This window comes from Geodermatophilus obscurus, assembly GCF_900143215.1.
Lineage (GTDB): Bacteria > Actinomycetota > Actinomycetes > Mycobacteriales > Geodermatophilaceae > Geodermatophilus > Geodermatophilus obscurus_A.
In genome coordinates, this window is sequence record NZ_FRDM01000005.1 from 168,530 (window position 1) to 259,645 (window position 91,116).

The following is a 91,116-nucleotide window of genomic DNA, read 5'->3' on the forward strand; positions in this document are numbered from 1 at the left end:
GAAGCGCGCCCGTCGTCGGCCGGCGCGGCGATCACCGCCCGCCCGTCCTCGGCGACGGCGAAGAACGGCACGAAGTCGGCGTACATCGCGTGCCGCAGCACGGTGGTGCGCACGCCGGTCGCGGCCAGGGCCGCCTCGGTGGCGGCGTGCTGGCGGGCCAGGGTGAAGACGGCGTCCGGCGCGGCGCCGAGGAAGGAGGTGTAGACCACGCGCTGCACGCCGGCCGCGGCGGCCGCGGCGACGGCGGTGAGGTGCTGCTGCAGCCGGTCCTCGGCCTCGGCAGCCGACACCAGGTACAGGGTGTGCACCCCGGTGAGGGCCGCGGTCAGGCCCGGGCCGTCGGCGTAACCGGCCGGGACGGCGGCGACCTCGGCGCCGGGGACCCGCGGCGCGCGGGCGGCGTCGCGCACGACCAGCCGCGGGCGCACGTCGTCCCGGCCGGCGAGCCGGTCGACGACACGGCGGCCGAGGGCACCCGTGCAACCTGTGACAGCGATCATCCTGGGCATACGATCCGGCCCCTGACCTGCACCATGACACCGGCCAACGACCGGCAGCGCGCGACCCTTCCCGGAGGACGGCACCATGCGCATCGGCATCCTGACCGGCGGCGGCGACTGCCCCGGCCTCAACGCGGTCATCCGCGCGATCGTGCGCAAGAGCGTCCAGTCCGGCGACGAGGTGGTCGGCTTCCGGGACGGCTGGCGCGGGGTGCTCGAGGGCGACACCGTGCCGATGGACCTGGCCGCCGTCCGCGGCATCCTGCCCCGCGGCGGAACGGTGCTGGGCACCTCGCGGACCAACCCCTACGCGTTGCAGGGCGGCGGGGACCGGGTGCTGGCCACGCTGGAGCGGCTCGGTGTCGACGCGCTCATCCCGATCGGCGGCGAGGACACCCTGGGGGTGGCCACCAAGCTCGCCGAGGCCGGCGTGCGCGTGGTCGGCGTCCCCAAGACCATCGACAACGACCTGGACGCCACCGACTACACGTTCGGCTTCGACACCGCCCTGGGCGTGGCCACCGAGGCCATCGACCGGCTGCACACCACCGGGGACAGCCACCACCGCACGCTGGTCGTGGAGGTGATGGGCCGGCACGCGGGCTGGATCGCGCTGCACGCGGGGATGGCCGGCGGCGCCACCGTCGTCCTCATCCCCGAGCAGCCCTTCGACGTCGACGCCGTCGTCGAGCACTGCCAGCACCGGTTCGACTCCGGCTACTCGCCGATCGTGGTGGTCTCCGAGGGCGCGAAGCCCAAGGACGGCGACCTGGTGTTGACCACGGGGGAGAAGGACGCGTTCGGTCACGTCCGGCTCGGCGGCATCGGCACCGCGCTGGCCTCGCTGATCGAGGAGCGCACCGGCCGGGAGTCCCGCGCCGTCGTCCTCGGGCACATCCAGCGCGGCGGCACCCCGTCGCCGTTCGACCGGGTGCTGGCCACCCGCTTCGGGCTGGCCGCGCACGACGCGGTGCACGCCGGCGAGACCGGCGTGATGGTCGCGCTGCGCGGCACCGACATCGTGCGGGTGCCACTGACCGAGGCGACCGCGCACCTGAAGCTCGTCCCCGTGGAGCGCTACGCCGAGGTCGAGGTCTTCTTCGGCTGAGCAAGGCCCCCCCGTCCCTCGGCCCCCTGCAGGAAGAAGGACCCCGTCCTCCTCACCCTCCGCTCCGCTCGGGGCGGTGCCCTGGACGGGGTCCGCTCACGGTGGGGGGCAGGGGCCCTTCTGCTGCAGGGGGCCGTTCCAGAGGGTGGCGGCGAGCCCGCCGGTACCCTCTGGAGGCGTGACACTCTCCGACCCGGCGACCTCGCTGCCCGAGCTGGACCGCTGGCGGGAGCTGCCCGTCGCCCAGCAGCCGGAGTGGCCCGACCGTGCCGCGCTGGACGCCGTCCTCGCCACCCTCTCCTCGGTGCCGCCGATCGTGGCGCCCACCGAGGTCGACGAGCTGCGCACGCGGCTGGCCGAGGTGGCCCAGGGCCGGGCGTTCCTGCTGCAGGGCGGGGACTGCGCGGAGACCTTCGACCTCAACACCGACGCGCACCTGCAGAGCACCACGCGCACGCTGCTGCAGATGGCCGTCGTCCTGACCTACGGCGCCAGCGTGCCCGTGGTGAAGGTGGGCCGGGTGGCCGGGCAGTACGCCAAGCCGCGGTCGTCCAACACCGACGCGCTGGGCCTGCCCTCCTACCGGGGCGACATGGTGAACTCGCTGGAGCCGGTGCTCGAGAAGCGGATCCCCGACCCGAACCGGCTGGTGCGCGCCTACGCCAACTCCGCGGCCGCGATGAACATGATCCGCGCCTACGCCCGCGGCGGCCTGGCCGACCTGCACGCGGTGCACGACTGGAACAAGGACTTCGTCGCCAGCTCCCCCGCGGGGGTGCGCTACGAGGTGATCGCCCGCGAGATCGACCGCGCCCTGGCGTTCATGAAGGCCTGCGGCGTCGACGACACCGCGCTGCGCGGGGTGGAGCTCTACAACAGCCACGAGGCGCTGATCCTCGACTACGAGCGGGCGCTCACGCGGGTGCACGAGGGCCGGCCCTACGCCGCCTCGGCGCACTTCGTGTGGATCGGCGAACGCACCCGGCAGCTCGACGGCGCGCACGTGGAGTTCATGTCGCGGATCGCCAACCCGATCGGCGTCAAGATCGGCCCGACGACGACCCCCGAGCAGGCGACCGAGCTGGTCGAGCGGCTCGACCCCGAGGGCATCCCCGGCCGGCTGACGCTGATCAGCCGGATGGGCAACGGGAAGATCCGCGACGTCCTGCCCGCCATCGTGGAGAAGGTGACCGCGAGCGGCCACCAGGTCGTGTGGCAGTGCGACCCGATGCACGGGAACACCCACGAGTCCTCCACCGGCTACAAGACCCGGCACTTCGACCGGGTCGTCGACGAGGTGCTCGGCTTCTTCGACGTCCACCGGGCGCTGGGCACCTGGCCCGGCGGCATCCACGTCGAGCTCACCGGTGAGGACGTCACCGAGTGCCTCGGCGGCGCCATGGAGATCAGCGACGAGGACCTCAACAGCCGGTACGAGACCGCCTGCGACCCGCGGCTGAACACCGGCCAGTCGCTGGAGCTGGCCTTCCTCGTCGCGGAGATGCTGCGTGGGTAAGGACCCCGTCCTCATCCCTCGCAAGCTCGGGACGAGCCTCTGGACGGAGCCGCAGTGACCAATCTGATCGACCTGCGGTCGGACACGGTCACGAAGCCGACGCCCGGCATGCGCCGGGCCATGGCCGAGGCCGAGGTCGGGGACGACGTCTACGGTGAGGACCCGGCCATCCGCGCCCTCGAGGAGCGGGTGGCGGGCCTGTTCGGCCACGAGGCCGGGCTGTTCGTGCCGTCGGGGACGATGGGCAACCAGATCGGGCTGCGCCTGGTCTGCGAGCCCGGCCAGGAGGTGCTCTGCGACTCCGAGGCGCACATCGTCACCTACGAGATGGGTGCCGCGGCGGTGCTGTTCGGCATCTCCACCCGCACCGTGGTCTCCGACGGCGGGCGGCTCGACGCCGCGCAGCTGGTCGACCAGGTGCGCCCGCACGGCAACTGGCACCTGACCGCGACGGCCGCCGTGGCCGTGGAGAACACCCACAACCGCGGCGGCGGGCTGGTGCAGCCGCTGGACCAGCTGCAGGCGCTCTGGGACTGGTCCCGCCGGGCCGGGGTCAACGTGCACCTCGACGGGGCCCGGATCTGGAACGCGCACGTCGCCTCGGGCGTCGACCTCGCCACCTACGGCCGGCTCGCCGACACCGCCTCGGTCTGCCTGTCCAAGGGGCTGGGCGCGCCGGTCGGCTCGGTGCTCGTCGCCTCGGCCGACCGGATCGCCGCCGCCCGGCTGTGGCGCAAGCGGCTCGGCGGCGGGATGCGGCAGGCCGGGGTGCTCGCCGCGGCCGGGCTGTACGCCCTCGACTTCCACCTCGACCGACTGGCCGAGGACCACGAGCACGCGCAGCTGCTGGCCAAGCGGCTCGGCCTCGATCCCGCGACGGTCGAGACCAACCTGGTCCGGCTGGACGGCGTCCCGGCGCCGGCCGTGGCCGAGGCCGCCAAGGCGCGGGGCGTGCTGGTCAGCCAGACCGACGCCCGCCGGCTGCGGCTGGTGACCAACCTCGGCGTCGACCGCGAGGGCATCGAGCGCGCCGCCGACGTCCTCGCCGAGCTGCTCGACCGCTGATCCACCACCGGGCGGAACCGGCGGGATCGCCGGTCTCGCCGGCCCCCGTGCAGGGTCCCGCCGCGAGCGTGCGAGTGGTGGGGGGCAGGGGGGTCCTTCTTCAGGCGGCGGGGGCCTGGACCTCCGCGGTGCCGTCGCGCAGCGAGCACAGCAGCGCGATGTCGGCCGCGTGCCCGGCCGAGGCCACGCCGTCCCGCTCGCTCGGCGTCTCGACGACGACCGGGACGCCGGCCACCGACCGGTGGGCCAGCAGCTCCGCGAACGGGGCGACGCCGATCGAGCCGGCGCCGATGGTGGTGTGCCGGTCCCGCTTGGAGCCGCACTCGTCGAGGGAGTCGTTCGCGTGCACCAGGCCCAGCCGGCCGGGGCCGACCGTCGCCTCCAGCGCGTCGAGGGTGGCGGCCATCCCGCCGGGCGCGGTCAGCTCGTGGCCGGCCGCCCAGGCGTGGCAGGTGTCGAAGCAGACGCCGAGCAGCGGGTGGTGCTCGAGGGCGGCGAAGTACGGGCCGAGGTCCTCGACCGTGGCGGCCAGCGACCTCCCGCCACCGGCGGTCGGCTCGACCAGCAGTCGTGGGCCGTCGTCCGGCGCGGCCTCCAGCACCGGCAGCAGCCGCTCGTGCAGCTGGCGCAGCGCGTCCTCGTAGCGGTCCGCACCGACGGCCGACCCGGCGTGCACGACGACCCCCCGGCAGCCGAGCTGGGCGCCGCGGGCGAGGTTGTGCGCGATGGTCGCCACGGACTGCTCGACGGTCGCCTCGCTGGGGGAGCCGACGTTGACCAGGAACGGCGTGTGGATGAAGGAGGGCACCCCGCGCTCGGCGCAGCCGGCCGTGAACCGTGCGTCCTGCCGCGGGTCGCCGGGCGTCAGCCGCCAGCCCCGCGGGTTGCCCACGAAGACCTGGACGGCCCGCGCGGCGACCGCGTCGGTGTAGGCCAGCCCGCCCGTGGCCAGCCCGCCCTTGATCTGGATGTGCGCCCCGATCGGTGGCACACCGGCAGCAGTGGGCAGCGTCCTCAGTCCCGTTCGAACGTCACCAGGATCGTCACCGGGGTGCCGATGTCGACCGTCTGCCCGGCGGCCGGGCTCTGCCGGAACACGCGGTCGCCGAAGAACTGGCTGACCTCGACCTGCAGGCCGGCCTGCTGCAGCAGTGCGGCCGCCTCCGGCTGGCTGCGGCCGACCACGTCGGGCACCTGCACCTGCGGCAGCCCGGCGGACACCTGGAGGGTGACCGTGCTCCGGTAGGCCGCCTGCTGGCCGGCGGCCGGGTTGACCGCCATGACCTCCCCGGGGTCGACGTCGGCGCTGCGGCCCTCGGTGCGCTCGACGGTGAAACCCAGCGTCTCGAGGTTGGTCGTCGCCTGCTCCGGGGAGAGCCCGACGACGGCGGGCACCGGCACCGGCGGGTGCCCGCGGCTGACGTAGACGACCAGCTCCTCGCCACGCTTGAGCTCGGTGCCGGCCTCGGGCTCGAAGCCGGTGACGTGGCCGACCGGGATCTTGTCGTCGTAGTCCTGCAGCTCGCGGATGGACACCGGGACGTCCTCGAGTGCCACGCGGACCGCGTCCAGCGGCTGACCGACCAGGTCCGGCGGCGCCTCGAACCGCTCGCGGCCCTTGGAGACCACCAGCCGGACGTCGGTGCCGCGGATGGCCTCGCCGCCCTGGGGCTCGGCGGAGATGACCACGCCGTCGGCGACGTCCTCGCTGAACTGCTCCTCGCAGCAGTCGGGGTCCAGGCCCGCCTCCTGCAGCAGGTCGATGGCCGTGGCCTGCTCCCGTCCGGTCAGCTGCGGCACCGTCGTCCACCGCCCGGAGCCCAGCCACCAGCCGACCGCACCGATGGTGATCGCCGTGAGCAGCACGAGGGCGACGGCGAGCCGGGCGCGGCGCCGGCGGATGTGCGCGGGCACGCCGGGCCGCGGCCGCGCGGGCGCGGGCCGCCGTCCGCCGGCGTCGGGCGCCGCGCTGCCGACGGTGCCCGGCAGCATCGAGGTGCGGTTGCCGCGGCCGGGCCGGGTGCCGCCCGGGCCGAGCACCTCGGTGCGCGGGGCGGCCGGGTCGCCGGTGTGCCGGGTCGGGCGACTGGGCCGGTTGGTCGGCCGCAGGGTCTCCGGGCCGCCGGTGCTGCGCCCGGTGGGCACCGGCACGCGCTCGATGTTCAGGTCGGTGCGCACGTCCTCGAGGTCGGCGAGGAACGCGCCGGCGTCCAGCGGGCGGACGGCGGGCTCGCGGCGGGTGGTCCGGGCGACCAGCTCGTCGACCTCCCACGGCAGGCCCGGCACCTCCTCCGACGGCCGGGGCATGTCGTGGTGCACGTGCTGGTAGGCCACCGCCAGCGGGGTGTCCCCGCCGTAGGGCGGGTGGCCGGTGAGCATCTCGAACAGCACGACGCCGGCGGCGTACACGTCGCTGCGCGCGTCGGCCTTGCCGCGCTCGAGCTGCTCGGGGGAGAGGTAGGCGACCGTGCCGATGAGCACGCCGCCGGTGTGGCTGGTCTGCCCGGTGCCGGTGAGTGCGCGGGCCAGGCCGAAGTCGGCGACCTTGACCACGCCGTCGGCGCCGATGAGCACGTTCTCGGGCTTGATGTCGCGGTGCACGATGCCGGCGCGGTGGGCGGCGGTCAGCCCGGAGAGCACCGGCTCCAGGACGGCGAATGCCTCGGCCACGGTGAGCCGGCCGCGGGCCTGCAGCAGGTCGCGCAGGGTGCGGCCGCGGACCAGCTCCATGACGAGGAAGACGAGACCCTGGTCGCTGCCCTGGTCGCTGACCGAGACGACGTTGGGGTGGCTGAGCATCGCCGCAGCTCGCGCCTCGCGGGTGAACCGGTCGACGAACGTGGGGTCGTGCGCCAGGTGCTCGGCCATCACCTTGACCGCGACCGTCCGGTGCAGCCGCAGGTCGGTGGCGGCGTAGACGGTGGACATCCCGCCCCGGGCGAGGCGCTCCTCGAGCAGGTATCTCCCCTCGAGCACGAGGCCGACCACGGGGTCGGTCACGGCGGTGTCCACCCGGCCGAGTGTAGGAGCGCCTCCGTCCTGCGCAGGCCGTACACGCGGAGCGCCGGCCGGTGTGACGGGTTCACCCGTCACACCCGCCACGAGGTGCCCCGCGATGATCAGGGACCCTGATCATCGCGCGTCCTCCCTCACCGCGAAACGTGAGGGAGGACGCGCCACGATCAGAGAACCTGATCCCAGCCGGTGGGGCGGTTCAGGCCAGGTCGAGGCCGGGGTAGAGCGGATGGCGGTCCAGCAGCTCGGCGGCCGCGTCGCGGGTCCGGTCGGCCAGGCCGTCGGCCGTGGCGTACTTCGCCTTGGACGGCGAGCCGTCGCGGGTGGCGGTCGGCGTCGTGTTCGACAGGACGTCGACGATCATCTCGGCGGTGCGGTCGAACTCGTCCGCCCCGAAGCCGCGGGTGGTCAGCGCCGGGGTGCCCAGCCGGATGCCGGAGGTGTACCAGGCGCCGTTCGGGTCGGCCGGGACGGCGTTGCGGTTGGTCACGATGCCGGCGTCCAGCAGCGCGGACTCCGCCTGCCGGCCGGTGAGGCCGAAGCCGGAGACGTCGACGAGCACCAGGTGGTTGTCGGTGCCGCCGGTGACCAGCCGCGCGCCGCGGCGGCTCAGCCCCTCGGCGAGGGAGACGGCGTTGTCGACGATGCGCTGGGCGTACCCGGCGAAGGCGGGCCGGCGGGCCTCGGCGAAGGCGACGGCCTTGGCGGCCATGACGTGCGGCAGCGGGCCGCCGAGCACCATCGGGCAGCCGCGGTCGACGGCGTCGGCGTACTCCGGCTGGGCCAGGACCATGCCGCCGCGCGGGCCGCGCAGCGACTTGTGCGTCGTCGTGGTGACGACGTGGGCGTGCGGCACCGGGTCGAAGTCGCCGGTGAACACCTTCCCGGCGACCAGGCCGGCGAAGTGGGCCATGTCGACGACGAGCGTGGCGCCCACCTCGTCGGCGATCTCGCGCATCCGCGCGAAGTCGACGCGGCGCGGGTAGGCGGAGTAGCCGGCCATGAGGATCAGCGGCCGGAACTCCTGGGCCCGGGCGCGGACGGCGTCGTAGTCGAGCAGCCCGGTCTCGGGGTCGGTGCCGTAGGAGGACTGCTCGAACATCTTGCCGCTGATGTTGGGGCGGAAGCCGTGGGTGAGGTGGCCACCGGCGTCCAGGGACATGCCGAGCATCCGCTGGTCGCCGAGCTGGCGGCGCAGCGCCGCCCAGTCGGCGTCGGTGAGCTCGTTGACGTGCCGGACGCCGGCCTTCTCCAGGGCCGGGGACTCCACGCGGGAGGCCAGCACCGCCCAGAAGGCGACGAGGTTGGCGTCGATGCCCGAGTGCGGCTGGACGTAGGCGTGCGGGGCACCGAACAGCTCGCGGGCGTGCTCGGCGGCCAGCGCCTCGACGGTGTCGACGTTCTGGCAGCCGGCGTAGAAGCGGTGCCCGACGGTGCCCTCCGCGTACTTGTCCGACAGCCAGTTGCCCATGGTGAGCAGCACCGCGGGGCTGGCGTAGTTCTCGCTGGCGATCAGTTTCAGCGAGGCCCGCTGGTCGGCGAGCTCGGCGCCGATCGCCTCCGCCACCCGGGGCTCGACGGCCCCGATGACCTGCAGCGCGCTGCGGTAGGCGGCCGAGGCGGTCCCGGCGTCGAAGGAGGCAGTGGCGTCGGTCGTGGCGTCGGTCGTGGCTGCGTCGGTCGTGGCTGCGTCGGTCGTGGCTGCGTCGGTCATGGCGGGCTCCAGCGCGAGGGGAGGACGGATGGGTGCCCAGGCGCCCGGCGGGGTGGTGCGGGCCGCTCCCCGGTGGTGGTCCACCTCAGCAGCGCCAGTCACGGCCCCGCGCCATCGTATCCGGGCAGCCCGGCGACGGTCCGGCGTCCTGCGGCGCGGCCGGCGCCGCGGGTCATAGGCTCGGACGTCATGGAGACGCTCACCCCTGCGGAGGTCGCCGGCGTACTGGGGGTCTCAGCGAACCGGGTCCGCCAGCTGCTGCGCGAGAACAAGCTCATGGCCGTCCCGGGCAGCGGCAACAGCCGGATCCCGGCCGACTTCCTGCAGGACGGCACCGTCCTCAAGCACCTGCCCGGCCTGATCACCGTGCTCAAGGACGGCGGGTTCACCGACGAGGAGATCTTCGAGTGGTTGTTCCGCGCCGACGAGACGCTGCCGGGCACCCCCGTCGAGGCGCTGCGCGGCGACCGGCACACCGAGGTCACCCGACGCGCCCAGGCGCTGGCGTTCTGAGGGTCCGGGCGGGGCGAGGAGTGGCATGGGGCAGCTGACCTACCTCGCGCTGCTGGTCGGCTGCCTGGTCGTCACCGCGCCGCTCGAGCTCCTGCTGCGGGTGCGGGTCTACGCCCGGTGGCGGCGGCTGGTGGTCGCGGTCGTGCCGGAGTTCGCCGTCTTCGTCGTCTGGGTGCTGTACGCGATCGCGCAGGGGCACTGGGACTACTCCGGCGAGCTGACCCTGGGCGTCCGGCTGCCCGGGGGGATCCCGGTGGAGGAGGTGCTGTTCTTCCTCGTCGTCCCGCTGTGCTCGGTGCTGGCGCTGGAGGCGGTGCGCAGGGTCACGGGCTGGGACGCCGGCTACCCGGCCGAGGAAGCCGGGACCGGCCGGTGAGCTACAGCGCCCTCGCGGTCACCGCGGTCGTCGCCGTCCTCGTGCTGGACCTGGCCGTCTACCGCACCCGCATGGTCACCCGGCCGGTGTTCTGGGTGGCCTACGCGATCATCATCACGTTCCAGCTGCTGATGAACGGTGTGCTGACCGGGTTGCGAGTCGTCACCTACGACCCGGACGCGATCTGGGGCCCGCGGATCGCCTACGCGCCGGTCGAGGACCTGCTGTTCGGCTTCGCCATGGTCACCCTGACCCTGGCCAGCTGGGCGGCGGTCAACCGGCGGGCGAACACCGCCAGCCGCCGCGGCTTGGACACCCGCACCCGGCGGTCGAGCACCCGGTAGTCGGCCCGCTCGATCTCGGTGAGGATGCCGCCGTAGAGGGCGGTGGCCGCGCGCACGCAGTCGCGGGACTCCGGCGCGAGCATCGGCGTCCCCGGGGCGGCGTCGTCGTAGCGGCGGCGCACGATCGCCGCCATCTCCCGCATCAGCTCGCGGAAGTTCGCGTCGTACCGCTTCTCGGCGAGCTGCTCGCGGGTGACGCCGTGCGCGGCCATGAGGTCGGCGGGCAGGTAGACCCGGCCGCGGTCGACGTCCTCGGCGACGTCGCGCAGGAAGTTGGTCAGCTGGAACGCCTCGCCCAGCGCGATGGCGTGCGGAGCCGCCTCCTCGCGGGCCACGCCGGGCGCGGTGCCGAGGACGGGGAGCACCTGCAGCCCGATCACCGACGCCGACCCCCACATGTACCGGTCGAGGGCATCCATGTCGGCGTAGCCGGTGACCTCGAGGTCGCTGGTCATCGCGGCGAGGAAGTCGACCAGGTGCTCGACCGGGATCCGGTACCGACGGTAGGTGTGCACCAGCGCCAGCCGCACCGGGTCGTCGGACCAGCCGGCCTCCAGCTCGGCGAGCACCGCGCGCGACCACTCGCCGAGGTCGCCGGCCGGATCGGCGCCGGGGTGGTCGACGAGGTCGTCGGCGGTGCGCGCGGCGGCGTACAGCGCGTGCACCGCCGGGCGCCGCTCGGGGGTGAGCAGCCGGGTGGCCAGGTGGTAGCTCTTGCCGTGCTCGGCGTTGATCGCCGCACAGTGCCGATAGGCGGCGTCGAGGCGGGCCTGCCGCTCGGCCTGGGTCCGCGGCGGGTCGAGGAGCGTCACCCGGTGATCCTCTCCGCAGCCAGCCGGCCGCTGATGACGACCATCGGCACGCCGACGCCCGGCTGCACCGACGACCCGGCCAGGACGACGTTCTCCGGGCCGCGCCGGGGCAGCGTCGGCGTCCGGAACGGGCCGGTCTGGCCGAAGGTGTGCGCCAGGGCGAACGGCGTCCCCGCGGCCATGCCCTGCGCCGCCCAGGTCAGCGGGGTGTCGACGTGCTCGACCTCGATCGCGCCGGTCAGGCCGGTCCACCCGCGCGACTCCAGCACCGCGAGCACCTCGTCGCGGTAGCGGGGGCCCAGCGTCGTCCAGTCCAGGTCGGGGTTGCCGCCGCTGTGCGGGTCCAGGTTAGGGGTGGGCGCGACGATGCTCAGCACCTGGCCGCCCTCGGGGGCGAGGCTGCGGTCGGTGCGCGACGGCATGCTGACCAGCAGGCTCGGGTCGGTCATGATCCTTCCCCGCCGAGCCCCGGGACCCCCGCCGAGAAGGCGGCCGTCCCGGGTCAGCTCGGCGAACACCTCGCGCCAGGCGGCGCCGAAGCTGATGGTGTGGTGCGCCTGGCCGGGCAGTTCGCTGCGGACGCCGACGTGCACGGCCACGCAGGACGGCGAGTACACCGGCCGCCGCAGCCGCCGGAACCCCGGCACCAGCGTCTCCGGCCGGTCGACGGTGACGACGACCGCGTCGGCGGGCAGCCGCTCGCCGTCGTCCAGCAGCACGCCGGTGACCCGCGACCCGCCGACCTCCAGCTCGCGCACGCCGGCGTGGTAGCGGAACTCGACCCCGGCGTCGGCGGCCGCGGCGGCCATCGCGCGGGGGACGGCGGCGATCCCGCCCACCGGGTGCCAGACGCCGGCGCCGATGTCGAGCTGGGCGATGACTGCGTAGGCGGCGATCGCGCGGTACGGCGAGACCCCCGCGTAAAGGGCCTGGAAGCTGAACAGCCGGCGCAGCCGGTCGTCGTTGAAGAACCGCTCGACGTGCCGGGACAGCCGGCCGAAGCCGCCGCGGCGGGCCAGCTGCACCAGCTCGGGGCCGAGCAAGTCCAGCGGGGTGTCGAGGTTGCGGTCGATGAAGGTGGTCAGCTGCAGCCGGTAGAGCTCGGCCAGGTCGGCCAGGTACCGGCGCAGCGCCGCGGCCTCGCCGGGCCCGCACAGCGCCTCGACCTCGGCGGCGAAGGCGTCGACGTCGGCGTGCACGTCGAGGTGCGAGCCGTCGGCGAACTGCGCGCGGTAGGTGGTCTCCAGCGGGACCATCTGCAGCAGGTCCTCGAGCTTCTCGCCGACCGCGGCGAGGGCGTCGGCGACCAGCTCGGGGGCGGTGAACACCGACGGGCCGGTGTCGAGGGCGTAGCCGCGCTCCTCGATCCGCCCGGCGCGCCCGCCCGGGCCGGGCCCGCGCTCGACGACCGTGACCTCCCGGCCGGCGCCGCGCAGCCGCAGCGCCGCGGACAACCCGGCGAGGCCGGCGCCAACGACGACGACGCGGTCGGTGCGCCCGGGGACGGTGCGGACCATCAGGCGGTGCGAGTGGTCGCGGCGACGGCCAGCGCGTCGAGCGCGGCCCGGGCGTCGTCGGCCAGCGGCGCCTCGGCGATGGCGGTGCGGGCGAGCGCGGTGCGCTCGGCGATCCGCTGCTCGACCTGCGCGCGGGCGCCGGTGGACTCCATCAGCGCCCGCAGCGCGTCGAACTCCTCCGGCCCGGCCCCGGGGTTGCCCAGCGCCTCGCCCAGCAGCTGCCGGCCGTCGTCGTCCGCGGCCTCCTCGGCCAGGGCGACCAGCAACGTCTGCTTGCCCTCGCGCAGGTCGTCGTCGACGGACTTGCCGGTGACCGACGGGTCGCCGAACACCCCGAGGACGTCGTCGCGCAGCTGGAACGCCTCGCCCAGCGGCAGGCCGATCGCGGTGTAGACCTCCGCGGCGCGCGCGCCGGCGCCGGCGATGGCCGCGCCCAGCTGCAGCGGCCGCTGCACGGTGTAGCCGGCGCTCTTGTAGCGGGCCACGGTCAGCGCGCCCTGGGCGCCGGGCAGGCCGCCGGCGGCGCGCAGCAGGTCCAGGTACTGCCCGGCGGTCACCTCGGTGCGCATGGTGTCCCAGACGGCGCGGGCCCGGGAGAGCGCGGCGGTGGAGATGCCCGAGCGGCGCAGCAGTTCGTCGGACCACACCAGGGCGAGGTCGCCGACGAGGATCGCCGCGCCGAGGCCGAAGGTGTCGCCGTCCCCGGCGAGCTCGCCGTCGCCGTGCCGGGCGGCGAAGCCGACGTGGGTGGCCGGGCGGCCCCGGCGGGTCAGCGCGCCGTCCATGACGTCGTCGTGGACCAGGGCGCTGGCGTGCACGAACTCCAGCGCGGCGACCGCCCGCAGCACGGCGGCGTCGGACTCGCCCGGGCCGTCGCCGCGGACGCCGCGCCAGCCCCAGTAGGCGAACAGCGGGCGCAGCCGCTTGCCGCCGTCGGCCAGGGCGCACACCTCGTCGACCACCGGCAGCAGCGACTCGTCCATCGCCGCGAGGGTGCGCCGCTGGACGTTCAGGAAGTCCAGCAGGGCGGTGGAGACGGCCGCCCGGACGCGGTCGATCTCGGCGGCGGCCGGCGGGGGAGCCGGGCGGAGGACGGGAGTCTCGCGCTGCTGCGCCCGGGCGATCACGGAGCGAGTATCGCGCGCGACCTGATCTGGCGCGGCCGGGATCGGGGTGGAGTGGGTCAGGGCCACGGGTCGAGCCTCCTGGGGCCGGGGGTGCAGCGGTGCCGGGGGTCCTTCGGCGGAATGGCGCGGTCCGGATGCAGCGCGGCTCCGGGGGTGGCCGGTCCGTATCCTCGCTGTCCATGAGCCGGACCGTGCGCGAGCTGCTCGACGAGGGCCGGCCGACGTGGTCCTTCGAGTTCTTCCCGCCCAAGACCCCCGAGGGCGCCGCTCAGCTGTGGACGGCGCTGCGCGAGCTGGAGCGGCTGCAGCCGTCGTTCGTGTCGGTCACCTACGGCGCCGGCGGGTCGACCCGCGAGGGCACCGTGTCGGTCACCGAGCGCATCGCCACCGAGACGACGATGACCCCGCTGGCCCACCTGACCGCCGTCGACCACAGCGTCGCCGAGCTGCGGCACGTGGTCAGCCGGCTGGCCGCCGCGGGTGTGCGCAACCTGTTGGCGCTGCGCGGCGACCCGCCGGGCGCCGATCCGCAGGCGGAGTGGGTGGCCCACCCGGAGGGGCTGCAGTACGCCGCGGAGCTGGTCGAGCTGATCCGCTCGATGGGTGACTTCTCCGTCGGCGTGGCCGCGTTCCCGGAGCGGCACCCGCGGTCGCCGGACTTCGAGACCGACGTCGAGATGTTCGTGCGCAAGTGCCGGGCCGGCGCCGACTTCGCCATCACGCAGATGTTCTTCCGCGCGGAGGACTACCTGCGCATGCGCGACCGGGTCGCCGCCACCGGCTGCGAGGTGCCGATCATCGCGGGCGTCATGCCGGTGACCAACGCCCGGCAGATCACCCGGATCGTGCAGCTGTCGGGGCAGGCGTTCCCCGAGCAGCTGGCCGCCCGCTTCGCCGAGCTGGACGGCGACACCCCGGAGGCGAGGGCGGCGGTGCGGGCCTACGGCGTCGAGGTGGCCACCGAGCTGTGCCGGACGCTGCTCGCCGAGGGCGTGCCGGGCATCCACTTCATCACCATGAACCGGTCGACGGCGACCCGCGAGGTCCACGCCAACCTGGTGGCGGTCGGCGCTCCTCACTGAGCAGGGCCGGCCGGCCGGCCACTCGGTCCGGCCGCCGGGGCCCGGCCGGCGCGGTCGGCCAGCAGCGCTGCCGTCTCGGCCGCCGCCCGGCGCAGGCCCTCGCGCTCGGCCGCGTAGCCGCCGATCGTGCCGACCACCGGCAGGTTCGACAGCGCCCGGTGCCGCAGCTTGCCCTTGGGCCGGGCGTCGAGCGTGCCGTCGATGCGGCTCAGCAGCCGCGCCACCCGCCACAGGGTGCGGACGGCGCTGCGGTCCGCCTTGTCCCCGAGGACGTCGTCGGCGTAGGCGCCGCGGGTGCGGGCCAGCAGCGGCCGCACCCGCTCGGCGGACAGGTCGCGGTCGAGCAGCACCGCCGCCAGCAGCGCCACCCGCTCGGCCTCGTCCTCGACGCCGTGCTCCGCGGCCACTCCGCCGATGACCAGCGCCTGGACCGCCGAGCCGACGGTGTTCTGCAGCGGCAGCAGGTCGGCCAGCTTGCCGGCGAGGCGAGGGGCGGCGCTGACGCCCGCGGCGACGCGGGAGACCCGCTCGGCCCACCACTCCGCGCGCTCGGCCTGGGGCAGCTCCGGTGGGCGGCCGAGCCGGCGGACCAACGGGGCCGTCAGCCGGTCGACCCGGCGGAGGACGTCGACGACGACCGCGTCACTGAGGGGAGGGGCCATGGAGCCGCTCTACCCGCGGTCGCCGCCGCGCCATGCACGGGAGTCGGCCTGGTGGTGCGGTTGCGGCGCACTCCGGCCCCAGAACCCGCCACGAGCGCACATCACCCGGCGTGGCGGCTGGGTCCCGTGGACGACTGCGCACCGATGGCCCGTTCAGACGGGCCGAAGGGCCACCAGCGCCCGGTCCTCGCTAGTCCGGCGGCTCGGCCAGTGGCGCGCGGGTGCGGTTCATCAGCTCGACCAGCTCGGACACCGCGCTGCGCACCGCGGCGATCTCGTCGGTCACCGAGTGCAGGTCGCCGTCCCCCCGGCCGGGCAGCGCCGACGTCGCGGCCGTGATCCCGTCGACCTCCGCGGCGCTGCGCTCCAGCCGCTCCAGGTCGGCCAGCTGGCGCAGCTCGGCCGAGAGCAGCGCGGCCTGGTCGCGGTAGCGGATCAGCGCGTCGGCGCGGTGCCCGAGCCGGAGCGCGGCGGACTCCAGGGCGGCGGACTGGCGGTCCCAGTACTGCGCCGCCGTCCCGGCCGGGCGCACCCCGAGGGAGACGCGGGCCGACCGGATGCGCAGCGCGAGGTCGACGATGCGGTCGACCTCGCGCTGGCCGTCGAAGCGGCTCGTCGCGAGCAGCTGGGAGGACCAGGACGGCTCGCGCACCGTCTCCGCCCACGCCCGCCCGGCGGCCGCCGCGACCCGTGCCTCGGTGGTGTCCCACGCCGCGAACGCCGCCTCGGGTGCCGGAGGTGGCGGCTCGGGGGCGGGAGACGGCAGTCCCAGCCGGGTGCGGGCGGCCCGGTCCACGTGGATCGCGGCCGCGCGCAGCCGGGCCCACCGCGACGAGGGCTGGCGGCGGGGCGACCGGACGACGACCAGCCGGCCCCCGGTGAGGTACCGGTCCGGCCAGAGCGCCGCGCCGTCGTCCGCCGTCCGCATGGTCCCGCCCTCCTGCTGCGCCCGGTGAGCAGCCCGTCGCATCAGGGTGCCGGTCCGGCCGCTGGAGGTCGCAGACCCGGACAGCGCGTCGGGCGTGTCCCGGCCGGGTAGCAGCGTGGGGCACGCCGGGAGGTGGCCGCGCGCGGGTCGGCCGGACGGACCACCATCAGCGAGACTGCACACGACTGCTCGACCAACTGGAAGGACGTCCCGTGGCGGGTGGACTGGTAGCCCTGTTCGACGACGTGGCGGTGCTGGCGCGCGCCGCCGCCGCCTCCGTCGACGACATCGGGGCGGCTGCAGGACGGGCCAGCGTCAAGGCCGCGGGTGTCGTCGTCGACGACACCGCCGTCACGCCGCAGTACGTGCACGGCCTGGCCGCCGAGCGGGAGCTGCCGATCATCCGGCGCATCGCTGTGGGCTCGCTGCGCAACAAGCTGCTGATCATCCTGCCCGCCATCCTGCTGCTCAGCCAGTTCCTGCCGTTCCTCCTCACCCCGATCCTGATGATCGGAGGGGCCTACCTGTGCTACGAGGGCGCGGAGAAGGTCTGGCACAAGCTCAGCGGCCACTCCGAGGCCCACGCATCGGTGGAGCAGGCGCTCCCGGACGAGAAGACGATCGTGTCCGGGGCCGTGCGCACCGACTTCATCCTGTCGGCGGAGATCATGGTCATCTCGCTGAACGAGGTGGCCGCCGAGGCGTTCGTCTCCCGGGCGATCATCCTCGCGGTGGTCGCGGTCGGCATCACGATCCTCGTGTACGGCGTCGTCGGCCTCATCGTGAAGATGGACGACGTCGGCCTGTCCCTGTCCCAGCGTCCCGGGAAGGGGATCTCCCGCTTCGGTCACGGACTGGTGAAGGCGATGCCGCGGCTGCTCACCGCCCTGACCGTCGTCGGGACCGCCGCGATGCTGTGGGTCGGCGGCCACATCCTGCTGGTGGGCTCGGACGAGCTGGGCCTGCACGTCGTGTACGGCGCCGTGCACCACCTGGAAGAACTCGCGCACGACGCCACCGGGGCCCTCGGCGGGGTCGTGGGGTGGCTCGTCAACACCGTGGCCAGCGCGCTCGTCGGGCTCCTCGTCGGGGCGCTGATCGTGCTGGTGATGAACCTCACGGTGCACCGGCGCCGCAAGGCCTCCTCCGCGTCGCACTGAAGGACCTCCGGAAGGACCACGTCCTCCTCACCGTTCGCCCGCTCGCGGCGAGCCTCTGGACGGGGCCACACGCCCTCGCACGCTCGGGGCGGTGCCCTGGACGGGACCGGGCCGGCCCGCTCGTACCGTGGGACGCATGGCGGCACGGGGGCGGGGCGCGCCCGCCCGATGGGCGGCGGTGGGCCTGCTCGTCGCGGTGCTGGTGGCGCTGCCCTCGGTCGTGGCGGCGCTGCCGGCGGACGACGCGGACGTGCCCGCCGCCGAGCTGCGCGCCGCGGTGCTGGCCAGCGAGGACGTCGGCTTCTCGGGCTACGCGGTGTCGGCCGGGGGGCTGGCCCTGCCGGTGTCCGACCGGCTCACCGCCGTCGCCGACCTGTTCAGCGACCGCACCCTGATGCGGGTGTGGTGGCGCGGCCCGGAGGAGCACCGGGTCGACGTGGTCAGCGGAGCCGGGGAGATCGGCGCGCACCGTAATCCCGGCGGCACCTGGACCTGGGACTTCGAGGCCGGCACCGCCACCCGCGGCACCCCGGCGTCCCTCGCGCTGCCCACCCCGCCGGACCTGCTGCCCGCCGCGCTGGGCCGCCGGCTGCTGTCCGAGGCCGCCGACGACGAGCTCTCCCGGGCCGGCGCACGCCGGGTGGCCGGCCGCGACGCCCTCGGCCTGCGGGTGGTGCCGGCCGACGCCGCCTCGTCGGTCGGCCGGGTCGACGTGTGGGTCGACCCGGCCAGCGGGTTGCCGCTGCAGGTCGAGGTGTTCGCCGAGGACGCCGACCTGCCGGCGCTGGACACCCGCTTCCTCGGCCTCGAGCTCGCCGTCCCCCCGGCCGACGTCGTCACCTTCACTCCGCCCCCGGAGGCCACCATGCTCACCGCGCCCGACACCGAGGAGCTGATCGCGCAGGCCGAGGAGCGCGCACCGGACGTGCGGCTGCCCAGGGAGCTGGCCGGCCTGCCGCGGCGCAGCTTCCAGGGCGTCCCCGACGCGGTCGGCGTGTACGGTCGCGGCGTCACGCTGCTGGCGGCCGCGCCCGTGCCGGGCCGGCTGGCCGGGGGGCTGCGCGAGGCGCTGACCGCGAGCCCCGACGCCGTTCGCGACGAGCTGGGCACCCGGGTCGCCGCCGGCCCGCTGGGGTTGATGCTGGTCGAGCCGGCGGGCGGTCCGGCCTACGTGCTCACCGGCACGGTCACCCTCGACGCGCTCGCCGACGCCGCGCGCCGGCTGCCCGGAGCCGCGTCGTGACGGCGGTGATCCGCACCCGGGGCCTGGTCAAGCGCTACGGCCGGCTGCGCGCGGTCGACGGCATCGACCTCGACGTCCGCGTCGGCGACGTCTACGGCTTCCTCGGCGCCAACGGCTCGGGCAAGACGACGACGGTGCGGATGCTGCTGGGCCTGGTGCTGCCCACCGCCGGCGAGGTCGAGCTGCTGGGCGAGCGGATGCCGCGCGCCGGCCGCCGGGTGCTGCCCCGCGTCGGCGCACTGGTCGAGGGGCCGGCGCACCACGGGCACCTGTCCGGCCGGGCCAACCTCGCACTGATCGACGCAGCCGGCCCGGGCGGCTCCCGGCGCACCCGCCGGGCGCGGATCGAGGAGGTGCTCGAGCAGGTGGGCCTCGGCGGCATCGACCGGCGGCCGGTGCGCGCCTACTCCCTCGGCATGCGGCAGCGGCTGGGGCTGGCCGCCGCGCTGCTGCGCCGTCCCGAGCTGCTGGTGCTCGACGAGCCGACCAACGGCCTGGACCCGCAGGGCATCCGCGAGATCCGGGACCTGCTGCTCGAGCTGCACCGCGGCGGGACGACGGTGTTCCTCTCCAGCCACCTGCTGGCCGAGGTCGAGCAGCTGTGCACCCGGGTCGGCGTGCTCGACCGCGGCCGGCTGGTGTTGCAGGACGAGCTGGCCGGGCTGACCGCGCCCACCGGCGCGACGGTGGTGGACACCCCGGCCGCCGACCGGGTGCGGGCGGTGCTCGACGGGCGGGTGCTCGGGGTCCAGGGCTCGCGGGTGGTGGTGCGCGGCGCGGACCCGGCCGAGGTCAACGCCCTGCTCGTGGGCGCGGGGGTGCCGGTGACGGGACTGGCGCTGCAGCGGCCCACCCTGGAGGAGGTCGTGCTCGCCGCGGCCGGCACCAGCGCCGACCGGGTGGAGGCGGACCGGTGATCGGCGTCGAGCTGCGCACGCTGTTCCGCCGTCCGCGCACCTGGGCAACGATCGCCGTCCTCAACGCGCTGCCGGTGCTGGTCGCCGTCCTGGTGCAGCTGACCGACCTCGCACCCCGGCCGGGGGAGGGGCCGCCGTTCCTGTCCGCCGTCCTGACCAACGGCGCGCTGTTCCCGCTCGCGGCGCTGGCGATCGTGCTGCCGCTGTTCCTGCCCATCGCGGTCGCCGTCGTCGCCGGGGACGCCGTCGCCGGCGAGGCGCAGGCCGGCACGCTGCGCTACCTGCTGGTCCGGCCGGCCGGGCGAACCCGGCTGCTGGTCGCCAAGCTCGTCGCGCTCATGGCGTTCGTGCTGGTCACCGTGGTCGTCGTCGCGGCCGTGGGCTACGTCGTCGGGATGACGCTGTTCGACGCCCAGCCCGTCGGCGGCGGGACGTCGGTGTCGGGCACCTCGCTGTCGCAGCAGGAGCTGACCGGCCGCAGCCTCATGGCCATCGGCTACGTGACGGTCTCCATGCTCGGCGTCGCCGCCTTCGGGCTGTTCTTCTCCACGCTGACCGACTCGCCGCTGGCCGCCGCGCTCGGCGCGCTGGCCGTGCTGGTCACCTCGTCGCTGCTGTTCACCCTGGACGCCGCCTCGCCGATCGCGCCCTACCTGCCCACCCGGTACTGGCTGGCGTTCGTCGACCTGTTCCGCGACCCGGTCCTGTGGCGGGACGTCGTCCGTGGGCTGGCGCTGCAGGGCGTCTACGTCGGCGTGCTGCTGGCCGCGGCCTGGGCGAACTTCACCACCAAGGACGTGACCAGCTAGCGACGCACCATCCGGATGTGCGCCGCGACCGGCGAGGAGAGCACCTCGGCGCACTCCAGGGGCGGTGCCCCCTCGAGATGGGCGAACAGCCGCTCGCCCCCGCCGAGCAGCAGCGGCACGACCGCGACGTGCAGCTCGTCGACCAGGCCCGCGCGCAGGTACTGCTGCACGGTGGCCGCCCCGCCGCCCAGCCGGACGTCCCGGCCACCGGCCGCGGTGAACGCCTGCTCCAGCGCGGACTCGATGCCGTCGGTCACGAAGGTGAAGGTCGTCCCGCCGGCCATCCGCACCGGGTCGCGGGCGTGGTGGGTGAGCACGAGGACCGGGTGGTGGTACGGCGGCTCGGGACCCCACCAGCCGGTCCAGTCGCTGCCGTTCCACGGCCCGCGGACCGGGCCGAACATGTTCCGCCCCATGATCGTGGCGCCGATGCCCTCCTCGCCGCGGCGCACCAGCTCGTCGTCCACGCCCGTGCTGCCGCCGGGGCGTCCCTGCATCCGGTGGAAGGTGGCGGTGGCGACCGCCCAGGTGTGCAGGGCCTCACCGCCGACGCCCAGCGGGGCGTCGAGGCCCTGGTCGGGTCCGGCGGCGTAACCATCCAGGGACACCGACATCATGTGCACGCGCAGCTTCGGCACGGGTGGCCTCCTCGGGTCTCGAGGTGCAGACCGGCGCGAGTACGCGGACTCATCGGCGCGGGGCTCGGCTCCCGCGGTGGGGCCGGGCCGCGGGCCGACGGCCGAGGAAGGCGACCAGGCGCTCCTCCGGGCCCGCGTCCGGTGGCGGGGCCACGGGCGCGGCGAACGCCCCCGGGCGGGCGCCGTCCGCCACCAGCGACGTCGCCGCCTGCAGGAGCGCGGTGGCGAGCCGGAGCGCCATGACGCGCCGGGAACCACAGGCCGTGGCGACGTCCCAGCCGTGGACGGCGAGTTCGATCGCGCCGCCGCGGGCGGCCGCCAGAGCGTGCGCGGCGCGGTCCGCGGCGCCCGGCGGGTCGTCCGCGGCGGCGGACGTGAGGACGCCGAGCAGGCGCAGCAGGCGGTCCCGGGCGACGGCCGCCGGATCGGCGTCGTCCGTGCGCGGTGCGGACGGCAGGACCAGCTCGCCGGTGCGGGCCAGGCCGGTGAGGCCGTCGGCGGTGTCGGCGAGGTGCAGCAGCAGCGCCCGCAGGTCCCAGTCGCCGCACGGCGTCGGCCGCCCGAGGTCGGCGTCGGGAACCTCTGCCAGGCTCTCCAGCGCGAAGCCGGCGGCGCGCACGAAGAGGGCGACCTCCGCGGTCAGCGGGAGCGCGACCGTGCCGCTCACGACGACCGCCCGGCCGGCGCCATCTCCCACGGGGCCTCGGGCAGCACCTCGCCGGTCTCCAGCAGCGACTTGAGGTTGGCCAGCACCGCGGGCCAGCCGTGCGAGATCTCCCCGAGCGCCTGTGCATCAGCGAGGTTCTCGTGGGTCACCGTGAGCCGGACGATCCCGCCCTGCTCCTCGAGCACGAAGGTCACGACCGAGTCCCCGCCCGGTGGCTCCTCGCCGTCGGGTGCGCCGAAGGTGATGACCAGGCGCCGCGGTGCATCTGCCTCGAGCACGCGGCCGGCCACGTCGACCGCGCCGGAGCCGTCGGGTCGCCGGTGCTCCCAGCGCGAGCCGGGCTGCCAGTCGGAGACGTTCGCGTGCCCCCAGTAGCGGGCGGTGAGGTCTGCGTCGGTGAGCGCGTGCCACACCTGCGCGGCGCCGGCGCGGATGTAGGTGACGTACACGTAGGTCGGGACGGACTCGGTCAAGGCGTACTCCTCTGCTCGGGACCGGATGGCGGAGAGCGCCGCCAGGCGGGGTCGGTCGAACGACGAGATCCAGCGCTCCCCGATGTCGTGCAGAGGCGCCGGGTTGAGGAAGTGCAGCCGCTCCCGGCCGCGACGGACCACGGTGACCAGGCCCGCGCGGACGAGGACGTCGAGGTGCTGGGTGGCCGACTGGCGGGCCATGCCGAGCCGGGTGCAGAGCTCGCCCAGCGTCTGCCCGTCCTGCTCGCGCAGCCGGTCGAGGAACAGCCGCCGGGTGGGGTCGGCCAGGGCCTTGAAGACCTGATCCACGTCCCCGGTCTCCACGGCCACGACCAGCATCATGCAGGTGTTCACCTGCATGTGTCAACGGGCTCGAGGGTCCTCTGTCAGCCGCTCAGGCGGGCGCAGTCGTCGGGGCCCAGTGCGGCCGGGACGGCGACCCCGAGCTGCTCGAGCACCATCGCCTGGACCAGCGGGTCGCGCGGCAGGTCGCCGTGGGCGACGCGGGCGTCGGCGCAGACCGACTGCACCGGCAGCTCCAGCGCCCCCTCCAGCCGGGCGGACTCCGGCGGGGTCACCGTCTGGTCCTGCGCCGTCCAGATCGAGATCCAGACCGGTCCCTCCGGCGTCTCGTCGCCGGCGTTGAGCTCCGCCAGCAGCGGGCTGCCGGGGGCGAGCTGGCGGCAGGCCTCCGGGCACTGGTCCGGCGCGAGCGAGCCGGCCAGGTCGGCCAGCGTGGTGCCGTGGTGCGGGGACCCGAGCGTGACGATGCGGCGGGTGACCTCCGCGCCGCCGTCGGCCGCCCACAGCCGGGCGACGACGCCACCGGCGGAGTAACCGACGACGTCCACGCTGCCCGCACCGGTGCGCTCCAGCGCCGCGTCGACCGCCTCGTCCAGCACGTCGACGGCCCCGCCGAGGTCGCCGGTGCCGTTGCCGGGGACGGCGACGACCGTGGCGTCGCGCCCCTCGGCGGCCAGCCGGTCGGCCAGCGGCCGCAGCGACGCGGTGGAGCCGCCGTAGCCGGGCACGAGCAGCACCGGGCCGGGCTCGGCCTGCGACACCGGCTCCCGCCCGGCGGCGCCCGACGTCCGGTCGAGCAGCAGCGCCGCGCCGGTGACCAGGGCGGCGACGGCGAGGGCCAGCACGGTGACGACGAGGCGACGGCGAGCGGGGGAGAGACCGGCGAGCACCCTCCCACTGTCCCCGTCCCACCGGGCCTGGTGGACTGCGCTCGTGGAGCGGGCGCCGTGCTGAGCCGCGAGGAGTACCTCGCCGCCTGGTCGACGTGGCACGGCGGGGCCGACCCGACGGCCAGCCGGCTGGTGCACGGCTGGTTGTCCGGGGTGTATGCGCTGGCCCGCCGGTTCGCGGGGCTGCCGCCGGTCGCGGTGACCGCCGCGGGGCTGCTCGTCGCCGCGGCCGCCGTCGTCCCGGCCGCGGCCGGCGGCCCGTGGCTGGTGCTCGCCGGGGTGCTGGTCGGGTTCTCCGCCGTGCTCGACGGGTTGGACGGCGCGCTCGCGATCGCGACCGGGCGGGCGTCGCGCCGCGGGTTCGTCCTCGACTCCGCGGTCGACCGGCTCAGCGAGGGGGCGTTCGCCGCCGCGCTCTGGGTGGCCGGCGCCCCCGGCTGGCTGGCCGCGGCGTTCGGCGCGCTCTGCTGGCTGCCGGACTACCTGCGCGCCCGGGCCGGGCAGGCCGGCGTCACCGAGACCGGGGAGCTGTCGGTCTGGGAGCGCCCCACCCGGGTGGTGATGACCGGCTTCACCCTCGGCGGGGCCGGGGTGGTGGCCGGCCTCGGCTGGTCCGTTGCGGTGGTCACCTGCGGAACGGCGGTCGGCTGCCTGCTCGGCGTCGTCGGCGTGGCCCAGCTGGGGATGGCGCTGCGGCGGGCGCTGGCCGACTAGCGGGCCCCGGCTCCGGCGCCGTCCGACCGGGACCACCCGGCAGGCCACCCGCGCGGCTCCTAAGGTGTTGGGGTCGTCTTCCGACGTCCACCGGGCGTCCCGCCGCACGCCGTCCTGAGGGAGCGTCCCCGTGCCCGTCGTCGTCACCGGCTCCATCGCCACCGACCACCTGATGACCTTCCCGGGGAAGTTCACCGAGCAGTTCGTCGAGGGCCAGATGGAGAACGTCTCCCTGTCGTTCCTGGTCGACGACCTGGTGCAGCACCGCGGCGGTGCCGGCGCCAACATGGCCTACGGGTTGGGCCTGCTGGGCCTCGCGCCGGTTCTGGTGGGCGCCGTGGGCAGCGACTTCGCCGACTACGACGCCTGGCTCACCCGGCACGGCGTGGACACCGCGAGCGTGCACTGGTCGGAGTTCAAGCACACCGCCCGCTTCGTCTGCACCACCGACGCGGTGAACAACCAGATCGCGTCGTTCTACTCGGGCGCGATGTCGGAGGCGTCCTGCATCGAGCTGGCCCCGGTCGCCGGCCGCGTGGGCGGGCCCGACCTGGTCGTCGTCGGCCCCAACGACCCGACGGCGATGGTGCGGCACACCCAGGAGTGCCGGTATCGGGGCTATCCCTTCGCCGCCGACCCCAGCCAGCAGCTGGCCTGGGCCGACGGCGAGATGATCCGCGACCTCGTCGACGGCGCCGACCTGCTGTTCACCAACGAGTACGAGGCCGCGCTGCTGCTGCAGAAGACCGGGTGGAGCGACACCGAGGTCCTCGACCGGGTCGGCACGTGGGTCACCACCCGCGCGTCCGACGGCGTCCTCGTACGGCAGTCCGGCGCCGAGCCGATCGAGGTCATCGCCGTCCCGGAGACCAAGCCGGTCGAGCCCACGGGCGGTGGCGACGCGCTGCGCGCCGGGTTCATCGCCGGCCGGGTGTGGGGGCTGAGCCTGGAGCGGGCCACCCAGCTGGGTTCGGCGGTCGCCACCGAGGCGGTCGAGGTCATCGGCACCCAGGAGTACGAGCTGCGGCGCGAGCCCTTCCTCGAGCGCTTCGCCACCGCCTTCGGCACCGACGCCGCCGACGAGATCGCCGCGCACCTGCCGGGCTGAGCCCGGGTTGGGATCAGGTGACCTGATCGTGAAGCGTCCTCCCTCGTGTTCTGCGGTGGGGGAGGACGCTCCACGATCAGGTTCGCTGATCGTCGCGGGTGCTACCGCCCGCGCAGCTGCTCGCCGATGGCCGGGTCCTCGGACCACCGGCGGTAGGGGATCCGCTTGATCTCCTTGACCTCGCCCAGTGCCGTCCACTCGTTGCCGCCCAGCCGGGCCAGCGGCCGCAGCCGCTCGATGCGCGGCCGGCCCTCCTCGACCGCGCTCTCCCACACGCTGATGAGCTGCACGCGGCCGAACACCACCGTGCTGTCCCCCAGCCGCACCGTCGAGTGCAGCGTGCACTCCACCGCGACCGGCGACTCCGCGACCCGGGGGACGCCGACCCGATCGCTCGGCTCCAGCGCGACGCCGACCTCCTCGGCCTCGCTGACCCCGTGCGGGAAGTCGGTGCCCGTCGCGTTGACCTGCTCGAACAGCCACTCCGGGGTGAGGCTGACGGTGAACTCGCCGGTTGCCTCGACGTTGTCCAGGGTGTCCTTGCGGCCGACCGAGGTGAACTGCACGACCGGCGGGGACACGCACGCCACCGTGTAGAAGGAGTGCGGCGCCAGGTTGACCACCCCCTCGGCCGAGCGGGTGCCCACCCAGGCGATCGGGCGGGGCACGACGATCGAGTTGAGCACCCGGTAGAAGGCGCCGCCGTCCATGGCCGTCGGGTCGAAGTGCACACGCGCGTTCGGGCTGGTCACCCGGCCATCGTCTCCCGCGCGACCGGGATGGCGCCGAGCGGGCGGCCGCGCCAGGACAGCGTGCCCCGCCGCCGCCCGGCGACCGACCCGGCCAGCAGGACGTCGAACAGCAGCATCGACAGCGGGTGGGCCAGCGAGTCCGGCCAGATCCGGCTGCCGGTTGCCGCGGCCGACACCGCTCGCCCCGCCACGCCCGCCGCGTAGCCGACGAGCCCCGCCCGTGACCCGCGCAGCGCGGCGAGGGCGGGCAGCACCCAGACCGCCGTCAGCCCGGCCGCGACCGCCACGCTCGCTCCCGGCGACCCGCCGACCGACGCCCACAGCGACTTGGCGTAGCCCGCTCGCAGCGCCGGCCAGCCGTCGTACATCCGGCAGGCGGCCAGCCGCGATCCGTCGACCGGCACCGCCCGCCCCCCGGCCCGCTTCACCGCCCGCGCCAGCGCGACGTCCTCGATCACCTCGCCGCGCACCGCGCCGTGCCCGCCGGCCCGCGCGTACGCCGACCGCCGGACGACCAGGAACTGGCCGTTGGCCGCGGTCAGCGACGGCCGCCGGGACCGCTCGGCCAGCCGCACCGGCAGGGTGGTGATCCACAACCAGGGGCCGAGCGGCTGCACGAGGCGCTCGGCCGCCGTCGCGGTCACCGGCCGCGGCCAGGGGGAGACCAGGTCCAGGCCGTGCGCATCGAGGACGGCGACCGCGCCGGCCACCGCGTCGGGGAACAGCCGGACGTCGGCGTCGAGGAAGACCAGCACGCCGTCGTCCGTCTCCTCGCCGGTGGCCGCCCCGGTGGCGCAGGCGTGCGGCTTGCCCAGCCAGCCCCGCGGCGGGTCGGCGATGGCGACCAGGCACACCCGCGGATCGGCCACCGAGCGCACCACGTCGGCGGTGCCGTCGGTCGAGCCGTCGTCCACGACGACCACGCGCAGGTCGGGCACCCCCTGCTGGGCCAGCACCGCGGTCAGGCAGCCGCCGATCTGCGCCTCCTCGTCGCGCACCGGGAGGACGACGGTGACCGGCCGGCGCACCGGCGGCGGCCCGGCCGGGGGACGGCGTACCAGCGCCACGTTGACCGCCGCGTGCAGCGCGCCGGCGACGGCCGCGCCAGAGAGGACCCACAACGGCCGGCCGGTCACGAGCCCTCCTCGCTGGCGCTCGTCGGCGTCGTGACCGGGGGTGCTGTGTCCATGCGTGACCTCGCGAGCTCGGTCACGGCCGGCGGGCCTGCACCGCCAGGGCGATCAGCACCGGGACGGCCAGCAGCACGCCCCACACCGCCGACCCGGGCAGCCCCAGCCAGCCGGCGTGCGCCACCGCGCCGCCGAGGGTCATCCAGCCCAGCACCAGCAGCGGGGCGCCGTCGCCGGTGCGGGGCGGCTCCAGGGCGGTGCGCGCGACCAGCAGGTCGAGCAGCGTCATGAGGACGAGGCCGGCGAGCAGCCAGCCGGCCAGGTTGGTCAGCGGCACCGTGTCGATGCCCGGCAGCGACGGCTGCGGGTGCGCCCAGGTCCAGTAGCCGGCCTGCACCATCTGCGGGTCCAGGACGACGTCCCACCCGGCGAACACGGCCGCGGCCACCGCCACGCGGGCCGGCCGCCGCCGGGCGGGCCGCACGTCGCGGGTGAGCCGGCGGGCCAGCAGCCAGCTCGGCCAGGCCATCAACAGCCAGGCCAGTGGCACGAGGAACGGAACGCCGAGCAGCGTGGGACCGAGGTCGTCGCTGTAGCCGTACTCGCCGTAGGGGACGCCGGTGGACAGGCCGACCGACTCGAACACCACGGCGGTGGCGGCGGTGACCAGCAGGACGCCGGCCCCGGTGCGTGTGCCCCGGCTGACCGCGGCGTGCACCACCGACACCGTCGAGCCCAGCAGCACGATGGTCCAGCTGACCGCGTCGCGGACGGCGCCGCCCTCGGTCAGCGGATAGGCGATCGCGGTGAGCACCAGCAGCGCGGCCGGCACCCACGGGACCGCGGCCGGCCGGTTGCCCGCCCGCGCGGCGAGCAGGCCGCTCACCGGCGCACCCGGGCCAGCCCGCGCCGGAGAATCTCCCGCGCCCGGGCGGGCGCGCCGCGGTCGCCGAGGACGACGCGGGCCGCCGTCCGGCCGGAGTTGCCCGACACCCCGCCGCCGGGGTGGGTGGAGGCGCCGGCGAGGTACAGCCCGGCCAGGCCGGGCACCCGGTAGCCCGCCAGGGCCGGCGTCGGCCGGAGGGCGAACATGCTGGCCAGCCCCATCTCCACGTGCATCACGTTGCCACGCAGCAGCGACAGTTCCCGCTCCAGCAGCAGCGGGGTCTGCACGTACCTGCGCTGCACCGAGGCGGCGAAGCCGGGCGCGAAGCGGTCGACGGCGGCGATCAGCCGGTCGGCCTCGGCGTCGGCGAGCGCGTCCCAGTCCGCACCGTCGGCCAGCGCGTAGGGGTACCACTGGCCCCACACGGTGACCACGTGCTGCCCGGGCGGGGCGAGGGTGTCGTCGGTGGCGGAGAAGCACATCGCCAGCGGCACCGGCTCCCGCGGCAGCCGGCCGGCCAGCCAGTCGCCGTGGGCGGCGGCCAGTTGCGCGCGGTCGGTGCACAGCAGCTGCAGCCCGCCCAGCGCCGCCGCCGGGTCGACCCCGGGGTAGGCCGGCGGTCCGTCGGTGAGCGCCCGGACCACCAGGCCGAAGCCGTTGCCCACCGGCGGCGCGGCGTCGGCCAGCGCCGGCGGGGCGTGCTCCCCGGCCAGGTCGCGGGTGGCCAGCACGTGGCACGCGGCGACGACGACCGGGGCCGCGACCCGCCGTCCCGACGTCGTCTGCACGCCGGTGACCCGGCCGTCCTCGACCAGCAGCCGGGCCGCGCCGTCGCCCAGGGTGACGTGCCCGCCGTCGGACTCCAGCCTCCGGCGCAGTGCCTGGGTGAGCCCGCCCGAACCGCCCACGGGGTGGCCGGGTGGGACGTCGTGCAGCAGCGTCGCCCACGCGACCATCGCCGCGGTGCCGGGTTCGGACATCGGCGGGCCGGACTGCGCGCCGAACCAGGCCAGCGCCGCCTTGAGCCGCTCGCTGCTGAACCACCGGTCCAGCAGCGCGTCGCCGGAGCCGAGGAAGTCGACGGCGATGTCGCCGCCGGGGGTCCGCGGCCGGCCGTCGGCGGGCGCGCCGATCGGCCAGAAGGAGCGGGCCAGCCCGCCCGCCGTCGGCCGCCGTGCGAAGGAGCCGACGACGGCGCGGCTGCGCGGGGTCCACACCTCGACGAAGCGGCGGTAGGCGGCGGCGTCCTCCGGCCCGCAGGCGGCGGCGATCGAGGTGCAGGTGGCGTCGAGGTCGACGGAGAACACCAGCGGTTGCCCGTCGGGGCCGGGGTCGCCGGGGGAGGGGGCCGGCGCGAAGCCCCACGGGTCGCAGTCGACGTAGCGCAGGCCGTGCGCGGCGAGGTCGAGCTCCTCGACGATGCCGCTCTGCCGGACGATCACGTGCGCGCTCGAGCCGCGGTCGACCCGCACGCCCGGCCACCGCTCCACCGTGGAGACCGCACCGCCGAGCACCTCGTCGCGCTCGAGGACCTCGACCCGCAGCCCGGCGCGGGCCAGGTAGCAGGCGGCGACCAGCCCGTTGTGCCCGGCGCCGACGACGACGGCGTCGACGGTGGTGTCGCCGTCCCTCACGCGCGGTCGGACCGGGGCGCCGGGGGCGCGAGCGGCAGGCGGGCGCCGAGGATGGCGAAGGGGCGGGAGTCGCCGGGGAAGCGGTGGTTGCGGACCAGGTCGACGAAACCGTCGGCGTGGTACAGCCGGAAGGCCTTGGTGTCGTTGTCCGGGGTCGACAGCAGCGCCGCCGGGTGGGGCAGGCCGGCCACCAGGGCGTGCAGCAGCTGGCGGCCCAGCCCGCGGCTCTGGTGGTCGGGGTGCACGTGCAGCTCGCAGACCTCGAAGGCGCCGGGCAGCCAGCGCTTCGCCGTCCGCCGGTCGAGCGCGGTGCGCACCTGGTCGTGCCACCACTGGCCGGGGGCGATCAGGTAGCCGTAGCCGAACCCGACGAGGACCTCGCCGTCGCGGGCCGGCACGAAGGCGCCGACCGCGCGGAAGCCGGGGCGCTCGGTGTGCTGGATGGCGTAGCCGTACCGGCCGGCGACCACCGAGGGGCTGTAGCCCATCGCCTCGCCGTAGATGGCCAGGGCCTCGTGCATGTGGTCGCGCAGCCACCCGGTGGGCAGCTCGGTGACCCGCGCCGCGGGTGTCGTCCCCGTCATCGGGCCTCCACCGTCTCGGGCAGCACCACGGGGTGGGTGGGTCCAGGGCCGTCGCCGACCTCGGCGGCGGTCCCGCCGGTCAGCCGCAGCAGCTCCTCGTAGCTGGTCGGGAAGACCGCGTGCGGGTGGCCCGCGGCGGCCCAGACCCGGTCGTGCCGGGCCAGTTCGACGTCGACCAGCGTGCCGATCGGCTCCGGGTGGCCGATCGGCGCGACGCCGCCGATCGGCTGGCCGGTGTGCCGGCGCACGAAGTCGGCCGACGCCGGGCGCACGTCGCGGACGCCGAGCAGCGCGGCCACCCTGGGGACGTCGACCCGGTGGGCGCCGCTGGTGAGGACCAGCAGGGGCGCGCCGTCGACGTCGAACAGCAGGCTGTTGGCGATGGCCCCGATCGGGACGCCGAGCTCTCCGGCCGCCTCGGCGGCGGTGCGGGCGCTGCCGGGGAGCTCGAGCACCTGCCCGGCAGCGCCGGCCTCGGCCAGGAGCGAGGAGATGGCGGCCACCCGCGGGTGCTCGGGTCGGCTCATGCGTCGATCCTGCCACCGGCCCGGGCGGTCCGCTCCCGGCCCCGGGCTGCTCGGAGGCTCGCAGGCCACCCCGCACACCGATCACGCGTCCCGCTTGACGCCGTCGGTGCCGTCGGGTGTACTCGACGTGTTCGAACACGCGTTCGAACGCGTCGGCCTCCCGCCGCACCTGGGTCCTTCCCCACCCGGTGCGGCGGGCCGGGGCCGGTGGGGCGGCGCGGAGCAGTGGGGAGTCTGTCATGAGCCGGGTGCTGAGCGGGGTCGGCGAACGGGTCGGCGAGGAGGTGCAGGTCGAGCGCGGGCCGCTCGGGCCGGCGCAGTTCTGGCGCGGGCAGTCGCGCTACGTCGTCGGTGAGCTGCTCGACTCCTGGGTGGAGACCGCCCCGTGGTGGCAGTGCGGTGCCGGGGTGACCGGTGGCGCCTCCGCCGAGCTGGTCGCCAGCCGCGAGGTGTGGCGGGTCGAGGCGGTCCGGGCCGGCCGGTCGCGGATGAGCTTCGCCGGCGTCTTCGACCTCAGCTGGGAGTCGGTGGACAACCGCTGGTCGCTCGTGCGGGTGCACGACTGATGGGGGCCGTCCGCGTCGTGGCCGACCAGCTGCCCCTGCCCCCGCCGCTGCCGCAGGCCGCTCGCCAGCTGCTCGACCAGGCATCCCGAGCGCTGACCGAGGCGGCGGCGAGCACCGACGCCCGGCAGCGCTACGCCACCGCCCACCTCGGCGCGCTGCGCGCCGCTGCCGCGGTGCTGGCCGCGCGCACCCGGCCGGAGTCCGGGCGGCGCCGCCCGCGCAGCGCCTGGGTCCTGCTCGGCCAGGTCGCGCCCGAGCTGGGGGAGTGGGCCACCTTCTTCGCCGCCGGCGCCGCCAAGCGGGCCGCCGCCGAGGCCGGGCTGTCCCACGCGGTCACCGACCGCGAGGCCGACGACCTGGTCCGCGACGTGCGCTCCTTCCTCGCCGTCGTGGAGAGCACCCTGGGCAGCACGCCTTCGCCGGAGTCGCCCCGGCGCGCGCGTCCCCGAGTGGTCGGCGGGTCCGAGCACCGGAACGGGAAGTGAGGGCCGATCCCTTCGTCCACCTCCACGTCGCCTCCGGCTACTCCATGCAGTACGGGGCCAACCACCCGGCCGACCTGGTCGAGCGGGCGGCCGAGCACGGCATGCGGGCCCTGGCGCTCACCGACCGCGACGGGCTCTACGGCGCGGTGAAGTTCGCGCTGGCCTGCCGCGCGGCCGACGTGCGCCCGCTGTTCGGGGTGGACCTGGCGGTGACGCCCTCGGTGGACACGACCGTGCCGCCGGCCCTCGCCCCCGTGGTCGGCGGTGCGCACTCGGTGCAGCGGACACGGTCCCGCCGGCCTGCCGCGCCGGACGGCGAACCCGGCCGGGCCGGACGCCGGTCGCCGGCCCGTGGCGGGGCCGGCGTCGACCCGCGGCTGCCGAGGGTCACCTTCCTCGCCCGGGACGGTGCCGGCTGGCGGTCGCTGTGCCGGCTGACCAGCGCAACCCACCTGCGCGGCACGCGCGGGGATCCGGTGAGCTCGCTGGCGCTGGCCGCCGAGCACGCGCCCGGGCTGGTGGCCCTGCTCGGTCCCGACTCCCCGGTGGGCCGGGCGCTGGCCGCCGGCCGGGCCGACGTGGCCTCCGACCGGCTGGCCGCCTGGCGCGCGGTGTTCGGTCCTGGCTCGCTGGTGCTCGAGGTCGTGCACCACCGCGGCCGGGGCGATCGCTCCCGGGCGCAGGCGCTGCTGCGCTTCGCCGCCGCGGAGGGGGTGCCGGCGGTGCTGACCAACGCCGTGCGCTACGTCGACGCCCTGGACGCACCCACCGCCGACGTCCTGGACGCGGCCCGCCGGCTGGTCCCGCTGGACACCCGGCACGTCGACCGGCGCACCGCCGAGGGCTACCTGAAGTCGGGCAAGGAGATGGCCGAGGTCGCCGAGGACCTCGCCGGCCCCGACCGGGACGCGGCGCTGCAGCTGCTGGAGCGCACCGCCCGGCTGGCCGAGCAGTGCGCGGTCGACGTCCGGGCGGACCTGGGCGTCGGCACCGTGCGCTACCCCGAGCTGGACGTGGTGACCACCCCGGCCGAGCAGGGGATGGGCCCGTCGGCAGTGCTGCGTGCCCGCTGCGAGGCGGGGCTGGGCCGGCGCGGGATGGCCCGCACGGCGGAGGTGGCCCGGCGACTCGACGACGAGCTGGCGGTCATCGACGTCCTCGGCTACCCGTCCTACTTCCTCACCGTCGCCGACGTGGTCGACCTCATCAAGAGCCTGAGGGTCCGGGCCGCGGCGCGGGGGTCGGGCGCCGGCAGCCTCGTCACCTACCTCCTGGGCATCTCCGACGTCGACCCCATCCGGTACGGGCTGCTGATGGAGCGCTTCCTCTCCCCGCTGCGCCACCAGCTGCCCGACGTCGACATCGACGTGGAGTCCGCCCGCCGGATGGAGGTGTACGACGCGGTGATCGACCGCTTCGGCGCCCACCGGGTCAGCTGCATCTCGATGATGGACACCTACCGGGTGCGGCACGCCATCCGCGACGTCGGGGCCGCGCTCGGCCTGCCGCCCGCCGAGGTCGACGCGGTCGCCAAGGCCTTTCCGCACATCCGGGCCAACCAGGTGCACGCCGCGCTCAAGGACCTCCCGGAGCTGCGGGCCAGCCGGCTGGGTTCGAAACGAACCGGTGGTAGTGGTGATCTGGACCTGCTCTTCGACCTGGTCGCACGACTCGACGGGCTGCCCCGGCACATCGCGCTGCACCCGTGCGGCGTGCTGCTCTCCGACGCCACGCTGCTCGACCGCACCCCGGTGGAGAACAGCTACCTGGGCTATCCGATGAGCCAGTTCGACAAGGACGACGTCGAGGAGCTCGGGCTGCTCAAGCTCGACCTGCTCGGCATCCGGATGCAGTCGGCGATCGCGCACGCCCTCGACGAGGTGGCCCGGGTCGACGGCGAGACCGTCGACATCGACGTCGTTCCGCGCGACGACCCGACGACGTTCGAGCTGATCCGCTCGACCCGCACGCTCGGCATGTTCCAGATCGAGTCGCCGGGGCAGCGGGAGCTGGTCGGCAAGTTCGGGCCCGAGACGTTCGAGGACATCGTCATCGACATCTCGCTGTTCCGGCCCGGCCCGGTGAAGAGCGACATGGTCACCCCGTTCCTGCTGGCCCGGAACGGCTGGCGGGAGCCGGTCTACCCGCACCCCGACCTCGCCCCGTACCTGGAGCAGACCGCCGGGGTGGTCGTCTTCCACGAGCAGGTGCTGCAGATCGTCGCCCGGATGACCGGCTGCGACCTGGCCCAGGCCGACGAGGCACGCCGAGCGCTGGGCGACCGGGAGCTGCACCCGGAGGTGCGGGCCTGGTTCGTGCCCGAGGCGGTGCAGCGCTATCCGGTGGAGGTGGTCGAGCAGGTGTGGGAGGTGCTGGTCGCCTTCGGCTCCTTCGGCTTCTGCAAGGCCCACGCCGCGGCGTTCGCGCTGCCCACCTACCAGTCGGCGTGGCTGAAGACCCACCACCCGGCGGCCTTCCTCGCCGGGGTGCTCACCCACGACCCGGGCATGTACCCGAAGCGGCTGATCCTCGACGACGCCCGCAACTTCGGCGTCCGGGTGCTGGGCCTGGACGTCAACGCCTCGGCCGGCACCTACCGGGTCGAGCGCCTCGGTGCCGACCCTGACGCTGGACCTGAGGTCGAGACCGGGTGGATGCGGCCGAGCTGGATGCCGGCGGCCATGCCCGACCCGTCCCGCTACGGCATCCGGCTGTCCCTGGCCGACGTGAAGGGCATCTCCGCCGAGGAGGTGGAGCGGGTCGTCGCCGGGCAGCCCTACCGCTCGCTCACCGACTTCTGGCACCGGGCATCGGTCTCCCGGCCGGTGGTGGAGCGGCTGGTGCTGGCCGGCGGCTTCGACTCCCTCTACGGCTTCGGGGTCCGCGACCGCGAGGCCGGCCGGCCCACCCGCGGCCGCCGGCAGGTCACCCGCCGCGACCTGCTGCTGCAGATCGGTGAGCTGGACCGGTGGAGCCGCAGCGGCGGGAAGGCCGCCACGACCGGGCAGCTCAGCCTCGACCTCATGGGTCTGGAGCTGCCCGGCGAGGAGGCGGAGGAGCCGGGGCTCGGCTGGGCCGAGGGCAGCGGGCTGCCGGAGTTCACCGACGCCGAGCTGGTGCGCGCCGAGCTGGAGGTGCTGGGCCTGGACGCCAGCCGGCACGTCGTCGACTTCTACCGGCCGTTCCTCGCCGCGATCGGCGCGGTGCCGGCCGGCGAGCTGCTCGGCAGCCGCAGCGGAGCCGAGGTGCTGGTCGCCGGGGTCAAGGTGGCCACCCAGACGCCGCCGATCCGCTCCGGCCGCCGGGTGGTCTTCGTGACCCTCGACGACGGCACCGGCTGCACCGACTCGACCTTCTTCGAGGACGCCCAGGGTCCCTACGCCTCGACGGTCTTCCACTCGTGGCTGCTGGTGGTCCGCGGGGTGCTGCGGCGCACCGGCCCCCGCGGGGTCTCCCTGCGGGCCACCGGCGCGTGGGAGCTGCCGGCGCTGTACGAGGCCTGGGAGACCGACGGGCTGGAGGCGGTGGCCGAGCAGATGGCCGCTCCCGGCGGCTACACCGAGGAGGCGATCGCCGGTGCAGCGGCCTCGCGTGGCTCGCGGCCGGTGGTGGTCAAGCCGGTGCTGGTGCACCCCACGGGCTTCCGGATGTCGCCCTACGCCGACATCAAGCCGGCGGGGGAGGACGCCATGGCCGTGGCGCGTCGCGACGCCACCCGCCGGGGGACGTCGTCGGCGCCGCGCAAGCTCTGGCACTCCAGCCCGGGCAGTTCCGGCCCCTGAGAAAGGGCCCCGCTGCCCCCCCACGCTCGGCGCGGGCCCCTGCAGCGGGGCCAACACCGCGGTCGCAGCCCGACCCGCGCGGCGGCGACCGATGACCTGCGGGCCGGACGGCGGTCTACTCCTCGACATCCGCACCGGCGGCCCCGCCCCTGAGAGGACACCCCCGATGCCCAAGCAGATCCCGTGCCTGTGGTTCGACGGCGCGGCCGAGGAGGCCGCCGCCCACTACACCTCCATCTTCCCGAACTCCGCGATCGGCGGGGTCACCCGCTACGGGCCCGACATGCCGATGCCCGAGGGCACCGCGATGACCGTCTCGTTCACCCTCGACGGCCAGGAGTACGTCGGCCTCAACGGCGGACCGCAGTTCCCGTTCACCGAGGCCGTCTCCTTCCAGATCATGTGCGTCGACCAGGAGGAGGTCGACCACTACTGGAACCGGCTGACCGACGGTGGCGAGGAGAGCATGTGCGGCTGGCTCAAGGACCGCTTCGGCGTCTCCTGGCAGGTCGTGCCCACCGAGCTGACGACCCTGCTCAGCGACCCCGACCCCGGCCGCGCCCGCCGCGCGACCGAGGCGATGCTGCAGATGCGCCGCATCGACATCGAGGAGATCAAGCGGGCGGCCGACGGGGTCTCGGCCTGAGGGAGGACCCGTCCTCCCCATCCTTCGCCGGCTCGGGGCGGGGCCGCGCGGCGCCTGGGCACCACCGCTGCCCGATGCACTCCGTGAGCGGACCGGTGCGCGGCACCGGCCGCCACTAGGCTCCGACAGGTGCCGCCGTCTGCCCCCACCTCGTCCGCCGCGGACCAGCTGCCCACCCGCGCGGTCGCCGTCTGGGCCGCGCTCGACCCGCTGGTCGCGGCCGGCCGGCCGCTGCAGATCCTCGACGTCGGCGGTGGTAGCGGCAACTTCGCCGTCCCGCTGGCCCGGCTCGGCCACGACGTCACCGTGGTCGACCCCAGCGCCGACGCGCTCGCCACGCTGAACCGGCGGGCCGAGAACGCCGGCGTCGCGGCGCGCGTGCACGGCGTGCAGGGCGACGGCGACCAGCTGCACCAGGTCGTGCCCGCGGGCAGGCCCGGCGGGGGCAGCTACGACCTCGCCCTCTGCCACTCGGTGCTCGAGGTCGTCGACGACCCCGCCACCACGCTGCGCGAGCTCGGCCGGGCCCTGCGCCCCGGCGGCACCGCCAGCGTGGCCTCGGCGAACCGGGCCGGCGCGGTGCTGGCGCGGGCGGTCGCGGGCCACCCGGTCGAGGCCCTCGCCCTGCTGGAGGACCGTGATCCCGCGCCGCGCCGTGCCCGCCGTCCGGCCCGCCGCCGGTTCGGCCCCGACGAGCTGATCGCCCTGGTCGAGGTCGCCGGGCTGCGACCGGGTACCTGGCGCGGCGTCTCCGTCGTCAGCGACCTGCTCGACGTCACCTCCGGCGCCGACCCCGAGGCGGTCCGCCGCCTGGAGCTGGCGCTGGCCGGCAGTTCGCCCTACCGCGACGTCGCCGCCGGCCTGCACCTGCTCGCCACCCGCCCGTGACGGCCCTGCCCGCTCGGCCCCGGGACGGGGTCCTCCCACTCCCCGGGGACCTGGGCCGCCCCCGCTACGGCACGGCCAGCCTCGCCGACGTCCTCCCCGGCGTCGCCACCGCGCTCGGCGTCCCCGTGGAGCGCGGGGACCTGCCGCCCGACCCGCTCGGCCTCACCGCCGCGCTGGCCGGCGCCCGCCGGGTCGCCGTCCTGCTCGTCGACGGGCTCGGCGCCGACCTGGTCCGCGCGCACGCGGACGTCGCCCCGACCCTCGCCGGGCTCGCCACCCCCGCCGGGGACCTCTCCGCCCCCTGCCCGAGCACCACCCCGGTCAGCCTCACCACCCTGGGCACCGGCCTGCCACCGGGCAGCCACGGTGTGCTCGGCTTCGTCACCGCAGTCCCGGGGGAAGACCGCACGCTCAACCACGTCCAGTGGGGCGACGACCCCGACCCGGCCGTGTGGATGTCGCGGCGCAGCGTCTTCGAACAGGCCGCCGACGCCGGGGTCGAGGTCAGCGCCGTGGCGCCCTACGCGTTCCGCGGGTCGGGGCTGTCCAACGTCGCCTACCGCGGCGCGCGCTACACGGGCACCGTCGGCGCCGGTGACCTGGCCGCCGTCCTGCTGGAGTCGCTGGCCGCCGCACCGCGCACCCTCGTCTACGGCTACACCGCCGAGCTCGACCTCACCGGCCACGTGCGCGGGGTCGACTCGGCCAGCTGGCGCGCCCAGCTGGCCCTGGTCGACCGGCTCGTCGAGCAGATCGTCGACGGCCTGCCGGACGACGCCGCGCTGCTCGTCACCGCCGACCACGGCATGCTCGACGTCCCGGCCGGCACCAGGCTCGACCTGGACGCCACCCCGGAGCTCACCGAGGACGTCCGGTTGCTGGCGGGGGAGCCGCGGGCCCGCTACCTGCACGCCGTGCCCGGAGCCGAGGCCGACCTGCTGGCGCGGTGGCGCGAGGTCCTCGGCGAGCGGGCCTGGGTCGCCGGCCGCGACGAGGCGATCGCCAGCGGCGTCTTCGGTCCGGTGGACGACGACCTCGCGGGGCGCATCGGCGACGTCGTGGCGCTGGCCCGCGGCACCTGGGCGCTGATCGCGACCGAGCAGGAGCCCGGCCCGAGCCGGTTGGTCGGCTACCACGGCTCACTCACCGCGACCGAGCTGGCCATCCCGCTGCTCGCCGCGCGGGGCCGCGCCCTGGCCTGACCGCAGGGACGCCGCCGGTCGTTGACCTCTCGGGCGGCGGGGACGACAGTGCCCCGCGATCGGCGCCCGACGTGCCGATCCCGGCAGGGCGGAGCCCCCATGACGCTCGGACGAGCACGATCCGTCCCCACGGCCCTCGCGGCGGCGGTCCTGACGACCGTCCTGCTCGCCCCCGGTACCGCAGCAGCGGCTCCGGCCGCTCCGCCGCTGACCGCACCGGCGGGAGCGGAGATCGGCGCCGATCCGGCCCTGGTGGCGGACCTGCGGGGGGACCTCGAGGAGTACCTCCGGGCGCGCGGGGAGGCCGAGCACGTCTCGGCCGCCGGTTTGAGCGTCAGCCTCCCGGACCAGCTGGAGACGATCGACGTCAGCGCCGGGACCACCGAGTTCGGCGGGTCGGTGGCGGTGCAGCCGGACGCCCTCTGGCAGGTCGGCAGCAACACCAAGGCGTTCACCTCGGTGCTCCTGCTGCAGCTGGAGGCGGAGCGCCGCCTCTCGATCGACGACCCCGTCAGCCGGTGGCTGCCGCAGTACCCGCAGTGGCACGACGTCCCCATCCGGCGGCTGCTGGACATGACCAGCGGCATCCCCACCTACGACGACCAGCCGGCCTTCCTCACCGACCAGGCCGCCGACCCGCTCCGTGAGTTCACCGCGGAGGAGCTGGTCGACTACGCGGTCGAGGCCCCGGCCACCTCCGGGTACAGCTACTCGAACACGAACTACGTCCTGGCCGAGATGATCGTCGAGCGGGTGACCGGGACCGGTTACGCCAACCAGCTCTCCGCCCGGCTCCTCGTACCGCTGGGACTCCGGGACACGTACTACCGCTCGCACCTCTACCCCCCGGGGATCGCCGACCGCATGCCGGCCGGCTACTACACCCGGACCGACGAGCCCGAGCTGTCCCCGCTGGAGGGACAGGACGTCAGCCGCACCTCGCTGTCCTGGGCGCGCGGCGCAGGCGCCATCCTGAGCACGACGGCCGACCTGACCCGGTGGGAGCGCGCCCTGTACGACGGGTGGCTGCTGCCGCCGCAGCAGCAGGCCGAGCTGCTGAGCCTGGTCTCGACGGCGACGGGGGAGCCCATCGAGGCGACCGCTCCCGACGACCCCAGGGGCTTCGGCCTGGGGGTCGCCCAGATGACCGACGCCCTGGGCACCTTCTGGTTCTACGAGGGCGAGACCCTCGGCTTCCGCCTCCTGCACGCGTACTTCCCGGAGTCCGGGCTGATCATCGCCATGGCCCTGAACAGCAGACCCGACGAGGACCAGCTCGGGGCCCTGGCGACGCGGGTGTACGAGACGCTGGTCGCGCGTGGGGCCCTCGGGCCCGCCCCGGGCGGCGCCGGGGCCTGACTCCCGGGGTCAGACGCCGGAGAGCAGCCGTACGTGCCAGGTGCGGCCGTGCGCGGGGTGCACCGCCCGGCAGGTCAGCGGCGCCGACTCCTGCGACGGGCGGCTCTCGACCTCGGTGACCACGTCACCGTCCGGCCCGGCCAGGGTGACCACCCACCGCTCGATCTCGGCTCCGGCCGGGGTCAGCCGGCGCACGTCGCGCGGCAGCAGGTCGTCGACACCGAGCAGCGAGAGCTCCGCGCGGGCGGTGTGCTGGGCCGCCTGCGCCGGCGCGGGCACCCCCGACCGGCCGCGCAGCCAGGGCAGCGCGACCCGGCCGGCGGCGTGCGCGGCGACCAGTTCGGCGCCGTCGTCGGGCACCTGCCCGTAGTAGAAGCCGTGCGGCAGCACGAGCACGTTGCTGGCGAACCGGCAGCCGCCCAGGTGGCTGCACTCCCAGGCGTCGTCGGTGGGCATCGTCCGGGCCAGCGGCCGGCCGCGCAGCGCGCAGCACGCGTCGTGCCCGCCGTGCGCGCACACCAGGTAGAGCGGGTCGTCGGTGCGCGTCCCCACCGACCCGTCCCACGGGACGTCGACCAGTTCGGCGTCGGTGTCGCGCACCGACCACCACACGCCCAGCGCGCCGGGCCGGCCGTCGACGTAGGCCCAGCGCCGCTGCGAGTCGGCCAGCCGGTCGCCGGGGCGGCGGACCAGCAGCACCCGCACGCCCTCGACCCGTGCCCGGTGGGTGAGTCGTGGTGCGACGGCCTGGTCGAAGCGGGACTGCGTCAGGGCGTCCTTGCCCCACGGACCGGGCTGCTCCACCAGCAGCCAGCGCTGCGCCGGCGACGCGGTGGCCACGCAGGAGTCGCCACGGACCAGCGCCTGCACCGAGCAGCGGTCCGGATCGAGCCGTCCTGCAGGCAGTCCCGGCGCTGCCGCGACCTGGCAGAAGTCGGCCGGAGCGCTCACGTCCCCTCCTCGCCGGCGCTCGGACGGCCCGGAACCGGCCGTGCTGTACCCACGGGTGACCTCGCGAGCTCGGTCACGTCCCCTCCTCGCCGGCGCTCGGACGGGCCGGAACCGGCCGTGCTGTGCCCATGGAGAACCTCGCGAGCGCGGTCACGTCCCCTCCTCGCTGGCGCTCGGACGGGCCGTGACCGGCGGTGCTGTGCCCATGGGTGACCTCGCGAGCTCGGTCACCTGACGGGGTCCGGCCGGCTCACGTTCCGTTCCCGGGCGCGCGCTCACGCCCCCCATGGTCCTCCGCGGTCGCACCGGGCACGGTGGCGATCGACTCGGTCACCAGCCGCCGGGCCAGGGTGAGCTGGTCGGGGGCGTCGAGCCCGGGCAGGTCGGCGACCTTGAGCTCGCCGGCGGCCAGCAACCCGGCCACCGCCGGCCGGGTCTCCGCGGGCAGCTCCAGGGACCGCCGTCCCGCGACCAGGGTGACCCGCCCGTCGGCGGCCTCGCGCAGCCGGCAGCGCAGCCGGCGGCGCAACCGGAGCACGGTGTCGGGGGAGAGGGCGGCCGCCGCGGTCGCCTGGGCCAGCGGGGCCACCGGTTCCGGGCGGACCTGCGACCAGGTGCGGGCTCGCAGCCGGTCGGCGACCTCGGCGGGGTCGACGCGGTCCAGCCAGCCCTTGAGCGCGGTCACGACCGTCGCGACGTCGTCGGCGACCGCGGCCGGGTCGGCGAGGTCGACGCCCAGCGGCAGCGAGCGGCGCAGCTCCGGGTCCTCGGTGGCGAGCACGCGGACCAGGTCCAGGGCGGACTCCGCGGCCGCCCACCGGGTGACCGGGTGGATGCCGACGGTCAGGTGTGCGCTGATCGCGCCGAGCGCGGTCGCCGAGTGCAGGTAGCCGCGTGGCAGGTAGAGAGCGTCGCCGGGGCGCAGCACCGCGTCGATCACCGGCTCGCGCTCGGCGGCGGCGGCCACCGCGGCGGCCCGGTCGTTCCACGGCTGGGTGCGCAGCGGGTCGGTCAGCACCGGCTCGTGGATGCGCCAGTGCTTCTCGCCGGCCACCTGCAGGACGAAGACGTCGTGGACGTCGTAGTGCGGGGAGAAGCCGCGCGAGGACGGCGGGGTGATGTAGGCGTTGACCTGCGTCGGGTGGCCGAGGTCGGCGGCCAGCTGGTCGGCGAACTCGATCAGCGGCGGCCACAGCCGGTGCAGCCCCTGCAGGACGACGGTGCTGCCGTCGGCGAACAGCCGCAGCACCGCGTCGGAGGAGACCTGGTCGGCGACCTCCGCGCCGGCGCCGCCGGACGTGGTGAAGCGCTTGGGGTCGACGACCGCGCCGTCCTTGGCGATCCGCAGGAACGGGGTGCGCAGTCCGCGGCGGGACAGCAGTTCGTCGACCGCGGCGAGGTCGAGCAGGTCGGCGAAGGAGCTGCCCGTCTCCTCGGCGCGCGTCAGCAGCGGCCGGCGGGCCCAGTACTCCTCGGCGAAGACCCGCGGGTCCAGAGCGGTGCACCGACCCAGGGCCGGCCGGGGATCCGGCCGGCCCTGGGCGGCGTGGTCCTCGGTCAGGCGGAACCGTCCGCGCCACCGTCGGCACCGCCGTCCGCGCCACCATCGGCACCGCCGTCCGCGCCGCCGTCCGCGCCGCCGTCGGCACCGCCGTCGGCACCGCCGTCCGCGCCGCCGTCGGCACCACCATCGGCCGAGCCGTGGCCGGCGCCGCTGTCGGCGCCGCCGTCGGCGCCGCCGTCCGAACCGCCGCCCGCCGCGCCGCCGTCGGCCGGGCCGTGGCCTTCGGTGCTGGTCATGTCGTCGTCGTCGAGAGCCATGGGGTCTCCCCATCACGTCGGGTCCGGGCCGCCGGCCGGCGGCCCTCCAGGGATGCTGTACCTCGGCCATCCTGCTCTCACACGCCTGCTCCGACCAGCGGCGACGGCAGCCGGGCAACAGCTCGGTCACGGTGCCGCGTCGAGGTGCCGCGGTGGTGCGACGGGCGTTAGCGTCCTCCCTCGGGTCGAACACGCGTTCGAGGTCGGGAGGGTCGGGTGTCGTCGGGGTCGTCGTCGCGTGCCGCGGGCTGCACCGTGCTGCACGTCGACATGGACGCGTTCTTCGCCAGCGTCGAGGTGCGCCGCCGGCCGGAGCTGGCCGGGACGCCGGTGATCGTGGGCGGGGCCGGCAACCGCGGGGTGGTCACCTCGGCCACGTACGAGGCACGCCGCTACGGGGTGCACGCGGCGATGCCCACCTCCCGCGCGCTGCGGTTGTGCCCCACGGCGACGGTGCTGCCGGGGGACGTGGCGCTCTACGCCGAGGTGTCCCGCTCGGTCATGGCGCTGTTCCGCTCGATCACGCCGCTGGTCGAGCCGCTGAGCCTGGACGAGGCGTTCCTCGACGTCTCGGGCGCCGGGCGGCGGCTGGGCGACGCGGTCGCGATCGGCGAGTACCTGCGCGCCCGCGTCTTCGACGAGCAGGGCATCACCTGCTCGGTCGGCGTGGCCGGTACCAAGTTCGTGGCCAAGCTCGCCTCCACCGCCGCCAAGCCCGACGGGCTGCTGGTCGTCCGGCCGGCCGAGGTCATGGGGTTCCTGCACCCGCTGCCGGTCGGCGCGCTGTGGGGGGTGGGCGCCAGGACCGAGGAGGTGCTGCTGCGGCTGGGGCTGCGCACCGTCGGCGACCTGGCCCACGTGCCGGTGCGCACGCTGCAGCGGGCGGTGGGCCCGGCGGCCGGCGCGCACCTGCACGAGCTGTCCTGGGGGCGCGATCCGCGCCGGGTGGTGCCCGACGAGCCGGAGCGGTCCACCGGGCACGAGGAGACCTTCGGCACCGACGTCGACGACCCCGCCGTCATCCACCGGGAGCTGCTGCGGCTGGCCGAGCGGACGGCGGGCCGGCTGCGCTCGGGCGGCTGGCTGGCCCGCACGGTGACGATCAAGGTCCGCTTCGCCGACTTCGCCACGATCACCCGCAGCCGCACCCTCGACGTCCCGACCGACGTCGGGCAGGAGCTCTACGACACCGCCCGCGTCCTCTTCGACGCCCTCGGCCTGGACCGGGCCCGCATCCGGCTGGTCGGCGTGCGCGCCGAGCGCCTGGTGCGGGCCGGGTCGACCCCGCGGCAGCTGGAGCTGGGCGCCCGGGAGCACGGCCGCCGGGAGGCCGAGCTGGCCGCCGACCGGGCCGCCCGCCGGTTCGGCGCCGGTGCGGTCCGCCCGGCGACGCTGCTGCACCGGGACGGGCAGCGCGCCCCCTGACCCGCGCCCCCTGACCCGCGCCCCCTGACCCGCGGCACCCGACCCGCGGCACCGCCGCGACCGGCACCCGACGGGGCGGCCTCCGACCGGGTGGCGGGAACTCCGGCCGCACCCCGTTCGTCTCCCCGCCGAGGCCGTGGGCCACCCGCCGGGGTGATCACGGCGAGCCCGGCGCGGCTCGCCTTTCGCACCCGTCGGAGGGCTCGTATCCTCGGTGTCACCGACGGCGGGCACCGCCGTCGGGTTCTTGGCTTTGGCCCACGTGGAGGTCGACGTGCCGCTCTCCGAGCACGAGCAGCGACTGCTGGAGCAGATCGAGCGCGCCCTCGTCGATGACGATCCCAAGTTCGCCTCGTCGGTCCGCAGCGGTGACCGCCGCGGCAAGGCGCGTCGCAAGCTGCAGCTGGGCTTCCTGCTGTTCGTCGTCGGCATGGCCGCTCTCATCGGCGGTGCGGTGATCCCGTCGGTACCGCTGGGCGCCCTCGGTTTCCTGATCGCGTTCGGCGGGCTGGCGCTCGCCGTCCTGAACTACCGCTCGGCCACCGGCGTGGTCGAGGCAGGCCCCGGCGGACCGGCGGGCAGCTCGGCTTCCGGCCGCGGCGGCCGGGCCGGGCGCGGCGGTGGCAAGGCCCGCCGCCAGCCGCTGAAGAACCGGCTCGAGGAGCGCTTCCGCCGCCGCTACGACCAGTAGCCCGGCAGTCCCCGGCTCCGCATGACAGCCGCCGTCCCGCCCGGACGGCGGCTGTCGGCGTTCGGGGCCCCGATCGACGCAGGAGGCACCGTGACCGACTCCGACCCGTCCGCCGTCTGGGACGAGCTCGCCGCCTCCGGTGGTTTGTGGGCCTGGGGTGACGAGGACGGCGTGGCCCCGTGGACCGACGGCGGGCACGACGTCCTCCCGCTGTGGACCGGCGCGGACCGGGCCGAGGCCGAGTCGCTCGCCGACGCCGAGCCCGGCGAGGGGCCGGTGTTCCTCGACCTCGACGCCCTGCTCGAGGCGATCCCGGAGTGGGTCGCCGCCGGGGTCGGGGCGGCGGGACTGCAGTCCGAGGGCGGGCGGTTCCTGCTCACCGTGCCGCTGACCGAGCTCACCGAGCGGCTGCTGCGCCTCCAGGTCGACCGGTCGGCCTGAAGAAGGACCCCGTCCTCCTCGTGGAGGACCCCTTGCCCCGCCACTCGCAGGCTCGCGGCGCGGGACCCTGCACAGGGGCCGTCAGAGCTCGCGGCGAGCCTCTGGACGGGGCCAGGACGGGGTCCTCCTACCAGCCGCGCAGCGCCGTCCGGCGGCCCCACCGCGGGCGGGGCGGTGCGTCGCGCAGCCCGGCCAGCAGCGACGGCGGCCACAGCAGCGCGCGCAGCCGGGCCCTCCGGGGCGCCGCGGCCAGCAGCCCGCGGCGGGCGGTGGCCAGGTCGGCCCGCAGCTGCGGGCCGACGGCGGGGACGCTGCCCGGACGGGCGTAGCTGGCCGCCTCCTCGGCCCGCGCCAGCCGGGTGACCGCCTCGGCCACCCCGGACGCCGGGACCTGCCGGCGGTGCTGCCGGTGCGCGCCGCCGCCGGGCTCGGCCGCCTCGGTCAGCTGCTCGGCCACCTGCCGTGGTGTCCGTGCCGGGTCGGCGGTCCGGCCCAGGTCGAGGGCGGTGGCGGCGAGCTCGTCCCACAGCGCCGCCGGGCTGCTGGTCGCCAGCCGGCGCCGGCGCTGCAGCACCCGCAGCCCGGCCGGCGCCCCGGCCAGCGCCAGCACGGCGAGGACGACGCCGGCGCCGCGCAGCACCGGCGCCCACGAGCCGGCCTGCTGGGGCGCGGTCTGGGGCAACGGGACGTCCTGCGGCGCCGGCTGCTGCTGCGGCGCCTGGGGCATCGGTGCGGGGAGCGGCGCGGGGATCGGGTCGGTGCGCGGGTCGACCTCCAGGTCCTGCGGCCGGGGCGCCCAGGGCAGCTGCACCGCGCGGTCGGCGTCGATCGGCGTCGGGTCGTAGGGGACCCAGCCCAGGTCGTCGAAGTAGACCTCCACCCAGGCGTGCGCGTCGTCGCTGGTGACCAGCCGGCTGCCGTCGGGCTGCGCCGTCCCGGGGGTGTAGCCGAGCACCACCCGCGCCGGGACGCCGGCCGCCCGGACCAGCGCCGCCATCGCGCCGGCGTACTGCTCGCAGTAGCCCTGCCGCAGCCGGAGGAAGTCGGCGAGGTCGTCGCCGTCGGTCCCCGGTGCGGTCGACAGCGAGTACTCGTAGTCGTTGGCCGGGTCGGTGAAGTGCCCGTAGACCGCCTGCACCCGCTCGTAGGGCGTCCGTGCGCCGGCGGTCAGCGTGGCGACCAGCTGGTCGACGCTCGGGTCGAGGGCGGGCAGCGCGGTGTAGCGCTGCACCACCGGCAGCTCCGGGGGCAGCGGGCCGGCCGCGGCCAGCTCCTCCGGCGCGGGCCGCGGTTCCACGGCCGCCACGGTCCAGGTCTGCCCGGCCGTGGACACGTCGCGGCCGAACACCGTGCCGGTGCCCGGGTCGAAGCGCCACTGCTCCGGCTCGGCCACGTCCACCGTCTGGGGCGCGTAGAACAGCGGGAGGAAGCGGTCCTCGTGGCCGAGGGCGGTGACCAGCGCGTCGACCGGCCGGCCGCCGCGCCGCCCGGGGAGGCTGGCCAGCTCGGTCTGGTCGGCGACCGCGGTCTCGCCGTCGAGGTTGCCCATCGTCCACCCCTCCACGGCGTCGTAGACGTCCAGCGCCACGACCCGCAGGTACCCGGGGTCGGGCACCGAGGCGTCGACCCGCAGCAGGTCGACCGGCTCGTCGAGGGTCAGCTGCCCCTGCAGCGCAGCGGCCGGGTCGAGGGCGGTCCCGGTGGAGCCGCCGCCACCGCCGCGGCCGAAGCCGCCGGGGAAGGTGCCCTCGGTCAGCGTGGGGACGACGGCGCCGACCACCAGCCCCAGCACCACGGCTCCCGCCCCGGTGCGGAGAGCGGTGAGCGTGCCGGCCCCCAGCAGCGGACGCGGTCCCTCCGGTGAGCGCCGGCCCAGCCGCCGGTGCTGGTCGGCGAAGAGCAGCAGCGCGAGCCCCGCGGCCGGGGCGGCCACCGGCAGCGCGCCGATCGAGCCGGTCACCGTGCTCACCGGCACGCAGAACAGGACCAGCAGCCCGAGCCCGGCCAGCGCCGGCTGCCGCGCGCCGACCGCCACCAGGTCCACCACGACCGCGATCAGGCCGGCCAGCAGCGTGGTCAGCGTGACCAGCCCGGTCAACGGCAGCGCGGGCGTGGACTGCTCGGCCAGCTCCACCGTCCCCTCGGCCATCACCGTGCCGAGGTCGGCCAGGCTGCCGCTGGTGGGCAGCCAGCCGCCCCAGGCCTGCTCCGGGGCGAACAGCGCGGTGAGCACGCAGGCCAGCACGACGAGCTGGCCGAACGGGACGGCGACGGCGGCGAGCGCGGTCCACCAGCCGGGCGCCGTGCGGTCCCCGGCGAGTGCGGCGCCGCCGACCCGCAGCAGCAGGCCGCCCGCGGCGACGGCGACGACTGCGGCGAGCACCGGGGGCAGCCAGTCGCCGTCGGTGAAGACCGGCACCAGCGCGAGGGTGCCCAGGGCGGTCGCGACAGCAGCGGCCACCGTCGTCCCGGTGTCGCGCAGCAGGCCCCGCGCGGTCTCCCCGGTCACCGGGCACCGGCCTGCAGGACGCGGGTCCGGGCGACCTGCGCCCACACGTCGGCCACCGAGTCCCCGGCGCCCGCCAGGGCCACCTGCCAGCCGCCGGCGCGCAGCAGGTCCGCCGCCGCCTCCTGCTGCCGGGTCAGCTCGGCGCGCGCGGCGGCGCTGACCGGCCGGCGGCGGCGGGCGGCGTCGGCCTCGGCCCAGCTGCCGATGTCGGCGAGGACGGCGATGTCGGCGGCCGGGCCGGAGCGCACCCGCACCAGCTCGGCGGCGTCGTCGGGACCCACGGCTCCCAGCAGCGCCACGACCGGCCCCTCGCCGGCCGCGCGGGTCAGCAGCCCGAGGCCCGGGGTCAGCCCCGCCAGCCGCGAGGGCGCCACCCCGGCCAGCCGGTCCAGCAGCTCCTCGGGACCGAGCCCGGCGGGGCGCTCGGCGGCGGCCAGCTCGGCGCCCTCGGTCACCACCCGGAGCGTGGCCCCGCGTGCGATCAGCTCGGTGCCGATGCTCGCCGCCGCCTCCACCAGCCACTCGAGGCTGTCCGCCGGAGGCGCGTCCGGGCCGGTGGCGGCGACGGCGCGGCGGTCGGCGGGGGTGGGGCGGGCGACGAGGTGGGCGCGGGACCGGGTGTCCAGCAGCAGGGTCGCCTGTGCGCGCCAGGGCCGCTCCTCCAGCCGCACCATCAGCTCGCCGGTGCGGGCGGTGGCCCGCCAGTGCACCTTGCGCAGGTCGTCACCGTGCCGGTACGGCCGGGTGCTCACGTCGTCCTCGCCGTGGACGGCGATCGAGCGGTGCGCGCCCGAGCCGCCGCCGCCCTGCCCGCCGCCCGGCCCCCCGGGACCCAGCGGCACGACGCGGGGGACGACGACCAGCGCGGCGGTGTCGGCGCCGACGACGCTGCGCAGCACCAGTCCGAAGGGGTCGACCAGCCGCAGCCGCAGCGGGCCGAGCCGGTAGCGGCCCCGCCGTCCGCCGTGCACCCGGTAGTGCAGCTGCGTCGACCGGCCGCCGAGCAGCCGGTCGACGACGAACTGCGGGGCCGGCCCGAGTTCCGCCGGCAGGGTCTCGGTCAGCAGCCACAGCCCGCCGGCGCCGCGGCCGGCGTTGGCGAGCTCCAGCCGCACGTCGGCATCCCGCCCGCGCGGCACACGGGCGGGGGTGACCGTGCGGCGGGTGGCGACCCGGAAGCGGTGCCGGGCCACGGCTGCGGCCGACAGCAGGGGCAGCGCCAGCACGAAGACCGCCACCTGCACCAGGGGCGTCTCGCCCAGGAGCACGCCGAGCAGGAGCAAGGTGAGGCCGGCGGCGACCAGGCAGCGGCCGCGCAGCGTCAGGCTCGCCAGCGCGGTGGCGACCGGACCGGCCACCTCAGCGTCCGCGGAGGACGGGGACGGTCCTGAGCAGGTCGGTGACGACCTGCTCGGCGGTGCGGCGGGAGGCCGCGGCGTCCGGGGTCAGCAGCAGGCGGTGGGCGAGGACCGGCACGGCCATCGTCTGCACGTCGTCGGGCAGCACGTGGTCGCGCCCGGCCAGCGCCGCGGTGGCGCGGGCGGTGCGCAGCAGCTGCAGCCCCGCGCGCGGTGAGGCGCCCAGCCGCAGGTCGGGGGAGCGGCGGGTGGCCTCGACCAGCGCCACGACGTAGCGGCGCACCGGCTCGGAGACGTGCAGCCGGCCGACGGCGGCGACCAGCGCGCGCACCCCGGCCGCGTCGGTGGCCGGCGTCAGCGCGGCCAGCGGGTCGGTGGTCACCAGGTCGTCGAGCATGGCCAGCTCGGCCTCGCGGTCGGGGTAGCCCATGGAGACCCGCGCGGTGAACCGGTCGCGCTGGGCCTCGGGGAGGGGGTAGGTCCCCTCCATCTCGATCGGGTTCTGGGTGGCCATCACGAGGAAGGGCCGGGCCAGCTCGTAGCTGACGCCGTCGACGGTGACCTGCCGCTCGGCCATGCACTCCAGCAGCGCCGACTGCGTCTTGGGGGAGGCGCGGTTGATCTCGTCGGCCACGACGATGTTGGCGAAGACCGCGCCCGGCTTGAACTCGAACTCGCGGGTCTCCTGGTCGTAGACCGACACCCCGGTGACGTCGCTGGGCAGCAGGTCGGGGGTGAACTGGATGCGGCGCACGCTCGCGTCGACCGACGCCGCCAGCGCCTTGGCCAGGGTGGTCTTCCCGACGCCCGGCACGTCCTCGACCAGCAGGTGGCCCTCGGCCAGCAGCACGACCAGCGCCAGGTGGACGACCTCGGGCTTGCCGTGGACGACGCGGGCCATGTTCGCCGCGATGCGAGCGCCCTCCGCCGCGACGTCGACCGGGGCCTCGGTCCCCGCGGCGGTCGGCGTCACCTCGGTCACGCGTCCTCCCTCGCTGTCCCCGCGAGCGGGAGGTGCTCCCCGCCCGTCGGCCGCCGGTCCGACGGTGCTCTGCCGTGCGTGACCTCGCGAGCTCGGTCACGTCTCAACCGTACGTGGCCGACCGCGTCCCGGGAGTGTCGTCGGCCACGGGACGAGCCCTCCACCACGCCCTCCCCGCAGCCCCCACCGGCGCCCCCCGGGAGCCCGCGCCGGGCCCCGCCGGACGACGTCCGCGGTGGGGCGGGGTGGGACGGCACCCCACCGCGCCCCACCGCCCCGCGAGGACCCGCCGCCGGGCCGCTGACCTGCGGGAGCGGGGGTGGGGAGGACCGATCACGACATGGTGTCGAGTGGTGTCCGGTGGGGCGTAGTGGGTTACTGTGTGGCCCGGTGGGGAGGTACGGCCCGTCCCGGGGGCGCCCCGGAGCACGAGGAGGACCGATGGGGGAGGTGATCCGGTGTTCGTCGGCAGCTATCCGTTGCGCCTCGACGAGAAGGGCCGGCTCGCACTCCCCGTCCGCTTCCGCGAGCAGGTGGCCGGCGGCATGGTGATCAAGAAGGGCCAGGAGCGCTGCGTCTACGGCCTCACCATGGCCCGGGTCGCCGAGCAGAGCGCCGCGGCCGCCGCGATGGCGCCCTCCGACACCGCCGCGGCCCGCATGCGGGCCCGCATGAGCTTCGGGTCGATGGTCGAGGTCGAGCCGGACAAGACCGGCCGCATCACCATCCCCGCCAACCTGCGCGAGTACGCCGGCCTCGACCGCGACGTGGTCGTCGTCGGCGTCGACACCCGCTTCGAGATCTGGGACGCCGCCACCTGGGACGCCTACGTGGCCGAGCAGGAGGCCGGCTTCGCCGACATGGAGAGCGAGGGGATGCCCACCCTCTCCTGATCCCGACGTCCCGTTCCCCCGACCCCTCCAGGCCCTCCCCGCCGACCGAGCCGACTTCCCCGCGGCTCGACCGGACCGGACCGAGCCACCTTCCCCGTGGCTCGGTCCCCAGCGGCACCGGAGGAGACGCACCGCCCACCGGGCGCGCCGCCGGCCCCCACCGGCTGCCGCGCCCGCCCGTCCCCGCGGGGCTCCACCTGACGTACTTCCCCGACGCCAGGCGGGCCCCGCGGGGGGCGGCCGGGCGTCTGTCGTGGGTCGGGACCCCACCTCGCCCCACGTCCCCCACCCCGCCCCACCCACCCCGTCCCACCGACCACCCCGTCCCACCGACCACCCCGTCCCACCGACCACCCCGCCACACCCACCCCGTCCCGCCCTCCCACCCCGGGCGCCCCAGCAGCGTCCCCGAGGACCGGCGAAACGCCGCTGCGCTCCGCTCCCCGACCGCCGTCCAGCCCCACCATGGACGGGCCTCCGCGCCCCGAGGGCGCCCCGACCCGTTCAGGAGCCGCCGACGATGAGCAGCACCGAGCCGGCGCCGCGAGGGCGGGCGTCGTCCACGGTGCACGTGCCCGTGCTGCTCGACCGGGTCACCGACCTGCTCGCCCCGGCCTGCGCCGCCGACGGCGCCGTCCTCGTCGACGCCACCCTCGGCCTGGCCGGGCACTCGCTGGCCCTGCTGCGCGCCCACCCGGGGCTGCGGCTGGTCGGCCTCGACCGCGACCCCGACGCCCGCGCCGAGGCCACCCGCCGGCTCACCGACGCCGGCGTCGCCGACCGGGCCACCGTCGTCCCCGCCGTCTTCGACGAGCTGCCCGAGGTGCTCGACCGGCTCGGCCTGACCGAGGTCCAGGCGGTCCTGTTCGACCTCGGCGTCTCCTCGCTGCAGCTCGACCGGCCCGACCGCGGCTTCAGCTACGCCACCGACGCCCCGCTGGACATGCGCATGGACCCGTCGGCCCCGCACACCGCCGCCGACGTCGTCAACACCTACCCCGCCGACCGGCTCGCCCGGGTGCTGCGCGTCTACGGCGAGGAGCGCTTCGCCACCCGCATCGCCCAGGCCATCACCCGGGAACGGGAGCGTGCGCCGTTCACGCACACCGAGCGGCTGGCGCACCTGGTGCGCGACTCGATCCCCGCCGCCACCCGCCGGACCGGGGGGCACCCGGCCAAGCGCGCCTTCCAGGCGCTGCGCATCGAGGTCAACGACGAGCTCGGCGTGCTCGAGCGGGCCCTGCCGGCCGCGCTCGACGCGCTGGCCGTCGGCGGCCGGATCGCCGTGCTCACCTTCCACTCCCTCGAGGACCGCATCGTCAAGCAGACCCTCGCGGCCGGTGCGGTGGACCGCACGCCGCCCGGGCTGCCGGTGCCGCTGCCCGAGATGGGCCCGACGCTGCGGCTGCTGACCCGCGGCGGCGAGGCGCCGTCGGAGGCGGAGGTCGCGGCCAATCCCCGGTCGGCCTCGGCGCGCGTGCGGGCCGCGGAGCGCATCCGGCGGGCGGCGTGAGCGCCGCGGGGACGACGGCGGTCCGGACGACGCCGCACACGACGCCCCGGCCGCGGACGCGGCCGACCAGTGACCGTGAGGAGGCCGCATGAGTGCCACCGCACGCGCGGCGGGGAGCCCGGCCGAGGGCCCGCCCGGCCGCCGGACCCTGCCTCCGCTGGAGAACGACCCCGTTCCCCTTCCGGGAACTCGTCGCGGCTCCGTCCCGGGTCCCACCCCGAGCTCGAGGAGGGTGGGCAGGACGGGGTCCACGCCGGGGGCGCCGGCGCACGCTCCGAGCAGCACCGCGCGGGCCGCCGGCCCGGCTCCGGCGCGGTCGGGCCGCGCGCACACCGCGCCGGTGCGCGTGGGCACGCCGCGGACCCGCCCGGCGGCCCGGCCGGCGGCGTCGACCGGCCCGGTGCCCCGCACGGCGGCCGGCTCGCCGGCGTCCCGCCTGCGCGCCACCGTCGGCGCCCACCGCGCGCCCGTCGTGCTGCTCGTCGTGACCCTGCTGGTGGCCACCGCGCTGGGGCTGCTGTTCCTCAACACCGCCATCGCGGTCAACTCGCTCAAGGCGACGCAGCTGAGGGCCGCGAACGAGGACCGCGCCCAGGAGGTGCAGCGCCTGGAGCAGCAGGTCGTGTCCGGCGGCACGCCCGCCGAGCTCGCACGCGAGGCGCGCGCCGCCGGCATGGTCCCCGCGGGTGCGGCCGCCTACCTGGTCGTCGGGGAGGACGGCACCGTCACCCTGCGCGGCGAGCCCGTCCCGGCCGAGGAGCCGGAGCCGGCCGAGCTCCCGGCGATCCCGCCGCCGCCCGTGGCCGGGGGTGGGGACTGACCGTGGCCCGTCCACCTCGTCCCCCCGCGCCCCGCCGGCGTTCCGCGCCGCCGCTGCGCGACGGGAGCAGCGGCGCCTTCACGTCCCGCCGCGCGCCCGGCAGCCGCCGGCTGGCCGGCGCGCTCCAGGTCAGCCGCCGGCGCTACAGCATCGGCTTCGTCCTCGTCGTCGTCCCGCTGCTGGTGATCACCGGCAAGCTGTGGCTGCTGCAGGGCGTCGACAGCGGGCAGTACGCCCTCGCCGCCACCCAGGACCGCATCCGGGTCCAGGACGTCGCCCCGCTGCGCGGCTCGGTGGTCGACCGCGACGGCGACCCGCTGGCCTACACCGTCGAGGCCTCCCGGGTCACCGCCGACCCGACGCTCGTCGACGACCCCGCGCGCACGGCGCTGGCGCTCACCACGCTGCTCGACGTCCCGACCTCCGAGCTGACCGACCGGCTCTCCCGGGACGGCCGGTACGTCGTGCTGGCCTCGCAGGTGCCGCCGGAGACGGTCGACGAGATCGAGGAGCTGGGGCTGCCCGGTGTCTTCTCCGAGGACGACCCGGTGCGGCTCTACCCGGCCGGGTCGGTCGCCGGACAGGTCGTCGGCTTCACCGGCCGGGAGGGGCACGGGCTGGCCGGCATCGAGCAGAGCCTCGACGAGCAGCTGGCCGGCACGCGGGGGGAGCGGCGGGTCGAGGTCGGCAGCGGCGGGCACCCGATCCCCTCCGGCATCGACGAGTCCACCCCCGCCGTCGACGGCAGCACCGTCGAGCTCACCCTCGACTCCGACCTGCAGTTCGTCACCGAGCAGCGGCTGCAGGAGGCCTGCCAGGACGGCGCCACGACACGCGCCTCGGCCGTCGTCCTCGACGTGCACACCGGGCAGGTCGCCGCCATGGGCTCCTGCCCGGGCTACGACCCCGGCAACTACGCGCGGACCGACCCCGAGCTGCTGGGCAACCCGCTCGTCTCCAGCGTCTTCGAGCCCGGTTCGGTGCTCAAGGCGGTCACCCTGGCCGCGGCGATCGAGGAGGGCAGGGCCACGCCGGAGACGGTCCTCAGCGTGGACGGGCACATCGACGCCGGGGACAGGGTCGTGCGCGACGCCCACGACCACCAGCCGATCGACTGGACGGTCACCGGCATCCTCGCCAAGTCGAGCAACGTCGGCACGATCATGCTGGCCCGGGAGGTCGGCGACGCGAAGCTGGAGGAGTACCTGCGGGCCTTCGGCCTCGGTCGCACCACCGGGATCGAGCTGCCCGGCGAGAGCGCCGGCATCCTCCAGGACTCCACGGAGTGGACCGAGAGCCGGTCGGCCAACGTGCCGATCGGGCAGGGCGTCTCGGTGACCACCCTGCAGATGGCGTCGGTCTACCAGGCGATCGCCAACGACGGGGTGCGCATCGAGCCGCGCATCGTCTCCTCGATCGGCGGCCGGCCGGCGCCCGCGCCGGGGAGCACCCGGGTGCTCAGCGAGTCCACCGCCGACGACGTCGCCTACATGCTCGAGGCCGTCGTCGGCCCGGGCGGCACCGCCCCGCTGGCGCAGGTCGACGGGTTCCGCGTGGCCGGCAAGACCGGCACCGCGCAGCGGGCGAACCCCGAGTGCGGCTGCTACGCCGGCGGCGGCTACGTGACGACGTTCGTCGGGTTCGCCCCCGCCGACGACCCGCAGTACGTCGTCGCGGTCGACCTCGAGCGGCCCACCAGCAACGAGGAGGGCGGCCAGGTCGCCGCGCCCGTGTTCGCCGACATCCTGCGTCAGGCACTGACCGCCGACGGCATCGTGCCGTCGGGGACGCCGCGGCCCGACTTCGTGCTGACCGGCCCGGAGTAGGCGGACCACGGCTCGCGGTCCGGTCCGGTCCTGTCCGGTCCGGTGGTGATCACGGAGCTCCGGTGCCGACACGTCGGGGAGCTCGGGTGTCGCCACCGCAGCTCCATGGTCGTCGGCGGGGGGAGGGGTCGGCGGCCGCCGTCGAGACGGGCGGCGGGACGGGGCCGTCGGCGGGCGGTGGCGCCCGCCCGCGTGTGGGCGGCGGCCGGCGGTAGGCCCGCCGGTAGATTGGAGTCCCGTGAGCCAGAGCGGGAGGGGGACGGCGTCCCGGCCGACGGGGACCGGCCCCCTGACCCTCGCCGACCTCGCCGACCTGCTCGGCGCGCCCGTCCAGGGCGACGCCGGCACCGCGGTCGCCGGCGTGACGCTGGCCTCCGGGGAGGTCGGCCCCGGCGACCTCTACGCCGCCCTGCCCGGCGCCCGCACGCACGGCGCCCGGTACGCGGCCGACGCGGCGGCGCGCGGTGCGGCCGCCGTCCTGACCGACCCGACCGGCCGAGAGGAGGCCGCCGCCACCGGTCTGCCGGTGTGCGTCGTCGACGACCCGCGCGGCCTGCTCGGCGCGGTGGCGGCGCGGGTCTACGGCGAGCCGGCCCGGCGGCTGCAGGTCATCGGGATCACCGGCACCAACGGCAAGACGACGACGAGCTACCTGGTCGAGGCGGGCCTGGCCGCCGCCGGCCGCGGCACCGGCCTGGTCGGCACCGTCGAGACCCGCACCCGCGGCCGCGCCGCCGACGGCACGCCGACGGTCACCACCCTGCCCAGCGTCCGGACGACACCGGAGGCCCCCGCCCTGCACGCGCTGCTGGCCCGGATGGCCGACTCCGGCGTGCAGACGGTCGTCATGGAGGTCTCCAGCCACGCGCTGGTGCTCGGCCGGGTGGGCGGCATCCCGTTCGCCGCGGCCGGCTTCACCAACCTCGGCCGCGACCACCTGGACTTCCACACCGACCTCGAGGACTACTTCCAGGCCAAGGCGCGGCTGTTCGACGGCCGCGCCGCCGTCGAGGTGGTCGACGTCGACGACCCGTACGGGCGGCGGCTGGCCGGCATGCTCGGCGGCCGCCGCGCGGTCACCGTCTCCAGCCAGGGCGCCGACGCCGACTGGACGGCGACCGGCCTGGCCCCGGCCCCCGGCGGTGGAACGGCGTTCACCCTGGCCGGCCCGGGCGGGCACAGCTGGCCGGCGCGGGTGCGGCTGCCCGGGGCGTTCAACGTCGCCAACGCCGTCCTGGCCGTGGCGCTGCTCGACGCGGTCGGGGTGCCGGTGGAGACGGCGCTGACCGGGCTGGCCGAGACGGTCGTGCCCGGCCGGATGGAGCCGGTGGACGCCGGCCAGCCGTTCGTCGCCGTCGTCGACTACGCGCACACCCCCGACGCCGTCGCCACCGCCCTCGCCGCGCTGCGCGCCGCCACCTCCGGCCGGGTCCTCACCGTGCTCGGCTGCGGCGGCGACCGCGACCCCGGCAAGCGGGCGGCGATGGGGGAGGCCGCGGCGCGCGGCAGCGACCTGCTCGTCGTCACCGACGACAACCCGCGCTCGGAGGACCCCGCCGCCATCCGCGCGGCGATGCTGGCCGGCGTTCCCGCCGATCGGCGCGGCGACGTGGTCGAGGTGGGTGACCGGCGCGTGGCGATCGCCGAGGCCGTCGCCCGCGCCCGGCCCGGCGACGCCGTCCTGGTGGCCGGCAAGGGCCACGAGACCGGCCAGGACGTGGCCGGCACCCTGCACCCCTTCGACGACCGCGCCGTGCTGCGCGAGGCCCTGGCGCAGCGTGCGCCGGCCGGAGTGGAGCCCAGAGCGTGATCCAGATGAGCCTGGCCGAGGTGGCCGAGGCGGTGGGTGGCCGGCTGACGCCGGACGCCGTCGGCACCGTCGCCGGGAAGGTCACCGTCGACTCCCGCGCCGTGGCACCCGGCGACCTGTTCGTCGCCGTGCCGGGGGAGCGGGTGGACGGGCACGACTTCCTGGCCGCCGCCGCGGACGCCGGCGCGGTCGCCGCCCTGGCCACCCGCCCCGACGGCGCGCTGCCCTGCGTGGTCGTCGACGAGCCGGTCGCCGCGCTGGGCCGGCTGGCCGCGGCGGTGCACACCCGGCTGGCGGGCGCGGGCGGGGCGCGAGGACACCGCCTCGTCACGGTCGGCATCACCGGCTCCTCGGGCAAGACCAGCACCAAGGACCTGCTCGGCCAGGTGCTGGCCACCGCGGGCGCCACGGTCAGCCCGCCCGGCTCGTACAACAACGACATCGGCCTGCCGCTGACCGTGCTCGACGCCGACGAGGACACCCGCTTCCTCCTGCTGGAGATGGGCTCGCGGGGTCGGGGGCACATCGCCCGACTGTGCCGGGTGGCCCGGCCCGACGTCGGCGTCGTGCTCAACGTCGGCTCGGCGCACCTGGGCGAGTTCGGTTCCGCCGACGAGATCGCCGTCGCCAAGGGTGAGCTGGTCGAGGCGCTGCCGGCCGGGGGGACCGCCGTCCTCAACGCCGACGACCCCCGGGTGATCGGCATGGCGCCGCGCACCCGGGCCCGGGTCGTTCCCACCGGCCGGTCGGCAGCCGCCGACGTCCGGGCCGAGGACGTCGCCCTGGACGAGGCCGGCCGGGCCGGGTTCACGCTGGTCGCCGGCGGAGCGCGTGCCGCGGTGCGGCTGCAGGTGGTCGGCGAGCACCAGGTCGCCAACGCGCTCTCGGCCGCCGCGGCCGCGCTCGCCGCCGGGATGGCGCCCGACGCGGTCGCCGCCGCGCTGTCGGCCGCCGTCCCGCGCAGCCGCTGGCGGATGGAGGTGACCCGCCGGGACGACGGCGTCACCGTCGTCAACGACGCCTACAACGCCAACCCCGAGTCCATGCGCGCCGCGCTGGCCGCGCTGGCGGGGCTGCCGGCGCGGCGGCGGGTCGCCGTCCTCGGCGCGATGGCCGAGCTCGGCCCCGGCGCCGCCGACGAGCACGAGCGGCTGGGCCGGGACGCCGTCGCCGCCGGGGTGGACCTGGTCGTGGCCGTCGGGCCGGATGCGGTAGGGATAGCCGACGGGGCGCTCGCCGCGGGTGCTCGCGAGGACGGCGACGCGGACGGGGGCGCGGACAGGCGCGCGGTGCGCGTGCCCGACCGGGCGGCTGCCCGGGAACTGCTGACGGAGGTGCTGGTGCCCGGTGACGTCGTGCTGGTGAAGGCCAGCCGGTCCTACGGGCTCGAGGTGCTCGCGGCCGACCTCCTCGCCGCCGGGGCAGGCGCGTGAGGTCGATCCTGATCGCGGCCGCGTTCGGCCTGGTGATCTCCATCCTGGCCACGCCGGTCGCCGTGCACCTGTTCCGCCGCAAGGGCTTCGGGCAGGAGATCCGGGACGACGGCCCCGAGAGCCACCTGGCGAAGAAGGGCACGCCCACGATGGGCGGCACCGTCATCGTCGGGGCGACGGTCGGCGGCTACCTGATCGCCCACCTGTTCCTGATCGACCAGCCCGGCCGCGGGGTGACCGCCAGCGGCCTGCTGGTGCTGTTCCTCATGGTGGGCCTGGGCACCGTCGGCTTCCTCGACGACTACCTGAAGATCCGCTTCCGCCGCAGCCTGGGGCTGAACAAGACCGCCAAGCTGGTCGGCCAGCTGGTGGTCGGGGTGGCCTTCGCCGTCCTGGCGCTGAACTTCCCCGACGAGGCCGGCATCACCCCGGCCTCGGAGTTCGTCTCCTACGTGCGCGACATCGGCCCGCTGTTCCTCGGGTCGGTGGGCTTCGTGGTCCTGGCCTATCTGTTCATCGCCGGGTTCTCCAACGCGGTGAACCTGACCGACGGCCTCGACGGGCTGGCCGCCGGCTGCTCGGCGATGGTCTGCGGCGCCTACACGATCATCTCGTTCTGGCAGTTCACCCACGACTGCACCAGCGAGCTGATCGACGGCTGCTACACCGTCCGCGACCCGCTCGACGTCACCCTGGTCGCCGCCGCCGGGCTCGGTGCCTGTCTGGGCTTCCTGTGGTGGAACACCAGCCCGGCCCGGATCTTCATGGGCGACACCGGCTCGCTCGCCCTGGGCGGGCTGCTGGCGGGGCTGGCGGTCGTCACCCGCACCGAGCTGCTGCTGGTCGTGCTCGGCGGGCTGTTCGTCGCGGTGACGCTCTCGGTGGTCATCCAGGTGGCCTTCTTCCGGGCCACCCGCCGCCGGGTGTTCCGGATGGCGCCGCTGCACCACCACTTCGAGCTGGCCGGCTGGACCGAGAACACGGTGATCGTCCGCTTCTGGCTGGTGACCGGGATGTCGGTCGCCTTCGGGCTGGGCCTCTTCTACGCGGATTGGCTGGCGTTCGCCGGGCTGTGAAGAACGACCACCCTTCCCCCCGTGAAGCACCCCCCTGCCCCCCACCGCTCGCAGGCTCGCGGCGGGCCCCTGCAGGGCGGCCGACCCAGGCTCGACGCGGACCCCTGAAGGGTGGCCGTTCCAGCACCTCACCACCGCGACACGCCCCAGCGGTGCGCCGGGAGACCCGCACCACCGGCCACGATGGCCGGATGGAGTCCACCGGCGTCCCGACCGCTCCCGAGCGGCGCCGGACCGTGCCGACCGGGCGCGGGACGCCGGTCCACCGGTTGACGCCCCCGGCCTGGCTCGACGGCCCCATGACCAGCTGCCAGCTGGTCGTCGGCGCGGCCGGCATGCTCCTGGCCATCGGCCTGGTCATGGTCTTCTCCGCCTCGGCGATCGAGGCCGCGCTCAACGACCAGCCGGCCTGGCGGCCCGGTGTCGACCAGGTCGTCTTCGCCGTCATCGGCCTGGTCGCGCTGCTGGTGGCGGTGCGGCTGCCGGTCGGCCTGGTGCGCCGCTGGGCGCCGATCGGCCTGCTCGTCGCCGCGGCGCTGCTGGTCGCGGTGCTCGTCCCGGGCATCGGCATGGAGCTCAACGGGTCCCGGGCCTGGATCGACCTGGGCTTCACCAACTTCCAACCCTCCGAGCTGGCCAAGCTCGTCTTCGCGCTGTGGGGTGCGCACATCCTGGCGGCGCGCGACCGCTTCCTCACCGTTCGGACGCTGCTGGTCCCGCTGCTGCCGGTGTTCGGCGTCCTGTCGTTCCTGCTCTACCTGGAGCCGGACTTCGGCGGGGTCGTCAGCCTCGGCCTGGTGCTGGTCGGACTGCTGTGGGCCGGGGGGCTGCCGCTGCGGTACTGGGCCGGGCTCGCCGTCGTCGGCGCCGGCGCCCTGTTCCTCATGGCCTGGACCGCCCCGTACCGCTGGGAGCGGGTCACCTCGTTCCTGGACCCCTTCGCCGACCCGTCGAACGCCGGCTTCCAGGCCATCCGCGGCTTCTACGCGCTGGCGGCCGGCGGGCTGTGGGGCGTCGGTCTGGGCAACAGCGCGATGAAGTGGAACCTGCTGCCCGAGGCGGAGTCGGACTACATCTTCGCGATCGTCGGCGAGGAGCTCGGCTTCCTCGGCTGCCTGGTCGTGGTCACCCTCTACGGCCTGCTCGCCCACGCCGGTTTCCGGATCGCCCGCCGCACGGCCGACCGCTTCGTGCAGCTGGCCTGCGTGGCGATCACGGTGTGGCTGGTCGGGCAGGCAGCCCTGAACATGGGCTACGTGGTGGGTCTGCTGCCGGTCACCGGCCTCACGCTGCCGCTGGTCTCCGCCGGTGGCACCTCGCTGGTGCTCACCCTGTTCATCGTGGGGCTGCTCATCCGCTTCGCCCGCTCCGAGCCCGAGGCCGTGGAGCACCTGCGCCGGGCCGACCGCAACCGGCTGTCCCGCTGGCTGCTGCCGGTGCCCGAGCAGACCGTCGACCCGGTGCGCCCGCGCCGCGGCCGCCGTTCCGAGCGGCCGGCCGAGGGCTCCGGCCGCGCGCCCGAGCGACCCGCGCGTCGCTCCGCCGTCCCCGGTGCCCGCACCGTCGCCCGCGTCGTCCCGGTCCCGCCGGGGGAGCGCGCCGCGCGCGAGCGGGTGCCGGCCCGCGAGCGGCGGACGACGGACGGCCGCGGCCGGATCCCCGAGGCCCGCCGGCAGCCGCCACCCCGGGCCAGAGCCACCCCCGAGCAGCCGCGGCGGCCACGGTGAGCGTCAGCGTCGTCCTGGCCGGCGGCGGCACCGGCGGCCACATCGAGCCGATGCTCGCCCTCGCCGACGCCCTGCTGCGCCGCGGCGCGATCGAGGGCGGGTTGCGGATCACCTGCCTGGGCACCGCTCGGGGCATGGAGACCCGGCTGGTCCCCGCCCGCGGTTACGACCTGCGACTGATCCCGCCCGTGCCGCTGCCGCGCAGGCCCACCCTCGACCTGCTGCGGGTGCCCGGCCAGGTGGTCCGCTCGGTGTCCGAGACCCGGGTGCTGCTGCGCGAGCTGTCCGCCGGCGTCGTCGTCGGCTTCGGCGGCTACGTGGCGCTGCCGGCCTACCTGGCCGCCCGCCGCGAGCGGGTGCCGGTCGTCGTGCACGAGCAGAACGCGCTGCCCGGCCTCGCCAACCGCATCGGCGCGCGGGTCGCCGAGCGGGTCGCCGTCACCGTGCCCGGCACGCCGCTGCGCGGCGCCGAGCACGTTGGCATGCCGCTGCGGACGGCGATCAGCACGCTGGACCGTCCCGCCCGCCGCGCCGAGGCCCGCGCGACCTTCGGCCTGGACCCCGGCCGGCCCACGCTGCTGGTCGTCGGCGGGTCGCAGGGCGCGGCCTCGCTCAACCGGGCCGCCGTGGGCGCCGCCGACGCGCTCACCGCCGCCGGGGTCCAGGTGCTGCACGCCCGCGGGCCCAAGAACACCGACGTGACCGTGTCGCCGCGCGCGCCCGGGCAGGCCCCCTACGTCGTCGTCGACTACCTCGAGCGCATGGACCTCGCCTACGCCGCGGCCGACCTGGCCCTGTGCCGGGCGGGCGCGGTCACCGTGGCCGAGCTGTCCGCGGTCGGGATGCCGGCGGTGTTCGTGCCGCTGCCCATCGGCAACGGCGAGCAGCGGCGCAACGCCCGGCCCGTCGTCGACGCCGGGGGAGGACTGCTGGTGGACGACGCGGACCTGTCGCCGTCCTGGATCGAGGAGCACGTCATCCCGATGGTCACCGACCCGGCCACGCTGGCCCGGTACGCCGAGCACGCCGCGGCCGCCGGCGCCCGGGACGCCGACGAGCGCCTGGCCGACATCGTGCTGGAGGTGGCCCGGTGAGCGAGCCCGTGCCGGCGCGGACGCGGCCGACGAGCGCCGGCGAGGAGGACGAGTGAGCGCGGCTGCGGTGGCGGCGTGGGCCGACCCGGTGCCGAGCCTCGAGGAGCTCGGCGCGGTGCACTTCGTCGGCATCGGCGGCGCCGGGATGAGCGGCATCGCCCGCATCCTGCTGGCCCGCGGCGTACGCGTCTCCGGCAGCGACCGCCGCGACACCCCGACGCTGCTGGCGCTGCGCGCGCTCGGTGCCCGGGTGGAGCTCGGTCACGACCCGGGCCACCTGGGGGACGCCGACACCGTCGTCGTCTCCACCGCCATCCGCGACGACAACCCCGAGCTGGCCGCGGCCCGCGAGCGGAACCTGCGGGTGCTGCCCCGCGCGGTGGCGCTGGCCGCGGTGATGGCCGGCAAGCGCAGCGTCGCGGTGGCCGGCACGCACGGGAAGACCTCGACGACCTCGATGCTCACCGTCGCGGTGCAGGCCTGCGGCGTGGACCCCTCCTTCGCCATCGGCGGCGACCTCAACGAGTCGGGCAGCAACGCGCACGCCGGCAAGGGCGACGTCTTCGTCGCCGAGGCCGACGAGAGCGACCGCTCCTTCCTGCTGCTGGCCCCGCACGGCGCGATCGTCACCAACGTGGAGGCCGACCACCTGGACAACTACGGCGACCTGGCCGCGGTCGAGGCCGCCTTCGACCGCTTCCTGCAGACGCTGGACCCGGCCGGCTTCCTCGTCCTGTGCGCCGACGACCCGGGCTCGGCGCGGCTGCGCACCGTGCCCACCCCGGCCCGGGTGCGCACCTACGGCACCGCCGAGGACAGCGACCTGCGGCTGGTCGACGTCGAGGTGGGCCCGGAGACCACCGCCTGGACCGCCGTGCTCGACGGCGAGGTGCTCGGCCGGGTGTCGATCCGGGTGCCCGGCGAGCACATGGCCCGCAACAGCGCCGCCGCGCTGCTGGCCGGGCTGGAGCTCGGCCTGCCCGCCGAGGAGCTGGTCACCGGTCTGGGCCGCTTCGGTGGGGTGCACCGCCGCTTCGAGCTCAAGGGCACGGTCGGCGGGGTGCGGGTGTACGACGACTACGCACACCACCCGACCGAGGTCGAGGCGCAGCTGCGCGCCGCGCGGGCGGTCGCCGGCGCCGGCCGGGTGGTCGTGGCCTTCCAGCCGCACCTGTACAGCCGCACGCGAGAGTTCGCCGCCGCGTTCGGTGCAGCCCTCGGCCTCGCCGACGAGGTCGTGGTCATGGACGTCTACGGCGCCCGTGAGGACCCGGTTCCCGGCGTCACCGGCGCGATGGTCGCCGACGCGGTCGCCCTCCCGGCCGAGCGGGTGCACTTCGAGCCGTCCTGGTCGGCCGCGGCCCCGGCGCTGGCCGAGCGGGCGCGCCCCGGCGACCTGGTGATCACCATGGGCGCCGGCAACGTCTCCATGGTCGGCCCGGAGGTCCTCGAGGCACTGCGGGCCCGACTGGCGCCGCCCGGCTCGCCGGACGGTGGCGACCCGGGGGGTCCCGCGCGGTGAGCCGTTCGGGGACCACCACCAGCGACCGCGCAGGCGGGGGGTCCTCGCGGGCCGGCGGCGAGCGCCGCCCTCGGGCCGCCCGGCGGAGGCCACGCGGGAGCACCCCGGCCGACCGGCGGCGACGGCTCCTGCTCCGCGGCGGCGTCGCCGCCGCGGTGCTCGGCCTGCTGGCCTGGCTGCTGTGGGGGAGTCCCGTGCTCGCCGTGGCCGACGTGCGGGTCGACGGCGCGGGCACGCTGACCGCCGCCGAGGTCGTCGACGTGGCGGGCATCGCCGAGGGGACGCCGCTGCTGCGAGTCGACGTCGACTCGGCCGAGACCCGCGTCGCCCGGCTGCCGCAGGTGGCCGGCGTCGAGGTGACGCGTGGCTGGCCGCGCAGCGTCGTGGTCACCGTGGTCGAGCGCGTGCCGGTCGCGGTGGTCGAGGAGTCCGGCACCCGTTCGCTGGTCGACGCCGACGGCGTGCTGTTCGACACGGTCACCGGCAACCCGCCGGCCGGGGTCGTGCCCCTCGACGTCGCGGACCCCGGCCCCGGGGACCGGGCGACCCGCGCGGCGCTGGCCGCCCTGGTCGCGCTGCCCGAGGACGTCCGCGGCGACGTGGCCGGAGCCCGGGCCCGCAGCGCGGAAGACGTCACGCTCACCCTCGAGGACGGCACCACCGTGCTGTGGGGGAGCGCGGAGGAGGCCGGCGCGAAGGCCGACACGCTCGTCGCGCTGCTCGGCCAGCTGCAGGCCGGGAACCTCGGGCCGGCCGGCACCATCGACGTCAGCACCCCCTCGGCGGTCGTCCTCCGGTGACAGGAGGACCCCGTCCTCTCCACTCCTCGTAGCAGGACCCGCCCTCCTCACCGCGAAGGACCCCGCCCTCCCCGCCCTGCGTCGAAGGACCCCGTCCTCCTCACCGCTCGCAGGCTCGCGGCGAGCCCCTGGACGGGGCCGACCCGGGACGGGGCCGCGGCGAGCCTCTGGACGGGGCCGGCGGACCCGCCGTGGGGGTGGCCGGGCCAGGTCCGGTGGGAGAGGGTGGCCCGGTGAGCACCGGGCCGGTCAGCCGCTTCCCCGTCCCCCTGCGCGACGAGCTGCCCGAGCAGCTGCGCGAGCGCTACGCCGAGGTGGAGGAGCGTTCGGGCTTCCTGCCCAACGTCTTCGCCGCGCTGGCCTGGCGCCCGGCCGAGGCGGCGGCCTTCTTCGCGCTGCACGACGCCCTCATGGACAAGGACACGCCCGGCCTGTCCACGGCCGACCGGGAGCTGGTCGTGGTCGCCACCAGTGCGGCCAACGACTGCCTGTACTGCGTCGTCGCCCACGGGGCCATCGCCCGGATCCGCGCCCGCGACCCGTACCTCGCCGACCAGGTCGCCGTCGACTGGCGCAAGGCGCCGGTGTCCGACCGGCTGCGCGCCGTCCTCGAGGTCGCCGTCCGGCTGGCGGTGGACCCCGTGGCGGTCACCGCCGCCGACCTCGACCGGCTGCGCAGCCATGGCCTGACCGAGGACGACGTGTGGGACGTCGGCGCGATCGTGTCGTTGTTCGCGCTGTCCAACCGGCTGGCGCACTGGGCGGCGATCCCGCCCAACGAGGAGTTCTTCCTGTTGGGCCGCGTCCCCCGCCGGTAGCCGGGACTGCGCTGGGTCGCCGGCCGGTGTCGCACCGTGTCCGCCGCCCACCTGCGGCGACACGCGCGGATCTGCGACACGCCCGGCGCCGCAGAACACTTCGGCGAGTTCCCGATGCCGGGCATGTCACCGCCCTCGACCTCGGCATGAGACGGCTCCGGCGCGGGTCGTCACCCACTGTGGTGCGGATGTGACCACCGCGTCGCCCGAGATCGGTGGGGACCCGCGTGTCCGACACGCCGGGCCCAGGAGGGTGCTTGTAGCGCCCGCGAGCGCCCACCTAACTTCGTGCGCGTCGACCCAGTTGACATAACTATAAGGCTTTACTTGAGGATGAGGGTCGAGGTCGGGAGCCCCACATGACACCTCCGCACAACTACCTCGCGGTCATCAAGGTCGTCGGCATCGGCGGCGGCGGGGTGAACGCGGTCAACCGCATGATCGAGGTCGGCCTCAAGGGGGTCGAGTTCATCGCCATCAACACCGACGCGCAGGCGCTGTTGATGAGCGATGCGGACGTCAAGCTCGACGTCGGCCGTGAGCTCACCCGCGGGCTCGGCGCAGGCGCGCAGCCCGACGTCGGCCGGCAGGCCGCCGAGGACCACCGCGAGGAGATCGAAGAGGTGCTCAAGGGCGCCGACATGGTCTTCGTGACCGCCGGCGAGGGCGGTGGCACCGGCACCGGCGGCGCGCCGGTCGTCGCCTCGATCGCCCGCAAGCTCGGTGCGCTGACCATCGGCGTGGTCACCCGCCCGTTCTCCTTCGAGGGCAAGCGGCGGGCCGTGCAGGCCGAGTCGGGCATCGAGGAACTGCGCAACGAGTGCGACACGCTCATCGTCATCCCCAACGACCGGCTGCTGCAGCTGGGTGACCGGAACGTCAGCGTCATGGACGCCTTCCGGACCGCCGACCAGGTGCTGCTGTCCGGTGTCCAGGGCATCACCGACCTGATCACCACGCCGGGTCTGATCAACCTGGACTTCGCCGACGTCAAGTCGGTCATGTCCGGCGCCGGGTCGGCCCTCATGGGCATCGGCAGCGCGCGCGGGGACAATCGGGCGCTGCTGGCCGCCGAGCAGGCGATCGCCAGCCCGCTGCTGGAGGCCTCGATGGAGGGTGCCCACGGCGTGCTGCTGTCGATCTCCGGTGGTTCGGACCTGGGCCTGTTCGAGATCAACGAGGCCGCTTCGCTGGTCTCCGACGCCGCACACGCCGACGCCAACATCATCTTCGGTGCGGTCATCGACGACGCCCTCGGCGACGAGGTGCGGGTCACCGTCATCGCCGCCGGCTTCGACGGTGGCAAGCCGGCGGGTCGCAAGGACACCGGCATCGCCTCGGTCCCGGCCGCCGCCCCGGTGGCCCCGCCGACCGCCCCGCGGATGCCGGTGCACCCGCAGCCGGTGGGCGGCGTCCCGACGGGGGAGCGGCTGGTCCCCCAGGCGCCGCAGGCGCAGCCGAACCCGCCGTCGACCTCGCAGCTGCCGGGCCGCGCGGCCGCCGGTGGCGGGATCACCGTGCCGCCGCTGCCGCCGGTCCCCGGCAACAACGCGAACACCGCCGCCGCGGGCCGGCGTCCGCTGTCCAACGAGGACTTCGAGGAGGAGCTCGACATCCCGGAGTTCCTGCGTCAGTAGAAGGACCCCCGTGCCCCCCACCACTCGCGAGCTCGTGGCGGGCCCCTGCACGGGGGCCGCACCCTTCCCCCCACGCCTCGCATGCTCGTCGCGGGCCCCGGGAGGGTGGCCGTTCCAGCACGGCACCTGGCTCGCGACGGGCCCCTGCACGGGGGCCGCACCGTGAGCTCCGCTTCGGCCGCCCCGCAGGCGGTGCGACCCCGACGGGTCGTCACCGACCGGCGGGGCGGCCGGTCCGTGTCTCCCTACGACTCGTTCAACCTCGGCGTCCACGTCGGGGACGACCCGGTCGCCGTGGCCGCCAACCGGGAGCGGCTGGCCCGTGAGCTCGGCGTCGCCGCTGACCGGCTGGTGTGGATGGACCAGGTCCACGGCACGCGGGTCGCCGTCGTCGACCGGCCGGTCGACGGCCCGCTGACCGGGATCGACGCCGTGGTCACCCGCACGCCGGGACTGGTGCTGTGCGTGCTGGTCGCCGATTGCGTGCCGGTGCTGCTCGCCGACTCCGCCGCCGGCGTGGTCGCCGCGGTGCACGCCGGGCGGGAGGGGGCCCGGCAGGGCGTCGTCCCCGCGACGCTGGCCGCCATGGCGCGGCTGGGCAGCCGCCCCGCCGACGTCACCGCGCTGCTCGGCCCGGCCGTCTGCGGCGCCTGCTACGAGGTGCCCCGGGCGATGCAGGTCGAGGTGGCCCGCGTCGCGCCGGCCGCGGCGGTCCGCACCCGCCGGGGGACGCCGGGACTGGACCTGCGGGCCGGCCTCGCCGAGGTGCTGCGCGGCGCCGGCGTCGAGCAGGTCGTGCACGACCCCCGGTGCACCGTCGAGGACCGCTTCCTCTTCTCCCACCGCCGCGACGGCGTCACGGGCCGCCAGGCCGGTGTGGTCTGGATGGGGTGATCCTGCACACCCGCGATCATGGCGCCGTGACCACCCGGGACCCCGTCGTGGTGGTCACGGCACCATGATCGCGGGTGTGACCTCTCCGGCCGACCGCCTGCAGGCCGTCCGTGACCGCATCGCCGCCGCGGCCCGCGCCGCCGGCCGCGACCCCGCCGACGTGCGGCTGCTCGCGGTGAGCAAGACCTGGCCGGCGGACGCCGTCCGCGAGCTCGCCGCACTCGGGCAGGCCGATTTCGGGGAGAACCGCGCCCAGGAGCTCACCGGCAAGGCCGCGGAGCTGGCCGACCTGCCGTTGCGCTGGCACTTCATCGGCCAGTTGCAGCGCAACAAGGCCGCCGCCGTCGCCCGGCTCGGGGCCGTCGTCCACTCGGTCGACCGGCTCTCGCTGGCCCGCGCCCTCGCCCGGGTCGGCGTCGAGACCGGACGGCCGGTCGAGGTCTTCCTGCAGGTCGACCTCGGTGGCCCCGAGGGGGAGCTGGCCGCCCGTGGCGGAGCCGACCCGGCCGAGGTCCCGGTGCTGGCCGACGCGGTCGCCGGAGAGGAGGGGCTCGTGCTCCGCGGGCTCATGGCGGTGGCCCCGCGCGGAGCGGCGCCCGGCCCCGCCTTCGCCCGCCTCGCGGCGCTCGCCGAGCGGATCCGGGCCGACCACCCCGGGGCGCGTGACCTCTCCGCCGGCATGAGCGCCGACCTCGAGGAGGCCGTCGCGGCCGGCAGCACCCTCCTGCGTGTCGGAACCGCGCTGTTCGGGACGCGGCCCCTACCCTCCCCGCAGGACGAGTCACACCAGTCACACGGGTCCCAGCAGCCCGGGTGACCACGCGCGCGGACGAAGAGGGGCAGGGCTGATGGCCGGAGCCATGCGGAAGATGGGCATCTACCTCGGGCTGGTGGAGGACGACGACGCCCGGGCCTACGGCCGGTACGACGCCCGCCCGGGGGACGCCGACCGCTACGACCGCCTCGAGGAGCGCCGGTACTCCCGGTACGCCGCGGAGGACGGCTACGCCCCCGACAACGGCTACGACGACCGCTACGACGTCGCGGACCGCTACGACTCCGACTACCCGGGCGACGGCTACCGCGACGGCGACCACCGGGGCGAGGACCGCTTCGCCGACCTCCCGGCCGACCTGCCGCCGGCGCCGGACCCCGAGCCGCTGGCGCTGCCCCGCCGCCCCGCGGCCAACCGCAACCTGGGTCTGGCGCCCAGCCCCGGTGGCTCCAGCGCCGCCCGTCTCGGCGGGCTGACCGGTGTCGGGTCGGTGCCCAGCCCGGCGACCGCCGTGTCCGGTCCCGTGGGGGCCGCCGGCCTCGCCGTCCGGGAGCCGGTCGCCGCCACGCCCGAGCCGGAGCCGGCGCCCGCACCGGCGCCCCAGTCGTACCGGATCACCACGCTGCACCCGCGCACCTACAACGAGGCGCGCCAGATCGGCGAGAGCTTCCGCGACGGCAAGCCGGTGATCATGAACCTCACCGAGATGGACGACGCCGACGCCAAGCGGCTCGTCGACTTCGCTGCGGGTCTGTCGTTCGGACTGCGCGGTAGCATCGAGCGCGTCACGAACAAGGTGTTCCTGCTCAGCCCGCAGGACGTCGACGTGACGGCCGAGGACAAGGCGCGGATCCGCGAAGGTGGGTTCGCGACCCGTCCCGAGGCCTGACACAGGACCGACCGGCACCCCGGGTGCCCTGGGACGAGCGAGGACCGTGGCACTCTTCTGGAACATCCTCTCGTCGGTCCTGCTCGTCTTCCTCGTGCTGCTCTTCGCACGTTTCGTCGTCGACTGGGTGATGGTGCTGGCGCGCAGCTGGCGCCCGTCGGGGCTGGTGGCGGCGGGTCTGGAGGTCGTGTACGCCACGACGGACCCGCCCCTCAAGGCGATCCGGAAGGTGATCCCGCCCCTGAACCTGGGGTCGATCCGCCTGGACCTCGCGTTTATGGTGCTTCTGATCGCCGTGTACATCCTGCGTGGCATCGTGAACAGCCTCGCGATCGGCGCCGCGTGACCGTTGTCCCCACCCGGGGCGGGGGTCCCGGTGGCCGGCCGGGGCCGGCCACCGCTCGTCCACCGTCGTCCCTGTCCCCGTTGTCCGACCCGAGGTGAAGTCGATGCCACTCACGCCTGCCGACGTGCACAACGTCGTCTTCAAGAAGCCGCCGATCGGCAAGCGGGGCTACGACGAGGACGAGGTCGATGCGTTCCTCGACGTGGTGGAGGCCGAGCTGGCCCGGCTGATCGAGGAGAACAACGAGCTGCGTTCAGGCTCGGCGACCGGTCGCACTCCGCGGGCCGTCGAGGTGCCGGAGCCCCCGGCGCCCGCGCCCGTGCCCGTCGCCGCGCCGCCGCCCCCGCCGGCGCCCGTGCGCGAGGACGACAGCGCCCGCGCGTCGCGGATGCTGGCGCTGGCCACCGAGACCGCCGACAAGTACGTGAACGAGGCCAAGGCCCAGGCCGACCAGATGGTCGTCTCGGCCAAGACCAACAGCGAGCGCATGGTCAGCGAGGCGCGGGCCAAGAGCGAGCAGATGGTCAGCGAGGCCAAGATGCGCGCCGACTCGATGATCGGGGACGCGCGCACCCGGGCCGACACCATGGAGCGCGAGGCCCGCACCAAGGCCGCCGCCCTCGACCAGGACGCCGAGCGCCGCCACGCCGAGGTCATGGGCTCGCTGGAGGAGAAGCGCAGCAGCCTGGAGCGCAAGATCGAGGAGCTGCGCACCTTCGAGCGCGAGTACCGCACCCGGCTGCGCTCCTACCTCGAGTCGCACCTGCGCGACCTCGACAGCCGCGGCTCGGCGGAGCCGGCGTCGAACAGCCGGCAGAACCAGCACGCCAGCGCCTAGCGCTCGTCGCCCGGGCCCCGGACACCCGTCCGGGGCCCGGGCGCGTTCCCGGCCCGGGGAGGGGTCGACGGCTGTGGTCCCGGTTACAGTCGGCAGGTGATCCTGGCTGCGGGTCTGCTGGTCCTGCTGGGCCTGGGACTGTTCGTCGGCGGCATCCTCACCGGCCTCGTCGCCCTCTACTGGGGGTGCGTGGCGGCGTGCGGGCTCGCTGCCGTCCTGCTCCTGGCAACCCGGCTGCGGACGGCCCGGGAGGCCCGCGACTTCGACCGGCGCGCGTCGGAGTCCGCGTCGAGGCCGGGGACGACGGGCCCGGCGACCGGAACGCGGCCGCCCGAGGCACCCCACTCCGCGCCGCGGCGGGTCGCGGACACCGCGCCCGCCGAGTCGACTGCCGCCGGCCCGGCCGGTGCGACGGCACTGCGGATGCCGGAGGCCGCACCCGAGCCGGCCGGTGCGACGGCACTGCGGACGCCGGAGCCCGAACCGGAGCCGTCGCTGCAGGAGCCGCCCGCCACCGTCCCGCCGACCACCGCGGTCGCGAACGGCCGAGCCGACGAGCAGGCCCTGGCCCGCCGCGGCGCCCACGAGCCCCCCGAGAGCTCCACGGACGCGACGACGGGGGAACCCGGCGAGGAGGACGTCGAGGTCACCGACCTGCTGCTCGTGGTCGACCTCGACGACGAGGTGCTGGTCGTCGACGAGCACCCGCGCTACCACCTGGCCGGCTGCCCGTTCCTCGACGGCCGCGACGGGATCGGCCTGCCCATGGCCGAGGCGCGCACCGACGGGTTCACGCCGTGCGCCACCTGCCGCCCGGTGCGGTACATCGCCGACACCGAGCGGGCCCGTCGGCAGGCCGCGCGCCGCAACTGAAGAAGGACCCCCTGCCCCCACCGGACAAGGACCCCGTCCTCCTCTCCCCTCGCAGGCTCGAGGCGAGCCTCGGGACGGGGCCGGCGGCGAGCCTCCGGACGAGGCCGATCCGGAGGCTCGCCACTCCGCTCAGGCGCCGGCGCGGGCCACCCAGAAGCGCGAGCCGGCCGGACCCTCGACGCCCTCGCCGTCCCCGGGCTGCTGCGCGTGCACCCGGACGGCGAGCACCTCGTCGGCGACCTGCGCACCGTGCTCGATCAGCGCCTGGGCCATCGTGTCGTCGGCGGTCCACCACAGCTGGATGCGGTCGCTGACGGCCAGCCCGCCGTTCTTGCGGGCCTCCTGGACCAGCCGCACGGCCTCGCGGACCAGGCCCGCCCGCTCCAGCTCCGGGGTCAGCTCCAGGTCCAGCGCGACGGTCAACCCGCCCCCGCTTGCCACGGTCCAGCCCTCGCGCGGGGTCTCGGTGACGACCAGGTCGCCGTCCTGCAGCGGCACGGTCGCGCCGTCGACCTCCACCGACGCCGTCCCGGCGCGGTAGGCGGCCACCAGGGCCGGCGCGTCGGCGGCGGCGACCGCCCGGGCCACCGTCTGCACCTGCTTGCCCAGCCGGCGGCCGACCGCGCGGAAGTCGACCTTCACGCTCACGTCGACCAGGTCGCCGCCGACCGCGGAGAGGTCCATCAGCTCGGCCACGTTGAGCTCGTCGGCGACCTCGGCCACCAGGTCGCGCGGCAGCTCCGCCCAGCCCGGGGCGGCCACGACCGCACGGGCCAGCGGCTGGCGGGTGCGCACCGAGGCCTTCGTGCGCGCCGAGCGGCCCAGCTCGACCAGCCTGCGCACCAGCGCCACCTGCTCGACCAGCGCGGCGTCGCGGGCGCCCTCGTCCACCTGCGGCCAGGCGGCCAGGTGCACGCTGTCGACCGCGTCCGTCAGCCCCGGAGCCACCGCCCGGGACCACACCTCCTCGGTGACGAAGGGCGTGAACGGCGCCATCAGGCGGGTCAGCACGTCGAGCACCTCGTGCAGCGTGGCCAGCGCCGCCGGGTCGCCGTCCCAGAAGCGCCGCCGCGAGCGGCGCACGTACCAGTTGGACAGGTCGTCGACGAACTGCGCGATCAGCCGGCCGGCGCCCTGGGTGTCGAAGTCCTCCAGCGCCGCGGTGACGCCCGCGGTGACGTCGGCGAGGGTGGCCAGCGCCCAGCGGTCCAGCAGCGGCCGCTCGTCCGGCGCCGGGGCGGGGCTCGAGAGCGGGTCCCAGCCGTTGGTCTCGGCGTAGAGGGTGAAGAAGCTGGCGGTGTTCCAGTAGGTGAGCAGCACCTTGCGGACCACCTCGGACAGCGTCTCGTGCCCGACCCGGCGGGCCGACCACGGCGAGCCGCCGGCCAGCATGAACCAGCGGACGGCGTCGGCGCCGTGCCGGTCCATCAGCGGGATGGGCTCGAGGATGTTGCCCAGGTGCTTGCTCATCTTCCGGCCGTCCTCGGCCAGGATGTGGCCCAGGCACAGCACGTTCTCGTACGAGTTCTCCTCGAACACCAGCGTGCCGACGGCCATCAGCGAGTAGAACCAGCCGCGGGTCTGGTCGATCGCCTCGCAGATGAACTGCGCCGGGTAGGCGGCCTCGAACTCCGCCTGGTTGCGGTACGGCGCGCCCCACTGGGCGAAGGGCATCGAGCCGGAGTCGTACCAGGCGTCGATGACCTGCGGCACCCGCCGGTAGGTGCCCTCCTCGCCGGGCCGCGTGAAGGTCACCTCGTCGATGAACGGCCGGTGCGGGTCCAGGTCGGACAGGTCGCGCCCGGTCAGCTCGGACAGCTCCGCCAGCGAGCCGACCACGAGCATCCGTGACGGATCCGCGTCGTTGCGCCAGACCGGCAGCGGCGTCCCCCAGTACCGGTCGCGCGACAGCGCCCAGTCGACGTTGTTGCGCAGCCAGTCGCCGTAGCGGCCCCACTGGATGGTCTCCGGGTACCAGTGCGTCTTCTCGTTCTCGGCGAGCAACCGGTCCTTGATCTGGCTCGTCCGGATGTACCAGGACGGCTGCGCGTAGTACATGAGCGGCGTGTGGCAGCGCCAGCAGTGCGGGTAGCTGTGCTCGTAGCGCTGCTCGCGGAGCAGGACGCCGCGCCGCTGCAGGTCCTCGACCAGGGCCGCGTCGGCGACCTTGAAGAAGTGGCCCCCGACCAGCGGGATCTCGGCCAGGAAGTGCCCGGTCGCGTCGATCGGGTTCACCACCGGCAGCCCGTAGCCGCGGCAGACGGCGAGGTCGTCGGCGCCGAACGCGGGGGACTGGTGCACCAGCCCGGTGCCGTCGTCGGTGGTCACGTAGTCGGCCAGGACGACGAAGTGCGCGTCGGCCTGCTCACCACCAGGGCCCTCGGGAAAGTCGACCAGCTCGAACGGCCGCTGGTAGTGCACCCGCTCCCAGTCCCGCCCGGTGGTGCGGGCCAGGACCTCGGCCTCCTCGCCCAGCACCGCCGCCAGCAGCGGCTCGGCGACGACGAAGGTGCCGGCGTCCGTGTGCGCCACGACGTAGGGAACGTCGGGGTGGACGGCGACCGCGGTGTTGCTCGGTAGCGTCCACGGCGTCGTCGTCCAGACCAGCAGATCGGCCCGGCCCGCCCACTCGCCGTCGGTGACCGGCAGCCGCACGTACACCGACGGGTCGGTGATCGACTCGTACCCCTGGGCGACCTCGTGGTCGGACAGCCCGGTGCCGCAGCGCGGGCAGTAGGGGGCGACCCGGTGGTCCTCGACGAGCAGGCCCTTGCCGTGCACCTGCTGGAGCGACCACCAGACGCTCTCGATGTAGGCCCGGTCCATCGTCCAGTAGGCGGTGGACATGTCGACCCAGTAACCCATCCGGCGGGTCAGGTCGCTGAAGGCGTCGACGTGCCGCATGACCGACTCGCGGCAGCGGGCGTTGAACTCCGCGATGCCGTAGCGCTCGATGTCGGGCTTGCCGGCGAAGCCGAGCTCCTGCTCGACGGCGATCTCCACCGGCAGGCCGTGGCAGTCCCAGCCGGCGCGGCGGGGCACGTGCCAGCCCTGCATGGTCTTGAACCGCGGGAAGACGTCCTTGAACGCGCGCGCCTCGATGTGGTGCGTGCCGGGTCGGCCGTTGGCGGTCGGCGGGCCTTCGTAGAAGTTCCACTGCGGCCGGCCGGCGGAGGCCTCCAGCGTGCGGGCGAAGACCTTGTCGGCCTCCCAGCGGCCCAGGACCTCCCGCTCCAGGGCGGGCAGGTCGACCTGAGGGGGCAGCGCACGGAAGGGGCCGGGTGAGCTCACCCCTCCATCATCCCCGAGCCCGCCACCCGGTCCGGACGCCGTCCCCGCGGCCGGGTCGCAGGACGGCGCTGGCCTCGGCGTACGGGAGACTGCGGAGGTGGACAGGGGCGCGCGGTGAACACGACGGTCACCGTCGCGCTCGCCGCGGGCGCGGTCGTCGTCCTCGTCGCGGCCGTGGCGCTCCGCCTGGCGGATCGGCTCGGACTGCCCAGCCTGCTGCTCTACCTCGCCCTCGGCGTGGTCATCGGCGAGAGCGGCCTCGGCGTCCAGTTCGAGGACTACCGCCTCACCCACACGCTGGCGTACGCCGCTCTCGTCGTCATCCTGGCGGAGGGCGGCCTCACGACCCGGTGGGGCGACGTGCGCCGGGCGATCGGGCCCGGGGTCGCGCTGTCCACCGTCGGCGTCGTGGTCAGCGTGGTGGTGACCGGGGCCGTCGGCGTCCTGGTCCTCGGCTACGACTGGGGCTTCGCCCTGCTGGTGGCCGCGGTCATCAGCTCGACCGACGCCGCCGCCGTCTTCGCGACCCTGCGGCGGCTGCCCCTCCCGCGGCGGTTGGCCGCGTCCCTGGAGGCCGAGAGCGGCCTCAACGACGCCCCGGTCATCCTGCTCGTGACCGTGCTGGCCGAGTCGCTCACCGGGGAGTCGACGCAGCCGTGGTGGCTGATCGGCCTGGTGGTGGCCGTCGAGCTCGCCGGGGGTGCCGTCATCGGGGTCGGGGTGGGCTTCGGGGGCGCGGCGCTGCTGCGCCGCGTCGCGCTCCCCGTGGCCGGCTTCTACCCCCTGGCGACGCTGGCGCTCTGCATCCTCGCGTACTCGTCGGCGTCGCTGGCGCACACGTCCGGCTTCGTCGCGGTGTACCTCTGCGGCCTGGTGCTGGGCAACGCCGCGCTGCCGCACCGGGCGGCGAGCATCGGGTTCGCCGAGGGCATGGCCTCACTGGCGCAGATCGGCCTGTTCGTCCTGCTCGGTCTCCTCGTGTCGCCGGGCCGGCTGGCCGACGCCGTGGGTCCGGCCCTCGTGATCGGTGGCGCGCTGCTGCTCATCGCCCGGCCGTTGTCGGTGGTGGCCAGCCTGGTGTGGTTCCGGTTCCCGTGGGCGCACCAGGTGTTCATCTCCTGGGCGGGCCTGCGCGGGGCGGTACCGATCGTCGCGGCCATCATCCCGCTGAACGCGCAGGTCCCCGGGGCGACGACCGTCTTCGACACGGTGTTCGTGCTGGTCGTCGTCTTCACGATCGTCCAGGGCTGGTCGCTGCCGTGGCTCGCGCAGCGGCTGCGGATCGCCACCCCCGTCACCCCCCGTGACGTGCAGGTCGAGGCTGCGCCCCTGGAGGAGCTGGATGCCGAGCTGATGCAGCTGACCGTGCCGGAGGGGTCGCGGCTGCACGGTGTCTACCTGCCGGAGCTGCGGCTGCCCGAGGACGCCGCGGTGGTGCTCATCGTCCGGGACGGCCGGTCGTTCGTGCCCGGCCCGACGACCCGGCTCATGCGCGGCGACCAGGCCCTGCTGGTCTCCGCGCGCGGGTCGCGGGCGGAGGCCGAGCGGCGGCTGCGCGCGGTCAGCCGGGCCGGCCGGCTGGCCACCTGGCGCGGCGAGTCCGGCGCCGCCTCCGGCACCGACTGATGGAGGACCGCTCACCTCCCACCCCGAGCGTGCGGGGGGCGCGGGCAGGAGGGTCCTCCGTCAGCCGTTGAGCTCGAGGGTCTGCATCGTGTCCGCGCGGACCTCGGCCAGCAGCGCCGGGTCGTCGTTGAGCCGGCGGCCGTAGGAGGGGATCGCCTCCTGCAGCTTCGGGCGCCACGCGGCGATCCGGTCGGGGAAGCAGCGCTCGAGCACGGTGAGCATCGCCGAGACCGCCGTCGACGCGCCGGGTGAGGCGCCGAGCAGACCGGCGATGGTCCCCTCGCCGCCGACGACCAGCTCGGTGCCGAACTGCAGCACACCGCGCCCGGTCACCGGGTCGCGCTTGATCACCTGGACCCGCTGGCCGGCGGTGACCATGTCCCAGTCCGCCTGCTCGGCCAGCGGTACGAAGGCGGTGAGCGTCTCGTGCCGGGCGCGGCGCGACTGGAGCAGCTCGCCGATCAGGTAGCGGGTCAGCGCCAGCTCGGTGCGGGCCACGCCCAGCATCGAGCCCAGGTTGTTCGGCTTGACGCTCAGCGGCAGGTCGAAGATCGAGCCGGCCTTGAGGAACCTGGGCGAGAAGCCGGCGTACGGGCCGAACAGCAGCGAGTGGTCGCCGTCGATGAGGCGCAGGTCCAGGTGCGGCACCGACATCGGGGGAGCACCCACGGCGGCCTGGCCGTAGACCTTCGCCTGGTGCGCCGAGACCAGCTCGGGGGAGTTGGTGTGCAGGAACATGCCACTCACCGGGAAGCCGCCGAAGCCGCGGATCTCGGGGATGGTGGCCTTCTGCAGCAGCGGCAGCGCGCCACCGCCGGCCCCGACGAACAGGAACCGGGTGCGGACGGTGCGCTCCTCACCGCTGACGGTGTCACGGACGGTCACCGACCAGCGGCCGTCCTCCCGGCGCTCGACGTCGGTGACCCGCTGGTCCACGTGCACGTGCACGCCGCGGTCCTCGGCGGCGCCGAACAGCAGCCGGGTCAGCGACCCGAAGTCGACGTCGGTGCCCGCGGCCGAGCGGGTCGCGGCGACCACCTGGTCGGCCGGGCGGCCGGCCATCACCAGCGGCACCCACCGGGCCAGCACGGCAGGGTCGTCGGTGTACTCCAGACCCTCGAACGCCGGCTGCGCGGACATCGCCGCGTGGCGGGTGCGCAGGTAGGAGCGGCCGGCCTCGCCGGTCACGAAGCTGACGTGCGGAACCGGGGTGATGAACTCCTTGGGCGACCCGGTCAGCCCCGAGCGGACCAGGTGCGACCAGAACTGCCGGGACACGGCGAACTGCTCGTTGATCGTCACGGCCTTGGTGACGTCGACCGAGCCGTCCGGGCCGGCGGGCGTGTAATTGAGCTCGCAGAGGGCCGCGTGACCGGTCCCGGCGTTGTTCCACGGGCGGGAGCTCTCGCCGGCCACCGCGGGCCCGGACTCGAAGACGGTGACGCTCCAGTCGGGGGCGACGACGCCCAGCAGCGACGCGAGGGTCGCGCTCATGACGCCGCCACCCACGAGGACGACGTCGGGGTCGGTGGCTGGGGCGAGATCGGTGGACACGACGGCCTTCCGGCTCGGGGGGAGGGTGCTGCCTTCCCAACTTCGACCAGCGGGCCTCCGAACATGTCACCCTCCGTGGTGAGATACGTCGCACTCCGCCATGAGATGAGTCACACCGAGCCGGGTTGCGGGTCCCGGCGGACGGCGGCGGGAGCTCCCCCCGGCCGCCGCTATCGTCGGGAGGACGGCGCCCACCGGCCGCGCCGCCCACCGCCAGGCCTTCGACCGAGGAGCTCTCCCTGCCCAGCCCCAGCGACGCCCCGGACGGACCGGGCGACCCCCAGGACGGCGCCGTCGCGGCCTCCGGGGACACCGCGGCACGCCGTCCCCGCACCCGGCTGCTGCTCCTGCTGGCGCTCGTGGTGCTGGCCCTCGACCTGGGCACCAAGCTGCTCGTCGTCGCCACCGTCGAACGCGGCGCGGACATCCGGTTGCTGGGCGGGGCGCTCTACCTGACCCACACCCGCAACACCGGGGCGGCGTTCTCCTTCGCCGAGGGCTTCACCGTCGTCTTCACGCTCATCGCGGTCGCCGTCGCGGTGGTCATCGTGCGCACCGCCCGCCGGCTGCTCTCCGCCGGCTGGGCCGTCGCGCTCGGCCTGGTGCTCGGCGGCGCGGTCGGCAACCTCGTCGACCGCGTCTTCCGCGAGCCGGGCTTCCTGCGCGGCGGCGTCGTCGACTTCATCTCGGTGTTCGCGCCGGACGGCGAGTTCTACCCGGTCTTCAACGTCGCCGACTCGGCGATCGTGTGCGGCGGGGTCCTTGGCGTGGTCCTCGCGCTGCGTGGCGTCGAGTTCGACGGCACGCGCAGCACCGGGGAGGACGCCGCGGCGCGCGACTGAAGAAGGACCCCCCTCCCACGCCTCGCGAGCTCGGCGCGGGCCCTGAGGGTGGCCGCTCCAGCACGTCACCACGCCCGGGCGGTGCTGCGTCGGGCCGTCGCCGCGACGGTCAGAATGGAGCCCGTGACGAACGCCGCCGGCCAGCACCGCGCGCTCCCGGTGCCCGACGGGCTCGAGGGCCAGCGCGTCGACCAGGCCCTGTCCCGGCTCTTCGGCCTCACCCGCGGCGCGGCCGCCGACCTCGCCGACGCGGGCGCGGTGGTCGTCGACGGCCGGGTGCGCGGCAAGGGCGACCGGATCACCGGCGGCAGCTGGCTGGAGGTCGAGCTGCCCCCGCCGCCCGGGAAGCCGGCCGCACCCGAGCCGGTCCCCGGGCTGACCGTCGTCCACGACGACGACGACATCGTGGTGGTCGACAAGCCCGTCGGCGTCGCCGCACACCCCAGCCCCGGCTGGGAGGGGCCCACCGTCATCGGCGGGCTGGCCGCGGCCGGCTACCGCATCGCGACCTCGGGGGCCGCCGAGCGGCAGGGCGTCGTCCACCGGCTGGACGCCGGGACGACGGGGCTGATGGTGGTGGCCAAGAGCGAGCGGGCCTACACCGCGCTCAAGGCGGCCTTCAAGCAGCGGACGGTCGAGAAGGGCTACGCCGCCCTCGTCCAGGGCCACCCCGACCCCTCCCGGGGCACCATCGACGCCCCGATCGACCGGCACCCCAAGCACGACTGGAGGTTCGCCGTCGTCCAGGGCGGGCGCCCGTCGGTGACCCACTACGAGGTCGTCGAGGCCTTCCCGGCCGCCAGCCTGGTCGTCATCCGCCTGGAGACCGGCCGCACCCACCAGATCCGGGTGCACTTCTCCGCGCTGCGCCACCCCTGCGTCGGCGACGCCACCTACGGCGCGGACCCGACCCTGGCCGCCCGGCTGGGCGTCTCGCGGCAGTGGCTGCACGCCGCGCGGCTGGGCATCCCGCACCCGGCCGACGGCCGCTGGACGGAGTTCACCAGCCCCTTCCCGCCCGACCTGGCCGGCGCGCTCGACATCCTGCGCGCCGAGTCCTGACGCCCGTGCGAGCGAGCCTGCGAGCTCGACCGTGACTCCGGTCGGGCTGCCCGGCTCGCTCGCCGAGTGGGGCCCGGCCGCGCTGTCCGCCGTCGTCGTCGCCGGCTACCTGGTGGTCGGTGAGCCGTTCGTCGGCCACGTGCTGCACCGCCGCTTCGAGGGCCGGCTGCGCACCGACGACGGCGCGCGGCGGTCCTTCTACGCCCGGCTGCTGCTGCTGGAGTGGGGCCTGGCGGTGGTCGCCCTGGTGGTCTGGCTGTCGGCACCCGGGGTGGACGCCGGTGCCGTGGGGCTGCGCTGGCCGCAGTCCTGGCCCGGCCCGCTGGCCGTCGCGGCCACCGTCGCCGTCCTCGGCTTCGTCGTCGTCTCCACGCGGGCGCTGCGTTCGGGCGCGCTGGCGCAGGCGGGCGCCGAGCTGCGCCGGCCGGGGGAGGGGCGGCACGCCGAGCCGGCCGTGCACGCCACCCTGGCGCTGCTGCCGCGGACGACGGCGGAGCGGCGGCTGTTCACGCTGGTCGGGATCACCGCCGGCGTCTGCGAGGAGTGGCTCTACCGCGGGTTCTTCCTCGCCGTGGTGGCGGCGGCCGGCGGGGAGCTGCCGACACCGGTCCTGGTGGCGATCGGCGCGCTGGCGTTCGGGCTGGCGCACGCCTACCAGGGTGTCGCCGGCATCGTGACGACCGGCGTCCTGGGCGGCGTGATGGCCGTGCTCTACCTGGGCACCGGGTCGCTGCTGCTGCCCGTCGTGCTGCACGCGCTGATCGACCTGCGCTTCCTGCTGGTCCCCGCGTCCGCGCTGCCCGACGCCGTCCGGAGGCCCACGTGAGCGAGCGGGCCCACGCATGGACGCAGCAGGGTGGCGCGAACGCGCCGACGAGCGCAGCGAGGAGGTCGCGTGGGTGCCCGGTGCGCCACGGCGGCCCGACCTCGCCGGTGACGGCTACGAGGAGCCCGGCACCGCGCACGTCCCGATGCGCCGTCCGCCCGTGTGACGGAGCGGTCCGACCGTGGCGAGACACCTTCCTGTCGGTCCCCCGGAGTAGACCTCCGTGGTGCGAGGATCGGGTCGCCCCCGGCCCGCACCCGGACCACAGCACCGCCGGTCTTCCCCGCCGGTCGCCCGCCGGATCCCCGACGGCCGGGCACGTACGACCTGTGAGGAGCACCAACGAACGTGAGCACCCCGTCGTCCGACTCGTTCGTGCACCTGCACGTACACACCGAGTACTCGATGCTCGACGGCGCGGCCAAGCTGCCCGAGGTCACCAGGGCCGCCGCCGAGCAGGGGATGCCGGCGCTGGCGATGACCGACCACGGCAACGTGTTCGGCGCCTACGACTTCTACAAGCAGGCCAAGGCCGCCGGCGTGAAGCCGATCATCGGCATGGAGGGCTACTACACCCCGGGCTCGCGCTTCGACCGGGCGCCGTTCGACTTCGGCGAGAACCTCATCGACGAGGACGGCGAGGGCGGCTCCTCCCGCGGCAAGGCCGCCTACACGCACATGACGTTGCTGGCCCGCACGACGGAGGGGATGCACAACCTCTTCCGCATCTCCTCGATGGCGAGCCTCGAGGGGCAGTACCGCAAGCCCCGGTTCGACCGCGACCTGCTGGAGCGCTACGGCACGGGCCTGATCGCCACCACCGGCTGCCCCTCCGGTGAGGTCAACATGTGGCTGCGGGCCGGCAAGCACGACAAGGCCCGGCAGGCCGCCGCCGACTTCCAGGACATCTTCGGCAAGGAGAACTTCTACGCCGAGGTGATGGACCACGGGCTGGCCATCGAGAAGAAGACCCGCCCGGCGCTGCTGGAGATCGCCGAGGAGCTCGGCATCCCGCTGCTGGGCACCAACGACCTGCACTACACGCACCGTGAGGACGCCGAGGCGCACGACGCCCTGCTGTGCATCCAGACCGGATCGCGGCTGAACGAGACCAACCGCTTCAAGTTCAACGGCGACGGCTACTACCTGAAGTCGGCCGCGGAGATGCGCGCGCTGTTCAGCGAGCTGCCCGAGGCCTGCGACAACACGCTGCTGGTGGCCGAGCAGTGCGAGGTGGAGTTCACAGAGGGCGCGGACCTGATGCCCCGGTTCCCGCTGCCACCGGGGGAGGACGAGACCTCCTGGTTCGTCAAGGAGGTCGAGCGCGGGCTGCACAAGCGCTGGCCGGGCGGAATCCCCGACCACGTGCGCAAGCAGGCCGACTACGAGGTCGGGATCATCACCCAGATGGGCTTCCCGGGGTACTTCCTCGTGGTCGCCGACTTCATCAACTGGGCCAAGGACAACGGCATCCGCGTCGGACCGGGCCGTGGCTCGGCCGCGGGCTCGCTGGCCGCCTACGCCATGGGCATCACCGACCTCGACCCGCTGGCGCACGGGCTGATCTTCGAGCGGTTCCTCAACCCCGAGCGCGTCTCCATGCCCGACGTCGACATCGACTTCGACGACCGCCGCCGCGGCGAGGTCATCCAGTACGTCTCGCAGAAGTACGGCGAGGAGCGGGTCAGCCAGATCGTCACCTACGGCACCATCAAGGCCAAGGCCGCGATCAAGGACGCCGCCCGGGTGCTCGACCGGCCCTACTCGGTGGGCGACGAGCTGACCAAGCTGATGCCCCCGGACGTGATGGGCAAGGGCATCCCGCTGTCGGGGGTCTTCGACCCGGCGCACCCCCGCTACAAGGAGGCCGCGGAGTTCCGCGCCCGCTACGAGTCCGACCCCGGCGCGGCCGAGGTCGTCGACCAGGCGCGCAAGCTCGAGGGCCTGAAGCGGCAGTGGGGCGTGCACGCCGCCGGCGTCATCATCGGCCGCTACCCGCTGATCGACAGCATCCCGATCATGCGGCGGGAGGCCGACGGCGCGGTCATCACGCAGTTCGACTACCCGACCTGCGAGACGCTCGGCCTGCTGAAGATGGACTTCCTGGGCCTGCGCAACCTCACGGTCATCGACGACGCGCTGCGCAACATCGTCGCGAACGGCAAGGAGCCGATCGACCTCGACGAGATCAGCAAGGACCTCACCGACCCGGCCACCTACGCGCTGCTGTCCCGCGGTGACACCCTCGGCGTCTTCCAGTTCGACGGCGGCCCGATGCGCTCGTTGCTGCGGCTCATGCGGCCGGACAACTTCGAAGACATCTCCGCCGTCGGCGCGCTCTACCGGCCCGGCCCGATGGGTGCGAACTCGCACACCAACTACGCGCTGCGCAAGAACGGCCAGCAGGAGATCACGCCGATCCACCCGGAGCTGGCCGAGCCGCTGGAGGACATCCTCGGCACGACCTACGGCCTGATCGTCTACCAGGAGCAGGTCATGGCGATCGCGCAGAAGGTCGCCGGGTACTCCCTCGGCAAGGCCGACCTGCTGCGCCGCGCGATGGGCAAGAAGAAGAAGTCGGTCCTGGACGCGGAGTTCGTCGGGTTCGAGGCCGGCATGAAGGAGCGCGGCTTCTCCGACGCGGCGATCAAGACGCTCTGGGACATCCTCGTCCCGTTCGCCGACTACGCCTTCAACAAGGCCCACTCCGCCGCCTACGGGCTGGTGTCCTACTGGACGGCCTACCTCAAGGCCAACTACCCGGCCGAGTACATGGCCGGGCTGCTGACCAGCGTCGGCGACGACAAGGACCGCCGGCCGATCTACCTGGCCGAGTGCCGGCGGATGGGCATCAAGGTGCTCCCGCCGGACGTCAACGAGTCGTCCTGGGACTTCACCGCCGTCGGTACCGACATCCGCTTCGGTCTCGCGTCGGTGCGCAACGTCGGGCACAACGTCGTCGACTCGATCCGCCGGGCCCGCGAGGAGAAGGGGGCGTTCAAGGACTTCCCCGACTTCATGCGCAAGATCGACACGGTGGCCTGCAACAAGAAGGTCATCGAGTCCCTGGCCAAGGCCGGGGCGTTCGACTCCCTGGGCCACTCCCGGCAGGGCATCGTCGCCGTCCACGCGCAGGCCGTGGACTCGGCGATGGCGCTCAAGCGCAAGGAGGCCGAGGGGCAGTTCGACCTCTTCGGCAGCTTCGGGGAGGGCGGCGACGACCCGTTCAGCGGGGCGCTGGACATCGCGATCCCCACGGCGGACTGGTCGAAGTCCGAGCGGCTGGTGTTCGAGCGCGACATGCTCGGTCTCTACGTCTCCGACCACCCGCTGCACGGCGTGGAGCACGTGCTCGCGGCCAACGCGGACACGCCGATCGCCGAGATCAACGCCGGCGGCGTCGAGGACGGCGCCAACGTCACCATCGCCGGCATCCTCACCTCGGTCGCGCCGCGGACCAACAAGCAGGGTGCGCCGTGGGCCATCGCGACCCTCGAGGACCTCGAGTCCGGCATCGAGGTGCTCTTCTTCCCGAAGACCTGGGCGGAGGTCTCGGAGAAGGTCGTCCGCGACCAGATCGTCGTGGTCAAGGGGCGGATCAGCCGGCGCGACGACCAGCCCTCGCTGTTCGGCTCCGAGGTGACCATCCCCGAGCTCACCGAGGGCGCGCGCGGCCCGGTGCTCGTGTCCATGGCGGCGGCCCGCTGCACCCCGCCGGTGGTCGAGCGGCTCCGCGAGGTGCTGGGCAGCCACCCGGGCACCACCGAGGTGCAGCTGAAGCTGGTCAACGGCAGCCGGGAGACCGTGCTGCGGCTGGACCAGGGGCTGCGGGTGCGGCCCAGCACGGCGCTCATGGGCGACATCAAGGCACTGCTGGGCCCGACCAGCGTCGCCCTGCTGTGAGCAGGGCCCCGGCCTCCTGGCAGATCCCGCCGCGCCGGGCGCCCCGTCGCCGGGGATGAGCCGCACAGCGCGGCGGGGTTGACTGGGGGCGTGGACAGCCCCCCCGCACCCGCCCCCGGCGGGCCGCCGCCCGTCCGCCCCGCCCGGTGGGGTGCCGGTGCCCCCTGGCCGGGGCGCGCCGAGCTGCGCGCCGACCTGCGCGGTTCGCTGGTGCTGGCCGGCGTCCTGCTGCTCGCCGGGCTGCCGGCCGGGCTGGTGTGGTGGGCGCTGGCCCCGCGGGCGACCTTCGAGGTCACCGCGGACGGCCCGGTCCCGGTCGGCGCCCCCTCGGTCGAGCTGCTGGTCGCCGACGACGGCGTCTACACCCTCGTGCTGGCCGGCCTCGGCCTGGGAGCCGGGCTGGTCGCCTGGCGACTGCGCCGCCGCCGCGGGGTCGCGACCGTGCTGGCCCTGGCCGTCGGGACGGTGTTGGCCTCCCTCGTCGCCTGGCAGGTCGGCGAGCTGCTCGGCGCCGGGCCCTCGCCGGCCGAGCTGGCCACCGTCGGCACCCGGGTGATCACCCCGCTGCGGCTGGGCTCGCCGGCTGCGCTGGCGGTCGCCCCGTTCCTCGCCGTCCTGGCCTACGTGGTGTCCACGCTGCTCACCGCCGCCGAGGACCTCGACCGGCCCGATCCCGCGCCGGCCCGGCCGCCGGCCGGCGGCCCACTGCCCGAGACCACGGCCGCCGAGGACGCGCTGAGCGCCTAGCCGACGCCCGGACGGCCACCCCTCAAGGCCCCGACCCCGTCCTGGACGGGGCCTGGCGCGAGCCTGCGAGTGGCGGGGGCAAGGGGGTCCCTCAAGGGGAGGACGGGGTCCTTCCCCGGTGAGGGGACGAGGTCCCCTCAGTTGACGCCGCGCGGGCCGGTGAAGCGCTGCAGCGGTGCCGGTACCGCGCCGATCGTCTCCAGCAGCGTCAGCTCGCGGCGCAGCAGCCGGGACTCGGTCTGCAGCCGGCGGCGGGTGGCGGACTCGGCCAGCAGCGCCTGCCGGTCCTCGGCGGTCAACAGGGCGGCCGAGGCCACCAGGTAGGACAGCGCCCGAGGGTCCCCGGAGACGGCGTCGAGCAGGTCCGCGGTGTCGGGCTCCTCGCCGTCGACATCCCCGGTCAGCGTGGCCACGGCGGTGACGTAGCGGCCGAAAAGCGCGCCCACCCCGCGCACCAGCACGTCCATCGAGCCGCGCGCCACCTCCGAGACCAGGTCCTCGTGCCGGGGGTCGGCCGGCTCCCCGCCGGGCGCGGTCAGCCCCTCGTGGTCGCCGGCGGCCTCCTCGGCGGCCTCCTCCTCGGCGAGCCACTCGACCTGGGCCTGGAGGTACGGGGGGTCCTCACCGACCACGAGATCGAGCAGCCGGAACCGGTCCCCGCCGACGGCGACGATGCGGAACCCGCCGTCGGGCTGGGGCCGCACGGTCTGCAGCCGCGCGGTGCAGCCGACGTCGTAGAGGGCCTTGGCCGGGGCGACGTCCTCGACCTCCCAGCCCTGCCGGATGGCCACGACGCCGAAGCAGCGGGCAGCGCCCTCCGGCAGCTCCAGCAGGTCGCGCACCAGTCGCCGGTAGCGCGGCTCGAACACCTGCAGCGGCAGGACCACCCCGGGGAAGAGCGGCGTCCCCAGCGGGAAGAGCGGGATGACGTCCACGGCAGGCGAGCCTACGGGTGGCCGGTGCCCGGACCGGGCAGCGCGCCGGGCCGCGGACCCCCGGCGGCTATCCTGGGGTGTTCCATCCCCACCCCGGAGGTCCGCCCGTGCTCGCCCGCATCGACCTGCGTGGATCCACCCTGCCGGGGGTGCGTGAGCTCGCCGGCCTGCTGCCCCGCGCCGCCACCGACATCGACTCTGTGCTGGCCACGGTCCGGCCGCTGTGCGAGGACGTGCGGGTGCGCGGCGCCCGGGCCGTCCGCGAGATCACCGCCCGCCTCGACGGCGTCGACCTCGAGGACTTCGCCGTTCCTCAGGAGGCGATCGACGCCGCGCTGGCCGGGATCGACCCCGCCGTCCGCGCCGCGCTCGAGGAGGCCATCGCACGCGTCCGGAAGGTGCACGCCGACCAGCGCCGCAGCGACGTCACCACCGAGGTCGTCCCCGGCGGCACGGTCACCGAGCGTTGGCTGCCGGTGCGCCGCGTCGGCCTGTACGTGCCCGGTGGGCTGGCGCCGCTGCTGTCCAGCGTGGTCATGAACGTCGTCCCCGCGCAGATCGCGGGGGTGGAGTCCATCGCGGTCGCCTCCCCGCCGCAGCGCGACCACGGCGGCCTGCCCGACCCCGGCGTCCTGGCCGCGTGCGCGCTGCTCGGCGTTCCCGAGGTCTACGCCGTCGGCGGGGCGCAGGCCATCGCCGTCTTCGGCTACGGTGCCGGCTCCTGCGAGCCGGTCGACATGGTCACCGGCCCGGGCAACATCTACGTGACGGCGGCCAAGCGGCTGCTGCGCGGGCTCATCGGCATCGACTCCGAGGCCGGCCCGACCGAGGTGGCGATCCTCGCCGACGAGACCGCCGACCCGGTGCACGTCGCCGCCGACCTGATCAGCCAGGCCGAGCACGACCCGCTGGCCGGCGCGGTGCTGGTCACCGACAGCGAGGCGCTCGCCGACGCCGTCCTGGACCTGGTGCCCGGGCAGGTCGCGGCCACCAAGCACTCCGACCGGATCACCACCGCGCTCGACGGCAGCCAGTCGGGCATCGTCCTGGTGGACGACGTCGACGCGGGTCTGCGCGTGGTCGACGCCTACGCCGCGGAGCACCTGGAGATCCAGACGCGCGATGCCCGCACGGTGGCGCTGCGGGTGCGCAACGCCGGAGCGGTGTTCGTCGGCGCCTGGTCGCCGGTCTCGCTCGGCGACTACATCGCCGGCTCCAACCACGTGCTGCCCACCGGTGGCTGCGCGCGGCACTCCAGCGGCCTGTCGGTGCAGTCGTTCCTGCGCGGCATCCACCTGGTCGAGTACGGCGAGCAGGCGCTGGCCGACGTCGCCGGGCACGTCGACGCCCTCGCCGGTGCCGAGGACCTGCCCGCGCACGCTGCCGCTGTCCGGGTTCGGCAGCGCTCGTGACCGACCTCGAGGAGCTCCCGCTGCGCCCGGAGCTGCGTGGCCGCACGCCCTACGGCGCGCCGCAGCTGCAGGTCAAGCACCGGCTCAACACCAACGAGAACCCGCACCCGCTGCCGCCGGAGCTGCTGGCCGACCTGGGCGAGGCGCTGGGGCACGCTGCGCTGGAGCTCAACCGCTACCCCGACCGGGACGCACTCGCGCTGCGCCGCGACCTGGCCGCGTACCTCACCCGCACCAGCGGGGAGGCGGTCGAGCCGGCGCAGGTGTGGGCGGCCAACGGCTCCAACGAGGTGCTGCAGCAGGTGCTGCAGGCGTTCGGCGGGGCCGGGCGGACGGCGCTGGGCTTCACGCCGTCCTACTCGATGCACCCGATCATCTCAGCCGGCACCGGCACCGCCTGGGCCGACGGGCACCGCCGCGAGGACTTCACCATCGACGCCGCGCAGGCCGCCGCCCAGGTGCGCGAGGTGCGCCCGGACGTCGTCTTCGTGACCAGCCCCAACAACCCGACCGGCACCGCGGTGGCCCTGGAGACGATCACCACCATCTACGACGCCATGTCATACGGCCACGGACGCGCCGGCGTGGTGGTCGTGGACGAGGCCTACACCGAGTTCGCCCGCACGGGTACGCGCTCGGCGCTCACCCTGCTGCCCGGGCGTCCGCGGCTGCTGGTCAGCCGCACGATGAGCAAGGCGTTCGGGATGGCCGGCCTGCGGCTGGGCTACCTGGCCGCCGACCCGGCGGTCGTCGACGCGCTGCAGTTGGTGCGGCTGCCCTACCACCTGTCGTCGCTGACCCAGGCGGCCGCGCGGACGGCGCTGGCGCACACCGACGCGCTGCTGGCGACCGTCGACGCGGTCAAGGCCGAGCGGGACCGGATCGTCGCCGCGCTGCCGGGGATGGGGTTGACCAGCGTCCCCAGCGACGCCAACTTCGTCCTCTTCGGCCGATTCGCCGACGCCCCGGGCGCGTGGAAGGCGCTGCTCGAGCACGACGTCCTCGTGCGCGACGTCGGGCTGCCCGGCTGGCTGCGGGTGACGGCCGGGACGACCGAGGAGACCGATGCCTTCCTCACCGCGCTGGGTGAGGTCGTGCGTGAACAGCACCTGGGAGACTCGAGGGCATGACCCGCACCGCACGCGTCGAGCGCGAGACCAGCGAGACCAAGCTCGTCGTCGAGCTGGACCTCGACGGCACCGGCACCAGCTCGATCAGCACCGGGGTCGGGTTCTACGACCACATGCTCACCTCGTTGTCCAAGCACAGCGGCATCGACCTCACCGTGCGCGCCGACGGCGACCTGCACATCGACGCCCACCACACGGTGGAGGACGTCGCCATCGCGCTCGGCCAGGCGTTCGCGCAGGCGCTGGGGGACAAGCGCGGCATCACCCGCTACGGCGACGCGACGATCCCGATGGACGAGGTGCTCGCGCAGGCCGCCGTCGACCTCTCCGGGCGGCCGTACTTCGTGCACTCCGAGCCCGAGAACATGACGCCGATGATCGGGCCGGACTACCCGACGTCGCTCACCAAGCACGTGCTCGAGTCGTTCGCGTTCAACGCGCGGATCAGCCTGCACGTGCGGGTGCTCTACGCCGGCCGCGACGCCCACCACATCGTCGAGGGCCAGTTCAAGGCGCTGGCGCGGGCGCTGCGGGCCGCGGTGGCGATCGATCCGCGGGTGACCGACGTGCCGTCGACCAAGGGCGCTCTGTAGACCCGTGTCCGTGCTTCGCTGCCTCGCGTGACCTTCGCCGTCCTGCTGCTCGTCGTCGGCGGCTTCCTGCTCGGCGGGGCGTACAGCATCTGGAAGGCCGACTCCGACACGGAGGGCCGCACCGGCCCGCAGGTCGCCTTCGCCGTCCTGCTGCTGGTCGCGGCGGTCATGGCGACGGTGTCAGGCGTCCTCCGGCTGGTGTGAGCGCCGAGGGGCGGTTCCTCGACGTCGTCCGCGCCGACCCGACGGGAACCGCGGTGCTGCAGCGCGCCCCGCAGCCGGACGTAGCGGACGAACGAAGGATCCTCGCCCCATCCCTCGCATGCTCGGGCTCCGCGTGTACGCACCGCACGGCTGCGACGACCTGTTCACGCTCGTCGCGCGTCCCAACCCACGGGTCCCAGCACGGGTGAGGAGCCGCGCACACGGGCAGTCGGCAGCCGACCGGTGCCCGGGGGTGGGCATCGGTCGGCTGCCGGCTGGGATGGGCGTCAGGTCAGGCAGCAGTGACGAGTGGTGGGCCGGTGCGGCCCGGTCCGGTGCGGATCTCGGTGCCGTCGGGTCGCCAGGTGCGCCATCGGCCATCGGGTTGTCGCTCGACGCGGAAGCCGTGGTGGACCTTGGTGTGGTGCCGTTCGCGCAGCAGTGCCGAGTTGGCCAGCGACGTCTCACCGCCGTCGATCCAGGCGATCAGGTGGTGCACGTCGCACCACCAGGTCGGGGCGCCGCAGCCGGCGAACACGCAGCCGCCGTCGCGCACCTCCGCGGCGCGGCGCAGGTGCGGTGGCACCAGCCGCACGCTGCGGCCGACGTCCAGCGGCACCCCGTCCGGGCCGATCACGATCCGGGTGATGTTCCCGTCGCAGGCGATCCAGCGGGCCCGGGCGGCGGAGATCGTCGCGCCGAACCCCATCTGCGCGGCGCCCCGGCCGGTGGCCGGGTCGGCCAGGTCCTCGATCCCGATCGTGACGATCACCTGGGGCTTGTGGCCGCGCAGGATGGGCAGACCGCCGGAGGCCAGGGCGTTGTCGGCCAGCTGCACCAGCGCATCGGCCAGCCGCTGCGCGCGGGTGCGCTCGTCCCCGGCGCACCGGCCGGCCTGCACCACCGCCTCCAGCGCCGCCTGCAGCCTCTCCCCACCCACCGCGTCCAGGTCGAACCGGCCGGTGATGCTGCCGTCGGCGTGCTTGGCCATCACCAGCCGCCGCCCCTCGGTGGGATCGGGCTCGGGCCCGTCGGCGTCGAGGCGGTCCAGGTAGTGCTGCACCGCCTGGGCGGTGTCCGCGTGCGGACGGGTCACGGCCACGTCGGTGAGCAGCTCATCCACCGCGGCCAGGTCCACGTTCTGCGCGGCGGCGCGGGCGAGCTGGTCGGGCTCGGCCACCCGGCCGATCAGCGCGGCCTGCTCGCCGGTCACCGCACCGGCGGCGAACGCCGCCAGCGCCGGCAGGTGCTGAAGCGCACGCCCGGCGCGGACCACCCGGGCGGCCTCGGCGGTCGACAGGTGCCCGTGCCCACGCAGCCAGGAGCCCATGGACGTCAGCCCGTCGACCTCCGCGGCACCGGACACCTCGCACTCGCGCACCGTGCGGGCCACCTCGGCGGCCAGCCGGTTCTGCGCCACCAGCAGCGGACCCAGCCGGTCCAGCAGCACCGGGCCGAACAACGGCGCCAGATCCTCGCCGGCGAGCGCGTCGAGGGCAGCCAACAGGTCGTCCACGACACCTCCCCACCGACTCGATCACCTGTTCGAAGCCTAGCGAGCCCGGGGACGTCACTCATCCCGAATCC

81 protein-coding genes, 1 pseudogene and 1 riboswitch (1 of these 83 running past the window's edge) are annotated in these 91,116 nt (G+C 75.5%); of the genes and pseudogenes, 53 read left to right on the forward strand and 29 right to left on the reverse strand.

Annotation, left to right across the window (positions count from 1 at the left end):
* Positions 1–500, reverse strand: the 5' portion of a protein-coding gene (locus BUB17_RS07515; protein ID WP_244277016.1) for an NmrA family NAD(P)-binding protein. Its footprint begins 379 nt before the window's first position; 500 of the gene's 879 nt are visible here — the first part of the coding sequence; it begins with the start codon at positions 498–500; its stop codon lies beyond the left edge, outside the window.
* Between the two features lie 85 nt (positions 501–585).
* Here BUB17_RS07515 and BUB17_RS07520 point away from each other — a divergent pair, with 85 nt between their 5' ends.
* From BUB17_RS07520 to BUB17_RS07530, 3 genes are all read left to right on the forward strand, one after another.
* Positions 586–1,608 carry a 6-phosphofructokinase gene (locus BUB17_RS07520; protein ID WP_072915754.1) on the forward strand — a complete coding sequence of 341 codons (1,023 nt, stop codon included), beginning with the start codon at positions 586–588 and terminating at the stop codon, positions 1,606–1,608.
* 178 nt (positions 1,609–1,786) lie between these two features.
* Positions 1,787–3,124 (forward strand): class II 3-deoxy-7-phosphoheptulonate synthase, encoded by a 1,338-nt coding sequence (locus BUB17_RS07525; RefSeq protein WP_083606132.1) that lies wholly within the window; start codon positions 1,787–1,789, stop codon positions 3,122–3,124.
* 54 nt (positions 3,125–3,178) lie between these two features.
* Positions 3,179–4,189: a threonine aldolase family protein gene (locus tag BUB17_RS07530; protein WP_244277018.1), complete on the forward strand. Its 1,011-nt coding sequence runs from the start codon at positions 3,179–3,181 to the stop codon at positions 4,187–4,189.
* 100 nt (positions 4,190–4,289) lie between these two features.
* Here the strand turns inward: BUB17_RS07530 and BUB17_RS07535 are convergent, their stop codons facing one another.
* From BUB17_RS07535 to BUB17_RS07545, 3 genes are all read right to left on the reverse strand, one after another.
* On the reverse strand, positions 4,290–5,180 hold the full coding sequence (locus BUB17_RS07535; protein ID WP_083606133.1) for a deoxyribonuclease IV: 891 nt from the start codon (positions 5,178–5,180) through the stop codon (positions 4,290–4,292).
* Positions 5,181–5,203: 23 nt separating this feature from the next.
* The gene (pknB, locus tag BUB17_RS07540) at positions 5,204–7,201 is read right to left on the reverse strand and encodes a Stk1 family PASTA domain-containing Ser/Thr kinase (protein ID WP_072915759.1); all 1,998 of its coding nucleotides are present in this window, start codon (positions 7,199–7,201) and stop codon (positions 5,204–5,206) included.
* 202 nt (positions 7,202–7,403) lie between these two features.
* Positions 7,404–8,918 (reverse strand): glycine hydroxymethyltransferase, encoded by a 1,515-nt coding sequence (locus BUB17_RS07545; protein WP_072915762.1) that lies wholly within the window; start codon positions 8,916–8,918, stop codon positions 7,404–7,406.
* Between the two features lie 27 nt (positions 8,919–8,945).
* A riboswitch (ZMP/ZTP riboswitch) is annotated at positions 8,946–9,030 on the reverse strand.
* A 77-nt stretch (positions 9,031–9,107) separates the two neighbouring features.
* On the opposite strand from BUB17_RS07545, the gene BUB17_RS07550 reads away from it, so the two are divergent.
* The 3 genes and pseudogenes from BUB17_RS07550 to BUB17_RS27745 form a co-directional block, all read left to right on the forward strand.
* Entirely contained in the window at positions 9,108–9,431 is a 324-nt protein-coding gene (locus BUB17_RS07550) for an Rv2175c family DNA-binding protein (RefSeq protein WP_072915766.1), read from the forward strand.
* A gap of 25 nt (positions 9,432–9,456) precedes the next feature.
* Positions 9,457–9,807 carry a lycopene cyclase domain-containing protein gene (locus BUB17_RS07555; RefSeq protein WP_072915769.1) on the forward strand — a complete coding sequence of 117 codons (351 nt, stop codon included), beginning with the start codon at positions 9,457–9,459 and terminating at the stop codon, positions 9,805–9,807.
* A gap of 41 nt (positions 9,808–9,848) precedes the next feature.
* A pseudogene (locus tag BUB17_RS27745) lies at positions 9,849–10,013 on the forward strand (lycopene cyclase domain-containing protein); the annotation flags it as partial.
* Here the strand turns inward: BUB17_RS27745 and BUB17_RS07565 are convergent.
* From BUB17_RS07565 to BUB17_RS07575, 3 genes are read right to left on the reverse strand one after another with little or no spacing between them, the layout of a single operon-like run.
* A complete protein-coding gene (locus tag BUB17_RS07565; RefSeq protein WP_072915774.1) occupies positions 10,010–10,963 on the reverse strand; it encodes a phytoene/squalene synthase family protein in 954 nt (317 codons plus the stop codon). The pseudogene BUB17_RS27745 and the gene BUB17_RS07565 overlap by 4 nt on opposite strands.
* A complete protein-coding gene (gene crtI / locus BUB17_RS07570) occupies positions 10,960–12,480 on the reverse strand; it encodes a phytoene desaturase family protein (protein ID WP_072915777.1) in 1,521 nt (506 codons plus the stop codon). Before crtI ends, BUB17_RS07565 begins: the two co-directional genes overlap by 4 nt.
* A complete protein-coding gene (locus tag BUB17_RS07575; protein ID WP_141242944.1) occupies positions 12,480–13,607 on the reverse strand; it encodes a polyprenyl synthetase family protein in 1,128 nt (375 codons plus the stop codon). Before BUB17_RS07575 ends, crtI begins: the two co-directional genes overlap by 1 nt.
* 179 nt (positions 13,608–13,786) lie before the next feature.
* Here BUB17_RS07575 and metF point away from each other — a divergent pair, with 179 nt between their 5' ends.
* On the forward strand, positions 13,787–14,689 hold the full coding sequence (gene metF, locus BUB17_RS07580; RefSeq protein WP_072915779.1) for a methylenetetrahydrofolate reductase [NAD(P)H]: 903 nt from the start codon (positions 13,787–13,789) through the stop codon (positions 14,687–14,689).
* Here metF and BUB17_RS07585 read toward each other — a convergent pair.
* Together BUB17_RS07585 and BUB17_RS07590 are read right to left on the reverse strand one after the other, a co-directional pair.
* Complete coding sequence (locus tag BUB17_RS07585) at positions 14,683–15,351, reverse strand: hypothetical protein (RefSeq protein ID WP_072915783.1); 669 nt, start codon at positions 15,349–15,351, stop codon at positions 14,683–14,685. The two genes, metF and BUB17_RS07585, sit on opposite strands and share 7 nt — an antisense overlap.
* A gap of 190 nt (positions 15,352–15,541) precedes the next feature.
* Positions 15,542–16,279, reverse strand: coding sequence for a hypothetical protein (locus tag BUB17_RS07590; protein ID WP_072915785.1), 738 nt, complete (start codon positions 16,277–16,279; stop codon positions 15,542–15,544).
* 212 nt (positions 16,280–16,491) lie between these two features.
* Between BUB17_RS07590 and BUB17_RS07595 the strand changes: the two genes are divergently transcribed.
* The 4 genes from BUB17_RS07595 (at position 16,492) to BUB17_RS07610 (ending at position 20,408) form a co-directional block, all read left to right on the forward strand.
* Positions 16,492–17,439 (forward strand): DUF808 domain-containing protein, encoded by a 948-nt coding sequence (locus BUB17_RS07595; protein ID WP_072915788.1) that lies wholly within the window; start codon positions 16,492–16,494, stop codon positions 17,437–17,439.
* 136 nt (positions 17,440–17,575) lie between these two features.
* Positions 17,576–18,682, forward strand: coding sequence for a sigma-E factor regulatory protein RseB domain-containing protein (locus BUB17_RS07600; RefSeq protein WP_244277020.1), 1,107 nt, complete (start codon positions 17,576–17,578; stop codon positions 18,680–18,682).
* Positions 18,679–19,599: an ABC transporter ATP-binding protein gene (locus tag BUB17_RS07605; RefSeq protein ID WP_141242945.1), complete on the forward strand. Its 921-nt coding sequence runs from the start codon at positions 18,679–18,681 to the stop codon at positions 19,597–19,599. The genes BUB17_RS07600 and BUB17_RS07605 overlap by 4 nt, the downstream gene beginning before the upstream one ends.
* Positions 19,596–20,408, forward strand: a complete 813-nt coding sequence (locus BUB17_RS07610) for an ABC transporter permease subunit (RefSeq protein WP_072915793.1) — start codon at positions 19,596–19,598, stop codon at positions 20,406–20,408. The genes BUB17_RS07605 and BUB17_RS07610 overlap by 4 nt, the downstream gene beginning before the upstream one ends.
* Here the strand turns inward: BUB17_RS07610 and BUB17_RS07615 are convergent.
* From BUB17_RS07615 to BUB17_RS07630, 4 genes are read right to left on the reverse strand one after another with little or no spacing between them, the layout of a single operon-like run.
* Complete coding sequence (locus BUB17_RS07615; RefSeq protein WP_072915796.1) at positions 20,405–21,046, reverse strand: dihydrofolate reductase family protein; 642 nt, start codon at positions 21,044–21,046, stop codon at positions 20,405–20,407. The two genes, BUB17_RS07610 and BUB17_RS07615, sit on opposite strands and share 4 nt — an antisense overlap.
* A 49-nt stretch (positions 21,047–21,095) precedes the next feature.
* Positions 21,096–21,713, reverse strand: a complete 618-nt coding sequence (locus BUB17_RS07620) for a TIGR03086 family metal-binding protein (protein WP_072916025.1) — start codon at positions 21,711–21,713, stop codon at positions 21,096–21,098.
* On the reverse strand, positions 21,710–22,528 hold the full coding sequence (locus BUB17_RS07625; RefSeq protein WP_244277022.1) for an ArsR/SmtB family transcription factor: 819 nt from the start codon (positions 22,526–22,528) through the stop codon (positions 21,710–21,712). The genes BUB17_RS07620 and BUB17_RS07625 overlap by 4 nt, the downstream gene beginning before the upstream one ends.
* Positions 22,529–22,572: 44 nt before the next feature.
* Positions 22,573–23,379 (reverse strand): lipase family alpha/beta hydrolase, encoded by an 807-nt coding sequence (locus BUB17_RS07630; RefSeq protein ID WP_072915798.1) that lies wholly within the window; start codon positions 23,377–23,379, stop codon positions 22,573–22,575.
* A gap of 57 nt (positions 23,380–23,436) precedes the next feature.
* Between BUB17_RS07630 and BUB17_RS07635 the strand changes: the two genes are divergently transcribed.
* On the forward strand, positions 23,437–24,093 hold the full coding sequence (locus tag BUB17_RS07635; RefSeq protein WP_072915801.1) for a CDP-alcohol phosphatidyltransferase family protein: 657 nt from the start codon (positions 23,437–23,439) through the stop codon (positions 24,091–24,093).
* A 130-nt stretch (positions 24,094–24,223) separates the two neighbouring features.
* Complete coding sequence (locus tag BUB17_RS07640; protein ID WP_072915804.1) at positions 24,224–25,201, forward strand: carbohydrate kinase family protein; 978 nt, start codon at positions 24,224–24,226, stop codon at positions 25,199–25,201.
* 101 nt (positions 25,202–25,302) lie between these two features.
* Here BUB17_RS07640 and BUB17_RS07645 read toward each other — a convergent pair whose 3' ends face one another.
* The 6 genes from BUB17_RS07645 to BUB17_RS07670 form a co-directional block, all read right to left on the reverse strand.
* Positions 25,303–25,953, reverse strand: a complete 651-nt coding sequence (locus BUB17_RS07645; protein ID WP_244277024.1) for a flavin reductase family protein — start codon at positions 25,951–25,953, stop codon at positions 25,303–25,305.
* Positions 25,950–27,089, reverse strand: a complete 1,140-nt coding sequence (locus BUB17_RS07650) for a glycosyltransferase family 2 protein (RefSeq protein WP_072915807.1) — start codon at positions 27,087–27,089, stop codon at positions 25,950–25,952. The genes BUB17_RS07645 and BUB17_RS07650 overlap by 4 nt, the downstream gene beginning before the upstream one ends.
* 73 nt (positions 27,090–27,162) lie before the next feature.
* On the reverse strand, positions 27,163–27,969 hold the full coding sequence (locus BUB17_RS07655) for a carotenoid biosynthesis protein (protein ID WP_072915811.1): 807 nt from the start codon (positions 27,967–27,969) through the stop codon (positions 27,163–27,165).
* The gene (locus BUB17_RS07660; RefSeq protein ID WP_072915814.1) at positions 27,966–29,603 is read right to left on the reverse strand and encodes a phytoene desaturase family protein; all 1,638 of its coding nucleotides are present in this window, start codon (positions 29,601–29,603) and stop codon (positions 27,966–27,968) included. Before BUB17_RS07660 ends, BUB17_RS07655 begins: the two co-directional genes overlap by 4 nt.
* Complete coding sequence (locus BUB17_RS07665; protein WP_083606137.1) at positions 29,600–30,187, reverse strand: GNAT family N-acetyltransferase; 588 nt, start codon at positions 30,185–30,187, stop codon at positions 29,600–29,602. The genes BUB17_RS07660 and BUB17_RS07665 overlap by 4 nt, the downstream gene beginning before the upstream one ends.
* Positions 30,184–30,714, reverse strand: coding sequence for a YbaK/EbsC family protein (locus BUB17_RS07670; RefSeq protein ID WP_072915816.1), 531 nt, complete (start codon positions 30,712–30,714; stop codon positions 30,184–30,186). Before BUB17_RS07670 ends, BUB17_RS07665 begins: the two co-directional genes overlap by 4 nt.
* A gap of 239 nt (positions 30,715–30,953) precedes the next feature.
* On the opposite strand from BUB17_RS07670, the gene BUB17_RS07675 reads away from it, so the two are divergent.
* From BUB17_RS07675 to BUB17_RS07705, 7 genes are all read left to right on the forward strand, one after another.
* Entirely contained in the window at positions 30,954–31,280 is a 327-nt protein-coding gene (locus BUB17_RS07675; protein ID WP_072915819.1) for a DUF6504 family protein, read from the forward strand.
* Positions 31,280–31,765 carry an SAV_6107 family HEPN domain-containing protein gene (locus BUB17_RS07680; RefSeq protein ID WP_072915821.1) on the forward strand — a complete coding sequence of 162 codons (486 nt, stop codon included), beginning with the start codon at positions 31,280–31,282 and terminating at the stop codon, positions 31,763–31,765. The genes BUB17_RS07675 and BUB17_RS07680 overlap by 1 nt, the downstream gene beginning before the upstream one ends.
* Complete coding sequence (locus BUB17_RS07685; protein ID WP_072915824.1) at positions 31,762–35,547, forward strand: DNA polymerase III subunit alpha; 3,786 nt, start codon at positions 31,762–31,764, stop codon at positions 35,545–35,547. The genes BUB17_RS07680 and BUB17_RS07685 overlap by 4 nt, the downstream gene beginning before the upstream one ends.
* Positions 35,548–35,713: 166 nt before the next feature.
* Positions 35,714–36,193: a VOC family protein gene (locus BUB17_RS07690; RefSeq protein ID WP_072915827.1), complete on the forward strand. Its 480-nt coding sequence runs from the start codon at positions 35,714–35,716 to the stop codon at positions 36,191–36,193.
* A 129-nt stretch (positions 36,194–36,322) separates the two neighbouring features.
* Positions 36,323–37,081, forward strand: coding sequence for a methyltransferase domain-containing protein (locus BUB17_RS07695; protein ID WP_072915829.1), 759 nt, complete (start codon positions 36,323–36,325; stop codon positions 37,079–37,081).
* Positions 37,078–38,283 (forward strand): alkaline phosphatase family protein, encoded by a 1,206-nt coding sequence (locus tag BUB17_RS07700; protein WP_083606138.1) that lies wholly within the window; start codon positions 37,078–37,080, stop codon positions 38,281–38,283. The genes BUB17_RS07695 and BUB17_RS07700 overlap by 4 nt, the downstream gene beginning before the upstream one ends.
* A gap of 99 nt (positions 38,284–38,382) precedes the next feature.
* Positions 38,383–39,642, forward strand: coding sequence for a serine hydrolase domain-containing protein (locus BUB17_RS07705; protein ID WP_072915832.1), 1,260 nt, complete (start codon positions 38,383–38,385; stop codon positions 39,640–39,642).
* Between the two features lie 9 nt (positions 39,643–39,651).
* Here BUB17_RS07705 and BUB17_RS07710 read toward each other — a convergent pair whose 3' ends face one another.
* The 3 genes from BUB17_RS07710 to BUB17_RS07720 form a co-directional block, all read right to left on the reverse strand.
* Entirely contained in the window at positions 39,652–40,593 is a 942-nt protein-coding gene (locus BUB17_RS07710; RefSeq protein WP_072915834.1) for a sucrase ferredoxin, read from the reverse strand.
* 250 nt (positions 40,594–40,843) lie between these two features.
* Positions 40,844–41,842: a cupin domain-containing protein gene (locus BUB17_RS07715; RefSeq protein ID WP_348537037.1), complete on the reverse strand. Its 999-nt coding sequence runs from the start codon at positions 41,840–41,842 to the stop codon at positions 40,844–40,846.
* Positions 41,843–42,150: 308 nt separating this feature from the next.
* A complete protein-coding gene (locus tag BUB17_RS07720; RefSeq protein ID WP_072916040.1) occupies positions 42,151–42,414 on the reverse strand; it encodes a BatC protein in 264 nt (87 codons plus the stop codon).
* 216 nt (positions 42,415–42,630) lie between these two features.
* On the opposite strand from BUB17_RS07720, the gene dinB reads away from it, so the two are divergent.
* The 3 genes from dinB to BUB17_RS07735 all read left to right on the forward strand — a co-directional run bounded on the left by dinB (position 42,631) and on the right by BUB17_RS07735 (position 44,971).
* Positions 42,631–43,839: a DNA polymerase IV gene (dinB, locus tag BUB17_RS07725; protein WP_072915837.1), complete on the forward strand. Its 1,209-nt coding sequence runs from the start codon at positions 42,631–42,633 to the stop codon at positions 43,837–43,839.
* Positions 43,840–44,113: 274 nt separating this feature from the next.
* A complete protein-coding gene (locus tag BUB17_RS07730; RefSeq protein ID WP_072916043.1) occupies positions 44,114–44,530 on the forward strand; it encodes a DUF3040 domain-containing protein in 417 nt (138 codons plus the stop codon).
* 90 nt (positions 44,531–44,620) lie between these two features.
* The gene (locus tag BUB17_RS07735; RefSeq protein WP_072915839.1) at positions 44,621–44,971 is read left to right on the forward strand and encodes a DUF2750 domain-containing protein; all 351 of its coding nucleotides are present in this window, start codon (positions 44,621–44,623) and stop codon (positions 44,969–44,971) included.
* A 127-nt stretch (positions 44,972–45,098) separates the two neighbouring features.
* On the opposite strand, the gene BUB17_RS07740 is transcribed toward BUB17_RS07735, so the two are convergent.
* Genes BUB17_RS07740 through BUB17_RS07750 form a run of 3 tightly spaced genes read right to left on the reverse strand, consistent with a single transcriptional unit; the run spans position 45,099 to position 49,820 of the window.
* Positions 45,099–47,480 carry a transglutaminase TgpA family protein gene (locus BUB17_RS07740; RefSeq protein ID WP_072915841.1) on the reverse strand — a complete coding sequence of 794 codons (2,382 nt, stop codon included), beginning with the start codon at positions 47,478–47,480 and terminating at the stop codon, positions 45,099–45,101.
* A complete protein-coding gene (locus BUB17_RS07745) occupies positions 47,477–48,838 on the reverse strand; it encodes a DUF58 domain-containing protein (RefSeq protein WP_072915843.1) in 1,362 nt (453 codons plus the stop codon). Before BUB17_RS07745 ends, BUB17_RS07740 begins: the two co-directional genes overlap by 4 nt.
* Before the next feature lies 1 nt (position 48,839).
* Positions 48,840–49,820: an AAA family ATPase gene (locus BUB17_RS07750; RefSeq protein WP_072915846.1), complete on the reverse strand. Its 981-nt coding sequence runs from the start codon at positions 49,818–49,820 to the stop codon at positions 48,840–48,842.
* Between the two features lie 458 nt (positions 49,821–50,278).
* Between BUB17_RS07750 and mraZ the strand changes: the two genes are divergently transcribed.
* The 19 genes from mraZ (at position 50,279) to BUB17_RS07845 (ending at position 71,404) form a co-directional block, all read left to right on the forward strand.
* Positions 50,279–50,713, forward strand: a complete 435-nt coding sequence (mraZ, locus tag BUB17_RS07755; protein WP_072915848.1) for a division/cell wall cluster transcriptional repressor MraZ — start codon at positions 50,279–50,281, stop codon at positions 50,711–50,713.
* A 520-nt stretch (positions 50,714–51,233) separates the two neighbouring features.
* Complete coding sequence (gene rsmH, locus BUB17_RS07760; protein WP_072915851.1) at positions 51,234–52,226, forward strand: 16S rRNA (cytosine(1402)-N(4))-methyltransferase RsmH; 993 nt, start codon at positions 51,234–51,236, stop codon at positions 52,224–52,226.
* 232 nt (positions 52,227–52,458) lie between these two features.
* Entirely contained in the window at positions 52,459–53,046 is a 588-nt protein-coding gene (locus tag BUB17_RS07765; RefSeq protein WP_072915853.1) for a cell division protein FtsL, read from the forward strand.
* Between the two features lie 2 nt (positions 53,047–53,048).
* Positions 53,049–54,872, forward strand: coding sequence for a peptidoglycan D,D-transpeptidase FtsI family protein (locus tag BUB17_RS07770; RefSeq protein ID WP_072915855.1), 1,824 nt, complete (start codon positions 53,049–53,051; stop codon positions 54,870–54,872).
* 238 nt (positions 54,873–55,110) lie between these two features.
* Positions 55,111–56,682: a UDP-N-acetylmuramoyl-L-alanyl-D-glutamate--2,6-diaminopimelate ligase gene (locus tag BUB17_RS07775; RefSeq protein WP_072915857.1), complete on the forward strand. Its 1,572-nt coding sequence runs from the start codon at positions 55,111–55,113 to the stop codon at positions 56,680–56,682.
* A gap of 5 nt (positions 56,683–56,687) precedes the next feature.
* Positions 56,688–58,115: a UDP-N-acetylmuramoyl-tripeptide--D-alanyl-D-alanine ligase gene (locus tag BUB17_RS07780; RefSeq protein ID WP_244277037.1), complete on the forward strand. Its 1,428-nt coding sequence runs from the start codon at positions 56,688–56,690 to the stop codon at positions 58,113–58,115.
* Positions 58,112–59,191, forward strand: a complete 1,080-nt coding sequence (gene mraY, locus BUB17_RS07785; RefSeq protein WP_072915860.1) for a phospho-N-acetylmuramoyl-pentapeptide-transferase — start codon at positions 58,112–58,114, stop codon at positions 59,189–59,191. Before BUB17_RS07780 ends, mraY begins: the two co-directional genes overlap by 4 nt.
* Before the next feature lie 191 nt (positions 59,192–59,382).
* Complete coding sequence (gene ftsW, locus BUB17_RS07790; RefSeq protein WP_244277026.1) at positions 59,383–60,918, forward strand: putative lipid II flippase FtsW; 1,536 nt, start codon at positions 59,383–59,385, stop codon at positions 60,916–60,918.
* Complete coding sequence (gene murG, locus BUB17_RS07795) at positions 60,915–62,012, forward strand: undecaprenyldiphospho-muramoylpentapeptide beta-N-acetylglucosaminyltransferase (protein ID WP_072915863.1); 1,098 nt, start codon at positions 60,915–60,917, stop codon at positions 62,010–62,012. The genes ftsW and murG overlap by 4 nt, the downstream gene beginning before the upstream one ends.
* A 52-nt stretch (positions 62,013–62,064) precedes the next feature.
* Complete coding sequence (gene murC / locus BUB17_RS07800) at positions 62,065–63,534, forward strand: UDP-N-acetylmuramate--L-alanine ligase (protein ID WP_072915865.1); 1,470 nt, start codon at positions 62,065–62,067, stop codon at positions 63,532–63,534.
* Positions 63,531–64,334 carry a cell division protein FtsQ/DivIB gene (locus tag BUB17_RS07805; RefSeq protein ID WP_072915867.1) on the forward strand — a complete coding sequence of 268 codons (804 nt, stop codon included), beginning with the start codon at positions 63,531–63,533 and terminating at the stop codon, positions 64,332–64,334. Before murC ends, BUB17_RS07805 begins: the two co-directional genes overlap by 4 nt.
* 233 nt (positions 64,335–64,567) lie before the next feature.
* A complete protein-coding gene (locus BUB17_RS07810; protein WP_072915869.1) occupies positions 64,568–65,152 on the forward strand; it encodes a peroxidase-related enzyme in 585 nt (194 codons plus the stop codon).
* Between the two features lie 359 nt (positions 65,153–65,511).
* Positions 65,512–66,789 carry a cell division protein FtsZ gene (ftsZ, locus tag BUB17_RS07815; protein WP_072915872.1) on the forward strand — a complete coding sequence of 426 codons (1,278 nt, stop codon included), beginning with the start codon at positions 65,512–65,514 and terminating at the stop codon, positions 66,787–66,789.
* 192 nt (positions 66,790–66,981) lie between these two features.
* Positions 66,982–67,683 (forward strand): peptidoglycan editing factor PgeF, encoded by a 702-nt coding sequence (pgeF, locus tag BUB17_RS07820; protein ID WP_072915876.1) that lies wholly within the window; start codon positions 66,982–66,984, stop codon positions 67,681–67,683.
* 76 nt (positions 67,684–67,759) lie between these two features.
* Complete coding sequence (locus BUB17_RS07825; protein WP_083606140.1) at positions 67,760–68,500, forward strand: YggS family pyridoxal phosphate-dependent enzyme; 741 nt, start codon at positions 67,760–67,762, stop codon at positions 68,498–68,500.
* Positions 68,501–68,531: 31 nt separating this feature from the next.
* Positions 68,532–69,347 (forward strand): cell division protein SepF, encoded by an 816-nt coding sequence (locus BUB17_RS28195; RefSeq protein ID WP_083606142.1) that lies wholly within the window; start codon positions 68,532–68,534, stop codon positions 69,345–69,347.
* Between the two features lie 46 nt (positions 69,348–69,393).
* Positions 69,394–69,693, forward strand: coding sequence for a YggT family protein (locus BUB17_RS07835; RefSeq protein ID WP_072915881.1), 300 nt, complete (start codon positions 69,394–69,396; stop codon positions 69,691–69,693).
* A gap of 103 nt (positions 69,694–69,796) precedes the next feature.
* Positions 69,797–70,531 (forward strand): DivIVA-like cell division protein Wag31, encoded by a 735-nt coding sequence (gene wag31 / locus BUB17_RS07840; RefSeq protein ID WP_072915883.1) that lies wholly within the window; start codon positions 69,797–69,799, stop codon positions 70,529–70,531.
* Positions 70,532–70,627: 96 nt separating this feature from the next.
* Positions 70,628–71,404: a hypothetical protein gene (locus tag BUB17_RS07845; protein ID WP_072915885.1), complete on the forward strand. Its 777-nt coding sequence runs from the start codon at positions 70,628–70,630 to the stop codon at positions 71,402–71,404.
* A gap of 129 nt (positions 71,405–71,533) precedes the next feature.
* Here the strand turns inward: BUB17_RS07845 and ileS are convergent, their stop codons facing one another.
* Positions 71,534–74,695, reverse strand: coding sequence for an isoleucine--tRNA ligase (gene ileS, locus BUB17_RS07850; protein ID WP_072915888.1), 3,162 nt, complete (start codon positions 74,693–74,695; stop codon positions 71,534–71,536).
* Between the two features lie 114 nt (positions 74,696–74,809).
* Here ileS and BUB17_RS07855 point away from each other — a divergent pair, with 114 nt between their 5' ends.
* Positions 74,810–76,321: a potassium/proton antiporter gene (locus tag BUB17_RS07855; protein ID WP_072915890.1), complete on the forward strand. Its 1,512-nt coding sequence runs from the start codon at positions 74,810–74,812 to the stop codon at positions 76,319–76,321.
* 60 nt (positions 76,322–76,381) lie between these two features.
* Here BUB17_RS07855 and mqo read toward each other — a convergent pair whose 3' ends face one another.
* On the reverse strand, positions 76,382–77,875 hold the full coding sequence (gene mqo, locus BUB17_RS07860; RefSeq protein WP_072915894.1) for a malate dehydrogenase (quinone): 1,494 nt from the start codon (positions 77,873–77,875) through the stop codon (positions 76,382–76,384).
* A gap of 125 nt (positions 77,876–78,000) precedes the next feature.
* On the opposite strand from mqo, the gene lspA reads away from it, so the two are divergent.
* The 6 genes from lspA (at position 78,001) to BUB17_RS26705 (ending at position 85,255) form a co-directional block, all read left to right on the forward strand.
* On the forward strand, positions 78,001–78,717 hold the full coding sequence (gene lspA / locus BUB17_RS07865) for a signal peptidase II (protein ID WP_083606144.1): 717 nt from the start codon (positions 78,001–78,003) through the stop codon (positions 78,715–78,717).
* 114 nt (positions 78,718–78,831) lie between these two features.
* The gene (locus BUB17_RS07870) at positions 78,832–79,779 is read left to right on the forward strand and encodes an RluA family pseudouridine synthase (RefSeq protein WP_072915897.1); all 948 of its coding nucleotides are present in this window, start codon (positions 78,832–78,834) and stop codon (positions 79,777–79,779) included.
* Between the two features lie 31 nt (positions 79,780–79,810).
* A complete protein-coding gene (locus BUB17_RS07875; RefSeq protein WP_072915899.1) occupies positions 79,811–80,605 on the forward strand; it encodes a CPBP family intramembrane glutamic endopeptidase in 795 nt (264 codons plus the stop codon).
* Between the two features lie 16 nt (positions 80,606–80,621).
* Complete coding sequence (locus tag BUB17_RS26700) at positions 80,622–80,771, forward strand: hypothetical protein (protein ID WP_175561313.1); 150 nt, start codon at positions 80,622–80,624, stop codon at positions 80,769–80,771.
* Between the two features lie 182 nt (positions 80,772–80,953).
* Positions 80,954–84,508, forward strand: coding sequence for a DNA polymerase III subunit alpha (dnaE, locus tag BUB17_RS07880; RefSeq protein WP_208983336.1), 3,555 nt, complete (start codon positions 80,954–80,956; stop codon positions 84,506–84,508).
* 90 nt (positions 84,509–84,598) lie between these two features.
* A complete protein-coding gene (locus BUB17_RS26705) occupies positions 84,599–85,255 on the forward strand; it encodes a hypothetical protein (protein WP_072915903.1) in 657 nt (218 codons plus the stop codon).
* A 137-nt stretch (positions 85,256–85,392) separates the two neighbouring features.
* On the opposite strand, the gene BUB17_RS07890 is transcribed toward BUB17_RS26705, so the two are convergent.
* Complete coding sequence (locus BUB17_RS07890; RefSeq protein ID WP_072915920.1) at positions 85,393–86,190, reverse strand: LON peptidase substrate-binding domain-containing protein; 798 nt, start codon at positions 86,188–86,190, stop codon at positions 85,393–85,395.
* A 107-nt stretch (positions 86,191–86,297) separates the two neighbouring features.
* On the opposite strand from BUB17_RS07890, the gene hisD reads away from it, so the two are divergent.
* Genes hisD through BUB17_RS26710 form a run of 4 tightly spaced genes read left to right on the forward strand, consistent with a single transcriptional unit; the run spans position 86,298 to position 89,529 of the window.
* On the forward strand, positions 86,298–87,602 hold the full coding sequence (gene hisD, locus BUB17_RS07895; RefSeq protein ID WP_072915923.1) for a histidinol dehydrogenase: 1,305 nt from the start codon (positions 86,298–86,300) through the stop codon (positions 87,600–87,602).
* Positions 87,599–88,732 carry a histidinol-phosphate transaminase gene (locus BUB17_RS07900; RefSeq protein ID WP_072915926.1) on the forward strand — a complete coding sequence of 378 codons (1,134 nt, stop codon included), beginning with the start codon at positions 87,599–87,601 and terminating at the stop codon, positions 88,730–88,732. Before hisD ends, BUB17_RS07900 begins: the two co-directional genes overlap by 4 nt.
* A complete protein-coding gene (gene hisB, locus BUB17_RS07905; RefSeq protein ID WP_072915928.1) occupies positions 88,729–89,325 on the forward strand; it encodes an imidazoleglycerol-phosphate dehydratase HisB in 597 nt (198 codons plus the stop codon). The genes BUB17_RS07900 and hisB overlap by 4 nt, the downstream gene beginning before the upstream one ends.
* A gap of 27 nt (positions 89,326–89,352) precedes the next feature.
* Positions 89,353–89,529: a hypothetical protein gene (locus tag BUB17_RS26710; protein ID WP_175561314.1), complete on the forward strand. Its 177-nt coding sequence runs from the start codon at positions 89,353–89,355 to the stop codon at positions 89,527–89,529.
* Between the two features lie 292 nt (positions 89,530–89,821).
* Here the strand turns inward: BUB17_RS26710 and BUB17_RS07910 are convergent, their stop codons facing one another.
* On the reverse strand, positions 89,822–91,045 hold the full coding sequence (locus BUB17_RS07910; protein WP_072915931.1) for an HNH endonuclease signature motif containing protein: 1,224 nt from the start codon (positions 91,043–91,045) through the stop codon (positions 89,822–89,824).
* Between the last annotated feature and the right edge of the window lie 71 nt (positions 91,046–91,116).

Bases quoted from the DNA above. Each gene is read 5' to 3' on its own strand.
- BUB17_RS07520 (WP_072915754.1), top strand. From the start codon at position 586: ATGCGCATCGGCATCCTGACCGGCGGCGGCGACTGCCCCGGCCTCAAC.
- BUB17_RS07545 (WP_072915762.1), bottom strand. From the start codon at position 8,918: ATGACCGACGCAGCCACGACCGACGCAGCCACGACCGACGCAGCCACG.
- BUB17_RS07550 (WP_072915766.1), top strand. From the start codon at position 9,108: ATGGAGACGCTCACCCCTGCGGAGGTCGCCGGCGTACTGGGGGTCTCA.
- BUB17_RS07555 (WP_072915769.1), top strand. From the start codon at position 9,457: ATGGGGCAGCTGACCTACCTCGCGCTGCTGGTCGGCTGCCTGGTCGTC.
- crtI (WP_072915777.1), bottom strand. From the start codon at position 12,480: ATGGTCCGCACCGTCCCCGGGCGCACCGACCGCGTCGTCGTCGTTGGC.
- metF (WP_072915779.1), top strand. From the start codon at position 13,787: ATGAGCCGGACCGTGCGCGAGCTGCTCGACGAGGGCCGGCCGACGTGG.
- BUB17_RS07585 (WP_072915783.1), bottom strand. From the start codon at position 15,351: ATGGCCCCTCCCCTCAGTGACGCGGTCGTCGTCGACGTCCTCCGCCGG.
- BUB17_RS07590 (WP_072915785.1), bottom strand. From the start codon at position 16,279: ATGCGGACGGCGGACGACGGCGCGGCGCTCTGGCCGGACCGGTACCTC.
- BUB17_RS07600 (WP_244277020.1), top strand. From the start codon at position 17,576: ATGGCGGCACGGGGGCGGGGCGCGCCCGCCCGATGGGCGGCGGTGGGC.
- BUB17_RS07625 (WP_244277022.1), bottom strand. From the start codon at position 22,528: ATGATGCTGGTCGTGGCCGTGGAGACCGGGGACGTGGATCAGGTCTTC.
- BUB17_RS07665 (WP_083606137.1), bottom strand. From the start codon at position 30,187: ATGACGGGGACGACACCCGCGGCGCGGGTCACCGAGCTGCCCACCGGG.
- BUB17_RS07670 (WP_072915816.1), bottom strand. From the start codon at position 30,714: ATGAGCCGACCCGAGCACCCGCGGGTGGCCGCCATCTCCTCGCTCCTG.
- BUB17_RS07675 (WP_072915819.1), top strand. From the start codon at position 30,954: ATGAGCCGGGTGCTGAGCGGGGTCGGCGAACGGGTCGGCGAGGAGGTG.
- BUB17_RS07680 (WP_072915821.1), top strand. From the start codon at position 31,280: ATGGGGGCCGTCCGCGTCGTGGCCGACCAGCTGCCCCTGCCCCCGCCG.
- BUB17_RS07690 (WP_072915827.1), top strand. From the start codon at position 35,714: ATGCCCAAGCAGATCCCGTGCCTGTGGTTCGACGGCGCGGCCGAGGAG.
- BUB17_RS07705 (WP_072915832.1), top strand. From the start codon at position 38,383: ATGACGCTCGGACGAGCACGATCCGTCCCCACGGCCCTCGCGGCGGCG.
- BUB17_RS07720 (WP_072916040.1), bottom strand. From the start codon at position 42,414: ATGGCTCTCGACGACGACGACATGACCAGCACCGAAGGCCACGGCCCG.
- rsmH (WP_072915851.1), top strand. From the start codon at position 51,234: ATGAGCAGCACCGAGCCGGCGCCGCGAGGGCGGGCGTCGTCCACGGTG.
- BUB17_RS07780 (WP_244277037.1), top strand. From the start codon at position 56,688: ATGAGCCTGGCCGAGGTGGCCGAGGCGGTGGGTGGCCGGCTGACGCCG.
- ftsW (WP_244277026.1), top strand. From the start codon at position 59,383: ATGGAGTCCACCGGCGTCCCGACCGCTCCCGAGCGGCGCCGGACCGTG.
- ftsZ (WP_072915872.1), top strand. From the start codon at position 65,512: ATGACACCTCCGCACAACTACCTCGCGGTCATCAAGGTCGTCGGCATC.
- BUB17_RS28195 (WP_083606142.1), top strand. From the start codon at position 68,532: ATGGCCGGAGCCATGCGGAAGATGGGCATCTACCTCGGGCTGGTGGAG.
- wag31 (WP_072915883.1), top strand. From the start codon at position 69,797: ATGCCACTCACGCCTGCCGACGTGCACAACGTCGTCTTCAAGAAGCCG.
- BUB17_RS07870 (WP_072915897.1), top strand. From the start codon at position 78,832: ATGGAGCCCGTGACGAACGCCGCCGGCCAGCACCGCGCGCTCCCGGTG.
- BUB17_RS26700 (WP_175561313.1), top strand. From the start codon at position 80,622: ATGGACGCAGCAGGGTGGCGCGAACGCGCCGACGAGCGCAGCGAGGAG.
- hisB (WP_072915928.1), top strand. From the start codon at position 88,729: ATGACCCGCACCGCACGCGTCGAGCGCGAGACCAGCGAGACCAAGCTC.